Below are 106,308 nucleotides of genomic sequence, written 5' to 3' on the forward strand. Positions count from 1 at the left end.
TCTAACGGCTTCACGCTTAAATTCATTACTAAATTTACGCTTGGTTCGGTATTGCATACACTTCCTCACTCTGAAGAAGTGTCTACTTATTCGGGGCCACTCCAGGCTCCCCATTCCCCATTCCCTATGGCTATTAGCTGGCGTTGGCTTTGCGGGTTACTACCCCATCCGGGGTGCCAATCAAGAGCACATCGGCACCACGCTGTGCAAACAGACCATTGGTGACTACGCCTACAATGGCATTGATACGAGTTTCCAGCTCGCGGGGAGCCGTGATGGCCAGGTCGTGAACATCCAGAATATGGTTACCGTTATCGGTAATTACACCTTGGCGATACACCGGCTTGCCACCCAGCTTGCTCAGCTCGCGGGCCACATATTCACGCGCCATGGGAATGACTTCCACAGGCAGCGGAAACTGGCCCATCACGTCAACGGTTTTAGAACCATCCACAATGCACACGAAGCGTTCAGCCACGGCGGCAACAATCTTTTCACGGGTTAATGCCGCGCCACCGCCTTTAATCATGGCCATGCCGGGGTCTATTTCATCGGCACCATCCACGTAAACCGCAAATTCGCTGATTTCATTAAGATCATAAAGACGGATGCCCAGTTGCTGCAGGCGAGCACTGGACGCTTCCGAGCTGGAAACCGCCCCTTTAATCTGATCTTTAATGGATCCCAGGGCATCAATAAAGTGATTTACGGTCGAGCCGGTGCCCACCCCGACTATGCTGCCCGCAGGCACGTATTCGAGGGCGGCCCAGCCGGCAGCTTTTTTCATTTCATCTTGTGTCATGAGCGTCGTTTCTTCTCTGTTTAAGGTGCACTCGGGGGCACTTGCTGTGGTAAATGCGGGCATTATAGCAACTTGGCTTTACCTTGCATGGGGCTTTTACCAGCGCCAGTGCTGTTTTGGCGTAATCAGCTCAGGCAGAGGAATATCCCAACTGTCGACGGGAATGGCGGGCAGTTGCTGACAGTCGTGTGCCAGGCCAACGGGACGCGGCCCCAACCCCTGGCGCCAGGCTGCCAGAGTACGGTCATAAAAACCACCGCCCATGCCAATGCGATTGCCGCTGGCATCAAAGGCCACCAGAGGGGTATAGATAATGTCGAGTTCGTTCTTGAATGCCAACAGCCGAATATCGAGTTTGGGCTCGGCAATACCAAAGCGGTTTTCAACCATGCTGGTATTGGGATCGTAACGTAAAAACAGCAAGTGCCCCGAACTGAAAGGGTGCAATACCGGCAGATAAACCTGAGTGCCGTTGGCCCAATACCAGTCGATGAGCGACTGCGGATTCAACTCACCGTCGTTGGCCAGATACAAGGCCACCTTGCCCGCCGCCGCCAAATGCGGAGTGTGCGCCACGCGCTGTACTATGCTGGTCGCGGCTGCCTGTTGCTGTGTTTGGCTCAGCTGGCGGCGAGCCTGCCGTATCTGTTGGCGTATGGTGTGTCTTTCGCTCAAAAGCCCCTCCGGCTTAGTCGATAATTTATTCCTTGGACTTTCCCCAGGGGCCTTCTATCAGCTCCAGGTAAATGGCTTCCACTTCGGCGCGCGCCCAGGGCGTGCGGCGTAAAAAAGTCAGGCTCGACTTGATGCTGGGATCATTCTTAAAGCAGTTGATATTGACCCTGTTTGCAAGCTCTTCCCAACCATAACGCTCAACCAGCTCGGTGAGCAATGCTTTAAGGGTAATGCCGTGCAAAGGATTATTGGGCTGTTCTGTCATTAAAGAGGTTACCTGCTACATAGGGAGGTGATAATTGTAACAGGATTTTCAGAGGCAATAGAGCAGGAGTATGACAAATGCCGCTTCAGCGGCTGGCTGCTCACCTTGTACGAAGGTGACAGCTAAAAGAGGATCCCCAGGGTGCCGTTACGGGTGTGAGTCCTTGAACCGTATGGTTCAAGGCGGAAATCCGGTATCTACCGCAGGCTTCTCGGTCGGGCCGAGCATGCTCAATAGTAAATAACACGGCTTTCCTGTGCTGTGATTATCGGCTCAGGGACGTCACCCAGCTGACGAACACCCCAGGGAAAGCTAAACTTGTATCTAAACGCTATGGGTGAAGAGTATACCTAAAACTAACCTACTTTGTTAGCCAGGGCTTCTTCAATTGTATGCTGCAGCAACTTGATGCGTTTATCCATGGCGTCAGCATATTGATAGTTTTTGTCTTTTTCAAGCTCAAGCTCGTGGCACACATTCAGTGCCAGCATAATGGCTATTTGCTCATTGGAGCCTGCCTTGCCGCTTTGCTTGAAGTTGCGAATACGCTCGTTGAGCATATCTGCCGCCCGCTGCAACGCAACTTCTTGTCCCGCAGGACAAGCAACCTTATAAGGTCGGCCGAGAATAACAATGTCGATTGCCGCTGTGGTCATGTGGTCCTCAGATGGCTGGTTGCAGTGGACGATGAAATTCTGGCGACTATATAGCGGCGCACCACAAGTTTCAAGGGGCGGCTGGCCTGATAGAGGCCACAATGCTAGGATCTGCCCCATAAATACCTCTTTTTTATCTATCGAGTAACTGATGAACGACAAGGCCCGTCTTAACTACGACGCATTTACTACCTTACTGGAACATCACAACATGGTGGTGACCACCGCCGAAGTACACGGTGTTATCTGCGGTTTGATTTGTGGTGGCATGGCGCAAAATGATCCCCGCTGGCAACAACACTTCAATGCTTTGCTAAACGACGACTTCGAGTTACCGGCTGAATTGAAAAAGGCGGTCAACCTGTTGTTTTCTCGTGTTTATGACGAGTTGATTAATCAGAGTCGCTTTGAATTGCTCATGCCGGACGATGATGAGCCGCTGGATGATCGCCTGGAAGCCATGATGGAATGGGCTGCCGCCTTTTTAGCCGGTTTTGGCGTGGTGCAGCAAGAGCTGAACAAAGCCTCGGCCGAGCTTCAGGAAATGATCCAGGACATCAGCAGTATCACTCAGGTGTCCGGTGATTTTGACCAGGAAGACGAAGAAAGTGAAACCGCCTTCGTGGTGTTATACGAGCACCTGAAATTAGGCGCCACGCTGGCGTTTGAAGAATTTGGTAAAGGCCAGGCCCAGCCTCAGCGACCCACTTTGCACTAATAGCGACAATTCAGCCCTATGACCCATTATGATGTGGTAATTAACGGTGGTGGCATGGCCGGAGCCGTGCTGGCGTTAGGCTTGAGTCAGCTTGGCCGGGCCGATGGCTCGGCATTGCGTATTGCACTCATAGAAAAATCGCTCCCCAATCACAACCTGCATCCGGGGTTTGATGCGCGCAGTATTGCGCTGGCCGGGCACAGTCGCGATTTACTGCAGCAATTGGGGCTATGGCCTTTGTTGTGTGATCTCGCCACCCCCATTACGGCCATTCAAGTGTCTGATCAAGGCCATGCCGGGCAGGTGAACATGCAGGCCGAGGACTATTCGGTACCGGCGCTGGGTTACGTGATAGAGCTCAATTCGGTCGGGCAGGTGTTGTATCAGCAATTACAGCAACACTCGGGGATTGAGCTGCTGTGCCCGGCACAGATACAGTCCTGGCAACAAGCGCCAGACCAGGTGTCGGTGACGCTGAATAATGGCAGTCGGTTAACCACTTGCTTGCTGGTTGCCGCCGATGGCAATCTCTCGCAAATCGGTCGTCAGCTTAACCTTCCCCGTCGCCAGTTCGATTATCAGCAAAGTGCCATTATTGCCAATGTACAAACGGCGATGGCGCACGAGGGGCGGGCATTTGAACGCTTTACTCCCGAGGGCCCCCTCGCGCTCCTCCCCATGAGTGGCGAGCGATGCTCGCTGGTGTGGTGTGTATCCAACGCCCGTGCCGGGCAACTAATGACACTCGACGAGGCCGACTTTTTAATCCAGTTACAACAGGCGTTCGGCTATCGACTGGGTCGCATGACCCGAGCCGGCTCCCGACATTGCTATCCCCTGGTACTGGATGAGGTCACGCGGCCCTGGCACCACAGGGTGGTGTTGGTCGGTAATGCGGCGCACCTGTTGCATCCCATTGCCGGACAAGGCTTTAATCTAGGGCTGCGAGATGTGGCGGCTTTGGTCGAACAGGTACGCCAGGCCTTGTTATCAAGCGGGCAAGGGTCCTCAAACCAGGCGGATCTTGGCAGTTATCAGCTGCTAAGCCGCTACGGACAGTCTCGACAGGCGGATCAGGCGGCATTGGTCGGCGTGACCTCGGCGCTGGCAATATTGTTTTCAAATGATCACCCCGTGCTGGCGGCGGGTCGTAATCTGGGGCTGATGACGATGGCAGCCTGCAGCTCCTTGAAACACACTTTGGCCTGGCAGGCCATGGGCAAGAGGTAACCTATGCAAGCAACAGATGTGATCATCATTGGCGGCGGCATGGTGGGGCTGACCCTGGCGCTGGCACTCGAAGACAGCGGCTTGAAAGTGGCGGTCATAGAAGGGCTAGTACCCGAGCCAACGCTGCCGGCTATCCCCGAAAATCGGGTCAGTGCCATTAATCTCGCCTCCCAAACCTTGCTCGAGCGGCTTCATGCCTGGCCAGCACAGCAAGAGCGTCTTGGCCCTTACATCAATATGGCGGTGTGGGAAGCAGACACGGGGGCTCATATCGACTTTTCAGCGACACTCATGCATCAGCCGCATTTAGGTCATATAGTCGAAAATCGCTTGCTGCAGCACAGCCTGCTTGAGCAAGCCAGAACGCGGGCCCACATAGACTTGCATCTACCGGCGCGCGCTCACTCGGTTTCTGTCAGTGAACAGGGCGCCTTTGTGTTGCTGGATAACGGCATTCCCATTACCGGCCGCTTATTGGTAGGGGCAGACGGTGCTCGCTCCTGGCTGCGGGAACAATTACAACCGGGCATGATGGAGTGGGATTACGACCACAGCGCACTGGTGGCCACGGTGGCGACCCATGAGCCTCATCAACAAACGGCGCGACAGATCTTTCGTGGCAACGACATTCTGGCCTTTTTGCCTCTGGCCGATCCCCATCAATGCTCCATCGTTTGGTCTTGTGCACCAGACGATGCCGCCGAGCGGCTGGCGCTATCGGATGTCGATTTCAACAAAGCCCTGTCGCTGGCATTTGATATGCGTTTGGGGCCGTGCGAAGTGCTGGGACCACGGATGACCATTCCATTAAAGGCCCGTTTCAGTCAGCAGTTTTGCGGCCCGCGCTGGGCCTTGATTGGCGATGCAGCACACACCATTCACCCCCTGGCGGGGCAGGGCGTTAACCTGGGGCTGCAAGATGCGGCGGCGTTGGCCGATACCCTGACCCAGCTGCACCAGGCGGGGCGCGATATTGGCGCCTTGGCCGAGTTGAAGTCTTTCGAACGCTGGCGCAAAACCGAAGCCGCTACCCTGCTGGCGGCCATGGAAGGGCTGAAACGTCTGTTCGGGATTGATAACCCACTGTTAAAAGGGTTGCGGGGTGTGGGCTTGAACCTCACCAACCGGCTGACGCCGATCAAACGCCAGTTGGCGGCGCACGCCCTGGGCACCAGTGGCCTGCAGGCCAAACTATCTAAAAAATAGCGGCCAACTCAACATAAAGCCGTCTGGCTTAAGGCTGGCTTTATGTTGTTTGTAGGGGCGAATTCATTCGCACAAAAGCCATGGCACTACTTTAAAACGCTTGAATGCGTACGATACAAAACCAAGACCCTACCACTGGCGTTATCCTTATATTTTCTTCCCGCTGAATGCTGCAGTTTTCTATTTCCCGTAGACCTGATCACACTTTAATAATCAAAGTAAAGCTTTACCCTTTGTGTGGTTTTATCCCCGGCCGGCTTGAGTATAATCAAAAAAGCACTACCGGATTATCGCTGATAGACAAAGCTTGAATACAAGGAAGCGCATTGATGATTAAGCAAACAGTCTTGCACCCGGAGCACGTTGCAGCCGGTGCCAAAATGGTCGATTTTCACGGTTGGGACATGCCCATTCAATATGCCTCTCAGCTCGAAGAGCACCATATTGTGCGCACCGATGCCGGCATGTTCGATGTTTCTCATATGACGATTGTTGATGTCACCGGCAGCGAGGCAAAACCGTTTTTGCAAAAACTGCTGGCCAATGATGTCGCGCGTATCACCGAAACAGGCAAAGCCATTTACAGCCCCATGCTGAATGAGCAGGGCGGTGTGATTGATGACTTGATTATCTATTTAATGGCCGACGATTTTTATCGCATGATAGTCAACTCTGCCACCCGTGATAAAGATCTGGCCTGGCTGGAGAAACAGCAACAGCCATTTGATGTGGCGCTGACCGAACGTGCAGAGCTGGCCATGGTTGCAGTACAGGGGCCCAACGCCAAAGCCAAGGTGGCTCAGGTATTAACGCCAGAGCAAAATGAAGCCATCAAGGCACTGAAACCTTTTTATGGTGTGCAGGCCGATGACTATTTTATTGCCACCACCGGCTATACCGGGGAAGACGGCTATGAAATCATCGTTTCCGAAACTCGGGTGACAGAGTTATGGGATAAGTTGCTCGAAGCCGGTGTTAAACCCTGTGGCCTGGGCGCACGCGACACCCTGCGTCTGGAAGCTGGCATGAATCTTTATGGTCAGGACATGGACGAAACTGTGTCGCCCCTGGCTGCCAATATGGCCTGGACCATCGCCTGGGAGCCAGCAGAGCGTGACTTTATTGGTCGTGATGCGCTGGAGGCGCAAAAAGCCGCCGGCGATCAACCCAAGCTGGTCGGCCTGGTCATGAAAGAGAAAGGCGTATTGCGCACCGGCACAACGGTCCGTTTTATTGACGAACAGGGACTGGAGCAGCAAGGCATTATTACCTCCGGCAGTTTCTCGCCTACACTGGGGCACAGTATTGCGTTGGCACGGGTACCGAGATCCATTGGCGCAACAGCGGAAGTGGAAATGCGTAAAAAATGGGTGCCAGTGTCTGTGGTGAAACCGACCTTCGTACGTTTTGGCAAAGCAGTTGCAGCTATTTAACACATGCGTTCAAGCATCAAGAGGAACAATGAAATGAGCAATATCCCCAGTGAATTGAAATACGCCCGCACTCACGAATGGGTACGCCTGGAAGGAAACGGAGAAGCCGTGGTAGGTATTTCCGAGCATGCACAAGATCTGTTGGGCGATATGGTGTTTGTTGAACTGCCGGAAGTGGGGCGCACCGTTGACGCCAGCGAAGACTGCGCCGTAGCGGAGTCGGTAAAGGCCGCATCTGATATTTATGCTCCTGTGGGTGGCGAAATTATTGCCGTTAACGAGGCACTGGAGGATAGCCCCGAGCTGGTTAACTCAGATCCCTACGGCGATGGCTGGTTGTTCCGCATCAAATTGTCTGACGACTCCGATCTTGAAGAACTGTTGGACGCGAATGACTACCAAAACAGCATCGACGAAGAATGAGCATCAGCCCCCGCCAAGGGGGCTTTTTGCAGTTGTGCTAACGTATGTTTTTCAGGAGTGAGTGTATTCGATCAAACAGGGGGCCAAGTCCTTAACACGGTCGAATGAACTCGCTCTAACACAGGCTGGTGAGGTTGCCAGGTTCCTGAATATCATCAGGAACCTGGCTTTCAGCCTGGTGTTGGTTTGTATTTGACTGATGGCTTGCGGCTTTTAGCTTTCGGCTTTCAGTTCCTATTTAAGGAAGTGAACATGACTCCGTCGCTGTTTGAACTTGAACAAAATAACGCCTTTACTGCTCGTCACATAGGCCCGAACGAGCAGGACATAGCGCACATGCTGGCCGTGGTCGGTGCCGACTCTCTTGATGATCTTATTCGCCAGACCGTGCCCGCCAATATTCTCAACGATCAGCCGTTAGGCATTGGTGCCAGCCGCACCGAAGTGGAAGCGCTGGCTTATTTAAAGTCGCTGGCACAAAAAAACAAGATCAACAAAAGCTATATCGGCATGGGGTATCACGACACCCATGTGCCTTTGGTCATTCAGCGCAATGTGCTGGAAAATCCGGGTTGGTATACGGCCTACACTCCTTATCAGCCGGAGATTGCTCAGGGCCGACTGCAGGCACTGCTTAACTTTCAGCAACTGACCCAGGATTTGACGGGCCTCGATCTGGCCAGCGCGTCCCTGCTGGATGAAGCCACTGCTGCCGCCGAAGCCATGGCGTTGGCCAAGCGGGTAAGCAAGAACAAACAAGCCAATACCTTCTTTATTGCCGATGATGTACACCCGCAAACCATAGATGTGGTGCAAGAGCGTGCCAGTCACTATGGCTTTGAAATAACCATAGCGCCCGCAGAAAACGTGCTGGAGCATGCGGTGTTCGGCGCCCTGTTTCAATATCCGTCTACCACCGGCCAAATTCGTGACCTGAGCGAATTAATTGCCGGGGTGCAGGCGCAAAAAGGCATTGCCTGTGTGGCCGCCGATATTTTGTCGCTGGTGTTGCTCAAGGCACCGGGCGAGCTGGGTGCCGATGTGGTGTTGGGTAATGCCCAGCGCTTTGGCGTGCCCATGGGCTATGGCGGCCCTCACGCAGCATTCTTTGCCACGCGCGATGCCTATAAACGATCGTTACCCGGGCGCATTATCGGTGTGTCCAAAGACAGCCGCGGCAAGCCTGCCTTGCGCATGGCCATGCAAACCCGTGAACAGCATATTCGACGAGAAAAGGCCAACTCCAACATCTGTACCGCTCAGGTATTGCTGGCCAACATGTCGAGCTTTTTCGCGGTTTACCACGGTCCCGAAGGTCTGAAGCGCATCGCCAACCGAGTGCATCGCCTGACCGATATTCTGGCGCTGGGCTTAACGCAGCAAGGTATGACGCTGCGCCATGACACCTGGTTCGATACCCTGACGGTGCAAGTGAGCGCGGGTGATAAAGACACCATTATCACCCGTGCCCTGAACAAGGGCGTAAACCTGCGTACCGATATCAGCGGCGCCCTGGGTGTCTCGTTATCGGAAACCACGCGCCGTGAAGATGTGGCCGAGTTGTTCGATATCTTTTTGGGTGAGGGCCATGGCCTGGAAGTCGAGCCGCTGGATGCCAAGGCGGCACAAGGCAGCCATTCCATTCCCGCCGAGTTGCTGCGAGACAGCGCTATTCTGACCCACGAAGTGTTTAACCGCTATCACTCCGAAACCGAGATGCTGCGCTATATCCACAAGCTGGAAATGAAAGACATGGCGCTTAATTACAGCATGATTTCATTGGGCTCTTGCACCATGAAGCTGAACGCCACCGCCGAAATGGTGCCCATCAGCTGGCCCGAGCTGGCACAACTGCATCCGTTTGCTCCACTGGATCAAACTCAGGGTTATCAGCAGATTATTGCCGAGCTGGAGAACTGGCTGGCTAAAATTACCGGTTACGACGCCATTTGCATTCAGCCCAACTCGGGCGCGCAAGGGGAGTATGCCGGTCTGCTGGCTATCAAGAAATATCATGAGTCTCGCGGCGATCACCACAGGGACATTTGTCTGATCCCGAGCTCTGCGCACGGCACCAATCCGGCCTCGGCACAAATGGCCAACATGAAGGTAATAGTGGTGGCCTGTGACAAGCAGGGCAACATCGACATGGCGGATCTCAAGTCCAAGACCGCCGAAGCCGGCGAGAATCTGTCTTGCATCATGGTCACCTATCCCTCGACCCATGGCGTATATGAAGAAAATATTCGACAAGTGTGCGAAATCATCCATAGCCAGGGTGGCCAGGTGTACATGGACGGCGCCAACATGAACGCCCAGGTGGGTATTACGTCACCGGGCTTTATTGGCGGCGATGTTTCCCATCTTAATTTGCACAAGACCTTCGCCATTCCTCACGGTGGTGGCGGCCCGGGCATGGGGCCCATTGGCGTTAAGGCGCACTTGGCGCCATTTGTTGCCGGACATGCCGTGGTGAAAACCGAAAAAACCAGCCGCGATAATGGTGCCGTGTCTGCCGCTCCGTTTGGCTCGGCCAGTATCTTGCCGATCAGCTGGATGTATACCGCACTGCTGGGTGACGAAGGCCTGAAACGCTCGACTCAGCTGGCGATATTGAATGCCAACTATCTGATGAAGAGTCTGGCGGATGACTATCCTATTCTGTACACCGGCCGTAACGACCGAGTCGCCCATGAGTGTATTGTGGATCTGCGGCCGATAAAGGAAGTCAGCGGCATCAGCGAAATGGACATTGCCAAACGACTGAACGATTTTGGTTTTCATGCGCCAACCATGAGCTTTCCGGTGGCGGGCACCTTGATGATAGAACCCACCGAGTCGGAGTCTAAAACCGAAATCGACCGCTTTATTGCGGCCATGAAGCAAATTCGTGAGGAAATCCGTCAAATTGAAGACGGTACCTGGACGTTGGAAGACAATCCGCTGGTCAATGCGCCCCATACGCAAGACGATATAATGGATGCCGAGTGGAACCGCGCCTACAGCCGAGAGCTGGCGGTATTCCCAACGGCCGACGTACGGAGAGCCAAATTCTGGCCGACCGTTAATCGTATCGATGATGTCTATGGCGATCGAAACTTATTCTGCAGCTGCCTGCCGACCTCAGCCTACGAGTAAGTAACAAGCCATTGGTGTCACGCCATGTGTAATCAGTTAATAAAGCCGCTTAGCGGCTTTATTTTTATCTTTTTTCAATGCCAAATCCTGCGAGCAGCACAATACAGGGTGAGATTGTCTTGTTAATCTGCATGCCTCGGCGGGATAAGACAAAAATAGTCTTAGCTGGCGCTATTTTATCGCCAGACCCTAGCTAAAACGGCCATTAATGGATATGGTAAATATGCTGTATTCAACATTAAAGCTGTTTACTACTTATTCATCAGGAGGCGCTATGAGCCAGAAATATGAAGCAGAACGAGCGGTATTAATGGAAGACGTAAAGCAGGTGCTTAAAGATGCCGAGGCGCTCTACAAGGCGGCGGTTGATGATGGTACCAAAGAAGGTCAGGCGCTGAAGGAAAAACTCAAAGCCCAGTTGGCCAAGGCACAAAAGCAATATGCCGAGCTGGAAGGCTCTGTGGTAGAGCGCACACGCCAGGCGGCTGCCAGCACCAACGATCTGGTGCATGAAAAACCCTATCATGCCATTGGTATTGCTGCCGTGGTGGGTTTGTTGTTGGGGGCGTTTTTGAGCCGTTGCGGCCGCTAACCGCAAGTACTGGGCGTTGAGATAGTCAGCGTGTTCCGGCAATGACCGGACTGATATTACAAGATTTTTATTTTCTGTCGGGTTTCGGTCATACCAGAGCCCGACAGCACTTTTATGCAAAGGACGGTTTATTGATGAGTGGCCAAATCAATTCGTTGAAGGAGTTGCTGCATACCGTTACCGAGCTGTTATTCGTACGCTTCAAAATGGCCCGTATCGAGTTTGTTGCGCAAAAAGAGCGCATGGTACGGCTGGGCATACTGGCATTTGTTGCGGTGATGCTGTTTTTAATGTCTTACATCAGCCTGTTGTTTGGATTGAATGTGGTGTTGTCCCCCGGTGCCAAAGTATGGGTGTTTTTCGCTTTGTCGGCCATTATGCTGCTATTGATGGCATGGGCTTTTTGGTCGATTAGCCGCAATCTCACAAACCAGCGGCGATTCTTGACGAAAACATTGCACGAACTACAAGAAGACGTGGCTTATGTACAAGGTAAAAAGACCATGGCCGACTGGTCTTTAAAGGAGTAACCATGCACAAGTCATTAAAAGAAGAGCAGCAACTGTTGCAACTGCAGGCCGAGGCGTTGCGGCTGAAACTGTTGTCCAATCAAATGCGCCGTCAGCAAGAGCACTCCGGCCCGGATTTACTGGGGCTGGCCAGCCAGTTACCCAAGGCGGGGTTGGTGTGGCGACTGGCCAACATGCCCCGCAAACTCAGAAACAAGCTGCTGTTGGGCGCGGGCCTGCTGGCGGTACTGTACCTGCGTTTTTAATCCTCTTGTTTTGTCGTCGGTTGTAAACCGGCGGCCGCCAATACTTGCTGCTTGTTGATCTGGTCCTGCTGCTCTGCTGCCAGATATTGGCTGGCGTATTGCAGATAAATTTCCTGCTCCACAAAAAAGCGAAACAGCACCGGATCCAGGTGCTGTTTTTTTACCATGTTTGCCATTATCGACAGTGTCTTTTGCAAACTATTGGCCTGTTTATAGGGGCGATCGGATGCAGTCAGGGCTTCAAATACATCGGCCAGCGCCATGATGCGAGCCTGTAATGGCAAATCGCCGGCTTTTATGCCTCGCGGATACCCAGTGCCGTCCATGCGCTCGTGATGGCTGGCGGCCAGTACCGGCACGTCACTCAAGTGAGCCGGGTAATGTAACTCGCTCAGCATAATCAGGGTGTGTACCACGTGGGCATTGATAATATAGCGCTCTTCGGCGGTGAGCGTGCCGTGAGCAATGGCCAGATTATAACGTTCGCCCAAGTGCTGCTTGAGCCTGGGTTGCAGCATGGTTATCTGCCAACTATTATTTTGCTCGATACGCTCCTTTGCCAAATAGGGAACATGATGCTCGGGCTTGTCATCCAGCAAGCTTTCCCAGACGGGCAGTGGTGTTTCATGGCCCAGCCGTTGCTCCTCCTCCCAGGATAATCCCAGCCTGTTATTCAGGGTACGCAGCCAGCGCTGCTCAGCTATGTGAGTGAGGCGAGCCTGCTGATCCGGTCCGGTTTTAATGTCGCCTTTGTTTAATTGCGCAATAAAGGCGAAATCGTCATCAAGCTGTTGCTGTTGCTGCTGGCGCCGCTTGGCCAGCTCGGCCTCGTTTTCGCCGTTGGCGAGGCCTTGCCAATAGCGAATATCCGCATCGCGCTTTAACACCTCGAAACGCGTTCTTATTTCATGTATCCGGTTGTACAGGGTTTCCAGCTTGGTGGCTTTATTCAGCACATGCTCGGGCGTGACCAGTTTGCCGCAATCATGCAGCCAGGCCGCCAGATAAAGCGCCTCCCATTGCTGATCCGACAGGTGAAAATCGGCATAGTCACCGGTCTGGCTGTGATGGGCGGCGCGGGCCAGCATCAGGGTGAGCTCGGGCACGCGTTGGCAATGTTTGCTGGTATGGGGTGACTTGGCATCAATGCCTGTAGCCAGCACCCGGATCATCGATTCCGTCATCCGCTGTTGCTGCTCAAACAGCGACATGTCTTCCAGGGCAATATTGGCAAAGTCGCAGTAATGGGCAATAAAACGGCGCTTTCCGGCAGAAAGAGCCGGGGCGCCATGGCGCATGCCTAACATGATGGCACCGTTAAGCTGACCAAAACGATCGTACAACAGCCAGGGCGGCTCGAAGCGCAACGCCTGATCGGCAAATGTCTGCAACATAAAGGCAGACAGGTCATGACCTTCTGCCAGATCGGGCAAGGTAATGCGGTGTTGTCGGTGTTTATCCAGCAGCTCCAGGCTGTGTTCGTTTTCTTGCTGTCTGGCTCGATAAATCAGGCAACGCCGCCCGTTACTCAGGTGCGTGATCCCGGTGGCTACCCGCTGCAATAAATTATTAAAGTCATCGCTTTGTGATAAAGAATGCAGCTCTTTGATAAAACCGGCCAGAGCACGGCTCATCATGGTCATGGTCTGCGCTTGCTCATCCAGCTCTTTATAGAAGTATCGACGCTGTTTTAAGGTGGTAAAATCAAAGGCCTGAATGGCTTTCATATCATCGGCAATGTGTTTCATAGGGCGGGATATGGCTCGAGAAGCCATGATGACCAGGGGTAAGCTCAATATCACGATCAGCAAGGTCAGCCAGGCTTGTTCACGATTAAATCTGAGGGCGTCGACCATGAGCGTACGGTAGGGAATCAAGGTGGCCAGGCGCAAATCCAGGGACGAGAATGCGGGGATATCCAGCTTGAGGGGCTGCTGCTGGCCCAGCCAGGTTTCGCCTGCCGTTTCATGTTGCCAGCTGCCGAGGTCGGGATTCTTGGTCAACACCGAGAAACCGCTCAGATCCTGAATGGCTGACAAAGGCGATGCCATGCCCTTTGCAGTACTGTCGGCTAATACCTCAAGGCCCGGGGCTTGCAGCAGCAAGATACGAGCACCGGGCAACCCCTGGTCAAGCACAGAATTCAAATCGGTTAATTGTAAATCGGCCGCCCACACCCTTTGCTGGTCCGCATCGCCAACCGATAAGGTCAGCCCTGGTGTATTCGAGCCATGAAAAAGGTAGGGAGCAGTAAGATGCATGCCTGGCCGAGACAGGGTAGGGCTATACCAGGGGCGACTTCGCACATCAAACGGGTCAATATTTTCGGTGGCGTTAACTTCAGTCTGATTGAGCTGCTGGTCATCCTGATCAAAATAAAAGCGTTGTGTGGCCAGGCCCGGAGCCATGATGTCGAGTATCAGCCTGGTTGATAACGGTGGGGTAAACGAAGTGTGCGTGGGCTGGTCGGCAACGCGATGGAAAAAAAGTCCGCGCCCATCGGGCTCTCCTACATAAAAGCGCACTACATGAGGGTTGGCTGCTAGCAAAGGGCGCAGTAATGGCCACCAGCGGCCGGGATCTTGTGCCGTTGCGGCCAGAGTCACGTTATTGCTTTGCATCAGGGTAAGGGCAGTATTGATATTTTGCAGGCTGTAAGAGAGTCGTTGACTGAGTTGCTGCTCCAGTACGGCAAGGCGCTGCTGGCTGTTGGCCATCACATAGCTGCTGTTATGACGGTGCTGGGCATAAATCAGCACGCTGCCCAGCAGAATTATCAAAATAGAAAACAAACAGCTAATGTACACCCGCAGGCTAAAACGCGCATGAATCAAAGGCATGATGATCATCCTGTTCCATCAATGCTAAGCGTAGCTGCGAGTGTAAAAAATCACATTCCCGAGCGGAGTTTGTCAGCTGCGATAGTCGCCGATGTCCGGCCTGCGGCTGGGGCCATGCAGTGCGATATCCACTGGATGAAAGGCTTTAATGGCTTCAAAGCAGAAATCACCCACCGCGCGATGCAGAGCCTGCGGATCATGGTTGGTAATGATAATGACGCTTTTTGCCAGATTACGGCGCCGGCGCAGTAAATGACCCAGAAAGCTGGACTGACTCTCGGCCAGGCGCGCTCGGTTGGCAGCGACTTCATCCAGAATCAATAAATCCACTTCTTCCAACGCCCGGCGATACTGGTTGCGGCTTTCCTGATCTTCAATCACCCCGAAAAACAACCGGTCCACCACAGACGCCCATTGCTGAAAGATGACCGACTTTTGATGCTGATAAATCAGCTCGTGGGCAATGGCGCCGGCCAGCGTCGATTTGCCGGTACCAAAATCACCGTAAATCAGAATGGCGGCTCCGCCTTTTTCCTTCCAGTGATCAAAGGCATTAATGAAATGATGCGCGGTATCAATATGGTGACCCAGGGCGGGGTCGTCTCTGTCCATATTGTCGAATACCCATTCCTTATTGAGATCGGCCTGGGCCAGCAGGCGTTCGGTACGTTGTTGTCTGGCTTGAGCCTGCGCCTTTTGCACATCAATATTCGCTTGCTGTTCATACTGACGCTTGAGCTCGAAGTAATCATATTCGGGCAGAGTGCCGCCGGCTCTCAATTGCTGCAACCGGCTGAGTACCTGTTTGACATCCCCCTTGGCGGCGGCGGGAGTGGTGTCTTTTTGTGGTTTTGGACGGCGACGGCGACGAGCAATGTCATTCAGGTCGGCGGCAATTTCTTCAGCTGTCTTTTTCATCAGATGCGCAGTCTTCCTGGTTATCGGCGTTAAGGCGCTGGGCCTCCGCCATCATTTGTTGAGCCCGTTTACTGGGGCCTGAGTCGGTTTTGGCGGGCAACTGCTGATAACCCGCGTCTGTCTGGGGCGCGGGCGCTCGCTTGATGCTGCGCTGGTTTTTCAGTTTGCGTACTAATTTCAGCATCCATTGATGCTGGTTTTCAAATACTTCCGGGCGGCCCAGCCAATAGGCAATAAATTCGCCCAGTTCGGTTTCGTCAATGTGGCTGTCGAGTAATCCGCACAATCGGGCCAACCCTTCAAACTGGTCATCCGGTCGCCACTGCGGGTGCATGGCAAACTGGCGAGCAGGCAGCGGTGACAAGCCTTGCAGTCGTTTCAGCGGCAGTGAAAATATTGCACCATGATAATGCTGGGGGTGCGGATTTTCTACCAGACTCAGCAAGCCCACAGCCAGTAACTCTTCAATGAGCTGGGTCAGTATCGCGGGCGTGACCCGATAACGATATTCGCCTTCACCCTGTACCGCCAACGCCTTGCCCAGCACCGGATAATCCAGTGCCTGGGTCTGGTCGCCGCGAGCCTGATGCTGAAGATACAGCTGATACAGGCTGCGGGCCGGGTGTGACAGTTTAGGGGAGGTCAGTGCCTGATATTCTGCCGGTGTCATAATGCCATTACTACCAAATGAAAATCCGTTATCAATAAAGTCGGGTTATGCAACATCATGGTGACGGTGAGCGGCCATGGCGTGCAACTACTTTATCGAAACTCGGCGATAGGGCCGAAATTAAACTAGGCTCAGAGTATACCTCATAACCTTGTCAGCTAATCCGATGTTTAAAGACTCTCCCCTGATCCTGTTGATAGAAAGCGACGGCGCGTTTCGGCGGCTGATGCTGTCTTACCTTGAGCTGTGGGGGGCAAGAGTCATTGAAGTGGATAACGCAATTGAAGGTCTGTGTCAGGCCGAGCTGCAGGCACCCGATTTGGTGTTGAGTGATATGCTCGCCACCGGCCCGGATGGGTCCGATAGTATTAGTGCATTTAAACGCCATTACCCGGCTATTCCGGTGATTGCTATTTCGGGACGGCAAAAAATGGCCGACGTGGCGGGGGCGCTGCGTGCCGGCGCTCAGGATTATTTAATCAAGCCCATACGTCATTGGTGGCAAGTAGAAAAGGTGATTGCGGCCTGTCTTAAACCCAGCCTCCGGCAACTGTGTGCCGAGCTTGATGAACATGTGGATTTTTTTCGTCAGCACGATATTGCCGCCAGCCGGTTATGCCGGAGCTGGCGCCAATTGTCGGAGCAAACGCTCGGCGACTGGCGGCTGAGCTGCCGACAAAGCTCTCCCTGGTGGCTGGCCGAGTACATCAAGCTGGATCAGGACGTATTATTGCTGCTGGCGGAGTTTGATCCTATGGACAGAGACACCCCCATCATCATGACCCTGCTCACTTTTTTGTTACACGAGCCACAACGGCAATACCGGAATCAGCCCAATACCATGCTCAATAACCCGGCACGAACCCTGGAGTATCTCAATCAGCTGATCCTGGAGGCGGGGCTGGGTTGTCGAGTCAATCTGGCATTGTTTCGGCTGCAGGCCAACAGCAATCAGGTGCTGCTGGCCAATGGCGGCATGACGGGCAACCAGTGGTTGGCGCAGTGCAATGCAGGGCCATTAGGGTTGAAAACCCTCAAGGCCCATCAACTGAGCTACCCCAGTGCTTTTCCTTTCAACGTGACCCTGCAAGGCAGCTTTGGCGGAAAAATAAAACTGACTGCCTGTTATCGCTAAAGTGCATTACAGCAACGCTCGGCTTTTGCTGCGCGTGCAACATGCGGCAACCGGATGATTAATATTTCAGCTGCTTTAAATAGTGCCGAAAATCTTCACCCAGCTCGGAGTGGCGTAAACCAAACTCGACATTCGCCATCAGCAAGCCCAGCTTGTTACCGCAGTCGTGGCTTTTGCCAGTGATATGATGCGCGTTTACCGGGTGCTGTTCCATCAGCATGGCGATGGTATCGGTCAGCTGGATTTCATCTCCTTTACCCTGTGGCGTTTTACTGAGCAGGGGCCATATATCGGCAGACAACACATAACGGCCTACCACTGCCAGATTGGAGGGGGCTTCCTGGGTTGATGGCTTTTCGACCATATCATTAATAGGTGCAGATTCCCCCTGGGCCAGGGTGTGAGCGCCAATGTCGACAATACCAAACTGGTCGACTTGCTCTTGCGCGACCGGCTCTACTAAAATTTGACTATGGCCGCTGTCATTAAAGGCGCCGATCATGGCTGCCAGATTGTCTTGTTGCAGGTTACAGCTGGCATCATCTATGAGTACATCGGGCAGCAGGATGGCAAAAGGGACGTCGCCCACCAGCGGACGAGCACATAAAATGGCATGGCCCAGACCTTTGGCTTCACCCTGGCGCACGTGCATTATGGTAACGTCCTGCGGGCAAATACGTTGTACTTCATCCAGTAGTTGGCGCTTTACCCGTTTTTCCAGTGTGGCTTCCAGTTCAAAACTGGTATCAAAATGGTTTTCAATCGAGTTTTTACTGGCATGCGTCACCAGCACAATTTCTTTTATGCCCGCTTTTACTGCCTCGTTCACTACATACTGGATCAGTGGTTTATCTACCACAGGTAACATTTCTTTGGGGATGGCCTTGGTGGCAGGCAGCATACGAGTACCTAAACCGGCAACCGGAATCACGGCCTTGCGGATCAAAGGGACAACAGGTTTGGCAATGGGTGTCAGAACGGCTTGGGTATCGACTGGGTTTACAGCTTGGGTAGAAGGCATAGTTGTCATCAAAATAAGCAAGAATGACTAATCATAGCGAATAGCAGCCCTCCCGGCCATACCGGGAGGGCTCAGGCCGTGGGTCAACAGGTGCTGACGGCCTTGTTAACTTACGCGTTTACTCCGTTAGCAAGTGGCGGTTTTTTTCTACGGTGGCAGGGCCAATACCACTGACCTTTGCCAAATCATCTATCGAGTCGAAGGCGCCGTTGGCTTCTCTATACTCAACGATGGCCTTTGCTTTAGCCGAACCAATTCCCGTTAACATGGCCAGTTGGTCTGCGCTGGCGTTATTGATACTGATACTGGTAATAACTGCATCCTGTGCTGGAGGATTTTTTGTTTCTTGAGCCATGCTAGGCGCCGATACCGCCAATGTTGCAACGAGTAAAGTGGATAGCAGTGCTTTATTCATTTCATCACTCCTTGATCTTGATGAAGGTAGGTTCACATGTTGTCCAATGGACACTACCAAGCCTCGTCCATAAGTGAGAATAAAGCCAATATTTGAGTGATAATTAAGCAGCAAGGAGAGGGGAGGTTAAAAAAACCGGCCGAAGCCGGTTACATCAGGGTAGGACTTTTTTGAAGGGTTTGACTATAACAGTGTCATATACGCCTGCTGCCACATAGGGGTCGGCATCGGCCCAGGTCTGGGCTGCCGCCAACGATTCGAACTCGGCAATAACGGTACTGCCGCTAAAGCCTGCTTCACCCGGATCGTCGGCATCAATAGCAGGGTTAGGGCCGGCTACCAGCAAACGGCCTTCATCAGCCAATGCCTGCAAACGCTCCAGGTGCGCAGGGCGCGCTTCTTTGCGTAATGGCAAACTGTTTGCCTTGTCCTGAGCAAAAATGACATACCACATTGTCTCTTTTCCTTGTTGTGGGTGAGTAGTAATAAAGCAGGCTGCGTAGGCAGCCTGCAAATGATTGATATTGTGAGCGCCAAGGGCGTTATTTTTCCAGCGCCTGCTGTTGGCGATACAGATAAATTGCGGTGGCAAAGGTGAACAGCAGTGTCATGCCCAGCAAGCCAAATACCTTGAAGTTAACCCATACTTCTTGCGGCAGACTGAATGCCACATAGACATTGAGTGCGCCACATACGGCAAAAAAACCAACCCAAGCCAAATTGGCCTTATCCCATATGGTATCGGGCAGCGTCATTTCCTTGCCCAGCATTTGCTTGATCAGGTTTTTACGAAAACCGTAACGGCTAACCAAAAGCCCGATGGCAAACAGGCCATTAACGGCGGTGACTTTCCACTTTATAAAGGCGTCGTCTTGAAAGAACATGGTAAGGCCACCGAAGAACAGCACCAGTACCAGAGTCACTAAATGCATTTTTTCCAGCTTTTTGTGTTTGAGCCAAAATACCAGCATTTGAATGCAGGTGGCGGCCATCAGGGCGCCGGTAGCGGCATAGATATCCACGGTTTTATAGACCGCAAAAAAGATAATCAGGGGAATAAATTCAATAAGCTGTTTCATTAGGGTAATCCAGACAACAAATATGCTGACAGTTTACCCATAGCGCGCATCGCTGGCAAAGAAAGCCGAACAAACAAGGTTCCGGGCTTTACTGTACCGAGGTCAGCATGTCACCGGGCGTCACTCTAACCTGTCTTGCCTGGCTGTCTGCGGGCGTTAGCAGACTGTAATCGGTGTGACTTTGTTGCACCACAAACTGGGCCTTGGACGAGGTTTCGCTGTAGTAACCGGGTTGCAGCTGGCGGCGATGAACAAGGGTGAAACGATCGCCCGGCTGAATGCCGGCCTGGCGGCCAAGGTCCATTAAAATGCCTTCTTCAGACTGCTGCAAAATATGGCCGATGGCCTTCATGCACGACTGGGCATTAATCACGTCGCGCGCAATGCGTTGTAGCAGCTGATCGGCTGATTGCCCATAACCAGACTGCCAAAAACTGTGCTCTTGCACATTTACCCTGGCGTGCTTGCTGTAAGCCCAGGGGGCTTGCGCCTGATAACGCTGTTGCAGTAGTTGCTCGCCGGTAAAACTGTCTTCCAGCGTAATCAAGATGCTGAACTGGCGTGGCATGTCGCTAAAGCGCCATTTGGCCCAGTTACCTTCTTCCATGCTGATGTCATTGATCACACCGCTTAACAGCAGTCTTGATTGTTGCTGACTGGCCAAGACATCGGCGCCCTGGCGCAATCCCTGGCTGCGGGGGAGCTGGCGGTCCGTATTCAGCTGGTAGGGCAGCTGTGTCATCAAATTGACGGTGGGTGCCAGATGCTGGGCCAGTTTGGCGGTAACGGCCGTACCCAACTCATAAATTTGACCAAAGCGGGCTTGCTCAGGGTGTTGCAGTGGAAAGCGACTGAGAGTGATACCGGGTCGATAACGGCCTACACACTGAGGCTGCACCTCTGCATTGGGCCAAATGTCGGCTCTTAAGGTCAGCCATAACCGTCCTTGAGCCCGGCGTTCTTTAACGACGACATAATCCATGAGTTCCCCCTGCGCCGCCACATCCAGCTGCTGGCCAGAGAGAGCCCCGTTGGTGACAGACTGCACCGTGGTAATCGAGGCTCCCGCCTGCAGCAAGGCATCGGTTAAAGCCTGTTCCAATGCTTGCTGGCGGGCTGACTCGGCCCCCAGACTGAGCGGTGCCGAACCTTCGGCCTGGTACCAGTCGGCATTGGCCGTTAATGGCAGGGTCAGTGGTACCAGCAGTAGCAAAGAGGGCAAAAGGGCTTTTATTGACACGGGATCATCCTGTGTTGAGAGGGCTGCTAAAGAAAAAGTCACGACGTCGGTCAATTCTTGGCAAGGATTATGCAAAAACCTTGCCTGATAACCATGAAAATAAGCTAACCATGGGTTTGAGGCTGGTTTTATCACGAATTTATCGGTATATCAGTAACTGATACTTTGATTTGCCTGGCTCAAGGGCGTCGTTATGTTGGCGGCGGGTAAAGTTTGCTCTGAGCTGGCCGATAGCCTCAGTGATGTTATTTACTTTAACGGGAGTCATGATGAGTAAACCCTTTTTTCTGGTGGCTGTGCTGGGCTTGGTCGCCTGCACGGCCACAGAAGAACAGCAGTTTGATGATCAACATCATTATCTGCCCCATGATCATGCGTCCCATTATATCAATCGTAAACCGCTGGGGCCTTTACCTGGCCCGGAAGTGTCGCCTCGCCATAGCCAGGACGGCGTGCCCATGCGTATGAGTGCCGGTACCCGCAGTGCTTATCTGCCACAGGCCGGCCCGTCTTTGGTGGGAGGCCAAACGCAACTGCAACAGCATATGTCGGCATTGGCGTACCGCCTGGTATCCGGTGCTCATCATCTGAACAATCAGTCGGGCATTGCCGTCAGTGGTTTTGTGGATCAGCAGGACTATCAAACCCAGGACGACTTTAGCCGCTTGCTGTCAGAAACCATGATGTTTCAGCTTAATCAGTATGGTTTGCGCGTCGTGGACTTTAAAACCCTGCCTTTTATTCGAATAACCCCAGAAGGCGACGTCAGCACCAGTCGTGATTATCGTCAGTTAAGCTCGCGCATTGGCGCCCGTTATTTGCTGCATGGCACCGTCAGTGAAACCACAGGGGGGCGCCTGGTTAATGCCCGTTTGGTGTCGATGGGAGACAACAGCCTGATTGCCAGTGCCCAACAGTTTATTCCCGAATACCTGGTCGCGAGCCTGCTGCAGGCCAAAGGCCCGCAAACGCGGGTGATCACGCCAGCTGAAAGGAGCCGTTATGCGAAGTAAAATTTGGCTACTGTTGTTGGTCGTTTTAGCCGGATGCAGCGCCCAGCAGGGCGGGGTAAAGGCGGCCAGAAATCACATTTACGCGGTGGGCTATGCTCCCATCAGCTTGCAGCAGCCTGCAGATCATCAACAAAAGCTGTTACACGCCATGCGCGCTTCTAAAATGGATGCCTATCGCGAGCTTACCGAACAACTGGGCGGGGTGATGACCTCAAGTTCAAGCACCATGAACAGCAATATACTGCAAGACGGGACTGTCAGTAACAGCAGCCGAGGTGTAGTACGTGGCGCCAGAGTGGTAAACAGCTATCCAGACGGCGACATGTACGTCACCGAGCTTGAGTTGGATTTGAAGGTGTATGAAAAGCTACGTCTCGGAAGATAAACGGTACGGCAACGCCTGGCCAACATACAGCACGAATGTAGTAGCTCAATCTGGCAGCGCCGGATCCGATGTGCGGAAACTAAACCTTGAACCCGGCACCTTTGTTAATGCCCTTGGTGTGACCCTTTTGATCATAGGTCATGCTCTGGCGCTCGTGCAGCTTGCTTAAAATATTGGTCAGTTGTCGAACCCCGTTTAACGATTGTTCCAGCAGTTGTTCGGCCACCTGGCTTTGCTCCTGGCATTGTTCTACCAATTCGCGTAACTGGCTAACCTGCTCTTTAAACTCATCGTTTAATTGTGCCCGCTCTGGGTGATTGGCCAGTTGGTGGTCGGTTGCCTGAATCTGGCCAAGCAACGTTTGTTTTTGCTCGGTCAGTGGGGGGAGTTCAAGCGCTTTGCGTTTAACAATCAACTCAAGCTCTTGTCGGGTAATATCCAGCAGTTGCTCGAGTTGAGATGCTTGTTGGTCTAGCAGCGCAGCAATAGACATATTAAAGGCCTTCCAGGTCCTGTTCGAAACGAGAAATATTCGCCGCCAGCTTATCGCTGTCTACCTGATAACTGCCTTCGTTAATGGCTTTTTTCAAGGCTTCCAGCCGAGCACTATTGTCGGGTGCCGGTGTGTTTACCAGGGTTTGCTGTACCTGACCAAGACGCTGAGCTTGAGGCGTTAATGTCACTGAGTCCTGGTTGGCAGACGTTGCGCTGGGTTTGGTACCCGCTGCAATATCGTTAGTAACGCTTTGTTTGTATTTGTTGGCAAGTGGCGCGTTATTGCCAATACCCGCGGGTAATTTATCGATAGCCATAATGTTATTGTCCTGAACTACTGCTGCGTAGAAGGGGTATCGGCCTTGTCAGCAATAACTTTAGCAGAATTTACAACTTCACCTGCACTTGTCCGGCCGCCACAATACGGGCACTGATTTTACGACCAGAGTTCAGGTTACTGACGCGAATGTTGTCGTTAAAGGCGCCATCTTCTTCGGCTATGCCATCGGTTTTCAGCATCAGTCCGCCGGTTTGCGCCAAAATACTGACCTTGTCTCCCTTGCACACTACGCAAAGTTGACTGCTTCGTATCGGCTGCCCCGGGCGTAAATCACGCTTGCTGCGTGAACCGACCAGATCGCTGGGGTTGCTGAAAATATCTCCACGCAGCAATACTTCATCTTGATAGTCTACGCTTAAATGCTGAGCCTGCAGCAGGGTGTTGCGGGCAATGGGATCAAGCGCCGTCACTACGGGTTTGAGTACTCTTACCCGCACCGGCACAAATATCTCCCAGCCCGGATCTTCATGACACTGTAAATACACATGGGTATTGCGTTGTACCTCACCCGCACCGCGAATATCGGCGGTCAGCTTGCCCAGGCATTCTGTGAGTGGCAAACGGGTATCTATGCTGGCCGCGGTGACTTCCAGTTTATCGTCTGATTGTACCGGCACCAGGTTGCGAACGTAGTCTTCGGCATAACGGCGAATATCATCATGCACCGAGTTGTAACCGGAAGTTTGTGCCTGTGCCGATCCCAATACGCCACAAAACAGCAGTCCGGCAAGAAAACGACGGTAATTTGTCGACCAGCGATGAGGTTGACTGATGTGACAAAACCCAAAATTAATCTTAAGCATTACTACCTCATGGCCGATAAAGAACGTAAGCTGGCCTCAGTTGGCGTCCGCTTTGTGCGGGTGTTAAGCTAACGCTGGACAATTGCACAACAATCATAAAATAAGCATAAAACATGCCATGAGTATTTATTATTGATGGCATAGATGGAGAAGCGGTAATGGCAGGGATACTCGACTCAGTAAACCAAAGAACACAACTTGTAGGTCAAAACAGGCTGGAGCTGTTGTTATTCAAGCTTAACGGGCGTCAAAGATTTGGCATAAACGTGTTCAAGGTAAAGGAAGTACTGCAGTGCCCCAAACTGACGGCGTTACCGCAATGTAACCCCGTGATTAAAGGGGTAGCCAATATGCGTGGCAAAACCATTTCCATCATCGATATCAGCAAGGCCATGGGCGGGCGCGCCGTAGAGCAGACCGAAAACAGCTTTATTATCATTTCTGAATATAACCGCTCGGTACAAGGTTTTTTGGTGGACTCGGTTGAACGTATTATCAACGTTAACTGGGAGTCGATTTTGCCGCCCCCCAAAGGCGCGGGTCGTTCAAACTACATGACGGCAGTCACCGAAATTGACGGCGAGCTGGTTGAGATTCTTGATGTAGAAAAAATCCTTGATGAAATCATGCCAAAGAGCACGGCGGTAAAAAGAGAGTTGGTTGACCAGTTTTCTCACGCTGGCACAATGCACAAGCCAATCTTGATTGCCGACGACTCTTCAGTGGCTCGTCGCCAGATCCAAAAAACAATGGAAACTCTGGGCTTTAACGTGATTGTCACCGAAAACGGCAAGCTGGCGCTGAACAAACTGAAAGAGATGGCGGCACAAGGGCCGATTGAAGATCAGCTATCCATGGTGATTTCCGATGTGGAAATGCCCGAAATGGACGGCTATACCCTGACCGCCGAAATTCGCAATACTCCGGCGCTGAAGGGGTTGCATGTTATTTTGCATACGTCCTTGAGTGGCGTGTTCAATAAGGCGCTGATTGAAAAAGTAGGCGCCGATAATTTTATTGCCAAATTCGATCCCGACGAGTTGGCATCGGCAGTCAAGAAGGCACTCTGAACAGGTGTAAAGGAAACGGATGAAAAATCTGACCGACGAACAGTACCGCGCGTTTTGCCAGTTTCTTGAAGCAAGCACAGGCATAGTGCTGGGCGACAATAAGCAGTATTTAGTAAAAAGCCGGCTGTCTCCGCTGTTAGCTCGCTTTCACATCGAGTCACTGGACGACTTGATCGTTAAAACCATGTCGCCCCGTGAACGAGAACTGAAAACGGCGGTGATTGATGCAATGACCACAAATGAAACCTTATGGTTTCGTGATGCCTATCCTTTTACCTTGTTGAGTGACAAGCTGTTTCCGGAGCTGGCCAAGCCCGGTAAAACCTTGAAAGTCTGGTCTTCTGCCAGCTCATCAGGCCAAGAGCCTTACTCCATTGCCATGACCGCACTGGAATATCAGGCTCGTAAGCCTGGCGGTTTGCCGGGGCTGCAAATTGTTGCCACCGATATTTCCAGCAGCATGCTGGAACAGTGCAAAAGTGGTATTTACGACAGCTTGTCACTGGCTCGGGGTTTGTCTCCGGAACGCAGGAGTCACTTTTTTACGCCACTTGCCGATGGCAAGATGCAGTTGCAGCCCAAAGTCAGAAACATGGTCTCGTTTCGGCCATTCAACCTGCTGGATAGCTATAGCCTGCTGGGCAAGTTCGACATTATTTTCTGTCGTAACGTCTTGATTTACTTTTCACCGGCCAACAAAACCAAGATTCTCAATCAGTTTGCCCAGGCCTTGAATCCGGGTGGTTACCTGTTGCTGGGGGCCTCCGAATCACTCACGGGCTTATCGGACAAGTTTGAAATGATCCGCTGCAACCCCGGTATTATTTACCGCCTCAAATAGCATTCGGCACCTTTTGTGTTGTTTGGCACAAGCCTTGCATTAATTCTGGTAATAATAGGAATGCAACAAATTTGGCCAACATAACGCAAGAGGTGCTGGGTGGCGATTTCCTTCGACAAAGCCTTTGGTATTCATCAACACGCCCTGGTAACACGTTCCGAGCGTGCCGAACTGCTGGCCAGTAATCTGGCCAATGCCGACACGCCCGGATACAAAGCCAAAGACATGGATTTTCAGGCGGCACTGAGTCAGGCGCAAAACAACCAGGGTTTCTCACTCGCCCGCACCAGCCAACAGCATTTTGCCGTTAATCTGGCGCCCCCCGGCGCCGTGCAGTTTCGGGTACCTAATCAACCCGATACCGGTGATGGTAATACGGTGGATGTGCAAACCGAACGTAATAGTTATATGGAAAACGCCTTGCAGTACCAGGCTTCGCTTGAATTTTTGAACGGCAAAATCAGCGGGCTGCTAAAAGCGATTAAAGGAGATTCAATGTGAGCCTATTTAAGGTATTTGATATTTCCGGCAGCGCCATGAGCGCTCAGTCGGTACGGCTGAATACAACCGCCAGTAACCTGGCCAACGCCGACAGCGTGAGTTCCAGCATTAACGAAACCTATCGCGCCCGCAAGCCGGTATTTGCCGCTGATTTAAATCAGGCCCTGTCGGACCGCCAGGAAAGCGTCGGTGTTAAAGTGATGGGCATCGTTGAAACCGACAAGCCGTTACTAAAAGAATTTCATCCCGATCATCCCATGGCAGATGCAGACGGCTTTATTTACAAGCCTAACGTCAACGTGGTTGAAGAAATGACCGACATGTTGAGTGCCTCGCGTAACTATCAGACCAACGTACAGGTAGCCGATGCCGCCAAACAAATGCTGCAGCAAACGCTGCGTCTGGGTAAGGGGTAATAGCAGATGCAAGTTAACCAGGATTATCTTAACGGCCTGAAGTGGCCGGGCGAACAAAGCCCCGCAGATAAGGCAAAAGATCCCAGCCGGGCACAGTTAGGCCAGGAAGACTTTTTTGCCCTTATGACCCAGCAGCTGGCCTATCAAGACCCGTTTAAACCGGCAGATAACTCGGACATGATTGCCCAGATGACCGCCTTTACCAGCGCGGACGGCATCAGCAACATGGGGGAGCAGTTGAAAGGGTTAAGCGAGGTGATGACTTCTAGCCAGGCACTGCAAGCCTCTAGCCTGGTCGGGCAAAAAGTGTTGCTGCCCAGTGATTTGGCGTATTGGGACCAATCCGAGCCAGTAGAGGGGGTTGCCGTAACCGGAGAGGGGGCAAGCAACGTACTGATTCGCATTGAAAATGAAAAAGGCGAACTGGTGCGCACCATGTCGTTAGATGGCCCACAGCGCGGCAACGTTCCCTTTAGCTGGGACGGACTCAACGACCAGGGCGAGCCTGCCGAGACGGGGCGTTACAAGATTAAAGTGAGCGGTTTGATTGATAACCAGCGCGAAGATTTGAATGCGTTGGCTTTCGGCCACGTAGATAGCGTTACTCTGGGCAGTGCAAATAGCCCGACCTTGGTCAATCTTACAGGTTTGGGCGGTATTCCCCTGAATCAGGTACTTGAAATTGCCGGCCGTAAAGCCGCGTAAGGAGCACATAAATGTCATTTAATATTGCCCTCAGCGGCGTGAATGCAGCCCAGAAAGATCTGGACGTAACGGCCAACAACATTGCCAACGTTAATACCATTGGCTTTAAAGAATCCCGCGCCGAGTTTTCTGATGTATACGCCAACTCTATTTTCGCCAACGCCAAAACCCAAACCGGTAGTGGCGTGCAAACCGCAGCTGTATCACAGCAGTTTCACCAGGGTGCCTTGCAGTTCACCAATAACTCGCTGGATATGGCCATTAACGGCAGTGGCTTTTTTGTGATGTCTAACGAGCAGGACTCTTTGGATCGCACCTTCACCCGTGCCGGTGCTTTTCGATTAAATGATGAAGGTTTTGTGACTAACTCCCAAGGCCATTACCTGCAAACCTACAAGGCTAACGCCGACGGCACGCCTGCAGGCTTAGGTATCAACAGTACTCAGGCATTAAAAATTCCTGATAAAGCCGGTCAACCTCAAGCAACGGAAAATGTAAAAACCGGCATTAATTTACCAACTAAAGCGGAGATACCAACCGACCCTTTTGATGCAGAAGATTCATCAACGTATACCTCATCAACCTCTATGACGATCTATGATTCATTAGGGGATACTCATACCTTGACTCAGTACTTTGTTAAAACAGGGCCGGCAAGTTCAGGTGATCCTAATACTTGGGAAATGCGTGTTCATGTTGATGGAGTTGAGGCTTTAGCTGCAACGACGTTAACATTTGATAATAGCGGGGTGTTAACAACACCAGACCCTGCCGAATTTACAACCAATGCACTGGGCTTTACTAATGGCTCTGATCCTAGCCAACAAATTGATATTAAAATTCCAACTGCCACTTTAAACTCAGGCCCCTTTGAAGTGACTCAGTCTAACCAAGACGGTACTACAGTGGGCCGTTTGACTAAGGTTGATGTGGGCCCAGACGGTTTAGTACAAGCGACTTACAGTAATGGCAGCACCGAAAATCTGGGCATAGTCGCCATGGCGCGCTTCCCCAACGATCAGGGGCTGACCCAGGTGGGGGATACCCAGTGGCGCGAGTCGTTGTTGTCAGGTGAAGTGGTCACCGGTCAGCCGAATACCGGCGTATTCGGCAAGGTGAGTGTAGCGGCGCTCGAGAGCTCGAACACCAACCTGACCACCGAGCTGGTGGACTTGATCACCGCGCAGCGTAATTTCCAGGCCAACTCTCGGGCCCTGGAAGTGAACAGCACATTGCAGCAAACCATACTGCAGATACGTTAACAGACAGCTTTCAGGCATAAGCTGTCAGCAACAGAAAGGCCAAACACCGCTCCCTTAAGAGCGGTGTTTTTGTTTAACGTAAGGCGATGTTCTGTAGGCTAGAGCTTTAGCTGCTAGTCCCGTCTTAGCGGGATTTTGGTTTTAGACCTAAATCTTCTGCTTTGCAGAATTCGCAGCTAAAGCGCGAAGCTACAAGAAGTGCAGTGTAGTGTGTGGCAGGGCCTCTTCTTTGTAAATATAAGCGCTGGACTAGAACAGGCGGGGTTTATCTTTAACTCCCAGCCTACGGCTTATCGCTTTCATCTTTATTAGTGGCACTATTTTTGCATTGTATTTAGTCAATTAGCTGACAGCGACAGGTCTTTTAGTGCCTGTCAGCACTAATCAGTACTTATTCGGCAACTCGTCGACGGAGCTGAAATGGATCATTTGCTTTATATCGCCATGTCTGGCGCCAAAGAAAACATGCACAGCGTGGCCGTACGCTCCAACAATCTGGCCAACGCCAATACCACAGGTTTTAAAGCCGATATGGAGCAGGCGCGCGCCATGCAGGCTTTTGGCGAAGGTCTGCCGACACGGGTGTTTGCCATGACCGAACGGCCGGGGCAAAACTTTTCCTCCGGGCCCATACAAACTACGGGACGGGATCTTGACGTTGCCGTGGCCGGTGACGGCTGGTTGGCGGTAGAGTCTAAAGACGGCTCCGAAGCTTATACCCGCTTTGGTAGTCTGCAGGTTTCGCCAGAAGGCCTGCTGCAAACCAGTAATGGCCTGAACGTGCTGGATGATGGCGGCGGCCCCATTTTCTTGCCACTGCCGTTAGAAAAAATGGAAATCAATAAAGACGGTACCATTTTTGCCCGACTGGAAGGCGAGCCCGCCAATGGCGGTGAAGAGCTGCAGCGCATTAAAACCGTACTGCCCAACAATGGCGATTTGGAAAAAGGACAAGATGGCCTGTTTCGCCGTAAAGACGGCCAGGTGGAAGCGCCCTCGGCCCAGGTGCAACTGCTGGCCGGTGCACTGGAAGGCAGCAACGTTAACCCGGTAGCCGAAATGACCCACTTAATTGATTTGCAGCGCCGCTTTGAAACTCAGCTGAAAATGATGAGCCACGCCGAAGAAAACGACAAAGCTCATGCCCAGCTGCTGCGCATCTAAAGGAGATTACAATGAACCCTGCATTATGGATTAGTAAAACCGGCCTGGATGCTCAGCAGACCAATATTTCGGTGACTTCAAACAACCTGGCCAACGCCAGCACGGTCGGCTTTAAAAAAGGCCGCGCCATATTTGAAGACTTGCTCTACCAAAATATTCATCAGCCCGGTGGCCGCGCCACTGCCGATACCAACCTGCCTTCTGGTTTAATGCTGGGTGCCGGTAGCAAGGTGGTGGCCACGCAAAAAACCTTTACCCAAGGCAGTGTGCAAACCACTGATAATGCCCTGGATGTAATGATAGACGGCCGTGGCTTCTTTGAAGTGTTACTGCCAGACGGTACCACCGGCTATACCCGTAATGGTCAGTTTGCCCTTAATGACGAAGGCGTGATTGTTACCCCGGGTAACGGCTATCCGCTGCAGCCCGAAATGCAAATCCCCGAAAATGCGCAAAGTATCAGTATCGGCACCAATGGTGAAGTCTCGGTGCAAATGGCGGGGCAGGCTGAATCGCAGATTATTGGTCAGCTTATTATCAGCGACTTTGCCAACCCCGCCGGTCTGCAGCCAAAAGGCGAAAACCTGTATCTGGAAACACAGTCCAGCGGTGCCGCCCTGCAAGGAATTGCCGGTGCCGACGGTTATGGCACCATTAAACAGGGCATGCTGGAAACCTCCAACGTGAACGTGACCGAAGAACTGGTTAACCTGATCCAGGCCCAGCGGGTATACGAGATGAACTCCAAGGTGATCTCGGCCGTCGATGACATGATGGCGTACGTTAACCAGCAGCTGTAATTCATAACAGGATGAGCGCGATGCGAAATATGATGGCCGCGGTAGTCAGGGTGGCGCTAATCGTCGTTGGGTTGGCAGGGTGTACCAGTACCCCTTATACCCCTAAACCGGACGATCCGGCCTTTGCGCCGGTTATTCCCAGCATGAGCGAACAACAGCTGGAGCCTAACGGTGCTATTTTTCAGGATAACTACGCCAACAGCCTGTATTCCGACATTAAAGCGCACCGCGTGGGTGACATCATTACCGTGGACTTAGCCGAATCGACCCGGGCGCAAAAGCGCGCCACTACCCAGCAGGGCAAAGATTCCAGCGTGAACATTGCGGCACCGACCATTGGCGCCCGGGGCATCAGCATTGCGGGTAATCCTTTTAGTGCCTCTTTGTCCAGCAGCAACGAGTTTGATGGCCAGGCCAACACCAACCAAAGCAACAGCCTGCAAGGCAGTATTACCGTGAGCGTGGCTCAGGTGCTGGCCAACGGAAATCTGATGGTGCAGGGCGAAAAGTGGATCATGCTGAATACCGGTGAAGAGTATGTGCGCATCAGCGGTATGATCCGACCACAGGATATTGGCGCCGACAACAGAGTCGAGTCCAGCCGAGTGGCCAACGCCCGCATCTATTACGGCGGTACCGGCGACTTTGCCAACACCCAAACCCGCGGCTGGCTGGCCAAGTTTTTCAACAGCGAGTGGATGCCGTTTTAATGACGTGTTTTGTAGGCTGCCGCTTTAGCTGGCAGTCCCGTCTCGGCGGGATTAAAACTATTCTGCTAACGCAGAACCTGCAGCTAAAGCGCAGGGCTACAGGGTGTGGTGTCTTGTGGTTCTGCCGTCATCCTGACGCACGTCAGGATCTCGGTTTTAAGTTTTTTGTAGGGGCGAATTCATTCGACCAACATGGTGGCACGGTTTTAAAACGGGTAAATACATTCGCCTTGCGTCACTGTGTTTTATGCTTCACTAAGCACTGAACACTAAGCATTCAACACTAACGAAGCTTTCAGCTTCGTTCAGGAGAAATACATGAAGCAGCTTTTGGCCGTAATACTCAGCCTGATGTTACTACCAAGCTTACTCATACCCGCCCAGGCGGCGCGTATTAAAGACATCAGCTCGGTGGCAGGGGTGCGGGCCAACCAGCTGGTGGGGTATGGCCTGGTGGTGGGCCTGCCTGGCACCGGCGAGCGAAACAACGCCTTTGCTGCCCAAACGTTCAGAACCATGCTCAACAACTTTGGCATTACGGTGCCCGAGGATATGCGGCCCAAAATGAAAGACGTGGCTCCGGTGGCGGTGCATGCCGAGCTGCCGGCGTTTGCCAAACCTGGCCAAACCATCGATATTACGGTATCCGCTATCGGCGAAGCCAAAAGCCTGCGTGGTGGTACCTTGCTGCAAACCTTCCTGAAAGGGGTAGATGGTCGTGTGTATGCTCTGGCCCAAGGCAGTCTGGTGGTAGGCGGTTTAGGGGCCGAAGGCGCCGACGGCTCTTCCATCATGATCAATATTCCCACCGTGGGCCGTATTCCTGGCGGAGCCATGGTAGAGCGTGAAGTACAAAGCTCCTTTGGCCGTGGCGACACCATTACCTTTAACCTGCATCGCTCCGATTTTACCACGGCCAAGCGCATGGCAGAGGTGATTAACGACCTGGTGGGCCCCAATAACGCCCAGGCGCTTGATGCGACCTCGGTACAGGTATATGCACCGCGTGACCCAGGCCAGCGAGTCAGTTATCTGTCGACCCTGGAAAATCTGGTGATAGATGTCGCCGATGAAGCCGCCAAAATTATCATCAATTCCCGCACCGGTACGGTAGTGATTGGCCAGCAGGTACAGTTAAAACCGGCTGCCATCACTCATGGCGGGTTAACCATTACCATTTCGGAAAATCCCCAGGTGTCTCAGCCAAACGCCCTGGCCGGAGGCGAGACGGTGGTGGTGCCAAACACCAATATCAACGTTGAACAGCAAGACGGCCGCATGTTCAAGCTCGACACCGGTACCACGCTTGATGACCTGGTGCGTGCGGTGAACCAGGTTGGCGTAGCCCCGGGTGATTTGGTCGCCATATTGGAAGCATTACGCCAGGCCGGCGCCATACAAGGCGAACTGGTTATTATTTAACTGGCGGTGAAGGGTAAAGAGTGAAGGGTAAAGCGGACAAGCCAACACAGCAGGTCCGACGTATTTGGTAATCTAGCCATCAGGATCTCGGTTTTAGGTGTAGGTGTTTTCCACTTCACACATCACTCTTTACACTTTACGAGCATGGGAGTAGCGGATGAAACCGGTCGATTCATACAGTAACAGCCTGCTGGCCAACGACATTCAAGGCCTGGACAAGCTGCGCCAACAAGGCTTTGCCGAAGATAGAGGCAAGGCGCTAGATGAAGCGGCGCGTCAGTTTGAAAGCCTGTTTACGCAACAGCTGTTTAAGTCGATGCGCGCCGCCAACAAGGTATTTGAAGCCGACGGCCCCATGAACAGCCGTTATACCGAATATTATCAAGACATGCATGACCAGCAGATGTCGGCAGAGCTTAGCAAGCGCGGTAGCCTGGGACTGGCGGACTTGGTGAGCAAACAGCTGGGTGGCGAGCAGCCTGCAGCGCAACCCGAAGCGCGTCATTTTGACCTCACCGACGTACGCCGGATACAAGGCAAAGTGGTTCGGCCATTGGGCGCAGACGCAGTGGCCGAGGCCGTTGAAAAAGCCAAACAAGGAGCGCGCCCGCCGTTGCAAGCGGCCGCTGATAATCCTGCTGATAGCTTGTTAGCCAACAAGGCTCTGCCTGGCAGCTCTCTGTCCAACAACAAGAACGCAGTGACTTACAGTGCCAGCGAGCCATTTCGCTCGCCAGAAGACTTTGTGCGCCGCTTGATGCCCGCCGCGGTAGCAGCCGGAAAACGCATGGGACTGCCCCCTGAGGCCATGCTGGCGCAGGCGGCCCTTGAAACAGGCTGGGGTAAAAAGATCATCGGGCCAAAAAATAGTGACTCCAGCCATAATCTTTTTGGCATCAAGGCCGATAACAGTTGGAATAACGCAAAAAAATGGGTGAATACTCTGGAATATGAGCAGGGCATTGCCGTTAAAGTAAAAGCCCCGTTTCGCGCCTACGGCTCGTTTAACGACAGTTTTAACGACTATGTGGACTTCTTGCATCAAAATCCGCGCTACGGCGAGGCCTTGCAGCAAACCGATTCACCGAGACAATACTTTAAAGCATTACAAGAGGCCGGTTATGCCACCGACCCCAAATATGCCGATAAATTAAGTTCTATTTTCAATACCGTTACCCGCTTGGCAGCACAAGCATAAGGACTCATTATGGCTGTTGATTTGTATCAAACCGGTGTCAGTGGTTTGCTGGCCGCACAAGGCCAACTGGCGACCACCGGCCATAACATTGCCAACGTGAATACCGAAGGCTATAGCCGCCAACGGGTAGAGCAAATGACGACCCTGCATATGCAATCGGGCAGCCAGTTTTATGGCACCGGCACTCGGGTAACCGACGTGACGCGCATGTATCAGGAATACGCCTTTAAAGACGTGCTGGTCAACAATACCGAAAAGGCCGGCGCCGAAGCTCTGTATAATCAATTGAGTTTTCTGGATCAAAGCCTGTCGGGGGTGAACAAGGGGCTCGCCACCAGCCTGGATGATATGTACAAAGCCATTAACGCCGTGGTCGATAATCCGGGCAACCTGGGTAACCGAGAGCTGATGCTGGCGAATGCTAAAGATATTACCAACCACTTTAATGAATATTACAGTGCATTAGAGCAAGAAACTGTCATTAAAAACCGTGATATTCAGTCACGAGCCGATCATGTGACCTCACTGACTGCGGGCATTGCCGAGCTGAATCAGCAAATAATGAATGCTGGTCTGAACGGCACGCCCAATGATTTGCTCGACCAGCGCGATCGCTTGATCCAGGATCTTGGCCAGGAAGTGAAAATAACCACCTTGAAAGGCCACGATGGCATGATCTCGGTGATGCTGGACGGGCGCGAGCCCTTGGTGAGTGGCAACCAGGCTTATGGCATGGAAGTCCGCCTTGGCTCACCAGACCCACAGCAAACCGAACTGTATTTAACCAGCCCCAACAATCCTGATCAGGCCACGCGCATTAAAGGCAGCCAGGCACTGGGGGGGGAAATGGGGGCTTTATTCCATTATCGCGATCAGGTATTAGGCCCCAATTTGAGCGACATGGGTAAAGTGGCCATTGCGATTGCCGATGCCTTTAACGAGGTGCAAAAGCAAGGCGTGGACTTGAATGGCCTACCAGGTAAAAACTTTTTCGCCGACATTAATGCTCCTGACGCTCAAAAGCATCGATTTATCGGTAATAATCCCGCCATTAGCGGGGCGGTAGAGATTACCGATACCGGCAAGCTCACCGGTGGCGAATATACGCTTAAATTTAAAGGCAGTGGTGCCTATGAATTAACGGATATCACCACCGGCAAGTCGTATGACGTGAATGCAACAGCGGCCGCGGCGCCCAGTACCGAGCAGACCTTAACCTTATCTGGGCCTGAACCGCTTCCCAATTTAGGCTTTAACATAACCCTAAATGACGTGCCCAACACCAACGACGAAATGCAAATTCGACCCACCCGCCAAGGCGGTAACGAGTTAAAAGTCGAACTCAACACCGGTGATCAAATTGCCGCCTCTGGCTCGATTATGGTCGATGCCAATAAAGACAACACCGGTACCACCAAAGTGGGCGTGCAGTTGGTTGAACCTACGGCACCGGCAACGGCCATTCCTAAAGCGGATTATCCGCTGACCGTGAAAGTTGAAGATGACGGAACGGCCAGCACACCGCCGGTGTTGCTGTATAACGTGTATGACGTTAGCGGAACGGCAATTGGCACTTCGGTCACACCGGATGCGGACGGTAATATCACCATTGGTGATGTACAAATGAACATTAAAGGCACGCCTGCAGAATACGATCAATTTGTAATCAAACAAGCCAAAGGCTCGGGCAACAATACCAACGCCCTGGCCTTTGCCGATTTGCAAAACAAAAAATGGCTTAACAACGGTAAGTCGACCGTGACCGACAGCCTGAATCAAACGGCGGTAGAGATAGGCGGGCTTACTAAAAATCAGCGGGTAAAAGCCGAAGCCGCCGGGGCGGCCTACAAGCAGTCTTACGACCGCATGCTGTCTACCTCTGGGGTCAACCTGGATGAAGAAGCCGTCAATCTGTTACGTTACCAGCAGTCTTACATGGCCTCGGCACGGGTGGTTACCGTGGCGTCCGAAACCATGAACACGCTCTTGCAGATACGCTAAGGAATCGTCATGCGCATAGCCAGTTTTCAATTTATTCAGCGTAACCTGGACAATATCAGTGCCCGTTCTTCTGAGGCCCATCGCCAACTGGGCCAAATGTCATCCAGCAAACGCGTTGATAAACCCAGTGACGATCCGGTATCGGCTAACGGTATTCTTAACTACAAGCAAGAGCTGCGTAAAATTGAGCAATACCAAAATAATATCAATCTGGCTGAAAACCGGCTGCGCCGAGAAGAAACCGGTCTGACCAGCGGTGAGAATATCACCCAGCAAGTCAAAGAGATTATGCTCAAGGCCAACAACCCGGCCATTACCCAAAATGAACGCGACGCCTTCAAAAGCGAGCTGCAAAGTCGCATCGATGAAATGCTGGATATTGCCAACAGCAAAGATGAGTTTGGTCAGGCTATCTTCGGTGGCTTTCAAACCGACAGTGATCCTTTTACCTTTGATGATAAAGGCAACATCGTCTATAGCGGTGACAGCGGTCAGCGGCAAATGGTGATTGGCGACAGTGTAAAAGTTGAATTAAACCACGATGGCGAGCTGGTATTCGGCGGCGTACCCAATCCGCGCGGCGACTTCACCGTGGACTACAGTGGAGTGAAAGGTGAGTCTCGCGAAGACCAGGTACGGGTAGAGAGTATTAACATCGTCGATCGTGCCAGTTTTAGTGACCAAAAAAATTACAGCGTCGAATTTGTGGGTAAATTGCCGGCTGATCCTGAATCAGAAGAAATATTTTATGTTGTTAAAGATGCAACCGGCACCCCGATAGCGCCCACCGACCCTACCGACCCGTTAACGCAGCTGCCTTATGATCCTCTTAATCCCATTGCCGTTGATGGCATAGAAATTAAGGTAAAGGGTGACGTTAAAATTGGCGATGAAATTACCTTAAACTCAAGCGTTCAAGACGGTACAGGTCAGGATGACGTAGGTGTGTTTGATATTTTAAATCGCGCCAAACAGTGGCTGGAAACAGACGGCCATACAGCCAAAGGTCAAAGTGAGATGATCGACATTCTGGATGAACTCGACGCCATGGGCGGCCACTTCACCCAGGTACGCGCTGACACCGGTAACCGTATGCAGCGTCTCGATAACCAAAAAGAGACCCATAGCGAAATGACGCTCACCCTAGACAAACTACGCAGCGGCATGGAAGACCTGGACTACGCCAAAGCCGCCGGCGAATTCAGCCAAACCATGGTTGCCCTGCAAGCAACCCAAACCATGTTCGGCAAAATCCAGAACATGAGCTTGTTTAATTATATCTAGGGCTTAGCCAGTGAAGGGGAAAGAGTGAAGGGGAAAAGAAAACAGAAACCTCAAAAATAGCGCCCAGTTAAACCCAAAGCACCGCCCCACAAAGGCGGTGTTTTTTGCTTTTGTGTTTTGTAGGCGAACGTTTGCTCTCGCATTTCGCCAAAGGCGGCACGATTCAGGTCAAAGCTCTTTTTTGCGAAGTGTTTTTTCACCAGGAGGGCACATTAGATACAGATTAAGTATCAGTATTCATAGTGGTAACGTAATTGCGCAATTAACAGCCCGTCTCCAGATGCTTTATACACAAATCTGTGTTCGTCATTAATTCTGCGAGACCAATAACCAGACAGGCCATGTTTGAGAGGCTCGGGTTTCCCGATCCCCTCAAAAGGGTCTCGAGACGCCTCTTTTATTAAAAGGTTTATACGCTTGAGTATAGCTTTATCGGTCTTCTGCCAGTAAAGGTATTCATCCCAAGCTTTAGATGAAAAAGTTAACTTCATTACTCAAGTAACTCGTGCTCCGAGCCATTACCGCCTTCAAGCTCGGCTATAGACTCGAGTAAGTGTCTGGCATTTGCGGGAGTACGCAGCAGGTAAGCGGTCTCTTCCATGGCTTGATAATCTGCTAGAGACAGCATCACCACCGGTGATTCGCTTTTTCTGGTAATAATAATTGGAGAATGGTCGGTGCAGACCCTTTCCATGGTTTTTGCTAGATTAGCCCTTGCTGCGGTGTAACTGATGGCATCCATAATAGTACTCCTGTGTACGTAATTATGTACATAACAGTAGGGTTGTATAGCAAGCTTGTCAACTCTCTTTGCTGTCTTATTGACGCACGTCAGGATCTCGCTGTCAGTTTTGGTGCTTTAAAGCTTGGCGCCTGGTGCTGGGCGCTGATTTTCCATTAAACGCTCACCACTAAAACTCAACATACCTCTCAAGCTAACTAGCTGCTTTGCTAGTATTTATGGTCTAATTGCACCCTAGTGATTAGGCGTTACTTATCTTTATTGGCTCAAAAGGAACGGCATGAACATTACCGTGTATGGTTCTGGTTATGTGGGGTTAGTGGCGGCAGCGTGCTTTGCCGACGTGGGCCATGATGTGTTGTGCATGGATGTCGATAAAAAGCGTATTCAAGCGTTGCGTAATGGCGAAATGCCCATCTTTGAGCCTGGGCTGCAAGAGCTGATAGCACATAACAACGAAGCGGGCCGCTTGCAGTTTAGTGACGATGTTGAACAAGCCGTGCACTTTGCCACTCTGCAATTTATTGCCGTTGGCACTCCGCCAGATGAAGACGGCAGTGCCGACCTTAACTATGTGCTGCAAGTCGCCAACAGTATTGGCCAGCACATGCAGACTCCTAAAGTCATCATCAATAAATCGACGGTGCCGGTGGGCACGGCTGATAAAGTCTCGAAGGCGATAGCGGAGCAATTACAGGGCAGGGCGGTAGACTTGCCTTTTGAGGTGTGCTCAAATCCCGAGTTTATGAAAGAAGGGGCCGCTATTGATGACTTTACTCGTGGGCCACGCATCATAGTCGGTACTGATTCTGACTGGGTAAAAGAGGTCATGCGTGAATGCTATGCGCCATACAACCGCCATCGCGATAAACTGATGTTTATGCAGGTACGCGCTGCTGAGCTGACTAAATATGCGGCTAACGCCATGCTGGCCACCAAAATCAGCTTTATGAACGACATGGCCAACTTGGCGGAGCGCTTGCAGGTGGATATAGAAGAAGTGCGCCAAGGTATTGGTAGCGATCCGCGCATTGGTTATCACTTTATTTATCCCGGCTGTGGTTACGGCGGCTCTTGCTTCCCAAAAGATGTGCAAGCCCTCAATCACACTGCTAATCAAGTGGGCTATCCCTGCGAGTTGCTGCAAGCGGTTGAGTCCGTCAACCAACGGCAAAAAACTGTGTTATTTAACAAACTCAACCAAGCCTTTGACGGTCAGCTAGCCGGTAAAACCATTGCCGTATGGGGCTTAGCCTTTAAACCCAACACCGACGATATGCGCGAAGCCCCCAGCCGAGTGCTAATGGCAGCACTCTGGCAAGCCGGCGCAACCGTGCAAGCCTACGATCCCGAAGCCATGGAAGAGTGCGCCAGACTTTACTCTGAGCAGTTGCAGCCAAGCCAAGCACACCATCAGCCGTTACTCACTTTAAGCGAAAGTAAAGAACAAGCAGTGCAGCAGGCTGACGCATTAGTCATTTGTACCGAGTGGAAAGAGTTTCGCACCCTTGATTTCACCTGGCTCAAACACCAACTGAGATCCCCCGTGCTAGTCGATGGCCGTAACTTGTATGAGCCCAGTGCGGCGAGTAGCGTAGGTTTAATGTATTTTGGTATAGGGCGATAAAATAAACTGAGCGCTACCCTTAAATGTTAAAAGTAGCGCTTTTTCGTCAGTCAGGATTAACCGAAAATTTCAACCACATTTCTGCGAGCTTATTTAACTGAGCATCTTCTTTAACTTTAAATACCCCTGCGCTTTCGACCTGCTTTATCACATCTAAAAACTCAAGCACTGCGTGATAATGAGGGCGGTTCCAAAAGTCGTGGATGAAGATGATGGCGCTGTCTTGAGTGTGATGCTTGGCAATATGTTGGATGGCGGCCATGGTGCAGGCGACTCTAAAGCGACCGTCGATTAATATTAAATCAAAGGGCTGTTGGTGCTCTAAAATGGCTTGGCTGTAGCGAGGGAATTTATCGCTTTGTTCCATTTGTAGTGGGTAACCCCAATCGCCAGTAGGGCCTATATCGGCGACGGCAACTTGGCATTGTTGGCCAAGTTTTTCTTGTAGTGCATTAACCCAAGTAGGATCGCTTTCTACGCCTTGTACGGTTAGGCCGTGTTCCACTGCCCACACCGTCGAGCCGCCTGAGCCAAATTCAAAATAGTGCTGCGCTTTTTTCAAGTGTTTTGCAAAGAGCTGTCGTTCAGCTTCGGTCATTGCTGGGGCGCTTGGCAGTGCGAACGTCGTTTCTGGCTTGTTGGTTAATTCTTTGTTTTCAGTATCTGCTACCGCATGATTGCTTGCGTCTTGAGAGCTGATCAGTTTTTCACCCAGCAAGTAATTTTCGGCTTGGGTGGTATCTATGCTGGCAAGCAGTTGATAGCTGATATCTTTAAGTTGATAGGCGGAGTGCAGTAAAAATGCCAGTTTGGTTTTGCTGTTATTATCCATTTCCCGCAAGCGTTGGTCATTAGGGATAAATATTGCATCTACATAAGGGAGCTCTGATGCTGACTCGGCCAGTATATCTTTGCGGCCTGCAAAGTGACTTTGGTTGCCCAAGTGACTAAGGGTTAAAAAGCGAAAACCCAGTTCGCTAAGCCGTTGAGATAATTTACTAAAATCAGCCTGCTCTTGGTAGAGTGGTTGTAAGTTAATGCCTACTTGCACCACTAAAGCGGAAGTTAATTTTTGTTTACCATGCTCAATAATCGTTAGGGGGTTGTGCATTCTATCTAACACTAGCCAATCGAGCTTTTCTATTACTTGCAGTGTATCTAGCGCAATAGTCTGAATAGGAATCTCAGCCATAACCTCAGGCGATGGCGGATACGCTTTAAAAAAGCTCGGCTCTTTTGGTGTAATGGCCTTTAGGCTACTGGTTAGTGTCGGATCTAGGGTGACATAAAGTGGAACTTTGCTGCCATCACCTAATACGGTCATTGGGAAGTAGTGAAAGTTACCTACATGGCTCAGCTGTTGACTGTTGATTACCCTACTAGCCGCATCTAGACAGAGTACATCTAGGGCGCCTAGCCGTTGCAACCCAGTAAATTTATTAGAAGCTGTTAAGCTGGCGCCATTATCTAAAGTAATAATCTTACCTTTAAATTGAAAGCGAAATTCGTCGTTATCGGCCACAGTAATTGGCTCTTCGGGTAATTGTAATTCTACCGGCCGATCTTCATCAGCAAACTGAGCGTTACCGTCTTTATCTAAGCTTAGTGCCGCAGGTTTTTTACCTTCGCAGTGGCGTTGCCAAATGGCGCGCATGGCGTTGCTAAAGTTTCGGGCAAAGCGGGGGGCATCACATACCGGTGATTCGAGTAAGGCAGTTCGTAAGTGGGTGCGAATATTGGCGAGGTTATCAAGATCACTGGCCAAGTTTACCACAATATCGTGATAGTGCTGCCAATCCTCGGCAACTAATTGGCCTAAACCGACGTTAGTTAAATGAGTGGCAGAATGACGTCCGGCAAAAGTAGGGCCTGGCAGAGTAACTACCGGCACGCCCATAAATAGCGCTTCGCAGGTGGTTAAGCCGCCGGAGTAGGGCCAAGGATCGAGGGCGATATCCACTTTGTTATAGGTTTTTAATAATTCTTCGTGTTTAGCTGGGCCCTCTAGCAGTAAGCGATCTTCATTAATGCCATATTTACGCATAATGGTTTTAATGTTGTTACATAAAGTTTCGCTATTAATTTGGAAACTTTTTAATAACAGCTTAGATTGGGGAAGGTCGTGCATTATTTTTGCCCAATAACTTAGCAGCTCAGGATTAAGTTTGGCGGTGTTATTAAAACAACCCAAGGTAATAAAATTATTATGCAACGCCGGTGGAGGCACCGTATTAGGCGTATAAAGAGGTGGATTATAACAAATATAATCATCGGGTAAGCGGATTAATTTTTCTGTGTAGTTATCATCGACCCCACTCGGTGTTTCAATGTGATCACTGAGTAGATAATCCATAGTGCTAAGGCCAGTGGTATTAATTAACCCGCCTACCCATTTCACTAAGATAGGTGCGGGCTTCATGGCCATGGTTTGCATGCGGCTGCCATTGTTGTGGCCACAAAGATCAAACAAAATATCGATTTTGTCTTCAACTAACTGGTTGGCTAATTGCTCGTCGTTTAGATGCGTAATCGTCATCCAGTGGTTAGCTATCTCTTTTATGCGCTCCGTGATAGCGTCTGAGAATAAGTTAGTGCTATAGGTATACAGCTCTAGCTCATGCTGCGGCAAAGCCTCCAAAGCTGAAGTGATCATTTGCCCTACCGGATGAGCTCGAAAACCGTCAGATATCATGCCAATGCGCAGTTTTTTATTAGAAGTTAATTCTGTGCTGAGATTATTTATAGTATTAATATGCTTAGCATATTTACATTCCCAGTTACTTAATAATTCTTTTAGTTGTTCTTGTGTGGAGTTAGGCAAGTAGTGCAATAAAACAATAAGGTTATTGTAAGCTGTATCATCGTCTTCAGATAATTCAATTGATTTTTCTAAACATTGCTTAGCTTGTTTAGATTGCCCGGTATGTTGGTACAATTGAGCTAGATTGTTCCAAGTAAAGCGATGTGGCTTTCCTGTGCTAACTACTTTTTCTATGATGTTAATCGCCTCCTCATAACGATTGAGGCGGGATAAGATCATGCTTTTATATTCTTTAATGTATTGATTTTTAGGTTTTATTTTAAGGGATTTATTTATATAAGTTAAAGCTTCTAAATTATTGTTAGCTTCATGATAAAGCTCAGCCAGCATCTTGTTGGCTTCAAAATGGTTAGGTTCGAGCTTGATAATTTGTTGTAAAAATAACAAGGCTTGGGAGCTTTTACCTGTGCGGTAAAGCGCTAAGCCAACCAGCAGTAAAAAAGGGACATGTTGATAATACTGGGTCAGTAAGGGTTTTAATAAATCCAGAGCATCTTGTGGTTGGTGTTGGCTAAGCAAGCGCTCAGCTTGAGTTAAGGTGGAGTGCAATGCAGAAGATGATAACAGCTGACCCATACTGAAAAACCTCGCTAATCAAGAGTGTTTTGCATGTTAGTGAAAAAGCGCCCCCCATAGCAAGGTGAATAAACGCTAAAGCTTAAGAGTGAAAAGCCGATACTGGACTTGACGGCGCAAGCAGAGCATTAAAAATTTATAAATATGTTTAAAGTTCTTGAAACTGGCGCCGATACCTTACTTAACAGCGAAGCATATGCAACACAGCAGTCGCTTCAATCTAGCAAAGCAAAACCGGCATAGCCGGCACCAAACCTCGATGGAGAGTTGATTATGGCGATTACAGTAAACACTAACGTTACCGGTATGACCGCACAACGTAACTTAACCCAGTCTTCTAATGCCTTGGCCACCTCTATGGAGCGTTTGGCAACGGGTAGTCGCATTAACTCGGCAAAAGACGATGCAGCCGGCCTGCAAATTTCTAACCGTTTGAACTCTCAGGTTCGTGGTTTAGGCGTGGCGATGAAAAACGCCAATGACGGTATCTCAATCGCACAAACTGCTGAAGGCGCGATGAACGAGTCCACCAACGTGTTACAACGGATGCGTGATCTTGCTCTGCAATCTGCGAACGGGACTAACTCAGCCGCAGACCGCAAAGCGATTCAAAAAGAAGTGAGCGCCTTGCAATCTGAACTAACTCGCATTGCCGAAACTACCTCATTTGGTGGTCAAAACCTAATTGATGGTTCATTTGGTAGCCGCACTTTGCAAGTGGGCGCCAATGCTAACGAAACCATTGATTTACAGTTAAAAGACGTATCAGCGAAAGCCATCGGCTCTAACCGCTTTACTCTATCAGGAACAGCATTAGGTGCTGCTACTAGTGGCGCGGCTAATGGTATCACTACAGGCAAATTAACCTTAAAAGGTAACGGCAAAGATCAAGAAGTTGAATTTGATGAAAATGCCAGTGCCAAAGATATTGCCAGTGCCATTAATGGTGTTTCTGCCGATACTGGGATTACCGCTGAAGCCAGAAGTACGGCTAAATTATCTGATTTAGGTGCGGCGGGTAAGGTGAGCTTTGAATTAAACGGCTCTTCCATTTCTGCCAATATTACTAACACCGATGACTTATCGGCACTGGCTGACGCCATTAACTCTAAGTCTACCGACAGCGGTATTAAAGCTACCGTTGATGGCGGATCCTTAACCTTAACCAGTGAGTCAGGTGAAGATATTAAGATTAAAGACTTTGCAGGTGCCGCCACAGACACAAAAATGTCCTTAACGGGTGTAGACATTGATGGGAAAGATGGAGCTGCTATTGGCTTAGCTTCTGGAGCAGCCACTGGCAGCGCAGTAGGAACCGTAGCCGGCTCAGTGCGCATGAACTCTAATGATGGCTTCTCGTTTGCATCAACTGCAGACAATGGGGGAATAGGCTCGTTGGCAGCAGGCGATTACTCTAGCTTGAAGTCTACCGCCACTATTGATTTGTCGACCCAAGCTGGTGCACAAAACGCAATTGGTATCTTAGACGGCGCCATTGGTATGATTGACGCTCAACGTTCTGACCTAGGTGCGATGCAAAACCGCTTGAACAGCACTATTAACAACTTGGCTAACACTCGTGAGAACGCAGCCGAAGGTATGAGTCGTATTAAAGACGTCGATTTTGCGCAAGAAACTGTGAACCTGACTAAGCAACAGATTCTGCAGCAGGCGGGTACTTCGATTCTGGCGCAAGCTAAGCAAATTCCACAGGCAGCACTTTCGCTGTTGGGTTAATCGCTTAAGTACTAAAAACCGGGGGCTAAGCCCCCGGTTGTTTCGGTTTAAGGCTGTTTAGTTTAGTGATAGTGAACGGGGAACAGTGAGTAGGGAATGGTGAATAGTGAGTGAAAGCACTTAACTCAACACTCAACACTCAACACTCAACACTCGAGTAGTGACTCGTAACGTTATTAAACTAAACAGCGTTTTCCTTTGTTTATCTGCATAGCAAAAGCTTGAGGATGCAATTATGGATACTCTTCCTTTACCTCCCAAACCTCCTGTTTTAGCCTCTGATATAAGCGCCAGGCAGCAGCAAGCTGCAAGTACTCAGCCCGTTGGCAGCGAGGCTACGCAAACGGTTCAGGCGGTGCAGGCTATCGAAAAAACAGAAACGCATTCGTCGTTGACTGAAGGCACAGTAGCAGAGCCAACGGCTGAGCAATTGGCAGACATGGCCGAGCAAATGGATAAGTTTGTCGGTAGCTTTACCCATGAGCTTAAGTTTCGGGTGGATGAAGATTCTGGCCGCAATGTGGTGACCGTGATTGATAGTAAAAGTGGTGATACTATACGGCAAATTCCGACCGAAGAGCTGCTGGATGTGATCGCTCGCTTGGCTGAGGCCAGTAGTGGCTTGATTGACGTTAAGGCTTAAATATTTGGCCAACGCAGAGGAGATAACATTATGAGCGGTTTAAAATTACCCGGCGTTGGCTCGGGTTTTCCGATCCAACAGTTTGTTGATGCCACTGTGCAAGCTGAGCGTGCGCCGAAGGAGAGAATGCTGGCTCGCCAGGCCAACGATCTTAAGGTGCAAATATCGTCTTATGGCTCATTAAAGAGTGTGTTGAGTGAATTTAAAGACTCCCTTAAAGCTCTAGGCGAAGAAGAGGCCTTTCAAAAGCGTTCTACCAGTTTCAACAACAGCGGTTTTGTCAGTGCCAAGGCCGATAAAGACGCTGTGGCTGGTAGTTATAAGCTAGAGGTAGAGCAGTTGGCTAGCGCTCATAAGTTGGGCTCCAGTTACATTGCTAAAGAAGATGCTGATAAAAAGCTGGGTTCAGGGACCTTTAACTTCACCTTAGGTGAGGGCGAAAATGCCCAGTCGTTTGGGGTGGCGATAGATAGCGAAAAAAGTAGCTTAAAAGAAGTTGCAGAGGCGATTAATAACGCCGAAGACAATAAAGGCGTGCGCGCCACTGTGGTGAACAGTGAAGATCCTGATACGGGTGAGCCGAGCTCGCGGTTGGTATTTTTCTCTGAGAAAACCGGTACCGATAATGAAATTACCGTCACAGCTAATGCCACCGGTGGCGAAGAAGGTACTGCCACTCTAGAAAGCTTGGTGGCTGCTCCAGCGACCATTCAAGAGGCAAAAAATGCGGTTATTACCATTGATGGTGCGCGGGTAGAAAGCCAAACTAACGAGATTGAAGATGCTATTCAAGGGGTGACGTTGGATGTTAAAAAAGTCACCGATAAAGCTGATTCCACTAAAAATGACCCTACACTGAGCACGACACTGACCATTGGCTATGACAAAGGCACGGTAGAAAAAAACCTTAAAGGCTTTGTTGAGTCGTTTAATAAAGTGATGGGTACCATTAATCAGCTAACCTCTTATGATAAAGAGACAGAGCGTGCCGGGCCCTTAAACGGTGACAGCAGTACCCGTAGCTTAACTTCGCAGTTGCGTAGCATGTTAAGTGAAAAAATAGAGGGTGCAGTGGCACCGGTTAAATCATTAACCGACTTAGGCATTACCAGCAAGCAAGACGGCACCATAGAGCTGGATGAAGATATTTTAAAAGACCAAGTAGAAAACAACTTTGAGCGCATTGGCTTGTTATTTGCTTCAGAAGAAGGGGTCTCTACTAAGTTAGATAACATGTTAGAAAGCTTTGTCGGTAAAGAAGGCATTTTAACCGAGCGTGACGAGTCACTTAATAGCCGTATGGCCAAGCTTGATAAAGAAGCGGTCGCCTTTGAAGAGCGTATGGAGGCCTTTACTGAGCGCACCACACGTAAGTTTAATAAAATGGACTTAATGGTGGCGCAGTTAAACCAACAAATGAGCTCTGTTATGTCTGCGTTTGCTAATATGCCTGATTTTAGTGGTGGTCAGTAATGCACTTATATCGTCAGTTAGTTGAGCTAGATACCCGTTTATTTGCCGAGTTGGATAAAGGCGATAACTTTAATGACGAGTACTTTGCTGAGCAACTTACTGCAAGGGCGGCATTACTGGAAAAGGTCATTCACGATGGCCGCTTAAGTGCGAGTGAAGCGAACGAGTTGATGGCTCGCTCGCGCCAATTAAAAGAGGCCACCGAGCAATTACAGCAACAGCTTGGCGAGCAGCTACAACAAATGACCAAAGGTCGCCGCTCGGTGCGAGCTTATCAAACAGTTAAAAAAAACTAGGAGTAATAGCATGGCAGGACCAATGCGCGGCTCAATGAAAGCCTATAAATCTGTGGCGCTAGACAGCCAAAAAACAGAAGCTAGCCCTTATCGCGTAGTACAAATGCTGTTAGCGGGGGCCCTTGAGCGCTTAGCGAAGGCGCGCGTAGCCATCGAACAAGAAAAGTTCCCTGAGCGTGGCGAGCTGTTAAGTGCCACTTTAATGATAGTGGCTGAACTGCGCATGGCGCTAGATCATGAAGCCGGTAGCGAGATAGCGGCTAACCTAGATAACTTGTATGAATTTATGATGGGCGAGATAGTACAAGCCAACATTCATGATGATATTGAAAAACTAGAAACCGTAAGCCGCTTATTGCGCGAAATTAAAGAAGGTTGGGATGCGATTCCTGCCGAGCAACAGCAAGTGCCTGCATAACACCACTGCACATTCAAATAAAAAAGGACCAGGAGGATAACTCCTGGTCCTTTTTTATTGCGTATTTTCCACGGTTATCGAAGCCATTCGTTTTGTTTGCGACTTATAGAGGCGGCATTTTTCAACCCAGTTGCGCCATAAATTTGCCAGTTGCTTTATTGTTGTATGTTAAATGCGCTGATATTGTGTATTAACAAGGCTGCACTGAGTAAAAAATTGATCTGGATCAATTCAAAACCGTTTTGTATCGTTTTGTTGGTCGAGTTATTTTGACGCTTGTGTCAGAATTACGGCAGTTGCTTGTATATCAGCCCCCTTGTGATGTTATGCTGTAGCTGCAATGGCATAACAACATGCTGTACCAACACATGTCATGTTTAATAACTAACTGAATTGTAAGGATATAGTTCCTATGAGCTTTAACGGCTGTGTCTTGATTATGGATCACAACCAAGAACGACGCTCTAAGCTTGAAGCCATATTGTCTTTTATGCAGGTAGAGTGGCGTAGTGGTAGCCGAGCTGAAGATCAAACCTGGTTGCAGAGCCAACCACTTAATTTGACGGTGCTGGCAGGGGATACGGATGCCCCCTTGGCACAATTGCTGGACACATTTCCTCATCATGCGTTTATCAGTCTTAACGAGACCGGCTGTCAGGCGGGTAATTTGCTGGGCACGCTTGCTTCGCTAACCTACGATGAGCTGACTTCGCTGTTGCTGCAGGCGCAAAGCTGGCAGCCGGTGCAGATGTCCGATGAACAGGACGGTCATCTTCATGAGCTGCTGATTGGCGAAAGTGCCTCTATGCATGAAGTGAAAAATCTGATCCGTCAGGTAGCGAACAAACCTGCCAATGTGTTGCTGCTGGGCGAGTCAGGAACCGGTAAAGAAGTGATCGCCCGTGCCATTCATTTATTGTCGTTGCAGGCGAAAGGGCCATTCGTACCCATTAACTGTGGTGCCATTCCGGCCGAATTGCTGGAAAGCGAGTTGTTTGGTCATGAAAAGGGCGCGTTTACCGGTGCCGTAGCGGCGCGTAAGGGCCGCTTTGAGCTGGCCGAAGGTGGCACGTTGTTTTTAGACGAAATTGGTGACATGCCGCTTCCCATGCAGGTGAAGTTGCTGCGGGTGTTACAAGAGCGTACCTTCGAGCGGGTAGGCGGTACGCGACCGATTACCGCAAAGGTACGAGTGATTGCAGCCACTCACCGTGATTTAGAGCAGATGATTTATGAGCAGCGTTTTCGTGAAGACCTGTATTACCGCCTGAATGTGTTTCCTATTGAAGCCCCGGCGCTACGTCAACGCCAGGATGATATTCCGCTGTTATTGAGCGAGTTAATCAATCGGCACAGGTTGACTCATAATGCTCAATTGTCCTTCTCGCCAGAGGCGGTCGCGTCACTGCAAAAATGGCACTGGCCGGGGAACGTACGTGAGTTGTCCAATCTGGTTGAGCGCATGTTTATCTTGTGTCCCAACCAGCAGGTGCAGTTATCGGACTTACCCGTCAAATATCGTGCGTTAACCAATGAACAGTTGGTGGTGCGGCCTTTTGATGAGCTGGACGAGCGGGATGCGCTATCGGCCATGTTTCATGCTGACGACGAACCGGCAGCAGAGAATGAGGCTGATTTTTTTGACTTTCAAAGTCTGGATGACGAGCAAGAAGAGGCGGAGTTTATGTCTCCAGCCTTGTCAGCCGAAGGCGTGAATTTGAAGGAAATGCTGGCCAATATTGAAATGGACATGATTACTCAGTCGTTGGAAGTGAATGACGGTATCGTTGCCAGAGCCGCCGAGCATCTGGGCATGCGCCGTACTACCCTGGTCGAAAAAATGAAGAAGTACTGTATTACCAAGTGATAACGCCCAACATCGGACTAAAACTAATAACTAAAGATCTTTCGCCACGGAATCCACTGAATCCACTGAAAAATAAGACGAGATAAAAGCGAAAAGTGCCAAAGGGGCTTATTGGTAACAGCAAGCGCTTGAGGCTGCGGTAAGCTTTCCGCTGGAAAAAAGTAGCGACTGGCGCATGGCACCCAGCCAAACAAAAGGTAGTGTACTTTGTAGGCTGTCGCTTTAGCTGACAGTCCCGTCTCAGCGGGATTTTACATCATACTGCTCCGCAGTCCCGCCAGCTAAAGCGGCGGCTACAAAGGCCGTGTAGCGCTTCGCTGAAACAGCTGGCATGGTTATTGAATGTTCAGGCTATCACTCCCTTAGTTTGTCGCTGTTATGCCTGATGATATAACCGCTTTGTCGTCTAATACGCTTAGTATGACGGCCATGGTTAATGCCATGCCCAGTGGTGTGGTGTGGCTGGATGGTCGAGGTCGAGTCGCCCTGGTGAACCCCGCAGCGCAAAGGTTATTGGGTGAGCCCTTGCAAGGGCTGGCCTGGTCAGTCGTTATTGAGCGGGTATTTGCACCGCAACCGGACGATGGCTTGCAGGTTTCCCTTAAAGATGGCCGACGTATTCAGTTGGCTATTTCACACATTGAAGGCCAGCCCGGCCAGTTGATTCAGCTCACTGATATGACGCCCACTCGCGCCTGGGTTGAGCAGCAAAGTCATGCCCAGCGCTTGGCGGCTCTGGGGCAAATGGCGGCGACACTGGCGCATCAAATACGTACTCCTTTATCTGCTGCCATGCTGTATGGCGCTAACTTGGCGGCTCCTCACCTTAATAACGGCCAGCGTGAACAGTTTCAGCAACGTTTGCTGGCGCGATTAAATGATATTGAGCGTCAAATAAGTGACATCTTGTTGTTTGCTCGCCCCGAACAGGCACCGTTGGCAGATAAACTGGATCTCGGCGCCTTATTGCCAGAATGCGTAGAGGCCGCAGGCCCCATACTGGCGACCAAGGGCGCAAGATTAAGCTTGTCGAACAGCATTAGTGGTTCGGCTTTTGTGCTGGGCAATAGCCATGCGCTGAAAGGTATTGTGCTTAATTTGCTTGAGAACGCCACTGAAGCCGGGGCGAGCGAGCTTGATCTTATGCTGGTATTGGCAGCCGATAACGAGATTGAAGTCAGGGTACAGGATAACGGCAAGGGCATGAGCAAAGAGCTGATTAACCAGATATTCACGCCCTTTTTCACCACTCGCAGCCAGGGAACCGGCCTGGGGCTGGCGGCCGTCATGGCGGTGATGCGAGCGCACCAAGGTCGAGTCACGGTGCAATCAACACTGGGGCAGGGCAGTTGCTTCAGCCTGTGGTTGCCTTTGGCGTGAAGAGCAAAGAGTAAAGAGCAAAGAGTAAAGGGTGAAGAGGACGTTATGGAAAAGATTACACATAATGCTCTGCACCTAAAGCGTCGGTATATCGGCTTGTCCGCTTTACACATTACTTATCACGCTTCACTGGACTTGGGTGTTATTTCGTTCTCTTCACTATTTACACTTCACCCTTTACACATATAAGGAGGCGTGTTCATGACTCATGATGACCAGCCCGATGTGGTTGATATATTGATCGTCGAAGACGATGCGGGGTTACAGCAGGCGCTGCAAGATACGCTTTTGCTGGCGGGTTTTTCGTGCGCGGTCGTCGACAGTGCCGAGGCAGCCATTCTTTGGTTTCAACGTGATGGGTTACAGCAACATGCCGCCAAGTTGGTGATTACCGATATGCAAATGGCGGGTATGGATGGCCTGGGGCTGCTGGAGTGGATTAACCGCCGCATTCCCGGTTTATCCGTGCTGGTGATCACCGCTTATGCCCAGGTGTCGGGGGCGGTCGCGGCCATTCGTGCCGGGGCGGTGGATTATCTGGCCAAGCCCTTTACGCCCGACGCCTTGCTGGCGGTGGTGTCGCGTTATGTCGCTCAGCCAAGCGAACATAATGGCGATCCTGTGGTGGGCGATGCCAGCAGTATTCAGCTATTGCAGCTGGCAGGCAGAGTCGCCGAGTCGGAGGCAAGTGTGATGATCAGCGGCCCCAGCGGCACCGGCAAAGAGGTGCTGGCGCGCTTTATTCATCAAAAATCCAATCGTGCCAACGCCGCCTTTGTGGCCATCAACTGTGCCGCCATTCCCGATAACATGCTGGAAGCCACCTTGTTTGGCTATGAAAAAGGCGCCTTTACCGGCGCGGTGCAGGCCAACCCCGGCAAGTTCGAGCAGGCCAACGGGGGTACCCTGCTGCTGGATGAAATTACCGAAATGGACTTAAATCTGCAGGCCAAGCTGCTGCGGGTGTTGCAAGAGCGGGAAGTTGAACGACTGGGCGGCCGAAAAACCATTGCTCTGGATGTGCGGGTGCTGGCCACCAGTAACCGGGATTTGCGCCAGGCCGTGTGCGAAGGGCGCTTTAGAGAAGACCTGTTTTATCGGTTAAATGTATTTCCATTGCATTGGCCGGCGTTGGCCGAGCGCCCCGGAGACATCATTCCCCTGGCAGAATATTTATTGCAACGCCATGGCAAAGAGTTGGCCCGTGGCAAGCTTACCTTGAGCGAGCAAGCCAAAACCAGACTGCAAGCCTGGCATTGGCCGGGTAACGTGCGTGAACTGGGTAACGTGATACAACGCGCCCTTATTCTGGCCCAGAGCCATGAAATTACCGCCGCAGATATTTTGCTGGATGAGCTGCCATTATCAACCTGCGTCACCACAGCCAAGCCTCAAATTGCACCAGTTGGTGAACTTGGCAAGGGTAATAACAAGGACGTTGTGACTGATACCGAAGAGTCTCATACTGATTTAGGTCGGGAACTCGTCAGCCAAGAGCAGCAAATTATTTTGCAGGCGCTGCAAACTCACGCCGGCAGCCGCCAGCAAGTGGCCGAAAAACTGGGCATCAGTCCACGCACCCTGCGCTATAAGCTGGCACGCATGCGCGAAGCAGGGATGGAAGTGTAAACACAGCGACCAGCTTTAAGCTGTCAGCGGTCAGATAACACAAGTACCGAGCTCGGCCCCTACTTACAGCGTCTGACGTAAAGCATACGGCTTTTCCTGTACTGTGTTTTTAGGGCCTTTGTATATATACTGGCCCGCGGTTTGCATTAACTCATTATCTTCTTCAATTCAGGAGCCTTCGACTATGGATATTAATGCCTCGGCCTTATTATCAGAAATGCAGGCAATAAAAAGCGAGCTGCAACCGTTGGCACCGGTCAACAATCTGGTACCGCAACAGGACTTTTCTGCGGTGTTAACCAAGGCGGTGAACAACGTGAACAGCCTACAACAAACTACAGGTGACTTGCGTAATCGCTTTGAAATGGGTGATGAGTCCGTAAGCCTGGAATCGGTGATGATTGCCGGCCAAAAATCGAGTATCGCCTTCGATGCCACGGTACAGGTGCGTAACAAGGTTGTTGATGCCTATAAAACCATTATGAATATGCCGGTATGAGGATGTAATTGGTGGCTGATAATCAGTTGGTAAATGCCGACAAATCTGCACTTGCCACCAGCGAGGCCAACTCACTGGAGGCAGAAGAGCAAAAAAGCACGCCTCTTGCCTTGTTGGGCAACACCGACATCTTGCGTCAGGTTATTATTGTGTTGGCGCTGGCTATTTGTCTGGCGCTGGCGGTATTTCTGTTGCTGTGGGGCAAAGAGCCCGAAATGCGCCCGTTGGGCGTGTACAGCAACCAAGAGCTGATAGAAACGCTCGATTTTTTAGACGCACAAAAAGTGGATTATCAAATTGATGGCAGCACAGTGCTGGTGCGTGCCGATCAGTTTTCTGACATTCAGTTGAACCTGCGCCGCTCTGGCCTTGATCAGGCTCCGCCCCAAGGCGATTCCATCCTGTTGTCCGACCCCGGTTTTGGCATCAGCCAGCGTCTGGAGCGCGAGCGACTTAATTTGAGTCGCGAACGACAACTGGCCCGGGTGATAGAGCAATATAACAGCGTGGCCCAGGCTCAGGTATTGCTGGCCATTCCCCGTGAAAATGTCTTTGTGCGTGATAAACGCCAGCCCAGTGCCACCGTATTGTTAAACCTGCGCCGCAACAGTACCTTACGCCAGGAAGAAGTAGACGCCATTGTTGATACGGTCGCCTCTGCCGTGCCCGAAATGACTCCGGATAAAGTCACGGTGACCGACCAGAACGGTCGCTTGCTGAACTCCGGATCTCAAGACCCTTTATCGGCCCGTACCCGTCGAGAATTTGAACTGCAACAAAAGCAGGAACGAGAGTACCGGCAAAAAATTGACGCTATTTTAAGCCCGGTACTGGGATTGGGTAACTACACCGCCGAAGTGGACGTACGGCTCGACTTTACCCGTAAAGAACAAACCGTTAAAACCTACAACCCCGACTTGCCCGCGGTGAGATCGGAAATGGTCATGGAAGACAATACCTCGGGCCTGGGTGCGCTGGGTATTCCGGGTGCCTTGACCAATCAGCCGCCGGCGGAATCGGATATTCCGGAAGACGCCGCGGGCCTGGCGCAAGAGCAGCGCCGTAATGAACGCTCACGCAAAGAAGCGACCCGTAATTTCGAGCTCGACACCACCATCAGCCACAGCCAGAGTGCTACCGGTGATATTCGTCGTTTAACCGTGTCGGTGGCGGTGGACCATAAAACCATTACCAATGAAGACGGCACCACAGAGCGGGTGGCGCTGAATCAGGAAGAGCTGACCCGTATCGACCGTTTGCTGCGCGGTGGCCTGGGCTTTGATATCAGCCGCGGCGATGCCATAGAGGTGGTGGCCGTGCCCTTTAACCGGCCGGTGCTGGATGACATTGGCGGCGTCCCGTTTTATGAAAAAGCGTGGTTTTTACATCTGCTGCGCATTTTGGGCGCGGTGGCAGTACTTATCGTGCTGTTGCTTACATTGGTAAGGCCCATGGTCAAGCGCCTGCTGGGCACCGAGGCGTTGCCGGATAACGTCGATCTGGACGGCCAAAATGCCTTGATGGGCAGTGACGATCTGACTTTGCTGGCCCAGCAAGCCGAGCAGGATGAAGGCATGTTCGGTATTCGCGAAGGGCGCTTGCAATTGCCCGACCTGAATAAAGATGAAGATGTGCTGTCGGCTATTCGAGCCCTGGTGGCCAATGAGCCAGATTTGGCCGCACAGGTAGTAAGAGACTGGGTGAAAGCCGATGAGTGAAAAAGAACAGCTGATGGTGACCGACGAGCAGCGCAAGCTGCTTGAAAAAATGACCGGCACCGAAAAAGCCGCCTTGTTGATGTTAAGCCTGCGCGAAGAAGATGCCGCGCAGATATTTCGTCACCTCGACCCAAAACAGGTACAGCGTCTGGGCATGAAAATGGCGGCGGTGGGCGATTTTGGCCCCGATCGGGTTGGAGCAGTACACCGCTTGTTTATTGAAGATATTCAGCGCTTTACCAAAATTGGTGTGGGCAGTCAGGACTTTGTACGTAATGCCCTGGTGGCGGCACTGGGTGAAGATAAAGCCGGTCGTTTGGTCGATCAAATTTCTGCCGGGGCCGGTTCGCGCGGCCTGGACTCCCTGAAGTGGATGGATGCACGACAGGTTGCAGGCATTATTCTGAACGAGCATCCGCAAATTCAAACCATAGTGCTGTCTTATCTGGACCCGGAGCAGGCGGCAGAAATCTTGCAGCTGTTTGCCGAGCCGGTACGACTGGATTTGGTGATGCGCATTGCCGAGCTGGAAGAAGTACAACCGGCGGCGCTGCAAGAGCTCAACGATATTATGGAAAAACAGTTCGCCGGCCAAAGTGGGGCCAAGGCGGCCAAGATGGGTGGCCTGAAAGCGGCGGCCAATATCATGAACTACCTGGACACTTCGGTAGAGGGCGTGTTGATGGATGCCATTCGTGATGAAGACGAAGAAATGAGCATGAAGATCCAGGATTTGATGTTTGTGTTTGAAAACCTGATCGACGTAGACGACCGCGGCGTGCAGATGATGCTGCGTGAAGTGAATGGCGAGCTGTTACAACGGGCTTTGAAAGGCGCCGACGATCAACTGAAAGACAAATTCCTGCGCAACATGTCGAAACGGGCCGCCGAGTTGTTACAAGACGATCTGGAAGCCATGGGTCCGGTCAGAGTCAGCGATGTAGAACTGGCGCAAAAAGAAATTTTGGCAGTGGCACGGCGTCTGGCCGACAGTGGCGAGCTAATGCTGTCTAAAGGCGGCGGAGAAGACTTTGTATGAGTCGTCATCCTTACGGCGCCAAGCCTCATCGAACAGAGCAAGATACCGGGCCCGATTCCGAACACTGGGCATGGCCCGATATGTCGGCCCCCAAACCACAAAGCAGAGATCAGGCGCTTAATATCAAGCGTCCTGCTCCACCGCCAGAGCCCGAGCCCGAATCGGTTGAGGACGAGCCTGAGCCGCTAACCGCAGAAACACTGGACGCCATTCGTCAGGCGGCCTATGAAGAAGGCTTCGAACAAGGCAAGCAAGAAGGCATAGCGGCAGGGCAGGAAGAAGGCCGGTTAACCGGTTTGCAACAAGGCCACGAAGCGGGTCTTGAGCAAGGGCTGGAACAAGGCCTGGCCGAAGGTCGAGAAAAAACCGAGCAGCAGAGTCAGCAATGGCAACAGTTGCTTGAACAATTGCAGGCCCCTTTGGCCCAGGTAGATAAAGTCGTCGAGCAAAGCCTGGTCACGCTGGCACAAGAGCTGGCCCGTAACTTGTTAAAAGCCGAATCGACTACTTCCCCTCAGCTGTTACTGGCCACGGTACAAGAAGCCATGTCGGCACTGCCCAGTACCAATAGTGACATCACCTTGTATTTACATCCTGATGATCTGGCCATTATCGAGCAGCATTTTGATGAAAAAAGCCGCCAGCAGCGCCATTGGCAGTTGATGAGTGAGCCCAGTCAGGCGCGTGGCGATGTGCGGGTGCAAACGGCCATGTCGGAGCTGGATGTGAGTCTGGCGCGACGCATAGACGAGCTTATGGCCAACTTCATTAAAGCCAACTGGTCGAGATTCCATGACGCTCCTTAAGCGCCTGGGGGCTTATCAAACCCAGGGCCTGGTGCCGGCGATGTCGGCCAGTGGCAAATTGACCCGGGTGGTGGGGTTAACGCTGGAGGCGGTGGGCTGTACCGCAGCCGTAGGCAGCCAGTGTAAAATTCAAACCCAGTTTGGCGATATGGACGCCGAAGTGGTGGGCTTTTCGGACGATAAACTGTTTTTGATGCCCAGCGAATCACTGAAAGGAGTGATCCCGGGGGCGCGAGTAACGCCGGTCGGCCAAGGCGAGGGCGTACCTGTGGGCATGGAATTGCTGGGCCGCGTAATAGACGGCATCGGTCAGCCGTTAGACGGTCTCGGGCCCATAGTGACCAGTAAAAATGCCGACTTTACGGCGCAGCGTATTAACCCCATGGCCCGCAAGCCCATCAGAGAGCCCATGGACGTGGGAGTGCGTGCCATCAATGCCCTGATCACCGTTGGCCAGGGACAGCGTATGGGGCTGTTTGCCGGCTCAGGCGTGGGCAAAAGTGTACTGTTAGGCATGATGACCCGCGGTGCCAAGGCCGATGTTGTCATAGTGGGTCTGATTGGTGAGCGGGGCCGGGAAGTTAAAGAGTTTATCGATGAAATATTAGGGGACGAAGGGCGAGCCCGCTCCGTGGTGGTTGCGGCACCGGCCGACTCGTCCCCCTTGATGCGTTTAAAAGGCTGTGAAACGGCATTGACTCTGGCCGAATATTTTCGGGATCAGGGGCTGAGTGTGTTGCTGCTGATGGACTCGTTAACGCGTTATGCCCAGGCGCAGCGCGAGATTGCCCTGGCAGTAGGCGAGCCGCCCGCCAGCAAGGGCTATCCGCCCTCGGTGTTTGCCCGCTTGCCTGCCTTGGTGGAGCGGGCCGGCAATGGTAACGAAAGTGCAGGACAGGGGGGGATAACGGCGTTTTTTACCGTATTGACCGAAGGCGACGACCTGCAAGATCCCATTGCCGATGCCTCGCGCGCCATTCTGGATGGCCATATTGTGCTCTCTCGCCAGTTGGCAGACAGCGGGCATTATCCGGCCATTGATATTGAAAAGTCGATCAGCCGGGTCATGACCTCGGTGACCACCGAAACCCACCAGCAGCAGGCCCGTGCCGTTAAGCAGGCCTATGCGTTGTATCAGCAAAACCACGATTTAATCAATCTGGGTGCCTATCAATCGGGTGCCGACCCGCGGCTTGATATGGCCATTCTTATTCGTCCGCGACTGGATCACTTTTTAACACAGAGCATGACCGACGTAGTGGAAATGCCGATGTGCCTGACCGATCTCGCCACCATCAGCGCGCCTCTACTGAGAGCTAACTGATAAAGCCAAGGGCTAGCAGATGAGCAGAGCATTACACCTGTTGTTGGATCAGCTGGATAATCAAGAGCGCAAGGCGGCGGCAGAATTGGGCAGCGCCCAGTTACAGCTGCAACAGCTAGAGCAGCAACAGCAAACCTTGAGCCAATATCAGCGTAACTACAGTCAGGAGTTTCAAAACCGTGGCCGCGAAGGCCTGAGTTCCCATCAATTCGGTCATTTTCAGGGCTTTATCAACAAGCTGGAATTGGCACAAGAGCAGCAGCAAGACGGTTTAAAGCAAGCACGCCAGCAGGTTGAGCAAAACCGAACTGCCTGGATGGCGGTGCGTACTCGCAAACAGGCGATAGAAAAACTGCTGGAGCGCGAAGTCGAGCGCAAGCAGGTAGAAAGCAATCGCCAGGAGCAAAAAATGATGGATAACATGGCGATTTACCGGTTTTATCATCAAACAAAGCGTTAAAAACAGCGGTAAGCGGTCAGTCTCAAGCTGGCTGTTACAGAAAACACTAAACCTGCAAAAGACGGTGTGTTTGTTTATTCCGTCAACCTGACATACGTCAGTATCTCGGATGGGATTAGTGCTCTTAGCTTTTTGCTGACAGCTGATCGCTTAAAGCTCTCACTTCTGGTTCGATTCTTGCATTGATCTTACATTGATAAGTAAAGAAGCAAGCAGGTTGCTGCTTTGGGTGACGGCGAGGCCGCAGAATTGACGGGGATCATTTCATCATGACCATGAACATCATGTCGGTACGGATTCAGGCTGGCCAGGAAGCCGGCGGTAAAATAACGGATGCCATGAATCATGGGGAGGCCGGTCTTTTTGCCGAGGTATTTACCCAAGAAAGCACATCGCAACAAGCAGCCTCTGTAACGGCGATATCGCAGCACAGGGAGGAGTCTGCCGAGCGATTGGCCGCAGAACAGCAGACGGCCGACAAGCCTGGTTATGAAGCCATCGACGGCACCAGCCACTCAAGCGAAGATAACTCCCAGCCCATTTCGTTATTAGCGCCAAACACTGTGTTACAAGATGACAGTACGGAGCCCAGAGCGACGCTGGCGAAAGACGACGTTGCAAAAATAAACAATAAAAATGCTGCCGACACCCGACTCAGCACACTGGCGAGCACCGAGCAGACACATGCCCATGGCGACGAAGCCGGTGATGCTGAAAAAGTGATGAAGGCTGGCTCTCCGCAAGGCGGCAGTTCTTTGCCGCCAGGGGATGACTCCCAGCAAGGAGTCTCGGTTGCCGCCGGTGGCGATAGAGCGTCACAGCAAACAACTGACGCAGATCAGAACACTCGAATGGTGAATGGCTCCCAAATAGCAACCCACAGCGCGACCACAGGTCAGGCTGTGGCAGAAGGGGACGCCGAGGCTAACGAAGCGAGTCGTAAACCGCTATCCGAGAGTACCGACAAACAAGCCACACCGTCGTTGCAAGCGACAAGTTCATCAAGTTCGACGCGCGATACATCTAAGTTGGCCCCGACAGCCGACGTTATTCAAACTGCGGCAGAGCAAACAAAAAATCAGGAAGCAACCTCAGGCTCCAGCCATCGTTCCGGCCATTCGGAGAGTCTTGATGGGCAAAGTTCAACCGTTGCGGGCTCTCAAGCCACTCGATCTGCTCAGTCGGCGAGTGGTGCAACGAGTCAAGCCGCTGAGGCTGTCACTCAAGCCTCGAACCAAAGCCCGGTTCAAAGCAAGGCGGCTCAAGCTCTGGCCGGACAGGCGAACCTGGTGATGGAGGATAATGGCAGCGAGGCCGAGTCATCACAGGCGCAGGCTAATAAAGTGCCGGCAGATGTGAATACCGCAGCCAGCGCGACGGCGATGCGTGCTCCCGAATGGCTGGCACAAATTGAACACGGCCGTCGCTGGGGGCAGTCTGCTTCGTCCGCGGTTGCTGAATCTCCACGCCAAGATGCAGAGGGCAAGGCGATGCCGTTAGGGGAAAAAACAGCAACCGAAGATGCCAAAGCAGACAGCCGGTTATCACTTATTCAAAAAGAAGCATCAAGCCCCTTGGTGAGCGAGCAAAAAGAGAGTGTTAGTGTCAGTCAACCGGCTTCAGCGGTAACCGCAGACACGGTTACAAACAGTCAGACAGCGGCCCCGCAAGAGGCGGGTTTAATGATGTCTGCACGTGATAGCGGCTTGTCTTCGGCTACAGTGGATCGCCCGCCGGTACTGGATCGTGCTTTGACCTTGCACGGCTCTGCAGAGCAAAACGCTAAGCAGCTGGCCCAGCAAGCTCAGGTGGTGGTGAGTCAAAACCTGCAAGAGGCCGACATTCGTCTTAATCCTTCCGAGCTGGGCGGGCTGAAAATCCAGATCAAAATGGAGCAGGGTGAGGTACAGGTGCAGTTTGTTGCCAGTAGCCCTCAGGCCAAAGAATTAATCGAACAAGCCATGCCGCGGCTAAGAGAAATGCTTAATCAGCAAGGCATGAACCTGGGGCAGCAGGGGCAAGGACAGCAATCGGGGCAGCAGCAAGCACAGGGGCAAAATCTGTTGGCCGGGCAGCATCAAGCCGCGCAGCAAGAGCAGCAGCAACGACAAGGCGGTGACACCGCAAGAGAAAACGGGCAAGGTTACTCGCCAGTCAATGATGTCGACGTTAATCTGGCCGAAAATGCCCGCACCCAGCGTGTTCAGGCTGATTCCAGTAGAATAGACTTTTTTGCATAATCAATGTGGACAACCAACCAAGGAATAAAGGAAAAGCATGCCTGATGATCTGATCATGCCCAAGGTGGCATGGTACAAACGCAAACTGATTTTAATCATACTGGCGGTGCTGTTAGTCGGTATTGGCGGCGGAGCGGTCTGGTTTCTCAAGCCCAGCGGTGCAGCGGTAGAGCCTGAGCCTGTGGTGGACAACAAGGCGCTGTATGTCGGACTGTCTCGGCCATTTATTTTTCCGGTAACTGCAGGGCGACGAGAACGGCTGGTACAGGTAGAAGTACAGCTGATGGTGCGGGGCGATCAAGGACAGGCCGACGCGCAACGTCACTTACCCTTGCTGGAAAGTTCGCTGCTTGACGTATTCAGCCGGCAAAGTGCCGATAATTACATTACTGCCGAGGGCAAGCAGGCAGTGCGACAAGAAGCTTTAAACGAGCTAAACGCTGTGCTAACCGAAGAGCTGGGCACACCCATCATCGAAAAAGTGCTGTTTACCAGTATCGTAATGCAATAGGTGAATCGTGAGCGATCTGTTATCTCAGGATGAAATTGATGCCCTGTTACACGGGGTGGATGATGTAGAAGAAGAGTCGCAAGGCAGCGCCGGTGGTGTGGCCATGTTTGACTTTTCTTCTCAGGATCGCATTGTGCGTGGGCGTATGCCCACGCTGGAAATGGTGAATGAACGCTTTGCCCGCCACATGCGCATCAGTTTGTTCAACATGATGCGCCGTACCGCCGAAGTCTCGGTAAACGGCGTGCAGATGATCAAGTTTGGCGAATATGTCCATTCGCTGTTTTTGCCCACCAGTTTGAACATGGTGCGCTTTCGGCCGTTGAAGGGCATCGGCCTGGTTACCATGGAGGCTCGACTGGTGTTTATTCTGGTCGACAACTTCTTTGGTGGTGACGGTCGTCATGCCAAAATTGAAGGTCGTGAATTTACCCCCACCGAACGCCGGGTGATCCAGTTACTGCTGAAACTGGTTTTTGAAGATTACAAGGAAGCCTGGTCGCCGGTAATGGACGTGGAATTCGAGTATCTGGACTCAGAGGTCAATCCCACCATGGCCAACATCGTCAGCCCCACCGAAGTGGTGGTGGTGAGTTCGTTTCACATTGAGCTGGACGGTGGCGGTGGCGATTTTCACGTGACCTTGCCCTACGGCATGCTGGAGCCGATTCGTGAGTTGCTGGACGCGGGTGTGCAAAGTGACAAGGGCGAAAACGACTTGCGTTGGAGCAAGGCGCTGCGCGACGAAATCCTCGATGTGGGGGTGGATATGTCGGTCAAGTTGCTGGAGAAAGAGCTGACGCTGCGCAATATCATGGAGATGAAAGTCGGCGACATTATTCCGGTCGATATGCCCGAACATCTGTTGGTATCGGTAGAGGAATTGCCAAGCTTCCGCGGCCAGTTGGGCCGCTCCGGCGACAACATGGCGGTGCGTATTACCGAAAAGATTAAAAAGCCGGAAACGGTGAAAAGCGAGCTTAACCAGGTGACCCGCCACGGTATTCGCATAGACGGTGAAGCCGAGCTGGAAGAATTGGAAAGAACCATTGAGGATGCATCATGAGTGATGAACAAAACGAGATAGATGATGTTTGGGGCGAAGCCATGGCCGAGCAGGAAGCCAAGGAGCCTGCGACCGACGCCGAAGGGGGCGCCAAGCGCGTAGAGCTGAACGACTTCAGTGACGACAAGCCGTTATCCGGAGAAGAGCGGCGCAAGCTGGATGCCATTCTGGATATTCCGGTGACTATCTCGATGGAAGTGGGGCGCACTCAAATCAGTATCCGCAACCTCTTGCAGCTCAATCAGGGCTCTGTGGTCGAGCTGGATCGTCTGGCCGGTGAGCCACTGGATGTGATGGTCAACGGGACTCTGATCGCCCACGGTGAAGTGGTGGTAGTTAACGATAAATTTGGTATTCGACTCACCGATGTGATCAGCCAGACCGAACGGATTAAAAAGTTAAAATAATGCCTCTGTTATTCATATTGTTGCTACTTCCCGGGGTGGCACTGGCTCAAGGGCCGCAAGTGCGCTGGGATTCATGGGCGCTGTCATCACTGCTGGTGATTGGCGTTATTCTGGTACTGGGCTGGCTGCTGCGCCGCTTGCGTGGTGCGGCACTGCTGGGCGGCAGTCGTCAGCTCAAGGTAGTGTCTTCACTGGCGCTGGGCCAGCGTGAACGGCTGGTAGTGGTACAGGTGGGGGAAGATCAGTGGTTGCTTGGCGTAACCGCCCAGCAAATCTCGGGCCTGGGCAAGTTGGAGCACCCTCTGGCGCCGGAACCGGCCAAAAATTTGCTGGGTAAGCACGGTAAAGGGCAAGATCATGCGCCGTCTTGAACGGGTTAGCGCCGAGAAAGCGGGAGCGGTATTAAGGTTCTTGCTGCCATTACTACTATTAATGGCTGCAATGCTATTGCTGGCGTCGCCGGCCATGGCGCAGCAAGGCACAGGCATGTCGGCGGTGACCGTCACCACCAACGCCGATGGAAGTCAGGAATACAGCTTGACGCTGCAAGTGCTGGCTCTGATGACGGCACTGTCGTTTTTGCCTGCCATCGTCATCATGATGACGTCGTTCACCCGCATCATCATAGTGCTGTCAATTTTACGACAGGCCATGGGTCTGCAGCAGAGTCCGAATAATCAGGTACTGATCGGCATCAGCCTGTTCTTGTCCTTTTTTATCATGTCGCCGGTGCTGGATCGGGTGAATAACGACGCCTTGCAGCCTTATCTGGCAGAAGAAATCAGCTCGAAAGAAGCGTTAGCGCGCGCCGAACTTCCGGTACGTGACTTTATGCTGGCGCAAACCCGGGTCAAGGATCTGGATACCTTTCTTGATATCGCCGATATACAAGTGGACAGCGAAGCCGAAGTGCCCTTGCGAGTGCTGATTCCGGCCTTCGTCACCAGCGAGTTGAAAACCGCGTTTCAAATCGGTTTTATGCTGTTTTTACCCTTTCTGGTGATCGATCTGGTGGTGGCCAGTATTCTGATGGCCATGGGTATGATGATGTTATCGCCTATGCTGATCTCGTTACCGTTCAAGTTAATGCTGTTTGTACTGGTTGATGGCTGGAACCTGATCATGGGGACGCTTGCCAACAGCTTTGGCCTGGGAGCCGGATAAATGAGTCCAGAAACCTTTGTCGACATCTTTCGCAATGCCCTGTGGTTGGTGACTGTGCTGGTATCGGCGGTGATTTTGCCAAGTCTGGCCATTGGTCTGGTGGTGGCCGTATTTCAGGCCGCCACCTCCATTAACGAACAGACCCTGAGCTTTTTGCCCCGGTTACTGGTGACCCTGGGCGCGCTGGCGGTAGGGGCTCACTGGGGGTTTGGCATGTTGATGGACTTTTTTTATGAGTTGGTTTTCCAGATACCGCAGGTGATAGGTTAACTGACAGCGATAAGCCGTAAGCTGTCAGCTGTAAGAAAAACGCTGTATTTATAAGGGGTAGTGTTTTTGTAGGGTCGAATTTATTCGACCAATAACGGCTGATCGCTTGAAGCTGACGGCTTACCGCTTTTAAGGGAATCTGTTTGAGCTATTCCACTGATCAAATTTTGCTTTGGCTGGCCAGCTACTTATGGCCGCTGTGCCGTATTGCCGGCATGATGATGACCATGGTGATGTTTGGTGCCAACCTCACGCCCATGTATAACCGCCTGTTGCTGGCCGTGGCCACGACGATAGCGGTGGCGCCTGTATTGCCGACCATGTCCGATGTGGCTTTGTTTTCGGTGGGGGGCTTCCTGATTACCGGCCAACAGGTATTGATTGGCGCCGTGGTTGGCCTGCTGTCACAGTTCTTGCTGCAAACCTTCGTGACCGCCGGCCAGGTAATTGCCATGCAAACCAGTCTGGGTTTTGCATCCATGGTTGACCCGCTAAACGGTCAGTCGACCCCGGTGGTGGGCCAGCTATATCTCATGCTGGGCACCTTGCTGTTTTTAGCGCTCAATGGCCACCTGATCATGATTGAAGCCATCGTCTTGAGCTTTGAAACCCTGCCGGTATCGATGAACGGGATTTCGGTGTCCAGCTGGCAAAACCTGGCCGGTTTGCTGGGCTTGCTGTTTTATGCGGCGCTGGCTATGTCGCTGTCGGCGATTGTTGCCATGCTGTTGATCAACTTTACCTTTGGCATCATGACCCGGGCCGCTCCGCAATTGAATATTTTCAGCATTGGCTTTGCCGTTAGCATGGTATGTGGCCTGTTTATTTTATGGCTAACCCTAGGCGGATTTCTGGGACATTTTGAAAATCAGTGGCTGCGGTTGCAACAGGTGATGTGTGACACCCTGCAACTGACCTGTGAAGGAGGTTAAGTGGCAGAGTCGGACGGTCAGGAAAAAACAGAACAACCCACGGAGCAACGCCTTCGCCAGGCGAGAGAAAAAGGCCAGATCCCCCGTTCCAAAGAATTAGGCACGGCGGCGGTATTACTCAGTGGTGCGCTCGGGTTGATGATGGTGGGGGATGGCCTGGGATATGCCATGTCCCAGGTATTTACGCGTAATTTCAGCATCGACCGTGCCGCCTTGTTCGATCCCCAGACCATGTTGCCGGCATTAAGCGACTCGTTACTGGGCTTGATGTGGCCCTTGTTGGGCTTGTTCGCTATTGTGCTGGTGGCGGCACTGGTCGGAAACAGCCTGCTGGGGGGCGTTAACTTCAGTAGTCAGGCCATGATGCCAAAACTGGATAAAATGAGCCCGGCCAAAGGCCTGAAGCGCATGTTTGGCGTACAAGCCATGGTGGAGCTATTAAAGTCCGTGGCCAAGGTGTTGTTTATTGCCACCCTGTCCATTTCGGTATTGTGGGGACAGTTCGATAATATCTTGCGCCTGAGTAACGAAACGCTGCCCATGGCCATGGTAGATGCCATCGAACTGGTGCTGCGCATGGGATTGCTGCTGTGCATGGCGTTATTGCCGATAGTGGCCATCGATGTGCCGTTTCAGATCTGGAACCATACCCGGCAGCTGAAAATGACCCTGCAGGAAATCAAGGACGAGTATAAAAACAGCGAAGGTAAACCCGAGGTGAAAGGGCGTATTCGTCGGTTGCAGCAAGAAATGGCGAATCGTCGCATGATGGGCGAAGTGCCTGAAGCCGATGTGGTGGTGGTCAACCCCACCCACTTCTCGGTTGCCCTGCGCTATGACAAATTCAGCCCGGGGGCCGCGCCCAGGGTGGTGGCCAAAGGCCAGGATGAAATAGCGCTTAAAATTCGAGAAATTGCCCGGGAATATGAAGTGCCGGTGATCTCGTCTCCGGCACTAACCCGGGCCATTTACTTCTCTACCAAGCTGGACGGGGAGATACCCGAAGGCCTGTTCGTGGCCGTGGCACAGGTACTGGCTTATGTATTCCAGCTCAATAACTGGCGCAAAGGCCAGGGCAACAAACCCATCCCTCTCAAAGAAGACCTGCCCATACCCGATGAATTCAAGGTGTAATTTTGTTTGTGAAGGGTAAAGAGTGATGGGTGAAGCGGACAAGAAAACACCAAATTAGCAGGGCCAGTGTTTTGGCCGTCATCCTGACGTATGCCAGGATCTTGTTGTTTGGATATATTCCCCTTCACAGTATAATTATATGGCTCGTTTATTGCATGTAAGCCAACCATCAATCTTTGCAGCAACGTAGTGGTAATGGCATTCAAGGATAAATACTTACAACAGCTGGGACCCTGGTCCTCTTGGTTCAGCAAGGGGCTGGGTACGCCGCTGCTGGTGCTGGCGGCTCTGGGCATGGTGGTGTTGCCCATTCCTGCGCTGCTGCTCGATATTCTGTTCTCGTTCAATATTTCGCTGGCGCTGGTGATCCTGCTGGTGGCGGTATACAGCAAGCGTCCACTGGACTTTGCGGCGTTTCCTACCGTGCTGCTGGTGGCCACCCTGTTGCGTCTGGCGTTGAACGTGGCGTCTACCCGAGTGGTGTTGCTGGAAGGGCACGAAGGGGGGAACGCGGCCGGTAACGTCATCGAAGCCTTTGGCTCCGTGGTGATTGGCGGCAACTACGCGGTGGGTTTGATTGTCTTTCTGATTTTGATGATCATCAACTTTGCCGTGGTCACCAAGGGTGCCGGTCGTATTTCGGAAGTGAGTGCCCGCTTTACCCTGGATGCCATGCCCGGCAAACAGATGGCCATAGATGCCGACTTGAACGCCGGTTTGATCAATCAGGACGAAGCGCGTCTTCGCCGTGCCGAAGTGACTCAGGAAGCCGACTTTTATGGCTCCATGGACGGTGCCTCCAAGTTTGTGAAAGGCGATGCCATTGCCGGCATCATGATCCTGTTTATCAACATCATCGGTGGTTTCATTATCGGCATGGCCCAGCATGGGCTGCCCTTCGGCGAAGCCGCCGAAATTTATACCCTGCTCACCATAGGTGACGGGCTGGTGGCGCAAATTCCCTCGCTGCTGCTGTCGATTGCCGCCGCCATTATCGTGACCCGTCAAAATACCAGCGAAGACATGGGCGAGGCCATGTTGGGCCAGTTGTTCGATAATCCCAAGTCACTGTCTATTGCCGCCGGTATTCTGATCACCATGGGTCTGGTACCCGGCATGCCGCACTTTGCTTTTCTGCTGTTGGGTGGTTTGGCAGCCTTTGCTGCCTGGTGGACCATGAAGCGCAACAAACGAGTGGCACAAGAAGTGGTCGAGCAGGCGCAGGCGCCCGATGCACCGAGCAGCGAGGTCAAAGAGCTGGGCTGGGACGACGTGGTGCAGGTGGATACCATAGGTCTGGAAGTGGGATATCGGCTGATAAGCCTGGTGGATCAGGCGCAGGGCGGCGAGTTGCTCAGCCGCATTAAAGGGGTGCGCAAAAAACTCTCGCAAGAACTGGGCTTCCTGATCCCCGCCGTGCATATTCGCGACAACCTGGAACTGGGGCCCAACCAATACCAGATTACCATGATGGGGGTGAGCTCCGGCAGCGCCGACATTTATCCCGAACGGGAGCTGGCCATTAATCCGGGCCAGGTCTTCGGGCCTATTGCAGGTATAGATACCCGTGACCCCGCCTTTGATCTGGAAGCCACCTGGATTGCCAAAGACCAAATAGAACAAGCCCAGAGCCTGGGCTATACGGTGGTGGATGCCGCCACCGTCGTGGCCACCCATCTGAGCCAGCTGCTCACCAACCATGCATCCGTATTGCTGGGGCACGAAGAAGTGCAAAATCTGATCGATCAGATAGGGCGCAGCCAGCCCAAGCTGGTCGAAGGTCTGGTGCCCAACACCATGAGCCTGGCGCTGGTGACCAAAGTGTTGCAAAGCCTGCTGCACGAAGGCGTTACTATTCGAGACATGCGCACCATTCTACAAACCCTCACCGAATACTCGACCAAGAGCCAGGATCCGGAAGTGCTCACCGCGGCCTGTCGTATTGCGCTGCGTCGTTTCATGGTTCAGGAAATTGCCGGTACCGAGCGCGAGTTACCCGTTATTACTCTGGCACCAGAGTTGGAACAAATATTGCAGAACTCTTTACAGGCGGGTGGCGCTCAGGGCAGTGGTATCGAGCCCGGTTTGGCAGAGCGCATGCAGCAATCGCTGTCTCAGGCGGCGGCCAATCAGGAAATGGAGGGGCAACCAGCCATTTTATTAACCTCCGGCATGTTGCGCACCACCTTGGCGCGCTTTGTAAAACACACGATTCCCAGTTTGCGGGTGCTGTCATATCAGGAAGTGCCCGATGACCGTCAAATCCGCATAGTGGCGTCGGTTGGCCAGCAGTAGCAGGGTGGTAGTTAAATGAAGATAAAACGATTTTTTGCGAAAGACATGCGCTCTGCACTGGCCGAAGTCAAAGAAGTACTGGGTGCCGACGCGGTGATCATGTCGAATAAAAAAGTCTCGGGCGGTATCGAGATAGTAGCCGCCGTCGACGACGACGAAGTGCCCGTGACCACAGCACAGCGCCCCCTGCGTGACGATAATGTCAAAATATCGTCACAGGCGCGTCAATTTGTTACCCCCATGAATGATCAGCAACAGGCTGAAACCTTGCAGTCGTTGCTGATGCGGGGCAGACAACAGCCGTCACCGCAAACCCTGGCCGAGCAATCCAGCTGGACCGATCCTCGATTGGCATCAGAGGAGAGCAGCACCGAGCGCAAAGAGCCCACCCTGAATCAGCCCAAGCCGGCAGCGCCCTTGCAGTTGCATGACAGCCGTGAATACAAGCGAAAAGAAGGCGCAAAAGATAAAGAACTGAACGCCATGCGCCAGGAAATTGCCAGCATTCGCCGTTTGCTGGAACATCAGGTGTCGGGCCTGATGTGGCAAGAGGTGGAGCGGCGTGAACCGGTGCGAGCCATGCTCATCAAGCACCTGAATGAATTAGGTTTTAGCGATGGCTTTGCCGATCAGCTGGCGATGCGGGTCAACGATCGCGCCGCACCCCATGAAGCCTGGAGCCAGATTGAGACCACCCTGTGCCAACAACTGTTGACTGGCGAAGACGAAATATTACGCCAGGGCGGTGCCGTGGCGCTGCTGGGGCCCACTGGCGTGGGTAAAACCACCACCATTGCCAAGCTGGCGGCGCGTTTTTCGGCTCGCTACGGCGCCGATCAAATCGCCCTTATTACTACTGATCATTACCGCATTGGTGCTCACGAGCAGCTACAGACCTACGGTCGCATCATGGGCGTGGTGGTCAAGCAGGCCCGTACCTATCAAGAACTGGCGCAGGCGCTTTATCAACTGCGCCACCGTCGTCTGGTATTGATTGATACCGCCGGTATGGGCCAGCGCGATCTGCGATTGAATGAACAGTTAGACACCCTGGTCGGCGATAAGCAAATCAAGATCCGCAATTATCTGGTACTGCCGGCTACGGCTCAGCGCAGGGTGTTGCAGGAAGCGGTGGATCATTTTCGGCGCATTCCACTGGCCGGATGCATCTTAACCAAACTGGATGAAAGCCTGTCACTGGGCGATGTACTGGACATCAGCATTCAGAACAGCTTGCCCATCAGCTACATTACCGACGGGCAGCGAGTACCGGAAGATTTACGATTGGCTGATGGCCTGGAGCTGGTCAGGCAGGCATTAGGGAATTTAGAACAGCGTCGAGAAGACCCCTATTACTGGGAATCTTCTGAGTCCGATGAAGGGGATGCGCGTTTTTATGAATAATTTGTTTCAGGACCAGGCAAGCGGGCTGCGACTTATGCAAAAAACAAGCAGAGTACAGGTTATTTCGGTCACGGGCGGCAAGGGCGGTGTAGGCAAAACCAACATTTCTCTGAATATGGCGTCGGCCATGGCAGCCCAGGGAAAACGAGTCATGGTGCTGGATGCCGACCTGGGCCTGGCAAATGTCGACGTCTTGCTGGGCATTCGGGTTACCCGCAATCTGTCCCATGTATTGCGGGGCGAATGCAGCCTGGATGAGGTGTTGGTCGACGGGCCGCAGGGCATCAAGATTATTCCGGCCACCTCGGGAAATCAGTCGATGACCGAGCTGTCGCCACTTGAGCATGTCAGCTTGATCCGCGCCTTCAGTGAGATGAAAACGCCGATTGATATCTTGCTGGTGGATACCGCCGCCGGTATTTCCGATATGGTGTTGAGTTTTTCCCGGGCTGCACAAGAAGTGCTGGTGGTGGTGTGCGATGAACCCACTTCCATTACCGATGCCTACGCACTGATCAAGATATTATCTCGCGACTATGGCGTGTTTCGCTTTAAAATCGTGGCCAACATGGTGCGCAGTCAGCGCGAAGGCCAGGAACTGTTTGCCAAGCTGACCCGGGTAACCGACCGCTTTCTTGATGCCGCTCTCGAGCTGGTGGCTTGTGTTCCCTTCGATGGCAACTTGCGTTTGGCCGTACGCCGGCAAACCCTGGTGGTCAATCAATACCCCAAGTCGCCTTCGGCCATGGCCATCAAAATGCTGGCCAACAAGGCACTAAGCTGGCCAGCCCCCGAGCGGGCCGGTGGCCATTTACAGTTCTTTATTGAAAACCTGTTGCAACCGCCGGTGGCTGAGCCTGATGTCTGGAGCGAATAAAGCGCTGGTGTACGCCAGGCAACAAGGCACGCAACTGGTTGAAAGACATGCGGGCCTGGTGCGCCGTATTGCCCACCATTTGCTGGCGCGGTTGCCCGACAGCGTATTACTGGATGACTTGATTCAGTCGGGCATGGTGGGGCTGCTGGAAGCGACACGCAATTTTGACGCCAGCAAGGGCGCCAGTTTTGAAACCTTTGCCGGTATTCGCATTCGGGGGGCCATGCTGGATGAGATTCGCCGTGGCGATTGGGTACCCCGCTCGGTGCACAAGCACAGTCGTGAAGTGGCCAACGCCATTGCGGCAGTACAGGCTCGCGAAGGGCGAAATGCCACCGATCGTGAAGTGGCCGAAGAGCTGGACGTCAGCATGGAAGCGTATTACGCCATGCTGCGCGACACCAGCAACGGCAAAATTCTCGATATGGACGAGTTTGAAAGTGGTATTGATAGTCATATCGAACAACACCAGCATGCGGATAATCCGTTTGAAGACATGGCAAAACAACGTTTTCAAGGTGCACTGTCGCAACACATCAAAACCTTGCCCGAGCGGGAAGCGCTGGTGTTGTCGTTATATTATGACGAAGAACTGAATCTGAAAGAGATTGGCCAGATCCTTGAAGTCAGCGAGTCTCGAGTGAGCCAAATTCACAGCCAGGCGATGCATCGATTGCGCGCCAAATTAACGGAATGGAAAGCCTGACCTTTGGAACGGAGTAAAGGGTAACGATGATAATGTAAGCATCCATCGTAGTCGCATTGGTTTATTGTTCATTAAATGACCTTAAACAAGGTCGTGGTTCTATTTTATTGTACTAATTACCCAATATACGATTTAAGTTAAGGTTTAGCGGGTCGATATAGTTAAAATGCTTGTCATATTCAGCGGCTATTGGTTTGGCTGAGAGGAGGAATTGCTTGGACAAGAATATGAAAATCCTGATTGTGGATGATTTTTCCACAATGCGTAGGATTATTAAAAACCTGCTTCGAGATTTGGGGTTTAACAACACACTGGAAGCCGATGATGGTCTTACGGCATTGCCCATGTTGAAAAACGGTGACTTCGACTTTGTGGTGACCGATTGGAACATGCCAGGGATGCAGGGAATTGATTTGTTGAAAGCGATTCGTGCCGACGACAAACTCAAACATTTGCCGGTATTGATGGTGACGGCAGAAGCCAAGCGCGAGCAGATTATTGCCGCGGCTCAGGCTGGTGTGAATGGCTATGTGGTCAAGCCTTTTACCGCCGGCACCCTGAAAGAAAAACTCGAGAAGGTTTTCGAGAGAATCGGATAAAAAGGCAGCGAGATGGCATTTCAGAAAGGAACGATCAGCCTGGAACAGGCCCGTATACTGGTAGCAATGCTAGAGCGTGGTGATCAGGACGGGGCAGACCGTTATCTTACCGACGTATGCATGCCCCAGGCCAAAGATCTGGTCGAGCAGGTGGGGCTGCTTACTCGTCAATTACATGACTCTCTGCAGGAATTTCGAAACGATCCTCGTTTGCCCGAGTTGGCCGAAAATGAAATTCCCGACGCCCGTGAGCGCTTGAGTTACGTGATCGACATGACCGATAAAGCCGCCAACCGCACCATGGATGCGGTGGAAGCCAGTCTGCCGATAGCCGATCGACTGAATGACAATATTCAACAGGTCATGCCGGGCTGGCGTGAATTGATGGAACGTCAGCTTGAATTGGGCAAGTTTAAAGAATTGTGTTTCCAGCTGGATAGTTTTTTACTGAGCTCAGAGCAGGATGCGAATCAATTAAGAAATCTGTTAACCGAAATCTTGATGGCTCAGGACTATCAGGATTTAACCGGCCAGATGATTCGTCGCGTTATCAATCTGGTACAGGAAGTTGAGGCTAAACTAGTCGCTATTTTATCCGTATTTGGCCGTTTGCCGGGTATGGAAGAAGTTCAGCCTGAATCAAAACCAAAGAGCGCCCCGGTATCGGATATTACCGCCGAAGGCCCCATTATGAATAAAGAACATCGCCAAGATGTGGTTTCGGATCAAGACGGCGTAGATGATCTGCTGTCCAGTCTGGGATTCTAAGGAGAGAGCATGGGCTTTGAGGTAGACGAGGATATTCTTCAGGATTTTCTGGTTGAAGCATCGGAGATCCTGGAACAATTGTCAGAGCAGTTGGTAACGCTGGAACGCCAGCCAGACGATAAAGACTTGCTGAATGCCATTTTTCGAGGATTTCATACCGTTAAAGGCGGTGCCGGCTTTTTGTCGCTGACTGCACTGGTAGATACCTGCCACAAAGCCGAAAACGTGTTCGATATCTTGCGTAACGGACAGCGCAAGGTCACCTCCGAATTAATGGATGTCATCCTGCGGGCGCTGGATACGGTCAACGTCATGTTTGCCGAAATTCAGAATCGCGAAGACCCTACACCGGCCGACCCCGAACTACTGGCAGCGCTGGAACGTTATTGCCAACCCGCTGCCGCCGATGAAGATGCGACAGATGCCGCCGCCGAGCCGGCTGCTGCTGAACCGGGGATTGCCGGGCTGGGCGAAGCGCAATATCAGCAGATGCTGAACGAGCTGGTGTCGGAAAGTGAGACCCCAGCCAGTGTCGACGTTGCGCCCACCGCGAGCAGTGATGCCAACGTGAGTAGTGATAGTACAGACGAGATCACCGACGATGAATTTGAGGCCCTGCTGGATCAGCTGCACGGTGCCGGCAAGCACAGTGGTGCGCCCGCGATAGAGGCCATGGCATCCGAGCCATCCGAGCCATCTGCGCCGGCCAGTGACGATCATATCGATGATCTGGAATTTGAGGCATTACTCGATCAGTTGCACGGCTCGGGCAAAGGCCCCACTGTGGTTGCCGATGAAGCTCAGGTTGTTGCCAGTTCAGCCGCTCCAATGATGGCTGCGCCAACGGCCGCTGCGCCCATGCTCGAAAAGAATACCGTCGATAAAGCGCCGGCCAAGGCCCCGGCGGCACACAGTGCGCCACCGGACACCACGGTGCGGGTCGATACTAAAATACTCGATAACATCATGAATATGGTGGGCGAGCTGGTGTTGGTACGCAACCGGCTGATCAGCCTGGATGCCAACCATGAAAACGAGGATATATCCAAAACCGTCGCCAATCTGGATGCCGTCACCGGTGATCTGCAGGGCGCGGTAATGAAGACCCGCATGCAGCCGATCAAGAAAGTGTTTGGTCGTTTTCCTCGAGTGGTGCGCGATATTGCCCGGACCATGAAAAAAGAAATCAACCTGGAAATGGTCGGCGAAGACACGGATCTGGATAAAAACCTGGTCGAGGCGCTGGCCGATCCTCTGGTTCACCTGGTGCGCAACTCGTGCGATCACGGCATAGAAATGCCCGATGTGCGTGAAGCGGCCGGTAAACCGAGAACCGGTGTGATCCGGCTGACCGCGTCTCAGGAAGGAGACCATATTCTGCTGGGCATCGAAGATGATGGTGCTGGCATGGATCCGGAAAAACTGAAAGAAATCGCCATCAAGCGCGGCATTCTCGATGCCGATGGCGCGGCCCGCATGACGGATAATGAAGCCTATAACCTGATTTTTGCTCCCGGCTTTTCGACCAAGGTAGAAATTACCGATGTATCGGGTCGTGGCGTGGGTATGGACGTGGTTAAAACCGGTATTACCTCGGTGAATGGCTCTATTCATATTGATTCTGAAAAAGGCAAGGGCACCAAACTGCAAATCAAGGTACCGCTGACGCTGGCCATTTTGCCTACGCTGATGGTGCTGGTTGGCAAGCAGACCTTCGCCTTGCCATTGACCAACGTCGATGAGATTTTCCATCTCGATCTTACCCGCACCAGCATGGTGGATGGACAGCTCACCATAGTGGTGCGCAATCACGCTATTCCGCTGTTTTATTTGCAAGACTGGCTGTTGAGAGGCGAGCGACGTGCCCGCCAGGCAAAAGGCCATGTGGTTATCGTTGCAGTAGGCAACCAGCAGGTCGGTTTTGTGGTGGATGGCTTGATTGGGCAGGAAGAAGTCGTCATCAAACCTCTGGATCAACTGTTGCACGGTACACCGGGCATGGCCGGTGCCACTATTACCAGCGATGGCGGCATCGCCCTGATCCTGGATCTGGCGGGTTTGATTAAAGCTTATGCGAGGCGTTACGCCTAACAATAAAAAATGCGACGAGGATATTGATGTCTATTCGGGTGTTAGTGGTTGATGATTCAAGTTTTTTCAGACGTCGTGTGAGCGAGATCCTTAATCAGGATCCCATGCTTAGCGTGGTTGATACGGCGGCAAATGGTCAGGAGGCCATCGAAAAAGCGCGACTGGTTCGCCCCGACGTGATCACCATGGACATTGAAATGCCGGTCATGGATGGGATTTCAGCGGTCCGTGCCATCATGAAAGCCACCCCAACCCCTGTGTTGATGTTTTCTTCGCTCACTCACGACGGTGCCCAGGCCACATTGGATGCCCTGGATGCCGGCGCCATGGATTTTTTGCCCAAGCGTTTTGAAGATATTGCCCGCAGCAAGGAAGAAGCCATTCTGTTGTTGCAGCAAAGGGTCAAGGCCATTGCCCGGCGGCGTCCTTTTATGGCGGCAAGACCCCATCCTGTTGCGACTACGCCGACCCGCAGCGGTTTGTCGAATTCCCCCCTGGGAGCGCGCACAGGGTTGAGCAGTACCCCGAGTGCTGCGCCGGCAAGAGCGGTCGTTCCCGAGCGGCGTAATCCGCCTCGGCGCAGTGGCAAGCATTACCAGCTGCTGGCCATTGGTACCTCTACCGGCGGCCCGGTGGCGCTGCAAAAAGTACTGACTGAACTACCGGCCAACTTTCCTCATCCCATCGTGCTTATCCAGCATATGCCGGGCACCTTTACCACTGCCTTTGCGGCCAGGCTCAATAGTCTGTGCAAGATTGGTGTAAAAGAAGCGCAAGACGGTGATCAGTTGCGCCCGGGTCATGCCTATCTGGCACCGGGTGGCAAGCAGATGCTGTTTGAAGGTCGCCCCGGTGCCGCGCGTCTGCGCATTATGGAGGGAAACGACAAGGTGAATTACAAACCCTGCGTGGACATCACCTTTGCCTCGGCAGCGAAAACATATGGCGGCAATGTGCTGGCCGTGGTGTTGACCGGCATGGGGGCCGACGGGCGTGAAGGCGCGCGCCTGTTAAAGGCCCAGGGTGCCAATATCTGGGCTCAGGATGAAGAAACCTGTGTGGTGTATGGTATGCCGCAGGCGGTGGCCAAAGCCGGCCTGGCGACAGAATCCTTGCCCTTGCCGATGATTGGTGAAGCCATTGTGAACGAGATGAGCAGCTGATATGGCGCTGACCGGACTGGTACTGGCACTGGCATGTATTATTCTGGCGCAATGGTGGCACGGTGGCAGCGGCTGGGGGCTGCTGGACGGACCGGCATTGCTGATTGTATTGGGCGGCACCCTGGGTGCCGTGTTGTTGCAAACACCCTGGCACCAGTTCAAGGCGGCATTCAAAGCCCTGAAGAGCTTGTTTGGCCAGGCACCCTGGCCCTTTCACGAACAGGCCTCGCGCTTGTTGCACTGGTCCCATCAGGCACGGCAAGCAGGTTTTTTGGCGCTAGAGTCCAAAACCGAACATCAGTCGCTGGACGATTTTACCCGTCAGGGCCTGCAATGGGTGGTCGATGGTACCGAAGCCACGGCGCTGGAGCAGCTGCTCGACAACGAAATCAGCCGGCTGGAAGAGCAAAAAGAGCTGGAAGCCCAGGTGTTTGAAGCCATGGGCGGCTACAGCCCGACCATCGGCATTATTGGTGCCGTGCTGGGTCTGATCCAGGCAATGTCGAATCTGGACGATCCCTCGCAGTTGGGGACCGGCATTGCGGTGGCCTTCGTCGCTACCTTGTACGGGGTAGGGCTGGCCAACCTGTTGTTGTTGCCGCTGGCCAACCGGCTCAGGGCCATGTATCGGCTGGAGCTGCGCTATCGGGAGTTGACCGCCATCGGGTTGATGGCCATCGCCCGGGGCGACAGCAGTTTATCGGTCAGTCGACAGCTGGCACAGTATCAGGGACAGCGTCAATGAAACGGCGCTCGCTGGCCATGCGTGCCCACAGTGCCAATAGTACGGCGGGGCCGGAGCGCTGGCTGGTGTCGTATGCCGATTATATGACGCTGGTGTTTGCCCTGTTTGTGGTGCTGTATGCCATTCACGCCAGTAAAACCGAACTGCAGCAACCCCTGCTCGATGGCATGGAGCAAGCATTGGTACGCCTGAGCGGGGAAGCGCTGCCGGCCAAGGCGGCAAACTCCATGGTGGCGGCGGTAGATGACAACGAATTAACCGGCACGGGTGCACCGTTAAGCGAGCCCGACCCGGGCCTGGCGGAGATCAAGGCGCAACTGGAGCTGCAATTATCTCCATTACTGCAGCAGCAGCGGGTAGAGCTGGAGCAGGAGGGGGACTGGCTAACCCTGAGTTTTGACGGCTCGTTATTATTTGCCAGTGGCAGTGCGTTACTGGGCGGTAATGCCAAGCCGGTGCTTATGCGCCTGATACCCGCATTGACCTCGGGGTCGCATTTTATCCGTGTGCGCGGCTATGCAGATAACCTGCCGGTCAGTAACGAGCTGTATGCCTCCAACTGGCAGTTGTCTGCCGAGCGTGCCCGAGCCGTGTTGGAATGGTTGCTGCAAGCAGGCATCAAGGCGCCCCGGCTGGCGTTGGAAGCCTATGGCGAGTTTAACTCCCTGGGCGATCAGCGCGGTGAAACCGGGCGTGCCCGTCATCGACGGGTCGATATCGTCATATCGAAACAGCAGTGGCAGGCGCCCACGGCGTTGCCGTCCCGGCCCATGGCCACAGACAAAAGCCCGGATTTACGTGTTTATGAGCTGCCTGGTGGCGGCATTCGTATCGGCACAACACAGGATTAAGCATTGATAGTCTGGACAGTTGCAAATCAGAAAGGTGGCGTAGGCAAAACCACAACCGTGGTGGCCCTGGCCGGCCTGTTGTCGCAGCGCAACAAGCGGGTGCTGCTGATTGATACCGATCCCCATGGCTCGCTGACCTCCTATTTTGATTATGATATGGACAGTCTGCCCCATAGCCTGTTTGACTTGTTTCAGGCACAACAGCCGACTCGCACCTTGTTTGAGCAGGTGGCGCTAACCACGCGTTTTGCCGGAATAACCCTGTTGCCGGCGTCCATCTCTCTGGCCACGTTGGAACGAACCTCCAGCAGCCGAGAAGGCATGGGGCTGGTACTAAAGCGAATGCTGGCCGAAGTACAGAACGAGTTTGATGTGGTGATCATCGATTGTCCGCCGGTATTGGGAGTCATGATGGTGAATGCCCTGGCTGCTTGCGATCGTATTCTGGTGCCGGTGCAAACCGAGTTTCTGGCGATCAAGGGGCTGGAGCGCATGGTCAGCACCTTCAAGCTGATGCACAGGGCCAGAAAAAACGGCTTTAACTATACGGTGGTACCCACCATGTTTGATCAGCGCACCCGGGCCTCGATACAGAGTCTGGACAGCCTGAAGCAGGAGTACGACGGCAATTTATGGCCGTCGGTGATACCGGTTGATACCAAGTTTCGTGATGCCAGCCTGCGCCACGAACCTCCTTCTTATTTTGCCAAAGGGTGTCGGGGAGTGTTTGCCTACCAGAGTCTGCTGCGTTACTTGTGGCAGCTGGATGGCGTGGAGGCGGCATTATGAATCAACGACATTCGGACGCGCTGGATGATTATTTTGGCTCCTTGCTGGAAGAGGGGCCGGCGGTGGCGACTCAGCCGAGCATTGCTCTTGAGCAAACCGCGAGCATGCCGTTTGCGGATCCGGAAGAAGAGGCCCGACGCCTGGCACTGGAAACACTGCTGGCGCGGGTGGCCGAGCTAAAGGAAGAAGAAACGCCGCCTGTACTGGCCGAGCCCGAGCAGAAGCCGGCAGTCGAGACTCCGGTACCTGTGGCAGAACCGACGCCCATTCCGGTGCCCGAGCCGGTTGCGCCGCCGGTGATTCAAGAGTCTGAGCCCGAGCCCGAGACCAGCGTTCAAGTTGAGCCGCTACCGGCGGCCCCCGCGGCGGCTGCGCCGCCGGTGATTCAAGAGTCTGAGCCCGAGCCCGAGACCAGCGTTCAAGTTGAGCCGCTACCGGCGGCCCCCGCGGCGGCTGAATGGCGTAATATGGACACCGAACACAGTTTTCAGGTGTTGTTTTTTGAAGTGGCCGGCATGACCTTTGCGGTACCGCTGACTCATTTGGGCGGCATTTATCAGATGTCCAAACTGACGAATCTGTTTGGTAAACCGGCCTGGTTTGCCGGTATGCTTACCGAACGTGAGCGGCAGTTATATGTGGTGGACACGGCGCGCTGGGCCATGCCCGGGCACACGGCCGAAGAACAGTATCAATATCTGGTGACCCTGGGTGAAAGTAACTGGGGGCTGGGTTGTCATCAACTGAAAGGGACGGCGCAGCTGACGCGAGAACAGGTTAAGTGGCGCGCTACGCCGGGTGCTCGGCCTTGGTTGGCGGGTATGGTAAAAGAAAAAATGTGCGCCTTGCTGCATGTAGATGCCTTGATCGGGCTACTGGAGCAGGGTAAGAATATAGACGGACAACAAGTCTGAACAGGCATAAGGGTAATCTATGAACAGTCATCGTAATGTAGCCGAAAATCTTGCCGAGGGTGAGGTACTGCAGTGGGTCACCTTCTGCCTGGATAACGAAACCTATGGCATTAATGTCATGCAGGTGCAGGAAGTATTGCGTTATAACGATATTGCACCCGTACCAGGTGCACCGGACTATGTGCTGGGTATCGTTAATCTGCGTGGTAATGTGGTGACCGTGCTCGACACTCGCTTGCGTTTCGGGTTGGCGGCAGCAGAAGTGACTGACAGCACGCGTATCGTGATCATCGAGGCCGAAACGCAGGTTATCGGCATTCTGGTGGATAGCGTGGCCGAGGTGGTGTATCTGAAGTCGGCAGAAATTGAAAATGCGCCCAATGTGGGAACCAGCGAAAGTGCCAAGTTTATTCAGGGCGTCTGCAACCGCGATGATCAACTCTTGATTCTGGTTGATCTCGACAAATTATTGTCGGATGACGAATGGGAAGAGTTGGGTCAGCTGTAATGTGGCTTGAGCCTGCTTTTGTTCTGGCCTTGATAGCGCTGCTGATGGGCATGGTCGCCTTGTTTGTGGCCTGGTCGATGTGGCGTCAAAGCCAGCGCAAGCTGGAGGCCATGAGCCGGCTGATGCGAGAGCTGACCCGTACCCGGGACAGTTACCGCAAGCAAATAGAAGAATTGCAGGCAGCCAACATCGGCATGGGCAACAAGGTGAGTGAGCTTTATCGCCAACACGACAAGCTGACCGAACAACAGCAAGAGCTGTCACTGAAAGACCCCCAGGGCAAGCTCTACAGCCGTGCCACCCGTATGGTACAACTGGGTGCCGACATCGACGAGATTATGGCCGAGTGTGAAATGCCCAGAGCCGAAGCCGAACTGCTGATCGCCTTGCATCGCAAGTAAAGCCGAACCAAAAAACCATCCTTAAGCACAGTCATACCGGACTCGCTCCGGTATCTGCTTTTTCTGTTTTAAGCCGTTGTACGCCCTACACTGTACGCCATAAGCAAAGACAAACACAGCTCCCAACTTTTGGCTTACCGCGTATGGCGTAAAGCGTACGACTGTTTCTTCACTTCCTGCTTTCTCTCGTTTCTTTCTGCACAACGGGGTGGCGTGTGCTAAACTGGCGGCCATTTTTTAATGGTCTACGTTCCCAATTATGTTAGAAGCCAGATCCTTAACTTGTGTCCGAGAAGAGCACACCTTGTTCAGTGAATTGTCGCTGACGGTGGCGCCAGGTGATCTGGTGCAGGTGGCTGGCCCTAATGGGGTGGGGAAAACCAGCCTGTTACGGCTTTTGGCCGGCTTGTCCCGCCCTTATAACGGTGAGGTGCGCTGGCTGGGTAACAACATAGAAAGCCATCGCGACGAATACCACCAAGATTTACTCTATCTGGGCCATCAGGCCGGCATCAAGCACGAACTTACCGCCCTGGAAAACCTCGCTTTTTTTCGCCGCATGCATCATGCCCAAAGCCAGGCCAACTTATGGGATGTACTGGCCATGGTGGGCCTGGCGGGGCTGGAAGATCAAACCGCAGGCCAATTGTCGGCCGGGCAAAAGCGCCGCGTGGCTCTGGCTCGCTTATGGTTGGGTGGCCCCAAGTTATGGATTCTGGATGAACCCTTTACCGCCATCGACAAGCACGGCGTCAAGGTTTTGGAGCAATTACTGCTGGATCATACCGATGCCGGCGGCATGGTACTGATCACCACCCATCAGGACTTGTCACTGAGTGCCAGCCGCGCCCGTACCTTGCAGTTAACTCCCCATCAAGAGGAACCGGCATGAGACTCATGTTTAGCGGAGTGCTGCGTCGCGAGCTGGTATCGGCCCTGCGCCGACGGGGCGATATTTTAAACCCGCTGTGGTTTTTTATTATCGTGATTACGCTGTTCCCCCTCGGTATCGGCCCGGATCCCGCTCAATTGGCGCGCATTGCCCCTGGCATTGTCTGGGTTGCCGCCTTGTTGTCGTCGCTATTGGCGCTGGAGCGGTTATTCAGGGACGACTTTATTGACGGCACCCTGGAACAATTAATGCTGATGCCCTGTCCTTTAGGGGTACTGGTGCTGGCCAAGGTGTTTGCGCATTGGCTGTTAACGGGCCTGCCGTTGTTATTGCTGTCGCCGCTGGTGGCGGTCTTGCTCAGCCTGGACATGGTGGGTTTTAAAGCCGTGTTCTGGACGCTGCTGTTGGGCACCCCCATTTTAAGCCTGTTGGGTGCCATTGGTGTGGCGCTCACGGTGGGCATCGGCAAAGGCGGGGTCTTGTTGAGCTTGCTGACCTTGCCGTTGTATATTCCGGTACTTATTTTTGCCACCTCGGCCATCGATGCTGCCACCCTGGGGGTGGCGTATGACGGTCAGCTGGCGATTCTGGCCGCCATGCTGGTGGGCAGCATTACCCTGGCGCCTTTTGCCATCGCCTCTGCACTGCGAGTAAGCGTTAACTAGCTGATTGCAGAGTATTTTAACGGGTGGATTTACGTTATCTTATGCCCGTGTAAACATAACTAAATACAAAAAGGTCTGTGAGCAACATGTGGAAATGGTTACATCCTTACGCCAAATCTGAACAAGCCTATCGGCTTGCGGGTCTTTGGCTACCCTGGTTTGCCGTGTTCAGTGTGGTGTCGTTTGCCATCGGCTTGGTGTGGGGGCTGGCGTTTGCACCGGCTGATTATCAGCAGGGCGACGCGTTTCGCATTATCTATATTCATGTGCCGGCGGCGATTCTGTCGATGGGAGCCTATTCCACGATGGCCATTGCCGCTTTTATCGGCCTGGTATGGCAGATAAAAACCTCCGACATGGCGGTGGCGGCCATCGCCCCGGTTGGCGCGGTATTTACCGCCATTGCACTGTTTACCGGTGCCGCCTGGGGCAAGCCGATGTGGGGCGCCTGGTGGGTATGGGATGCCCGATTAACCTCCGAACTTATTCTGCTGTTTCTCTATCTCGGCGTGATCGCCCTGTACAACGCCATTTCCGACAAAGTATTGGCCGGCCGTGCCGCCGGTATACTGGCGCTGGTGGGGGTGATCAATCTGCCGATTATTCATTACTCGGTAGAGTGGTGGAATACCCTGCATCAGGGGGCTAGCATCACCAAGTTTGACCGACCTTCCATTTCCAACGACATGCTGTGGCCACTGTTGCTGATGATAGTGGCGTTCAGCTGCTTTTTGGGTGCCGTGACTCTGATGCGACTGCGCAATGAACTTATTCGTCGCGAATCCCATCGTCCCTGGGTGCTGAAACTGGCGGAGGAACAGCATGAAATTTGATACCTGGTCTGCATTTTGGGCCATGGGCGGCTACGGCTTTTATGTGTGGCTGTCTTTTGGTTTTACCCTGGTGGCCCTGGTGGGCATTGTTATCTCTACCATGGCGACTAAAAAAAGCCTACTGCGTGCAGTAAAACAGAAACAGGCTCGGGCACAACGCCGCAAGGCGGCCCAGAAGTTGGAGAATACGCTATGAACCCCAGACGTAAAAAACGCATGGCCCTGCTGCTGGCAGTGGTGCTCGGCCTGTCGGTGATGACCGGATTGGTACTCTATGCCTTGCAGCAGAATATTGATCTGTTTTATACCCCCACCGAACTGGTGCAGGGCAAGGGGGATGACAAAATCAAGCCGGAAGTGGGCCAGCGCCTGCGCATTGGCGGCATGGTCATCCCGGGCTCGGTCAGTCGGGATCAGGAAAGCCTGAAAGTCAGCTTTGGTTTGGTGGATGCGGGTGGTGAAGAAATTACCGTGGAATTCGATGGTATTTTACCGGATCTGTTTCGTGAAGGGCAGGGCATAGTCGCTCAGGGGCATTTAACCGATGCGCGCACCATTACCGCCTTTGAAGTGTTGGCCAAGCACGATGAAGAATACATGCCACCGGAAGTGGCCGAAGCGCTCAAGGGAATCGAGCATGTTAAACCCGAATATTCTCCCGAGCAGCTGAAAGGTAGTCAGTCATGAATTCTGCAGTCGATTCGGTTAGCCAAACCCTTGGCATTATTCCCGAAATAGGTCAGTTCAGTCTTATTCTTGCCCTGGCGGCCAGTGTGATACTGAGCATTTACCCTCTGATTGGGGCCTCTCGTGGCAACACCGGTATGATGCTGCTGGCGAGGCCACTGTCTTACGCCATGTTCGGTTTTTTGCTGGTATCGTTTGGCTGCCTGACCTGGGCCTTTATCGACCACGATTTCAGTGTGTTGTACGTTGCTTCAAACTCTAACAGTCTGCTGCCGCTGGAATATCGTATTTCTGCAGTATGGGGCGCCCATGAAGGCTCGCTGCTGTTGTGGGTGCTTATTCTTGCCGGCTGGGCTGCTGCCGTGGCACGTTTTAGCCGTGCGCTGCCGCTTGATGCCGTGGCACGGGTGTTAAGCGTAATGGGCATGATAGGCGTGGGCTTTTTGCTGTTCGTCATCGTGACCTCCAATCCCTTTGAACGTACCTTGCCGTTCTTTCCGGTAGATGGTCGCGATTTGAATCCGCTGCTGCAGGATCCCGGGCTGATTTTTCATCCTCCCATGCTGTATATGGGTTACGTCGGCCTGTCGGTGGCGTTTGCCTTTGCCATTGCGTCACTGATGACCGGCAAGCTGGATGCCGCCTGGGCGCGCTGGTCGCGCCCCTGGACCACGGCGGCCTGGATTTTTCTGACCCTGGGTATCGCACTGGGTTCCTGGTGGGCCTATTACGAACTGGGTTGGGGCGGCTGGTGGTTCTGGGATCCGGTAGAAAATGCCTCCTTTATGCCCTGGTTGGCGGCCACCGCACTGATTCATTCGCTGGCGGTCACCGAAAAACGCGCCACCTTTAAAGCCTGGACCGTATTGCTGGCCATACTGGCATTTTCATTGAGCCTGCTGGGCACCTTCCTGGTGCGCTCCGGGGTGCTGGTGTCGGTGCATGCGTTTGCCTCCGACCCTACCCGAGGGCTGTTTATTCTGGTGTTCTTCATGCTGGTGGTGGGGAGTTCCCTGCTGCTGTACGCCATTAAAGGCGCAGAGGTAAAAAGCCACGGCAAGCACGAGCTGGCCAGCCGGGAAAGTATGCTGCTGGGCAACAACATCATGCTGATGGCCGGTCTGGTGGTGGTGCTGATCGGCACTATATTGCCACTGGTGCACAAAGAACTGGGGTTGGGCAGCATTTCGATTGGTGCGCCTTTCTTTAACAGCCTGTATGCCTGGATGATTATTCCGCTGGCGCTGTTGCTGGGTGCCGGGCCGTTATTTCGCTGGCGCCGCCAGAACATGAAAGAAATCAACGGCAAGCTGTTGTTTGCTTTAATTGCCGGTGCCGCGATTGGCACGGCGCTGCCCTGGTTCTTTGCCGATCACTTCGAGATTTGGGCCGCCGTGGGATTAAGTCTGGGCGCTTTTATCGTGATTACCAGCGTGCAGGAAACCTGGGTACGCGCCACCCATCGTCATGGATTTGCTACCGGCATTCGCAAGCTGGGCAACAGCCATTGGTCGATGTTTCTGGGGCATATCGGCATGGCGGTCACCATTATCGGCATCAGCTGTACCCAGTTGTACAGCATCGAAAAAGACGTGCGTATGGCGACCGGCGACAGCGTGACCTTCTCGGGTTACACCTTTACCTTTGAGGGCACCAAGCATGCGGACGGTCCTAACTACGAAGGATTCAAAGGCGTGATTGCCGTGAGCAAAGACGGCAGGGCTCTGCCGCCGCTGAAGGCAGAAAAACGCTTGTATCTGGTGCAGCGCATGCCGATGACCGAAGCCGCCATCAGCGCCGGTTTTACCCGCGATCTGTATGCGGCTTTGGGTGAAGAGCTGGATGACGGCGCCTGGGCCGTTCGCCTGTACTATAAGCCCTTTATTCGCTGGATATGGTTTGGTGCCTTGCTGATGGCCATTGGTGGTGTGGTTGCCATGGCAGACAAGCGTTATCGCTTTGGCAGCAAAAAAGTACAGGAGGCGGTATGAATCGTCGTATCTTGATTTTGTCTATCCCGCTGGTCATTTTCCTGCTGGGCTGCGTGTTTCTCTACAAGGGGCTGTTTTCGGATCCGCGTAAACTGGAGTCGGCATTGCTGGAGCAGCCGGTGCCGGAATTTGCGCTGACTTCGCTGCAAAACCCGGATAAAGAATTCAGCCGGGATATTTTTACCGGCCAGCCTATGTTGCTGAACGTGTGGGCGACCTGGTGTCCTACCTGTTACGCCGAACATGAATACCTGAACCAGCTCAAGGCACGCGAAGGCATCTATATCGTGGGCATGAACTACAAGGACGAGCGGACCAAGGCGCTGCGCTGGTTGAAAAATCTGGGCAATCCTTATGCCATCGACCTCTACGATCCCAAGGGTAAGCTGGGGCTGGATCTGGGCGTGTACGGCGCACCGGAAACCTTTCTGATCGACAGCCAGGGCATTATTCGCTATCGCCATGTGGGCGATGTCAACGAGACGGTCTGGCAGCAAACCCTGAAACCTATCTTTGAGCAAATGGAGTAAAGCCATGCGTTTATGCTCGGTATTGGTACTGCTGGCGGGGTTGTGGTTCACACCGGCCATGGCGGCGATTGGCGTGTATGAGTTTGATTCTGCCCAGCAGGAAGAAACCTTTCGTGAACTGACTCGCGAACTGCGTTGCCCCAAGTGTCAGAATCAGGATATTGCCGACTCGGATGCCGAACTGGCCAAAGACCTGCGCGACAAGACCTATGACATGTTGCAAGAGGGCAAAAGCAAGCAAGAGGTCATCGAGTATATGGTGGCCCGTTACGGTAACTTTATTCTCTATAAGCCGCCCTTTATGGCATCGACCATGATCTTGTGGTTTGGACCCGTGATTGTCATCTTGTTGGGAGGGCTGATTGTGGTGCTGCGCACGCGTAAAAAGCCGCGCCAGACTGGCGATCAAGCCTTGAATGCCGAACAACAACAGCGGCTGCAAGAATTGCTGAACAAAGACAAAGAGAATTGATATGACTTTATTTTGGATTGCCAGCGGCCTGCTGACGCTGTTATTGGCGCTCGTTATTATACTGCCCCTGACCCGGGGGCGAGCCGAATCGAGCCAGAGTCGCAATCAGCTGAACACCGAGTTATACAGACAGCGTTTGCAAGAGCTGGAACAGGATAAAGAGCAGGGCTTGCTGGAAGAGGGCGAACAGGCCACCCAGGAGCTGCAAAAAAGCCTGCTCGATGACGTGGTCACGGAACAGCCTCAACAATATCGCTCGGGTACCTGGCTGTGGTTGCCTGCGATTTTGATTGTGCTGGTGGTCGCTTATGGCGGTTACTGGCAGGTAGGTGCCTATAACAAGGTGGCGCAGTGGCAGAACAATGCAGGTCGGTTAAGTGAGCTGACGCGCCAGGTGCTGCTTGAGCCCGATGGTGACGTGACCGAGCAAGACATGATGGACCTGATTCAATCGCTGCGTACCAAGCTGTTTGTAGACGGTGATGATTATCGTGGCTGGTTGTTGCTGGGCCGGTTAACCCTGGAAATGCGTGATGGTGAAACCGCACGGGATGCGCTGGAAAAAGCCATGACCCTGACCGACAAGCCCGAGCAGGTACTGGTGCCTTATGCCGAAGCCCTGACCATGACAGGCGAAGCGCTGCGTGCCGAAAACATGATCAAGCAGGTGTTGGCCAAAGACCCGGATAACCTGGAAGCCTGGTCGGTATTTGCCTTCATGGCCATGCAGCAAGAGAACCTGACGGCGGCGATTGCCCGCTGGCAGCAGATTTTGCAGCGCATGTCGCCGGATAATCCGCGCTATGCCATGATTGAGCGCTCGGTTGCCTTTGCCGAACAGCGTTTGGCCGAGCAGGATCATGCACCGGTAACCGGCCCGCGTTATGAAGTGGAAGTGAACGCGGCCAGTGCGGTTCCCTACCACCCGGGGGCGGTGTTGTTTGTGTATGCCATAGATGCTCAGGGCAGCGAAGTGCCTTTGGTGGCGCAACGCATCGAAAATCCGTCTTTTCCGCTGACCATTACCCTGTCTAATGCGGATGCCATGCGCCCGGATAACAATATGACGGGCCGTGAATCCGTTATTATCAAGGCCCGTATTGCGCCTAGCGGCAATGTGACCGATACCACGGATGCCTGGGAAGGTCGCAGCGCTGTCTTGAGCACAGAGAAAGACAGCCAATTGTCTATATTTATAGATACCCCTCTGTAACTATTCAGTAAGCAGCACGTGATGAAACCGGTCAAACAGGCCGGTTTTACGCAATAATAAAACAAGAATAAAAGCGATAAGGCTTAATATTATGTGGCGAATGTTAATAGTAGTGGCAGGAGTCGGCCTGACTGGTTGTGCCGCGCACCAGGGCGTGGATGTATCGCGCAGTCATGATCCTTTTTCAACGCAGGTACCGGCCGATTTTGCCAAGTCGACCGCCGCCGATGCGCGAGATCCTTTCGAGCCGGTGAACCGGGGGGCCTGGGTCATTAATTACGACGTACTCGACCCCTATGTGGTGCGTCCGGCCGCACATGCCTATGCCGATTATGTCGCCGAGCCGGTGAGAGATGGCTTGCAAAGAGTGGTGCTTAACCTGGAAGAGCCCGCCAGCTTTGTTAACCATTTAATTACCGGCGATGTGACCGGTGCGGGAACCAACCTGGTACGCTTTGGCGTAAACAGTACCGTCGGGGTGCTGGGCTATTTTGATGTGGCGGAAAAAATGACCCTGTCGCGCCGCTCCAAAGACTTTAGCCAGGTGCTGGGGCAAATGGGGGTAGGTGACGGCCCCTTCCTGATGCTTCCCGTGTTGGGACCAACCACGTTGCGCCAGTTTTCTGGCGACATGGTCGACAGCCTCTACTTTCCCTACGACGTGATGAGCCTGGCCCTGCGCACCGGAAAATGGGCGCTTGATGGCCTGTATCAGCGCAGCGAGCTGATAGACCGGGAGCCCATCATCGACAATGCACTCGACCCTTATGGTTTGACCAAAGATCTGTATTTACAGTATCAGGATGCCAAGATAGGCAAGGAATTCGAACCCGCCTCCAGCGAAGAACTGGAAGACTTCATGGACGAGATAGACGGTTAAATGGAAAGCTTGAAGCTGTAAGTTAAAGCAAATACCGAACCTTCATATTCCAAAATCCTGACGCATGTCGGGATTTTGGTTTTTTGTAGGCTCCATGGTTTGTGTAAAGAGTATTGGACCAACAAGGGTGACACTACCTAAATGTGGTCGAATACTCTTTTTAAAAGATCGACCCTACGCTTGGTTTTATCTCTGGGTTTTACTTCCAGCTTCCTTGAACACGGCTCTTTAGCCGAGCGCTTAAAGCTGACGGCTGATAGCCTGGTATTCAGCTTTTCCCGGTAATGCCGCCGCTGACGATAAAGGTGGTCATTTTGCTGGCGGCAACATCCAGCAACTGGATGTTGTCTTTATCTACGACCAGCAGGTTACCGGCAAAATTATAAGATTGGGGAAGATAGACCGCCACCTTGCCGGGCAGGCCAAACTCCGTCATGTCCTGGCGAGTAATGAAGCCAAGCACCTGCACCTCGCCATTCATCAGACTCACCGCCACGGGTTGATTAAGGCGTTTATTCTGTCCCAGCAGGGCATTGAACAAGTCTTGCAAGGAGTTGTACACCAGCTTTACCAGAGGGATGCGCGTTAACACCTTATCGAACAGTGACAGAAAAAACTGGCCAAAGTAAAACGAGGCAAACATACCGGTCAGAATAATCACACTGAGGGTAATCAAGCCACCGGCAAGATCGGCAATCCAGCCGGCGGCAAGGGCAGGTACCACCATGCGTAACAAGGAGCCAATGGCGGAAAAAAGCGTTTCGTTGAGTACGGTAAAAATCAGATAAACCAGATAGACCGTGAGGACGAAGGGCAGCAGAATTAACAGACCCTGAAAGAAGAACCGTAAAAGACGTTGCATGGATAAGCTCCGGTGAACAAGAGCAGCATCATGGCAGATCCCGCATTCAATAACAGCGTTTAAAGCCGGTACTAAGCCATAAGTTGACGGTAGCAAGCAGAGGGGGAGATGGGCGCGAGCAACAAGACGCCATAAACACCAGGCACAATGCTTTTCTCGCTGCTTTTATACTCACTTGAACAGCACCACGTAAAATAAGCGGTTTTTACTGACAAACACGCTTTGCAAGGTGGCTCGGCCTTGATAAGGTAAATGCGGTTGCGTAAAAAACAAATAACCAGATGTCAAATAAGACGCGGTATTTGTTTTTATTTGTCTGTAAAGATTTATTTACATGTGAGGATGTCATCATGCAGAAAGACACACTGAATAATATTCATATTCGATCCGAAAAGGTCATGATCACCCCGGCCGAGCTGAAAGCCAAGTTGCCGATCTCTCAACCTGCGCTTGATTTCATTGGCCAGGCTCGCCAGACCATGTCGAATATTATTCAACGTAAAGATCACCGTTTGCTGGTGATTTGTGGTCCTTGCTCCATTCATGACATAGACGCAGCCAAAGAGTACGCAACCCGCCTCAAAAAACTGCATGATGAATATAGTGATAGCCTTTATATCGTAATGCGCGTCTATTTTGAAAAGCCGCGCACCACAGTAGGTTGGAAAGGCTTTATCAACGATCCTCACCTGGATGGCACCTTCGACATAGAACAAGGCCTGCACAAGGCGCGCGAGCTGCTGGTCTGGTTAGCCGAGCTGGAGCTGCCGTTGGCGACCGAAGCGCTGGATCCCATTAGCCCGCAATATCTGGCCGAGCTGTTTTCCTGGTCGGCGATTGGTGCGCGTACCACAGAATCGCAAACCCACCGCGAAATGGCCTCTGGCCTGTCGATGCCGGTGGGCTTTAAAAACGGCACCGACGGCAATTTGGGCACCGCCATTAATGCGCTTAAGGCGGCGTCCGAGTCGCACGCCTTTATGGGTATCAACCAGCAAGGACAGGTGGCTTTGCTGGTGACCCAGGGCAACCCGGACGGCCATGTCATCCTGCGGGGCGGCAAGCAGCCAAACTACGACTCCGTGAATATTTCCCAGGCCGAAAAAGCCATGACCAGCGCCGGTCTTATCCCGAATCTGGTCGTGGATTGCAGCCACGGCAACTCGAATAAAGATTACAGCCTGCAGCCATTGGTCACCGAAAACGTGGTGCATCAAATTCAGGAAGGTAACAAGTCTATTCTTGGCATTATGCTGGAGTCGCACTTGTTTGAAGGCAACCAGTCGAGCGAGCAGCCCCGTAGCGAGATGCGCTATGGCGTATCCATTACCGATGCCTGCATCGACTGGGATACTACCGCCGAGTTACTGGGCCGTTGTCGTCAACAGTTGGCCGCGCCGTTAAAGGCTCGTATTAGCTAAGTGAGTTATTTAGAATAACGCTTATGTAACAATGAGGTGCCTGACGATTCAGCCACTGTTGTCGCTGTGCGTTCACAGGCATAATAGAGCACCGCGTCCGGGAAGGGCCGGTGCTTTTTAATTGGGATGGACCAATGGTAGATGAATTAGCAGTCCTGCGGGACCAGATAGACGAAGTGGATCAGCAGCTGGTTGCGCTGTTTGCCCGACGCCTGAAATTGGTGGCGGGAGTGGGGGAGGTGAAAAGTCGCCAGGGGGTGCCTATTTATGCCCCGGATCGCGAAGCCGCCATGCTGGCCAAACGCCGCGCCGAAGCCGAGGCGCAAGGTGTGCCCCCCGATCTTATTGAAGATGTGTTGCGCCGCGCCATGCGCGAGTCCTATGCCAGTGAAAAAGACACCGGCTTCAAGTGCATGAATCCGTCGCTGGGCAAAGCGGTAGTTGTAGGTGGAGCAGGGCAGCTGGGCGGTTTGTTTGCTCACCTGCTGACCTTGTCCGGCTATACGGTCGAGGTATTGGAGAAAGACGACTGGGATCAGGCCGAGGCGTTACTGAAAGGTGCTGGGCTGGTTGTCGTGGCCGTGCCCATCGATCAAACGGTGGCGGTGATTGAGCGTTTGCCCAGGCTTGACGAGCACTGCATTCTGGTTGACCTGACCAGCATCAAGGCCGAGCCCTTGGCGGCCATGCTCAAGGCGCACCAAGGCCCGGTGCTGGGCTTGCACCCCATGTTTGGGCCGGATGTGTCCAGCCTGGCCAAGCAGGTGATTATTTACAGTGAAGGCCGCGGCAGCGAACAGTATGAATGGTTGCTGGCGCAAATGCGTATCTGGGGAGCCCGCTTGCAGGCGGTTAATGCCGAAGAGCACGATCAGGCCATGAGTCTGGTACAGGCGCTGCGCCACTTTACAAGCTTTGCCTATGGTGCCCACTTGTGTGCCGAGCAGGCCGACTTGTCGCAACTGTTGCAGTTAAGCTCACCGATTTATCGGTTAGAGCTGGCCATGGTGGGTCGACTGTTCGCACAGGATCCGGTGTTGTATGCCGACATTATTTTATCGTCGCCGCGTAATCTCGACATGATACGTCGCTATCACACCCGTTTTGGCGAGCTGTTAACCCAGCTTGAACAGGGTAAACGCGAGGCTTTTGTCGAGCAGTTTTCTACCGTGAGTGAATTTTTTGGCGATTACGCCGACACTTTCTTAAAAGAAAGCCGCAACTTGCTGGCCCAGGCCAACGACAGCCGTAAAAGCTAGCAAGGTTCGATATCAGGTTACTGATAAAAAACACCGAGCCAATGGCTCGGTGTTTTGCTTTCAGCTTAACGTGACTGCCTCTTAATCACGATACAAGCGCTGTGCCAGTTGCTGCAGTGGCTGCATATCATCTTCGTTGGTGAGGCTTAGGCAGAAGCCTTGCACGCCAGCACTTCTCAGGGCTTGTCCCAGCTGAGGTAACAGGCTGTCTTGCCCCACAAGCTGACTCAGCAACGGCAGGCGGCTGTGTTGCTGCACTCGCAGCAGATTGGCCAGCGGGCGGTTTTGGGTATCCAGCAGCGCAAGTTGCTGATTACCCTCGGCCAATACCAGCTCGGCCTCGGCCAGGGTCTGTTCCAGGCTGTCGGCCAGCGGCATTAATACCGGGCGGGTGCAGCGACCCGCGGCAGCCAGCAACTCGTCCCGTCGGCCATCTATGGGTTGCAGCAATACGGCATCCAGCGACTCTGCCGCCCGATTGAGTTGCTCGGGCGTATGTACCTGGGTCATGGCGGCCAGGTCAAACTGGGCGGCCACTTCACGTAACTGCTGCAGACGTTCCTGGCTTTGTTGCTGATTACCCTGAGCAAAGCAGGGTACAGCCAGGATCTGGCCACCCTGTTCCTTAAGGCGACGCGCGGTTTCCTGCAGGGCGCCATATTCGGGCCAGCTTTCAAGTTGTGCAATCAATAATGGCTCTTGCTGGCTCATGTGAAAGCGCCCCAGCTGCAACGACAACAGGGCATTGTTGTTTAACGGCACGTTAACCGGAGTAACATGCAGCTCTGGGTCCCGGCCCTGGCTCAAGGCTTTGGACGGAATACGAGTCGGTGCCACTTCGGCGCTGGGATAGCAGCCGAGAATTTTAATGAAGCGGACGATGTCTTTCAGCTCGGCCAGTGCCGCCTGCATGTTGGGGCAGTTGACGTTGGCTGCCACATCCACATAAAACATCTCTTCCCACGGATTGCCGATGATGGGGCGAGACTCCAGCTTGGTCATGGTGATGTCATGATTGCGCAGTACCAGCAAGGTTTCTACCAGCGCACCGCTTTGCTGACCGGTAGACATGATAAAGCTGGTTTTGGCGGGAATTTGTGCAGCCACTTCAACCGGCTTACGCGCCACCACAATAAAGCGGGTCATGTTCTGCTTCTGGTTTGCCAGCCCGGTCACCAGTGGCTTAAGGCCGTGCAGGGCTCCGCCGTCGGCACTGCCCATGGCACCAATGTCATCGCGTTTGAGGCTGGCCACCAGCTCCATGGCGTTGGAAGAGGCGGCACAAAACTCCACCTTGACCTGGGGCAGGGTCTTCAGATATTGAGAGCACTGCTGGTATACCTGAGGGTGGGTATACAGGGTTTTCAGCTTGCTGACGTCGGTGTCGACGCCGACCAGCAGGCAATGCTCAATGGGTTGGGTCAGCTCGCCGACAATAGAAAGGCTGGTGTGCTGAATCAGATCGAACACGTCATTAATGGCACCCGAACTGGTGTTTTCTATCGGCAAAATACCGTATTGAGCCTGACCCGATTCAACGGTATCAAATATCTGTTGAAAGGTGTCGCAGTTATGCTCGACCAGCTCGGCTTTGAAGCGCGTCAGGTACTTGCGTGCCGCCATGTTGGAGTATGAGCCTCGCAACCCGAGAAATGCCACGCTGATGGCCGGCTTCTCATCCTGCGGATTAAGCAAGTCTTGCAGCAAGGCCTGTTGCGACAATACAGAGTCTTCAATAATGGTGTGATAAATCTGCGTAACGTAGTGAGCGTCCAGCCCCAGGGTTCGGCCCTGATTGATTAATGCCACCAACAGCGCCTGCTCTCGTTCCTGATCTCGAATGGGGCGCGGATTTTGCAGTTTGCTGCGTGCCACATCCAGACTCAGGGCCTTGCGTTTGGCCAGCAGGGTCAACAGCTCTTTGTCCAGGCTGCTGATGTGGGTTCTGATCTCATCCAGATTCATGAATAGGGCTTCCCTTGTACCTAAAAAATGTCACCTAAAAAAAAAGCCTCCCTAGGGAGGCTTATCTGTTCGTCTTTCGCTTGTTTCTTGCCAGACCAGATGCCTCCTTGACTAGGATGCAAAGAAGAAAGCAGCAAAAAAGCAGTGAAAGAAAAACAGGTTAACAGACACGGTCATCTCAACATTGATATACACGGCCCTACAATTACTGAAAAGCGACAGTGCTGGCAAGCCTTTTTGGCCAATTTGACCAAAACAGCTCAATTTAGCCCTAAAATACAGCGGCAGGTGGTGAGTGCCCGGAGATGAACGAAAGGAATTACCGTTTTGGCAAAGGGAGCATGGACGACACGAAATCGAGTGAAGAGCAAGGAGACCACACCTTACTCTTCACGATGAATACCTTAGGGTTTGTTGGATCACGTCAGCGGGGCATTACTCTGGATGAATCGCTGACGGCTTGGCGCTATTCGGCTCTGTATTCTTCTTCCTCATCCAGGTCGACTCCGTCGTCTACCTCGCCTGAGGCGACCGGTTGTCCGGCATGGGCGCGCTGTGCCAGTGGCTTGTCGGCATAACGATTGAGTTGGCGTTCCAGCTTTTGACCCAAATCTTTAATGGCGGCGTACAGATTGTCGTCTTCTGCCTTGGCAAAAAGAGTGTCGTGGCGTACACCTGCGGTCGCTTCCACCTGATATTTCAGTCCTTCTTTGTTGATGATCACATGAGGCGTAATCAGGTCAACCTGGCGGCGAGACAGTTTTTCGAAGCGACTCTCAATCCGTTCACGGATGGCGGGAGAAATGTCGATAACGGTACTGGTAATGGTGATGGACATAAAATACCCCCTGGGTGTTCTTTTGTTTGTGTACGGCTTCAGACTACCCTGACCGCGGTTTAATAATGTGATCCAAATCAACCTTTTATGGGCCTGACTCCTATGGCGCCCAAATTTGTGACCCAGTCGCCGCTACCACTATTTACTGCTTGTCAGTGCAGCCTGAAACCAGTCAGACTCGAACGGATAAATTACTCCGCGCCCCCTGTTTTATCTGATATCACGTCTTTTATTGTCTTGTTTAAACAGATTATTTTCTGTACCCCATTGGCAGTGTTGACTCTATTACATAGGATAGCTCTCTATTCGTTATTTAGGGGTGCGCTGTGAGAGGCTGGTTAGGATTAGGGCTGCTGTTGTTAGGCTTGAGTGTCAGTGTTCAGGCATCGTCGTTGCGTGAGCAATATCGTCAGGCCGAACAGGCGCTGAAAAAAAATGATGAAGTACGCTTTCATCAGTTGCGTAAGGGACTGGACGATTACCCGCTCACTATTTATTTGGATTATCAATATCTTGCTGAACGCCTTTCGTACCTGAGTACCTCTCAGGTGACCGGGTTTATACGCCAGCACCCCGACTCCTTACTGGCCGACCGGCTGGAAGGTCGCTACCTGTACCGCCTGGCGCGAGAGCAGCGCTGGCGCGAATTTTTAGCGCTTTATCCCGAACTCCCCAACAGTATTCCCCTGCAATGTGCCCATTACCGAGCAAAATGGGCCACCGGCGATAAAGCCACGGCCATGGCCGGTGCCAAGTTACTCTGGTTACATGGTCATTCTCGCCCCGATAGCTGTGATCCCTTGTTTGCCGCCTGGCAAAAAGCCGGCGGCCGCACAGATCAGGATATCTGGCAACGCATGTTGCTGGCCTACCAAAGCGGAGAAGACGGTTTGGTGACGTTTCTGAAGCGCCAGCTCAGTGCGTCGGCCATGCCGGCGGCCGATTTCTTGCAGTCTTTAAGCCAGGACCCCAAGCAACTCCTCAAGGGCAGCCTGGTGAATGCCCATGGGCAACGGCAGAAAGAAGCTCTGGCACTGACGCTGGAAAAGCTGGCCGATACCGAACCGCTGCAGGTCATGAGCCTGTACCCCAAATATCAGCGCCAGGCCGAATTAAGCCCGCAGCAAGTGGCCGGTATAGAGCAACAGCTGGCGCGTCGTCTTATGTATAACCGTACACGAGACTATCGCAGCTGGCTGGATAGCCGCCTGCCGGTTGTGGGGAATGAAGAGCTGTTTGAACTGCGTGCCCGGCTGGCCATTTGGGAACAGGACTGGCGCGCTTTGCCGGGCTGGATTGATCGACTGTCAGCCGGTGCACAGCAAGACAGCCGTTGGCAGTATTGGCGAGGTCGGGCATTGAAAGCCCAAAATCGTCATGCCGAAGGCGATAAAGCCTGGCAACAAGCCGCGAATAATCGCGACTACTATGGATTTTTGGCGGCCCAGCAAAGCCGGTTGTCTTTTTCATTGCAAAAGAAGCCGCTGGTTGCTGCGCCAAGTTTAAGCCAGGCGCGCACGCAATGGCCGGCGGTGGCACGGGTAGAGGAATGGCTGGCACTGGGCGATAAGACGGCGGCGCGCAGCGAATGGTATCACCTGTTGGGCAAGGTCAGTGTCGACGACGGTCTGGTGCTGGGGAGCCTGGCGTTGAAACAGGGCTGGCATGATAAATCCATTCAGGCCAGCATCAGAATCAAGGCCTGGGATCATCTGGATTTACGTTTCCCCATCGTTTATCGCGATATTTTTCAGCGACAGGCCCAGCGTTTGCGTGTCAGTGAAGCCACGCTGTTTGCCATTGCCCGTCAGGAAAGTGCCTTTTATGAATTGGCGCGCTCACCTGTGGGGGCCGGTGGCTTGATGCAGCTGATGCCAGCTACCGCCAGGGCCACCGCGAAAAAACACGGCATTCATGGTTTTAAACGCGCCTCCGATGTCTATATACCCAATATCAACGTTCAGCTGGGCTCCAGCTACTTCAGAGAAATGCTGGACCGTTACGGCAATAACCGTATTGCCGCTATTGCCGCCTACAATGCGGGCCCCCATCGTATTGATCGCTGGTTACGCAACAGCGGCAGCCGCCCCCTTGATGTGTGGGTGGAAAATATCCCCTACCGGGAAACTCGCGGCTATGTACAGAATGTGCTGGCCTTTTCGGTGATTTATCAGGATGTACTGGGCCAGAAAAAAACCTTTATCACACCCCAGGAGCTGAGTTATGTCTACTAACGCGACGGTTGCCAACAGCAATGTCACGGCTCGGCCCAGCGTGGCCATTGTGGGGTTGGGTTGGCTGGGTGAGCCGCTGGCGCTGCAACTGTTAGCACAAGGCTATAGGGTGGCCGGCAGCACCACGGCCCAGGATAAAGCCGAGCGGTTGGCGAATGCCGGCATTCAGACCCTGGTGTGGGATATTAATGTGCCATTACCCACGCAGTGGCCGGCGGCGTTAACGGCTAACACTGTGGTGTTATGTGTGCCGCCCGGCAAGGTGAGCGACTATGCCAATACACTGGGGAGAGTGGCCGGCCTGGCTGCAGAGGGGGGCGTGCAGCGGTTGTTGTTTACCAGCGCCACCTCCGTATATGGTGGCCTGGGCCTGAAAACCGAAGCCGATACCGGGCCTGATTCCGAGCGAGGCGAGCGCATGTGGGCCGCCGAGCAGGCGGTGCAAAACAGCGGCGTTGGCGAGGTACTGTGCTTGCGGTTGTCGGGCCTGGTGGGCGGCAGCCGTGAGCCAGGCCGTTTTCTGGCCGGCGGCAGCTTTGAGGGCGGCGATGAGCCGATCAACCTGGTGGCACAAGAAGACTTGTTGCGTTTTATTCCCGCCATTCTGGGCAGAAATAATTGGCCAAAAACGTTAAATGCCAGCGCGCCTCATCACCCCAGTCGCCGCGAGTTTTACGGCCAGGCGGCGCAGCTGCAAAACTTGCCTGCGCCCCGGTTTAGTGGCGGCGGGCAGGGCAAGAGCATAGACGGCAGTGCCCTTGGTCGCTGGCTGGATCTGGATTATCAGGTCACAAACTGGTTTGCCTGGCTAGCCGAACGCAATCAAAAGTGAAGAGCAAAGTGTGAAGAGTGAAGGGTACAAGCTTACACCTCGGGCTGCTGGTTCAGGGGCGTATTAGTGCTTTTTATTGTCCACTTCACTTATTACTCTTCACCCTTCACATACGGTAAGGCTCGGGGTTGAGCAGGGGCGCCAGAGCCAGGATCAGCGTGTCGCAATAAATTCGGCGTCTATCCAGCAAGTTTCCGGTCAATACGCCGATGGCGCCGCCTTGCTGCTTGCAATTACTCAGGCTGAACAGGCGATCCATGGCGTGCCCCAGCTCTTCTCCGGCTGCAACCGCCTTAGCGACAAATGGTGGTAAGGTCAGGCTGGCGCTGCGGCTGGCATTATCCAGCCCTGTGCCCACTACCTGAATCCAGGCAAAAGTCATGCTGTGTTGGGAGTGCTGTTCTATGCCACCCTCCATGCCAATCCACACATCGGCATCGGGTATGGCGGCTTTGGCTGCCAGGGCACGCTGGCGTGCGCCCTGATAGGTTTCGCTATCGCTCATGGGTTGCTCGGCGACGCCGGAAGCCACGGCCACGCCGCTGATTTGGCAGGGCGTGTCAGGAAAAGCCCGAGCCAGCGCCAGTCTGGCTGCGTCAATTTTGGCGGGGTTCAGTGACGCAACAATTACTTTCATAATATTACCTATATCCAGGGTCTGTGGACCTTTACTAGTGACCGCCGACAGGCCGACGTATAATTAAGCCTTTTTTACACACAAAAAGAGTACAGAGCAATGAATGACCAAGCAGAGCCTAGGGGAGATTTACTGATGCGCACCATGGCGATGCCCGCCGACACCAATGCCAATGGTGATATTTTTGGGGGCTGGATCATGTCGCAAATGGACCTGGGGGGCAGCTTGCTGGCCAATGAAGTCGCCTTGGGCCGCGTAGGAACCGTTGCGGTCAGCGAAATGAACTTTTCTCGTCCGGTCAAGGTAGGGGATGTGGTCTGCACTTACGGTGATTTGATAAAAGTAGGGCGCACCTCCATTACGGTGCAGGTAGAAGTGTGGGTCAAGCCGGTATTGGTGCCAGAGGGTGGGGCGCGCTACAAGGTCGCGCAGGCCCAATTTGTGTATGTGGCCATTGATAACGATGGGCGCCCTCGTACCGTGCAGGCGAGTGCTTAAGATGAGGCGGCTGACCACGGCGTTGGCAGCGGTATTGTTGCTGAGTGGCTGCATTGAAGTGTCAGACAAAAAACTGTTAAGCGACAGTGCACCTCCCATGGCACGTGAATGCACACGCCCGTCGGTGCAGAATAACCCCAGCTTGCCGTCGAGTTTTTCACTGCTGAGCTGGAACATTTATAAACAGCAGGGAGACTGGCAACCCGAACTTGATCAATGGCTGAATAACAGTGATTTGTTACTGCTGCAAGAAGCCAGGGCCAGTGACGAGCTGCACGAATGGTTGTACCAGCAAGATTATCACTGGTTTCAGGTGGCGGCCTTCAATTGGCATGACGTTGGCAATGGCGTACTGACGGCGGCGAAAGGGCAACCCATTCAGGTGTGTGGCCAACGGTTGCTGGAGCCGGTCACTCGTATCCCAAAATCGTTATTATTTAGCTATTACCCGCTGCAAGGTTCCGCGCACCCCTTGTTGTTGGTCAATCTGCATGCCATCAACTTCTCGCTGCGAGGGCGTACTTATAACGGTCAACTGGCTATGATAAGCGAAAAGATTGGCGATTATGCGGGGCCGGTCATAGTGGCGGGTGATTTTAATCGCTGGAATGGGCGACGCAAAGGCTTTTTGGAGCGCTGGGTGGCTAAAGAGCAATTGACCGAAGCACTCCCCCAGCCTGATGTTCGTACTCGCTTCTGGGGATACCCGTTAGACGGCGTATTCTATCGCGGCCTGGCGTTGGAGCAGGCAAAAAGCATGGGGTCTGAAGCGTCAGATCACAGCGCCCTGCACATGCGCTTTCGTGTGCCCTAGACTGTGCAGGTTGAAGCAAATTCAGCATAACGATAGCACATTGTGTTAAATAAAAAACCGAACCCTGAGGTTCGGTTTTTTTGTTCAGAAGTCAGCTTAAAGCTGACAACGTTCAGTTAACCCGCATTCGCGGCAACCACCAGGCTCTGTCCGGCGCGCAGTGTGTGCTTGTTGGCCAGGCTGTTCCAGCGCAACAGTTCACTGATACTGACACTGAAACGGCTGGCAATGGCGGACAATGAATCCCCGGGCTTTACCTTGTAAACCCCCCCGGCAGGCGCTACCGCAGCAGTCGCGGCATAGGGCGTTGGTAGCATCAATGCCTGTCCAACACGAATGGTACTGCTGCTCAAATTATTAGCCTGGCGAATGGCCTGTATGCTGGTGCCATGTCGCTGGGCGATTCTCCCCAGGCTGTCTCCGCCCCTCACCTGGTAATGCTGGTAGGATTTGCGCTCTTGCTCCGGCAAATCGGCCATGGCAATTTCAAACCCCTGGGCATGGGCAACGGGTACCAGAATTTCGGCGTTGCGAACCGGAGAAGTCGCGGTACGCTTGTAGGCCGGATTAAGCTCTTTAAGCTGACCGCGATTCATCCCCGCCAAATCTGCCGCCATGTTCAAATCGACCTGACCTTCCACTTCAACCACGGTTAACTGTGGGCGATTGGGCAAGGCAGGCACTTCCATACCGTAGTGGCTATCGTGTTTGAGAATATCGGCCAGTGCCAATAATTTGGGCACGTAGTTTTGCGTTTCTTTTGGCAAAGACAAAGACCAATAGTCGGTGGGCTTGCCCTGACGACGGTTGGCTTTCATTGCCCGCTGCACCCGGCCTTCACCGGAGTTGTAGGCAGCCAGTGCCAATACCCAGTCACCGTCAAAAAAGGTATTCAGGTATTCCAGGTAATCGAGAGCGGCCCGGGTAGACGCCATCACATCGTAGCGGCCGTCGTACCAGGAGTCGTAATGCAGGCCAAAGTTCTTGCCGGTGCCTTTCAGCATTTGCCACAGGCCGGCAGCATGGCCATGGGAGTAAGCCTTGGGGTCGAAGGTGCTCTCAACAACAGGCAATAATACCAGTTCCATGGGCATGTTCCGTTTTTCTATCTCTTCCTTGATGAGATAGAGAAACGGTCTGGCGCGTTCTGATACAGAGCGCATATAGCCCGGATGTTTGAGATACCACTGACGCTGAGCCACAACCCTGGGATGATCCAGCGGCATATCCAGCTGCATCTTGTCGGCCAGGTCGAGCCACAAATCAGCCTGTGCTACCTCTGCCTGCTGGCGTTGCTGCCGGTTAGAAGAGGAGTGAGGCACAGTGCTGTAGGCGCGACCCAGGTCGGCCGTTCGGTCGTGTATCTGCAACGACGAGTAAATTGATGATGTATGGTAAAGCTGGCTATCGGCCGCTTCTTTTCCCGTGCTGTCCTGATCGCCAGAGGAGTGTAATCCTTGGCAGCCAGCCAGAAGCAAGGCGCTGGATAAGATACAGAGTCTTCTCATGGTGTTCGCATTCTCTAAAAAACGGCGGCCAGTGTATGCTTTGTGAGCAGCTTAATCAAGTTCGTTAAAAATCGTCCTTCCAGCGGCGAAGTGCAGCGAACACCTCAATGTTCTCGTTTAGCTCTGCACCTGCATGGGCCTGAACGGTGGCTTTAACCCCGTCCAGATGCGGTCGGAGAAAGACATTAATGGCTTTTTCCAGACCGATGGAGCTTGGCAGGGTAGGTATGCCAAGCTGACGTAATTTAGCGACTTTTTGCAGGTATTTTTGCAGCTCGGCATTGTTTTTTTCAACGGTGTGGCAAAACGCCAGGTTGGATTGGGTGTATTCATGAGCGCAATAAACACGGGTATTGTCGGGCAGGGCGGCAAAGCGTGTTAGCGAGTGATGCATTTGCGCGGCCGTGCCTTCAAACAAGCGACCACAACCGCCCGAAAACAAGGTGTCACCACAAAACAACAAGGGTTCACCAGGCAAGGGCTCACCAGACAAGGGTTCACCGGCTATGCCGTCAGGCTCAACATAGGCTATATGATCCAGAGTATGTCCGGGCACCGCCATCACCTCAAATTCCAGCCCCAGTTCGGGCAAGGCCACTTTATCCCCCTCATCTACGGCAATGGCATTTTGAGCGGGCAGGGGCCTGTTGGCGGGGGCATACACCTTGGCGTCCGGCCAGTTAGCCAGCAGGGGCTTGACCCCGCCGGTATGATCATGATGATGATGGGTAATCAAAATACTGGTCAGCGTCAGCTCCCGTTCGGCCAATACCCGCTCCACGGGGGCAGCCTGGCCCGGATCGACCACGACTGCCTGCTTGTTATTCGTTAACAGCCAGATATAGTTGTCCTGAAATGCAGGGATAGCGCTAATGTTAACCATATTTCTGTCCTTATAATGAAGGGAAGCCTAAGAGTATCGACCTTTTGTGACGACTTTATTCGTGCTGCAAACATCATCGCGAAAGCTCAACAGGCTCCAGCTTACCAGAGGCATAAATATTGATGAAATCTGCCAGTACGCCAGCCAGCTGGCAACAATTATTGCGAGGGCCCTATCTTGCCGAGCAATTACAGCTACGCCTTGACGATTGGGCGCCGTCACTGTTTGGTTTTAATTTACTGAAAGTCGATGCGTTAAGTGCGGCCCTGTCATTGCAAGGCAGCCGACTGCTGCACTCGGTTTATCTGAGCCAGCATGAGACACAGCATCAAACAGGGATCGAAGCCGACATACTGGGAGAGGCGACGGCCATGCCGTTTGCCCCCGGCAGTCTGGACGCCTGCTTGTTGGCTCATGTGCTGGATTTCAGCAAGCATCCCCATGCTATTCTGCGCGAGCTGGAAGTGGTGCTGCGTGATGATGGCTGGCTGATTATTACCGGCTTTAATCCATACAGCAGTGCGGGCCTGGCCTGCATGTTACCCAACGTGCACCGCAAGCTGCCGCGCTGGCAAGACATGGTGGCGCCGGGACGATTGGAAGACTGGTTAAAGCTGCTGGGCTTTGAAGTGATCAATCGCGACTATCTGGGTTTGAGCAGCCTGTTTGATTTTTCGGTGGGCGGCCAGTGGCGTCGTCGATTATATCCGCATTACTGCCCGTCACTGTCTGCGGTGTATATCATAATGGCGCGTAAACGCCGTTATCCGCTCACGCCCATTCGCCAGCTTAAACCGGTCCAGCATGCACTGAGTCCGGGCATGGCGTACCAGCAAAAATAAGCCGACAACAAAACATCAGCCCGAATATCCGGTGTCGTCCTGGTTCGCATTCTTCTCTGCTGCCTCGCGCGCCAGCACATCACACCGTTCGTTTTCGGGATGACCCGAATGCCCTTTAACCCAATGCCAGCTGACCTGGTGTTGCTGGCAGAGCTCATCGAGCATTTTCCACAGATCAACGTTTTTAACCGGTTTTTTAGCCGAGGTCTGCCAGTTTTTGCGCTTCCAGCCACTAATCCACTGCGTAATGCCCTGGCGAACATATTGGCTGTCTGTGGTTAAATCCACTTCACAGGTATCGCTCAATGCGGCAAGGCCGGCAATCGCAGCCATCAGCTCCATGCGATTATTGGTGGTTAGCCGATAGCCACCGCTCAGCTCTTTGCGGTGTGTCTTGTAAATCAGCACGGCACCATAGCCCCCGGGACCCGGATTACCCAGGCAGGAACCATCGGTATACAATTCAATCTTTTTCATAAACATTCGCAATCGCCAACAATAGCCGGAGTCTGCCACAGCAGCCGTTAAAAGGCAGCCAAAAACCGGTTTTGCTCGTCGGTAGCATCGTGAGTGCCAGTTATTTATACTGATGCTCGACTCGGATAAGGAAAAAGATACATGAACCAGCAAAGCCATCAACGGATCGTCGTGCTCGATACCGAAACCACAGGTATGAACATGGACACAGGGCCGCACTATATGGGCCACAGAGTGATTGAAATTGGTGCAGTGGAAGTGGTTAACCGCCGTTTAACGGGGCGGCATTATCATGTTTATCTCAAGCCTGACCGAAAAGTAGAGGAAGAGGCCATTGGCGTACACGGCATTACCGATGAATTCTTGGCCGATAAACCGTTGTTTTCTTCTCAGGTTGGCGAATTTCTGCAATTTATCTCCGGTGCCGAGCTGGTGGCACACAATGCCCCCTTTGACGTGGGCTTTCTGGATTATGAGTTCAGCCTGCTGGGACGAAAAGAGCGGATTGCCGAGGTGTGCAAGGTGACCGACACCCTGGCCATGGCCCGCAAGCTCTACCCTGGCAAGCGTAATAACCTGGACGTGCTATGTTCCCGATATGGCATAGACAACAGCCACCGTACCTTGCACGGCGCCTTGCTGGATGCCGAAATCCTGGCCGATGTGTATCTGTTAATGACAGGTGGCCAAACCAAGCTGAATTTACAAAGCGATAGCCAGCAGCAGGACGATAGCGGTGCAATTCGCCGATTAAGTGCCAGTCGGTCACCGTTAAAAATCATTCGTGCCGACAGTCAGGAATTGCAAGATCACGAGGCTCGACTGGATTTGGTAATGAAAAAAGGAGGCAGTTGCTTATGGCGCAACTGATGACTCGCAGCTTGCTGGCGCTGTTCATGTTGCTGGGTACACAAACGAGCCTGGCCAGCGAGCAAAGTACGCGCTGGCTGAGTAATACCTTTCGTATCGATCCCTCTATTTCTGCGGTGACCCTGCTGATTGAGCGAGATCAAGACAGTGGCCCTGTGGTGTTGATTCGCCCCGACGGTAGCAAATACTATCAGCAGCAGCATCCAGACCATATCAGCTGGGCCAGTACTGCTCGTCGTGACGTTATTACCCTGTGGCAGCCAGAGCCGGGGCCGTGGCAGGCGACCGGAAAAATCAACAAAGAAAGAGGCATTTCACTGGTCAGCGAATTTGAGCTGGCCATCTCTCCCTTGGCCGAGCGGCTATATCAGCAAGAAGTGTTGAAACTGAACGCCGAATTACGGCACAACACGACGCGGCTAGACGCCAACTATTACCTGCAGGATCTGGCGCTGCAGGCACAGTTAATTGATCTTAAAAATGATCAGCAAGCTCAATTTGCTCCGGCACCGCTGGTTATTGGTCATTTTCTTGATGATGGCCTGGGTCTGGACGCCCACCCAGCTGACGGTAAGCTGACGGCCGAAATCATTATCGATACCTTGCCCGGCGAATATTTATTTCAGGCACAAATCAGTAATCAGGTATTGGCCCGTACCAAAGAGCAAAATGTACTTATTTATCCCATGCCGCTTAAAGTCCATTTTACTACCCCGGATGAACAAGGCAAGTGGCAAATGGAGCTAACGGCTGATCATGAGTTGGTAGCCGATTCGTTGGTGGTTGTAGGGGAGCTGCTTACCCCTTCGCAGCAACAGCTTCCCATCAGTGGTAACGGCCTGCGCATTACCTTGCCCGATGCCGTGGACTCCGGTAACTATTATTGGCAAGGGCGCGCTTTTGCAACCAACAAGCGAGGGCGGGAAATTCAACTTAACTTGCCCAGGCAGGTGATTCGAGTCAGCCCCCCTGTAAGCAAGGTAGTCGATGTGGCGCCGGAAGAAAAAAGTCTGCCCTGGACGCTGATGGCCGCCGGTGGTGTCTTGCTGTTGATGCTACTCGTAATTGGTTGGATTTTGCGCAAGCGAGTAATCAACAAGCGTAAAAACAGCCAGCAACCTTAAGGTTAAAGGTGTAATTCTGGCATTGGTGAGTAAAAAACGGGCGAACGTAATAAAACGAGGGTTTTTAGTGTTGACCTTACCCTAGGTTGGTCTTATTATAGCGCTCGTCTGAAGCCAAGCTGCAGACGCTGGAGTGGTAGTTCAGTTGGTTAGAATACCGGCCTGTCACGCCGGGGGTCGCGGGTTCGAGTCCCGTCCACTCCGCCAACTTCAGAAAAAGCCCTGCTCAAACGAGCAGGGCTTTTTTCATTCTGGCTCTGTGGACTGACGGGTCATTTATATTTAGCTGTTATCTATGATCACCTTAAGCGCTTTTTCTTTGCTGGCATTACCAAATACCTCGTAGGCGCGCATAAAGTCGTTAAAGGCGAAGCGATGGGTGATTAGCTCGGCGGGTTTCAGTTTTCCAGACTGAACGTTTTTCATCAGCATGGCGGTGGTATTAGTCATCCCTTTACCCATAAGTCCTTGAATGAGTATCATCAATGCCACTGAACAACAGGTGTAGCGACGAGTGACATGACGAATTGGGTTGAGCAGGAGTTTGCCA

108 protein-coding genes, 1 tRNA gene, 1 other RNA gene, 1 pseudogene and 1 other annotated feature are annotated in these 106,308 nt (G+C 52.7%); of the genes and pseudogenes, 83 read left to right on the top strand and 28 right to left on the bottom strand.

Translation table 11 applies throughout. From position 1 onward, the window contains the following. Positions 1–133: 133 nt before the first annotated feature. The 5 genes from rpiA to zapA form a co-directional block, all read right to left on the bottom strand. Positions 134–802: a ribose-5-phosphate isomerase RpiA gene (gene rpiA / locus IEW52_RS09000; RefSeq protein ID WP_188629741.1), complete on the bottom strand. Its 669-nt coding sequence runs from the start codon at positions 800–802 to the stop codon at positions 134–136. 96 nt (positions 803–898) lie between these two features. Further along, positions 899–1,477 (bottom strand): 5-formyltetrahydrofolate cyclo-ligase, encoded by a 579-nt coding sequence (locus IEW52_RS09005; protein ID WP_188629742.1) that lies wholly within the window; start codon positions 1,475–1,477, stop codon positions 899–901. A gap of 25 nt (positions 1,478–1,502) precedes the next feature. Continuing rightward, positions 1,503–1,742 carry a VF530 family protein gene (locus IEW52_RS09010; RefSeq protein ID WP_188629743.1) on the bottom strand — a complete coding sequence of 80 codons (240 nt, stop codon included), beginning with the start codon at positions 1,740–1,742 and terminating at the stop codon, positions 1,503–1,505. Between the two features lie 129 nt (positions 1,743–1,871). Beyond that, a non-coding RNA gene (ssrS, locus tag IEW52_RS09015) (6S RNA) lies at positions 1,872–2,054 on the bottom strand. A gap of 44 nt (positions 2,055–2,098) precedes the next feature. Next, positions 2,099–2,398 carry a cell division protein ZapA gene (zapA, locus tag IEW52_RS09020; protein ID WP_188629840.1) on the bottom strand — a complete coding sequence of 100 codons (300 nt, stop codon included), beginning with the start codon at positions 2,396–2,398 and terminating at the stop codon, positions 2,099–2,101. Positions 2,399–2,549: 151 nt separating this feature from the next. On the opposite strand from zapA, the gene IEW52_RS09025 reads away from it, so the two are divergent. From IEW52_RS09025 to IEW52_RS09065, 9 genes are all read left to right on the top strand, one after another. Further along, positions 2,550–3,116, top strand: a complete 567-nt coding sequence (locus IEW52_RS09025) for a UPF0149 family protein (RefSeq protein WP_188629744.1) — start codon at positions 2,550–2,552, stop codon at positions 3,114–3,116. 18 nt (positions 3,117–3,134) lie between these two features. After that, positions 3,135–4,346, top strand: a complete 1,212-nt coding sequence (ubiH, locus tag IEW52_RS09030; RefSeq protein ID WP_188629745.1) for a 2-octaprenyl-6-methoxyphenyl hydroxylase — start codon at positions 3,135–3,137, stop codon at positions 4,344–4,346. A 3-nt stretch (positions 4,347–4,349) separates the two neighbouring features. Continuing rightward, on the top strand, positions 4,350–5,552 hold the full coding sequence (locus IEW52_RS09035; protein ID WP_188629746.1) for an FAD-dependent monooxygenase: 1,203 nt from the start codon (positions 4,350–4,352) through the stop codon (positions 5,550–5,552). Between the two features lie 329 nt (positions 5,553–5,881). Continuing rightward, positions 5,882–6,985 (top strand): glycine cleavage system aminomethyltransferase GcvT, encoded by a 1,104-nt coding sequence (gene gcvT / locus IEW52_RS09040; RefSeq protein ID WP_188629747.1) that lies wholly within the window; start codon positions 5,882–5,884, stop codon positions 6,983–6,985. A gap of 33 nt (positions 6,986–7,018) precedes the next feature. Beyond that, positions 7,019–7,408: a glycine cleavage system protein GcvH gene (gcvH, locus tag IEW52_RS09045; protein WP_188629748.1), complete on the top strand. Its 390-nt coding sequence runs from the start codon at positions 7,019–7,021 to the stop codon at positions 7,406–7,408. Between the two features lie 252 nt (positions 7,409–7,660). Continuing rightward, a complete protein-coding gene (gene gcvP, locus IEW52_RS09050; RefSeq protein WP_188629749.1) occupies positions 7,661–10,546 on the top strand; it encodes an aminomethyl-transferring glycine dehydrogenase in 2,886 nt (961 codons plus the stop codon). A 274-nt stretch (positions 10,547–10,820) separates the two neighbouring features. Beyond that, entirely contained in the window at positions 10,821–11,138 is a 318-nt protein-coding gene (locus tag IEW52_RS09055; RefSeq protein WP_188629750.1) for an ElaB/YgaM/YqjD family protein, read from the top strand. A gap of 134 nt (positions 11,139–11,272) precedes the next feature. Then, positions 11,273–11,668 carry a phage holin family protein gene (locus IEW52_RS09060; RefSeq protein WP_188629751.1) on the top strand — a complete coding sequence of 132 codons (396 nt, stop codon included), beginning with the start codon at positions 11,273–11,275 and terminating at the stop codon, positions 11,666–11,668. Positions 11,669–11,670: 2 nt separating this feature from the next. Beyond that, on the top strand, positions 11,671–11,913 hold the full coding sequence (locus tag IEW52_RS09065) for a hypothetical protein (RefSeq protein ID WP_188629752.1): 243 nt from the start codon (positions 11,671–11,673) through the stop codon (positions 11,911–11,913). Here IEW52_RS09065 and IEW52_RS09070 read toward each other — a convergent pair. The 3 genes from IEW52_RS09070 to IEW52_RS09080 all read right to left on the bottom strand — a co-directional run bounded on the left by IEW52_RS09070 (position 11,910) and on the right by IEW52_RS09080 (position 16,341). Then, positions 11,910–14,753 (bottom strand): HD domain-containing phosphohydrolase, encoded by a 2,844-nt coding sequence (locus tag IEW52_RS09070; RefSeq protein WP_188629753.1) that lies wholly within the window; start codon positions 14,751–14,753, stop codon positions 11,910–11,912. The genes IEW52_RS09065 and IEW52_RS09070 overlap by 4 nt on opposite strands. Before the next feature lie 72 nt (positions 14,754–14,825). After that, entirely contained in the window at positions 14,826–15,671 is an 846-nt protein-coding gene (locus IEW52_RS09075; protein ID WP_188629754.1) for a DnaA ATPase domain-containing protein, read from the bottom strand. Then, the gene (locus tag IEW52_RS09080) at positions 15,655–16,341 is read right to left on the bottom strand and encodes a DnaT-like ssDNA-binding domain-containing protein (RefSeq protein WP_188629755.1); all 687 of its coding nucleotides are present in this window, start codon (positions 16,339–16,341) and stop codon (positions 15,655–15,657) included. Before IEW52_RS09080 ends, IEW52_RS09075 begins: the two co-directional genes overlap by 17 nt. A 166-nt stretch (positions 16,342–16,507) precedes the next feature. Between IEW52_RS09080 and IEW52_RS09085 the strand changes: the two genes are divergently transcribed. Then, complete coding sequence (locus IEW52_RS09085; protein WP_188629756.1) at positions 16,508–17,476, top strand: response regulator; 969 nt, start codon at positions 16,508–16,510, stop codon at positions 17,474–17,476. 58 nt (positions 17,477–17,534) lie between these two features. Here the strand turns inward: IEW52_RS09085 and galU are convergent, their stop codons facing one another. From galU to IEW52_RS09110, 5 genes are all read right to left on the bottom strand, one after another. Next, the gene (gene galU / locus IEW52_RS09090) at positions 17,535–18,422 is read right to left on the bottom strand and encodes a UTP--glucose-1-phosphate uridylyltransferase GalU (RefSeq protein ID WP_268236655.1); all 888 of its coding nucleotides are present in this window, start codon (positions 18,420–18,422) and stop codon (positions 17,535–17,537) included. A 193-nt stretch (positions 18,423–18,615) separates the two neighbouring features. Further along, complete coding sequence (locus IEW52_RS09095) at positions 18,616–18,912, bottom strand: ComEA family DNA-binding protein (RefSeq protein WP_188629758.1); 297 nt, start codon at positions 18,910–18,912, stop codon at positions 18,616–18,618. Positions 18,913–19,066: 154 nt separating this feature from the next. After that, positions 19,067–19,366: a YciI family protein gene (locus tag IEW52_RS09100; RefSeq protein WP_188629759.1), complete on the bottom strand. Its 300-nt coding sequence runs from the start codon at positions 19,364–19,366 to the stop codon at positions 19,067–19,069. A gap of 88 nt (positions 19,367–19,454) precedes the next feature. Further along, positions 19,455–19,991 carry a septation protein A gene (locus IEW52_RS09105; RefSeq protein WP_188629760.1) on the bottom strand — a complete coding sequence of 179 codons (537 nt, stop codon included), beginning with the start codon at positions 19,989–19,991 and terminating at the stop codon, positions 19,455–19,457. An 88-nt stretch (positions 19,992–20,079) separates the two neighbouring features. Continuing rightward, positions 20,080–21,231, bottom strand: coding sequence for a flagellar assembly protein T N-terminal domain-containing protein (locus IEW52_RS09110; protein WP_229667867.1), 1,152 nt, complete (start codon positions 21,229–21,231; stop codon positions 20,080–20,082). A gap of 269 nt (positions 21,232–21,500) precedes the next feature. Between IEW52_RS09110 and IEW52_RS09115 the strand changes: the two genes are divergently transcribed. Next, positions 21,501–22,244: a FlgO family outer membrane protein gene (locus tag IEW52_RS09115; RefSeq protein WP_188629761.1), complete on the top strand. Its 744-nt coding sequence runs from the start codon at positions 21,501–21,503 to the stop codon at positions 22,242–22,244. Further along, positions 22,234–22,629, top strand: a complete 396-nt coding sequence (locus IEW52_RS09120) for an LPP20 family lipoprotein (RefSeq protein WP_188629762.1) — start codon at positions 22,234–22,236, stop codon at positions 22,627–22,629. Before IEW52_RS09115 ends, IEW52_RS09120 begins: the two co-directional genes overlap by 11 nt. Positions 22,630–22,708: 79 nt before the next feature. On the opposite strand, the gene IEW52_RS09125 is transcribed toward IEW52_RS09120, so the two are convergent. The 3 genes from IEW52_RS09125 to flgA form a co-directional block, all read right to left on the bottom strand. After that, entirely contained in the window at positions 22,709–23,122 is a 414-nt protein-coding gene (locus tag IEW52_RS09125) for a flagella synthesis protein FlgN (RefSeq protein ID WP_188629763.1), read from the bottom strand. 1 nt (position 23,123) lies between these two features. Then, positions 23,124–23,441 (bottom strand): flagellar biosynthesis anti-sigma factor FlgM, encoded by a 318-nt coding sequence (flgM, locus tag IEW52_RS09130; protein ID WP_188629764.1) that lies wholly within the window; start codon positions 23,439–23,441, stop codon positions 23,124–23,126. Between the two features lie 70 nt (positions 23,442–23,511). Next, positions 23,512–24,267 carry a flagellar basal body P-ring formation chaperone FlgA gene (gene flgA / locus IEW52_RS09135; protein WP_188629765.1) on the bottom strand — a complete coding sequence of 252 codons (756 nt, stop codon included), beginning with the start codon at positions 24,265–24,267 and terminating at the stop codon, positions 23,512–23,514. A 158-nt stretch (positions 24,268–24,425) separates the two neighbouring features. Between flgA and IEW52_RS09140 the strand changes: the two genes are divergently transcribed. The 13 genes from IEW52_RS09140 (at position 24,426) to flgL (ending at position 37,641) form a co-directional block, all read left to right on the top strand. Then, positions 24,426–25,337, top strand: a complete 912-nt coding sequence (locus IEW52_RS09140) for a chemotaxis protein CheV (RefSeq protein WP_188629766.1) — start codon at positions 24,426–24,428, stop codon at positions 25,335–25,337. 19 nt (positions 25,338–25,356) lie between these two features. Further along, positions 25,357–26,178, top strand: coding sequence for a CheR family methyltransferase (locus IEW52_RS09145; protein WP_188629767.1), 822 nt, complete (start codon positions 25,357–25,359; stop codon positions 26,176–26,178). A 99-nt stretch (positions 26,179–26,277) separates the two neighbouring features. Next, a complete protein-coding gene (gene flgB, locus IEW52_RS09150) occupies positions 26,278–26,679 on the top strand; it encodes a flagellar basal body rod protein FlgB (protein ID WP_188629768.1) in 402 nt (133 codons plus the stop codon). Beyond that, a complete protein-coding gene (gene flgC / locus IEW52_RS09155) occupies positions 26,676–27,095 on the top strand; it encodes a flagellar basal body rod protein FlgC (RefSeq protein WP_188629769.1) in 420 nt (139 codons plus the stop codon). The genes flgB and flgC overlap by 4 nt, the downstream gene beginning before the upstream one ends. Positions 27,096–27,101: 6 nt before the next feature. Continuing rightward, complete coding sequence (locus tag IEW52_RS09160; protein WP_188629770.1) at positions 27,102–27,800, top strand: flagellar hook assembly protein FlgD; 699 nt, start codon at positions 27,102–27,104, stop codon at positions 27,798–27,800. Between the two features lie 11 nt (positions 27,801–27,811). Continuing rightward, complete coding sequence (flgE, locus tag IEW52_RS09165) at positions 27,812–29,062, top strand: flagellar hook protein FlgE (RefSeq protein ID WP_188629771.1); 1,251 nt, start codon at positions 27,812–27,814, stop codon at positions 29,060–29,062. A 420-nt stretch (positions 29,063–29,482) separates the two neighbouring features. Then, a complete protein-coding gene (gene flgF, locus IEW52_RS09170; RefSeq protein WP_188629772.1) occupies positions 29,483–30,226 on the top strand; it encodes a flagellar basal-body rod protein FlgF in 744 nt (247 codons plus the stop codon). Between the two features lie 11 nt (positions 30,227–30,237). Beyond that, entirely contained in the window at positions 30,238–31,026 is a 789-nt protein-coding gene (gene flgG, locus IEW52_RS09175) for a flagellar basal-body rod protein FlgG (protein WP_188629773.1), read from the top strand. A 32-nt stretch (positions 31,027–31,058) separates the two neighbouring features. Continuing rightward, positions 31,059–31,736 carry a flagellar basal body L-ring protein FlgH gene (gene flgH / locus IEW52_RS09180; RefSeq protein ID WP_229667876.1) on the top strand — a complete coding sequence of 226 codons (678 nt, stop codon included), beginning with the start codon at positions 31,059–31,061 and terminating at the stop codon, positions 31,734–31,736. 318 nt (positions 31,737–32,054) lie between these two features. Next, positions 32,055–33,158: a flagellar basal body P-ring protein FlgI gene (locus tag IEW52_RS09185; protein WP_188629775.1), complete on the top strand. Its 1,104-nt coding sequence runs from the start codon at positions 32,055–32,057 to the stop codon at positions 33,156–33,158. Between the two features lie 157 nt (positions 33,159–33,315). Further along, positions 33,316–34,356, top strand: coding sequence for a flagellar assembly peptidoglycan hydrolase FlgJ (gene flgJ, locus IEW52_RS09190; protein WP_188629776.1), 1,041 nt, complete (start codon positions 33,316–33,318; stop codon positions 34,354–34,356). Positions 34,357–34,365: 9 nt separating this feature from the next. After that, a complete protein-coding gene (gene flgK / locus IEW52_RS09195; RefSeq protein WP_188629777.1) occupies positions 34,366–36,357 on the top strand; it encodes a flagellar hook-associated protein FlgK in 1,992 nt (663 codons plus the stop codon). A 9-nt stretch (positions 36,358–36,366) separates the two neighbouring features. Next, on the top strand, positions 36,367–37,641 hold the full coding sequence (gene flgL / locus IEW52_RS09200) for a flagellar hook-associated protein FlgL (protein WP_188629778.1): 1,275 nt from the start codon (positions 36,367–36,369) through the stop codon (positions 37,639–37,641). Positions 37,642–37,691: 50 nt separating this feature from the next. Here the strand turns inward: flgL and IEW52_RS09205 are convergent, their stop codons facing one another. Genes IEW52_RS09205 through IEW52_RS09215 form a run of 3 tightly spaced genes read right to left on the bottom strand, consistent with a single transcriptional unit; the run spans position 37,692 to position 38,383 of the window. After that, a complete protein-coding gene (locus tag IEW52_RS09205) occupies positions 37,692–37,841 on the bottom strand; it encodes a hypothetical protein (RefSeq protein WP_188629779.1) in 150 nt (49 codons plus the stop codon). Positions 37,842–37,871: 30 nt separating this feature from the next. Continuing rightward, positions 37,872–38,132: a Txe/YoeB family addiction module toxin gene (locus tag IEW52_RS09210; RefSeq protein WP_188629780.1), complete on the bottom strand. Its 261-nt coding sequence runs from the start codon at positions 38,130–38,132 to the stop codon at positions 37,872–37,874. After that, complete coding sequence (locus IEW52_RS09215) at positions 38,132–38,383, bottom strand: type II toxin-antitoxin system Phd/YefM family antitoxin (RefSeq protein WP_188629781.1); 252 nt, start codon at positions 38,381–38,383, stop codon at positions 38,132–38,134. The genes IEW52_RS09210 and IEW52_RS09215 overlap by 1 nt, the downstream gene beginning before the upstream one ends. 280 nt (positions 38,384–38,663) lie before the next feature. Here IEW52_RS09215 and IEW52_RS09220 point away from each other — a divergent pair, with 280 nt between their 5' ends. Continuing rightward, positions 38,664–40,010, top strand: coding sequence for a UDP-glucose dehydrogenase family protein (locus tag IEW52_RS09220; RefSeq protein WP_188629782.1), 1,347 nt, complete (start codon positions 38,664–38,666; stop codon positions 40,008–40,010). Between the two features lie 46 nt (positions 40,011–40,056). On the opposite strand, the gene IEW52_RS09225 is transcribed toward IEW52_RS09220, so the two are convergent. After that, a complete protein-coding gene (locus IEW52_RS09225) occupies positions 40,057–43,407 on the bottom strand; it encodes an O-linked N-acetylglucosamine transferase, SPINDLY family protein (RefSeq protein ID WP_188629783.1) in 3,351 nt (1,116 codons plus the stop codon). Positions 43,408–43,680: 273 nt separating this feature from the next. Between IEW52_RS09225 and IEW52_RS09230 the strand changes: the two genes are divergently transcribed. The 47 genes from IEW52_RS09230 (at position 43,681) to IEW52_RS09460 (ending at position 88,694) form a co-directional block, all read left to right on the top strand. After that, positions 43,681–45,144, top strand: coding sequence for a flagellin (locus IEW52_RS09230; RefSeq protein WP_188629784.1), 1,464 nt, complete (start codon positions 43,681–43,683; stop codon positions 45,142–45,144). A 235-nt stretch (positions 45,145–45,379) separates the two neighbouring features. Then, positions 45,380–45,787: a flagellar protein FlaG gene (locus tag IEW52_RS09235; RefSeq protein WP_188629785.1), complete on the top strand. Its 408-nt coding sequence runs from the start codon at positions 45,380–45,382 to the stop codon at positions 45,785–45,787. Positions 45,788–45,817: 30 nt separating this feature from the next. Further along, entirely contained in the window at positions 45,818–47,260 is a 1,443-nt protein-coding gene (gene fliD, locus IEW52_RS09240; protein ID WP_188629786.1) for a flagellar filament capping protein FliD, read from the top strand. After that, positions 47,260–47,556 carry a hypothetical protein gene (locus IEW52_RS09245; RefSeq protein WP_188629787.1) on the top strand — a complete coding sequence of 99 codons (297 nt, stop codon included), beginning with the start codon at positions 47,260–47,262 and terminating at the stop codon, positions 47,554–47,556. Before fliD ends, IEW52_RS09245 begins: the two co-directional genes overlap by 1 nt. Before the next feature lie 10 nt (positions 47,557–47,566). After that, positions 47,567–47,974 (top strand): flagellar export chaperone FliS, encoded by a 408-nt coding sequence (fliS, locus tag IEW52_RS09250; RefSeq protein WP_229667868.1) that lies wholly within the window; start codon positions 47,567–47,569, stop codon positions 47,972–47,974. Positions 47,975–48,386: 412 nt separating this feature from the next. Next, positions 48,387–49,841 carry a sigma-54 dependent transcriptional regulator gene (locus IEW52_RS09255; protein ID WP_188629788.1) on the top strand — a complete coding sequence of 485 codons (1,455 nt, stop codon included), beginning with the start codon at positions 48,387–48,389 and terminating at the stop codon, positions 49,839–49,841. Positions 49,842–50,261: 420 nt separating this feature from the next. Continuing rightward, entirely contained in the window at positions 50,262–51,221 is a 960-nt protein-coding gene (locus IEW52_RS09260; RefSeq protein WP_229667869.1) for a sensor histidine kinase, read from the top strand. 201 nt (positions 51,222–51,422) lie between these two features. After that, entirely contained in the window at positions 51,423–52,850 is a 1,428-nt protein-coding gene (locus tag IEW52_RS09265; RefSeq protein WP_188629790.1) for a sigma-54-dependent transcriptional regulator, read from the top strand. 184 nt (positions 52,851–53,034) lie between these two features. Then, positions 53,035–53,349 carry a flagellar hook-basal body complex protein FliE gene (gene fliE / locus IEW52_RS09270; RefSeq protein ID WP_188629791.1) on the top strand — a complete coding sequence of 105 codons (315 nt, stop codon included), beginning with the start codon at positions 53,035–53,037 and terminating at the stop codon, positions 53,347–53,349. An 11-nt stretch (positions 53,350–53,360) separates the two neighbouring features. Then, positions 53,361–55,067: a flagellar basal-body MS-ring/collar protein FliF gene (fliF, locus tag IEW52_RS09275; RefSeq protein ID WP_188629792.1), complete on the top strand. Its 1,707-nt coding sequence runs from the start codon at positions 53,361–53,363 to the stop codon at positions 55,065–55,067. Continuing rightward, entirely contained in the window at positions 55,060–56,106 is a 1,047-nt protein-coding gene (gene fliG / locus IEW52_RS09280) for a flagellar motor switch protein FliG (protein ID WP_188629793.1), read from the top strand. Before fliF ends, fliG begins: the two co-directional genes overlap by 8 nt. Then, entirely contained in the window at positions 56,103–56,912 is an 810-nt protein-coding gene (gene fliH, locus IEW52_RS09285) for a flagellar assembly protein FliH (protein WP_188629794.1), read from the top strand. The genes fliG and fliH overlap by 4 nt, the downstream gene beginning before the upstream one ends. Further along, positions 56,899–58,236, top strand: a complete 1,338-nt coding sequence (fliI, locus tag IEW52_RS09290; RefSeq protein ID WP_188629795.1) for a flagellar protein export ATPase FliI — start codon at positions 56,899–56,901, stop codon at positions 58,234–58,236. Before fliH ends, fliI begins: the two co-directional genes overlap by 14 nt. 19 nt (positions 58,237–58,255) lie before the next feature. Further along, positions 58,256–58,696: a flagellar export protein FliJ gene (gene fliJ, locus IEW52_RS09295; protein ID WP_188629796.1), complete on the top strand. Its 441-nt coding sequence runs from the start codon at positions 58,256–58,258 to the stop codon at positions 58,694–58,696. Between the two features lie 269 nt (positions 58,697–58,965). Next, the gene (locus tag IEW52_RS09300) at positions 58,966–60,936 is read left to right on the top strand and encodes a flagellar hook-length control protein FliK (protein ID WP_188629797.1); all 1,971 of its coding nucleotides are present in this window, start codon (positions 58,966–58,968) and stop codon (positions 60,934–60,936) included. A gap of 37 nt (positions 60,937–60,973) precedes the next feature. Next, positions 60,974–61,447 carry a flagellar basal body-associated FliL family protein gene (locus IEW52_RS09305; RefSeq protein ID WP_188629798.1) on the top strand — a complete coding sequence of 158 codons (474 nt, stop codon included), beginning with the start codon at positions 60,974–60,976 and terminating at the stop codon, positions 61,445–61,447. A gap of 7 nt (positions 61,448–61,454) precedes the next feature. Continuing rightward, the gene (gene fliM / locus IEW52_RS09310; protein ID WP_188629799.1) at positions 61,455–62,513 is read left to right on the top strand and encodes a flagellar motor switch protein FliM; all 1,059 of its coding nucleotides are present in this window, start codon (positions 61,455–61,457) and stop codon (positions 62,511–62,513) included. Next, the gene (gene fliN / locus IEW52_RS09315) at positions 62,510–62,920 is read left to right on the top strand and encodes a flagellar motor switch protein FliN (RefSeq protein ID WP_188629800.1); all 411 of its coding nucleotides are present in this window, start codon (positions 62,510–62,512) and stop codon (positions 62,918–62,920) included. The genes fliM and fliN overlap by 4 nt, the downstream gene beginning before the upstream one ends. Beyond that, positions 62,920–63,291, top strand: coding sequence for a flagellar biosynthetic protein FliO (gene fliO / locus IEW52_RS09320; RefSeq protein WP_188629801.1), 372 nt, complete (start codon positions 62,920–62,922; stop codon positions 63,289–63,291). The genes fliN and fliO overlap by 1 nt, the downstream gene beginning before the upstream one ends. A gap of 61 nt (positions 63,292–63,352) precedes the next feature. After that, a complete protein-coding gene (gene fliP / locus IEW52_RS09325; protein ID WP_308424527.1) occupies positions 63,353–64,084 on the top strand; it encodes a flagellar type III secretion system pore protein FliP in 732 nt (243 codons plus the stop codon). Next, positions 64,085–64,354 (top strand): flagellar biosynthesis protein FliQ, encoded by a 270-nt coding sequence (fliQ, locus tag IEW52_RS09330; protein ID WP_188629802.1) that lies wholly within the window; start codon positions 64,085–64,087, stop codon positions 64,352–64,354. A 143-nt stretch (positions 64,355–64,497) separates the two neighbouring features. Continuing rightward, positions 64,498–65,286: a flagellar biosynthetic protein FliR gene (fliR, locus tag IEW52_RS09335; protein ID WP_188629803.1), complete on the top strand. Its 789-nt coding sequence runs from the start codon at positions 64,498–64,500 to the stop codon at positions 65,284–65,286. Beyond that, complete coding sequence (flhB, locus tag IEW52_RS09340) at positions 65,287–66,420, top strand: flagellar biosynthesis protein FlhB (protein ID WP_188629804.1); 1,134 nt, start codon at positions 65,287–65,289, stop codon at positions 66,418–66,420. It abuts the gene before it with no gap. Between the two features lie 195 nt (positions 66,421–66,615). Further along, positions 66,616–68,715 carry a flagellar biosynthesis protein FlhA gene (gene flhA / locus IEW52_RS09345; RefSeq protein WP_188629805.1) on the top strand — a complete coding sequence of 700 codons (2,100 nt, stop codon included), beginning with the start codon at positions 66,616–66,618 and terminating at the stop codon, positions 68,713–68,715. A gap of 15 nt (positions 68,716–68,730) precedes the next feature. Beyond that, the gene (flhF, locus tag IEW52_RS09350) at positions 68,731–70,119 is read left to right on the top strand and encodes a flagellar biosynthesis GTPase FlhF (protein WP_188629806.1); all 1,389 of its coding nucleotides are present in this window, start codon (positions 68,731–68,733) and stop codon (positions 70,117–70,119) included. Next, positions 70,112–70,996, top strand: a complete 885-nt coding sequence (locus IEW52_RS09355) for a MinD/ParA family ATP-binding protein (RefSeq protein WP_188629807.1) — start codon at positions 70,112–70,114, stop codon at positions 70,994–70,996. The genes flhF and IEW52_RS09355 overlap by 8 nt, the downstream gene beginning before the upstream one ends. Continuing rightward, positions 70,980–71,702: an RNA polymerase sigma factor FliA gene (locus tag IEW52_RS09360; RefSeq protein WP_188629808.1), complete on the top strand. Its 723-nt coding sequence runs from the start codon at positions 70,980–70,982 to the stop codon at positions 71,700–71,702. Before IEW52_RS09355 ends, IEW52_RS09360 begins: the two co-directional genes overlap by 17 nt. Positions 71,703–71,929: 227 nt before the next feature. Next, a complete protein-coding gene (gene cheY, locus IEW52_RS09365) occupies positions 71,930–72,301 on the top strand; it encodes a chemotaxis response regulator CheY (protein WP_444544015.1) in 372 nt (123 codons plus the stop codon). 12 nt (positions 72,302–72,313) lie between these two features. Further along, positions 72,314–73,069 (top strand): protein phosphatase CheZ, encoded by a 756-nt coding sequence (locus IEW52_RS09370; protein WP_188629810.1) that lies wholly within the window; start codon positions 72,314–72,316, stop codon positions 73,067–73,069. Between the two features lie 9 nt (positions 73,070–73,078). Next, positions 73,079–75,160: a chemotaxis protein CheA gene (locus IEW52_RS09375; protein WP_188629811.1), complete on the top strand. Its 2,082-nt coding sequence runs from the start codon at positions 73,079–73,081 to the stop codon at positions 75,158–75,160. 26 nt (positions 75,161–75,186) lie between these two features. Then, positions 75,187–76,323 carry a protein-glutamate methylesterase/protein-glutamine glutaminase gene (locus IEW52_RS09380; protein ID WP_188629812.1) on the top strand — a complete coding sequence of 379 codons (1,137 nt, stop codon included), beginning with the start codon at positions 75,187–75,189 and terminating at the stop codon, positions 76,321–76,323. Position 76,324: 1 nt separating this feature from the next. Then, complete coding sequence (locus IEW52_RS09385) at positions 76,325–77,068, top strand: flagellar motor protein (RefSeq protein ID WP_188629813.1); 744 nt, start codon at positions 76,325–76,327, stop codon at positions 77,066–77,068. Next, complete coding sequence (locus IEW52_RS09390) at positions 77,065–77,919, top strand: OmpA/MotB family protein (protein ID WP_188629814.1); 855 nt, start codon at positions 77,065–77,067, stop codon at positions 77,917–77,919. The genes IEW52_RS09385 and IEW52_RS09390 overlap by 4 nt, the downstream gene beginning before the upstream one ends. Before the next feature lie 3 nt (positions 77,920–77,922). Next, the gene (locus tag IEW52_RS09395; protein ID WP_188629815.1) at positions 77,923–78,708 is read left to right on the top strand and encodes a ParA family protein; all 786 of its coding nucleotides are present in this window, start codon (positions 77,923–77,925) and stop codon (positions 78,706–78,708) included. Further along, on the top strand, positions 78,705–79,622 hold the full coding sequence (locus tag IEW52_RS09400; protein ID WP_188629816.1) for a chemotaxis protein CheW: 918 nt from the start codon (positions 78,705–78,707) through the stop codon (positions 79,620–79,622). The genes IEW52_RS09395 and IEW52_RS09400 overlap by 4 nt, the downstream gene beginning before the upstream one ends. A 19-nt stretch (positions 79,623–79,641) precedes the next feature. Further along, complete coding sequence (locus IEW52_RS09405) at positions 79,642–80,130, top strand: chemotaxis protein CheW (RefSeq protein ID WP_188629817.1); 489 nt, start codon at positions 79,642–79,644, stop codon at positions 80,128–80,130. Continuing rightward, a complete protein-coding gene (locus IEW52_RS09410; RefSeq protein ID WP_188629818.1) occupies positions 80,130–80,531 on the top strand; it encodes a DUF2802 domain-containing protein in 402 nt (133 codons plus the stop codon). The genes IEW52_RS09405 and IEW52_RS09410 overlap by 1 nt, the downstream gene beginning before the upstream one ends. Before the next feature lie 256 nt (positions 80,532–80,787). Next, the gene (gene ccmA, locus IEW52_RS09415; protein WP_188629844.1) at positions 80,788–81,423 is read left to right on the top strand and encodes a cytochrome c biogenesis heme-transporting ATPase CcmA; all 636 of its coding nucleotides are present in this window, start codon (positions 80,788–80,790) and stop codon (positions 81,421–81,423) included. Beyond that, the gene (gene ccmB, locus IEW52_RS09420) at positions 81,420–82,088 is read left to right on the top strand and encodes a heme exporter protein CcmB (RefSeq protein WP_188629819.1); all 669 of its coding nucleotides are present in this window, start codon (positions 81,420–81,422) and stop codon (positions 82,086–82,088) included. Before ccmA ends, ccmB begins: the two co-directional genes overlap by 4 nt. 86 nt (positions 82,089–82,174) lie before the next feature. After that, on the top strand, positions 82,175–82,921 hold the full coding sequence (locus IEW52_RS09425) for a heme ABC transporter permease (protein ID WP_188629820.1): 747 nt from the start codon (positions 82,175–82,177) through the stop codon (positions 82,919–82,921). Further along, on the top strand, positions 82,911–83,117 hold the full coding sequence (ccmD, locus tag IEW52_RS09430) for a heme exporter protein CcmD (RefSeq protein WP_188629821.1): 207 nt from the start codon (positions 82,911–82,913) through the stop codon (positions 83,115–83,117). The genes IEW52_RS09425 and ccmD overlap by 11 nt, the downstream gene beginning before the upstream one ends. Then, positions 83,114–83,608, top strand: coding sequence for a cytochrome c maturation protein CcmE (ccmE, locus tag IEW52_RS09435; RefSeq protein ID WP_188629822.1), 495 nt, complete (start codon positions 83,114–83,116; stop codon positions 83,606–83,608). Before ccmD ends, ccmE begins: the two co-directional genes overlap by 4 nt. A gap of 35 nt (positions 83,609–83,643) precedes the next feature. Next, positions 83,644–85,599: a heme lyase CcmF/NrfE family subunit gene (locus IEW52_RS09440; protein WP_188629845.1), complete on the top strand. Its 1,956-nt coding sequence runs from the start codon at positions 83,644–83,646 to the stop codon at positions 85,597–85,599. Beyond that, positions 85,596–86,129, top strand: a complete 534-nt coding sequence (locus tag IEW52_RS09445) for a DsbE family thiol:disulfide interchange protein (protein ID WP_188629823.1) — start codon at positions 85,596–85,598, stop codon at positions 86,127–86,129. Before IEW52_RS09440 ends, IEW52_RS09445 begins: the two co-directional genes overlap by 4 nt. 4 nt (positions 86,130–86,133) lie before the next feature. Further along, a complete protein-coding gene (locus IEW52_RS09450) occupies positions 86,134–86,601 on the top strand; it encodes a cytochrome c-type biogenesis protein (protein WP_188629824.1) in 468 nt (155 codons plus the stop codon). Position 86,602: 1 nt separating this feature from the next. Then, positions 86,603–87,814: a c-type cytochrome biogenesis protein CcmI gene (ccmI, locus tag IEW52_RS09455; RefSeq protein ID WP_188629825.1), complete on the top strand. Its 1,212-nt coding sequence runs from the start codon at positions 86,603–86,605 to the stop codon at positions 87,812–87,814. Between the two features lie 91 nt (positions 87,815–87,905). Next, entirely contained in the window at positions 87,906–88,694 is a 789-nt protein-coding gene (locus tag IEW52_RS09460; RefSeq protein ID WP_229667871.1) for an MlaA family lipoprotein, read from the top strand. A 268-nt stretch (positions 88,695–88,962) separates the two neighbouring features. Here IEW52_RS09460 and IEW52_RS09465 read toward each other — a convergent pair whose 3' ends face one another. Then, entirely contained in the window at positions 88,963–89,556 is a 594-nt protein-coding gene (locus IEW52_RS09465; protein ID WP_188629826.1) for a DUF502 domain-containing protein, read from the bottom strand. Positions 89,557–89,906: 350 nt separating this feature from the next. On the opposite strand from IEW52_RS09465, the gene IEW52_RS09470 reads away from it, so the two are divergent. Beyond that, positions 89,907–90,977, top strand: a complete 1,071-nt coding sequence (locus tag IEW52_RS09470; RefSeq protein WP_188629827.1) for a 3-deoxy-7-phosphoheptulonate synthase — start codon at positions 89,907–89,909, stop codon at positions 90,975–90,977. 134 nt (positions 90,978–91,111) lie between these two features. Next, positions 91,112–92,236, top strand: coding sequence for a bifunctional chorismate mutase/prephenate dehydrogenase (tyrA, locus tag IEW52_RS09475; protein WP_188629828.1), 1,125 nt, complete (start codon positions 91,112–91,114; stop codon positions 92,234–92,236). A gap of 816 nt (positions 92,237–93,052) precedes the next feature. Here tyrA and IEW52_RS15735 read toward each other — a convergent pair. Both IEW52_RS15735 and hpf read right to left on the bottom strand, forming a co-directional pair. After that, positions 93,053–94,201: pseudogene (locus IEW52_RS15735) on the bottom strand (chorismate mutase); the annotation flags it as partial. 36 nt (positions 94,202–94,237) lie between these two features. Then, positions 94,238–94,373: a sequence feature (Phe leader region), on the bottom strand. A 294-nt stretch (positions 94,374–94,667) separates the two neighbouring features. Then, on the bottom strand, positions 94,668–95,039 hold the full coding sequence (hpf, locus tag IEW52_RS09485; RefSeq protein WP_188629830.1) for a ribosome hibernation-promoting factor, HPF/YfiA family: 372 nt from the start codon (positions 95,037–95,039) through the stop codon (positions 94,668–94,670). Between the two features lie 326 nt (positions 95,040–95,365). On the opposite strand from hpf, the gene IEW52_RS09490 reads away from it, so the two are divergent. Together IEW52_RS09490 and IEW52_RS09495 are read left to right on the top strand one after the other, a co-directional pair. After that, the gene (locus tag IEW52_RS09490) at positions 95,366–97,273 is read left to right on the top strand and encodes a transglycosylase SLT domain-containing protein (RefSeq protein ID WP_229667872.1); all 1,908 of its coding nucleotides are present in this window, start codon (positions 95,366–95,368) and stop codon (positions 97,271–97,273) included. Then, entirely contained in the window at positions 97,263–98,105 is an 843-nt protein-coding gene (locus IEW52_RS09495) for an NAD(P)-binding domain-containing protein (protein ID WP_188629831.1), read from the top strand. Before IEW52_RS09490 ends, IEW52_RS09495 begins: the two co-directional genes overlap by 11 nt. A gap of 106 nt (positions 98,106–98,211) precedes the next feature. Here the strand turns inward: IEW52_RS09495 and yjjX are convergent, their stop codons facing one another. Further along, complete coding sequence (gene yjjX, locus IEW52_RS09500; RefSeq protein WP_229667873.1) at positions 98,212–98,742, bottom strand: inosine/xanthosine triphosphatase; 531 nt, start codon at positions 98,740–98,742, stop codon at positions 98,212–98,214. A gap of 99 nt (positions 98,743–98,841) precedes the next feature. Between yjjX and yciA the strand changes: the two genes are divergently transcribed. After that, positions 98,842–99,240, top strand: coding sequence for an acyl-CoA thioester hydrolase YciA (yciA, locus tag IEW52_RS09505; RefSeq protein WP_188629832.1), 399 nt, complete (start codon positions 98,842–98,844; stop codon positions 99,238–99,240). A gap of 1 nt (position 99,241) precedes the next feature. Beyond that, positions 99,242–100,054, top strand: a complete 813-nt coding sequence (locus tag IEW52_RS09510; protein ID WP_188629833.1) for an endonuclease/exonuclease/phosphatase family protein — start codon at positions 99,242–99,244, stop codon at positions 100,052–100,054. 116 nt (positions 100,055–100,170) lie between these two features. On the opposite strand, the gene IEW52_RS09515 is transcribed toward IEW52_RS09510, so the two are convergent. Together IEW52_RS09515 and gloB are read right to left on the bottom strand one after the other, a co-directional pair. After that, a complete protein-coding gene (locus IEW52_RS09515; protein WP_188629834.1) occupies positions 100,171–101,562 on the bottom strand; it encodes a LysM peptidoglycan-binding domain-containing protein in 1,392 nt (463 codons plus the stop codon). Between the two features lie 64 nt (positions 101,563–101,626). Further along, entirely contained in the window at positions 101,627–102,445 is an 819-nt protein-coding gene (gloB, locus tag IEW52_RS09520; protein ID WP_188629835.1) for a hydroxyacylglutathione hydrolase, read from the bottom strand. 122 nt (positions 102,446–102,567) lie between these two features. Between gloB and IEW52_RS09525 the strand changes: the two genes are divergently transcribed. Continuing rightward, on the top strand, positions 102,568–103,287 hold the full coding sequence (locus tag IEW52_RS09525) for a class I SAM-dependent methyltransferase (protein WP_188629836.1): 720 nt from the start codon (positions 102,568–102,570) through the stop codon (positions 103,285–103,287). 15 nt (positions 103,288–103,302) lie between these two features. Here the strand turns inward: IEW52_RS09525 and rnhA are convergent, their stop codons facing one another. Then, the gene (gene rnhA, locus IEW52_RS09530) at positions 103,303–103,764 is read right to left on the bottom strand and encodes a ribonuclease HI (protein WP_188629837.1); all 462 of its coding nucleotides are present in this window, start codon (positions 103,762–103,764) and stop codon (positions 103,303–103,305) included. A gap of 141 nt (positions 103,765–103,905) precedes the next feature. On the opposite strand from rnhA, the gene dnaQ reads away from it, so the two are divergent. The 3 genes from dnaQ to IEW52_RS09545 all read left to right on the top strand — a co-directional run bounded on the left by dnaQ (position 103,906) and on the right by IEW52_RS09545 (position 105,965). Continuing rightward, positions 103,906–104,634, top strand: a complete 729-nt coding sequence (gene dnaQ / locus IEW52_RS09535; RefSeq protein ID WP_188629838.1) for a DNA polymerase III subunit epsilon — start codon at positions 103,906–103,908, stop codon at positions 104,632–104,634. Beyond that, a complete protein-coding gene (locus tag IEW52_RS09540; protein WP_188629839.1) occupies positions 104,622–105,758 on the top strand; it encodes a hypothetical protein in 1,137 nt (378 codons plus the stop codon). Before dnaQ ends, IEW52_RS09540 begins: the two co-directional genes overlap by 13 nt. 130 nt (positions 105,759–105,888) lie before the next feature. Further along, a tRNA-Asp gene (locus tag IEW52_RS09545) sits at positions 105,889–105,965 on the top strand. A 75-nt stretch (positions 105,966–106,040) separates the two neighbouring features. Here the strand turns inward: IEW52_RS09545 and IEW52_RS15740 are convergent. Next, on the bottom strand, positions 106,041–106,308 hold a 268-nt coding region (locus tag IEW52_RS15740; protein ID WP_229667874.1), incomplete at its 5' end, for a hypothetical protein.

Source organism: Oceanisphaera marina (assembly GCF_014643915.1).
Taxonomy (GTDB): domain Bacteria; phylum Pseudomonadota; class Gammaproteobacteria; order Enterobacterales; family Aeromonadaceae; genus Oceanimonas; species Oceanimonas marina.

Coding starts and splice junctions, on each gene's coding strand:
- rpiA (WP_188629741.1), bottom strand. CDS start 802: ATGACACAAGATGAAATGAAAAAAGCTGCCGGCTGGGCCGCCCTCGAA.
- IEW52_RS09010 (WP_188629743.1), bottom strand. CDS start 1,742: ATGACAGAACAGCCCAATAATCCTTTGCACGGCATTACCCTTAAAGCA.
- zapA (WP_188629840.1), bottom strand. CDS start 2,398: ATGACCACAGCGGCAATCGACATTGTTATTCTCGGCCGACCTTATAAG.
- IEW52_RS09025 (WP_188629744.1), top strand. CDS start 2,550: ATGAACGACAAGGCCCGTCTTAACTACGACGCATTTACTACCTTACTG.
- ubiH (WP_188629745.1), top strand. CDS start 3,135: ATGACCCATTATGATGTGGTAATTAACGGTGGTGGCATGGCCGGAGCC.
- IEW52_RS09035 (WP_188629746.1), top strand. CDS start 4,350: ATGCAAGCAACAGATGTGATCATCATTGGCGGCGGCATGGTGGGGCTG.
- gcvT (WP_188629747.1), top strand. CDS start 5,882: ATGATTAAGCAAACAGTCTTGCACCCGGAGCACGTTGCAGCCGGTGCC.
- gcvH (WP_188629748.1), top strand. CDS start 7,019: ATGAGCAATATCCCCAGTGAATTGAAATACGCCCGCACTCACGAATGG.
- gcvP (WP_188629749.1), top strand. CDS start 7,661: ATGACTCCGTCGCTGTTTGAACTTGAACAAAATAACGCCTTTACTGCT.
- IEW52_RS09055 (WP_188629750.1), top strand. CDS start 10,821: ATGAGCCAGAAATATGAAGCAGAACGAGCGGTATTAATGGAAGACGTA.
- IEW52_RS09060 (WP_188629751.1), top strand. CDS start 11,273: ATGAGTGGCCAAATCAATTCGTTGAAGGAGTTGCTGCATACCGTTACC.
- IEW52_RS09065 (WP_188629752.1), top strand. CDS start 11,671: ATGCACAAGTCATTAAAAGAAGAGCAGCAACTGTTGCAACTGCAGGCC.
- IEW52_RS09070 (WP_188629753.1), bottom strand. CDS start 14,753: ATGCCTTTGATTCATGCGCGTTTTAGCCTGCGGGTGTACATTAGCTGT.
- IEW52_RS09075 (WP_188629754.1), bottom strand. CDS start 15,671: ATGAAAAAGACAGCTGAAGAAATTGCCGCCGACCTGAATGACATTGCT.
- IEW52_RS09080 (WP_188629755.1), bottom strand. CDS start 16,341: ATGACACCGGCAGAATATCAGGCACTGACCTCCCCTAAACTGTCACAC.
- IEW52_RS09085 (WP_188629756.1), top strand. CDS start 16,508: ATGTTTAAAGACTCTCCCCTGATCCTGTTGATAGAAAGCGACGGCGCG.
- IEW52_RS09095 (WP_188629758.1), bottom strand. CDS start 18,912: ATGAATAAAGCACTGCTATCCACTTTACTCGTTGCAACATTGGCGGTA.
- IEW52_RS09100 (WP_188629759.1), bottom strand. CDS start 19,366: ATGTGGTATGTCATTTTTGCTCAGGACAAGGCAAACAGTTTGCCATTA.
- IEW52_RS09105 (WP_188629760.1), bottom strand. CDS start 19,991: ATGAAACAGCTTATTGAATTTATTCCCCTGATTATCTTTTTTGCGGTC.
- IEW52_RS09115 (WP_188629761.1), top strand. CDS start 21,501: ATGAGTAAACCCTTTTTTCTGGTGGCTGTGCTGGGCTTGGTCGCCTGC.
- IEW52_RS09120 (WP_188629762.1), top strand. CDS start 22,234: ATGCGAAGTAAAATTTGGCTACTGTTGTTGGTCGTTTTAGCCGGATGC.
- IEW52_RS09125 (WP_188629763.1), bottom strand. CDS start 23,122: ATGTCTATTGCTGCGCTGCTAGACCAACAAGCATCTCAACTCGAGCAA.
- flgM (WP_188629764.1), bottom strand. CDS start 23,441: ATGGCTATCGATAAATTACCCGCGGGTATTGGCAATAACGCGCCACTT.
- flgA (WP_188629765.1), bottom strand. CDS start 24,267: ATGCTTAAGATTAATTTTGGGTTTTGTCACATCAGTCAACCTCATCGC.
- IEW52_RS09140 (WP_188629766.1), top strand. CDS start 24,426: ATGGCAGGGATACTCGACTCAGTAAACCAAAGAACACAACTTGTAGGT.
- IEW52_RS09145 (WP_188629767.1), top strand. CDS start 25,357: ATGAAAAATCTGACCGACGAACAGTACCGCGCGTTTTGCCAGTTTCTT.
- IEW52_RS09160 (WP_188629770.1), top strand. CDS start 27,102: ATGCAAGTTAACCAGGATTATCTTAACGGCCTGAAGTGGCCGGGCGAA.
- flgE (WP_188629771.1), top strand. CDS start 27,812: ATGTCATTTAATATTGCCCTCAGCGGCGTGAATGCAGCCCAGAAAGAT.
- flgF (WP_188629772.1), top strand. CDS start 29,483: ATGGATCATTTGCTTTATATCGCCATGTCTGGCGCCAAAGAAAACATG.
- flgG (WP_188629773.1), top strand. CDS start 30,238: ATGAACCCTGCATTATGGATTAGTAAAACCGGCCTGGATGCTCAGCAG.
- flgH (WP_229667876.1), top strand. CDS start 31,059: ATGGCCGCGGTAGTCAGGGTGGCGCTAATCGTCGTTGGGTTGGCAGGG.
- IEW52_RS09185 (WP_188629775.1), top strand. CDS start 32,055: ATGAAGCAGCTTTTGGCCGTAATACTCAGCCTGATGTTACTACCAAGC.
- flgJ (WP_188629776.1), top strand. CDS start 33,316: ATGAAACCGGTCGATTCATACAGTAACAGCCTGCTGGCCAACGACATT.
- flgK (WP_188629777.1), top strand. CDS start 34,366: ATGGCTGTTGATTTGTATCAAACCGGTGTCAGTGGTTTGCTGGCCGCA.
- flgL (WP_188629778.1), top strand. CDS start 36,367: ATGCGCATAGCCAGTTTTCAATTTATTCAGCGTAACCTGGACAATATC.
- IEW52_RS09210 (WP_188629780.1), bottom strand. CDS start 38,132: ATGAAGTTAACTTTTTCATCTAAAGCTTGGGATGAATACCTTTACTGG.
- IEW52_RS09215 (WP_188629781.1), bottom strand. CDS start 38,383: ATGGATGCCATCAGTTACACCGCAGCAAGGGCTAATCTAGCAAAAACC.
- IEW52_RS09220 (WP_188629782.1), top strand. CDS start 38,664: ATGAACATTACCGTGTATGGTTCTGGTTATGTGGGGTTAGTGGCGGCA.
- IEW52_RS09225 (WP_188629783.1), bottom strand. CDS start 43,407: ATGGGTCAGCTGTTATCATCTTCTGCATTGCACTCCACCTTAACTCAA.
- IEW52_RS09230 (WP_188629784.1), top strand. CDS start 43,681: ATGGCGATTACAGTAAACACTAACGTTACCGGTATGACCGCACAACGT.
- IEW52_RS09235 (WP_188629785.1), top strand. CDS start 45,380: ATGGATACTCTTCCTTTACCTCCCAAACCTCCTGTTTTAGCCTCTGAT.
- fliD (WP_188629786.1), top strand. CDS start 45,818: ATGAGCGGTTTAAAATTACCCGGCGTTGGCTCGGGTTTTCCGATCCAA.
- IEW52_RS09245 (WP_188629787.1), top strand. CDS start 47,260: ATGCACTTATATCGTCAGTTAGTTGAGCTAGATACCCGTTTATTTGCC.
- fliS (WP_229667868.1), top strand. CDS start 47,567: ATGGCAGGACCAATGCGCGGCTCAATGAAAGCCTATAAATCTGTGGCG.
- IEW52_RS09255 (WP_188629788.1), top strand. CDS start 48,387: ATGAGCTTTAACGGCTGTGTCTTGATTATGGATCACAACCAAGAACGA.
- IEW52_RS09260 (WP_229667869.1), top strand. CDS start 50,262: ATGACGGCCATGGTTAATGCCATGCCCAGTGGTGTGGTGTGGCTGGAT.
- IEW52_RS09265 (WP_188629790.1), top strand. CDS start 51,423: ATGACTCATGATGACCAGCCCGATGTGGTTGATATATTGATCGTCGAA.
- fliE (WP_188629791.1), top strand. CDS start 53,035: ATGGATATTAATGCCTCGGCCTTATTATCAGAAATGCAGGCAATAAAA.
- fliG (WP_188629793.1), top strand. CDS start 55,060: ATGAGTGAAAAAGAACAGCTGATGGTGACCGACGAGCAGCGCAAGCTG.
- fliH (WP_188629794.1), top strand. CDS start 56,103: ATGAGTCGTCATCCTTACGGCGCCAAGCCTCATCGAACAGAGCAAGAT.
- fliI (WP_188629795.1), top strand. CDS start 56,899: ATGACGCTCCTTAAGCGCCTGGGGGCTTATCAAACCCAGGGCCTGGTG.
- fliJ (WP_188629796.1), top strand. CDS start 58,256: ATGAGCAGAGCATTACACCTGTTGTTGGATCAGCTGGATAATCAAGAG.
- IEW52_RS09300 (WP_188629797.1), top strand. CDS start 58,966: ATGACCATGAACATCATGTCGGTACGGATTCAGGCTGGCCAGGAAGCC.
- IEW52_RS09305 (WP_188629798.1), top strand. CDS start 60,974: ATGCCTGATGATCTGATCATGCCCAAGGTGGCATGGTACAAACGCAAA.
- fliN (WP_188629800.1), top strand. CDS start 62,510: ATGAGTGATGAACAAAACGAGATAGATGATGTTTGGGGCGAAGCCATG.
- fliO (WP_188629801.1), top strand. CDS start 62,920: ATGCCTCTGTTATTCATATTGTTGCTACTTCCCGGGGTGGCACTGGCT.
- fliP (WP_308424527.1), top strand. CDS start 63,353: ATGGCTGCAATGCTATTGCTGGCGTCGCCGGCCATGGCGCAGCAAGGC.
- fliQ (WP_188629802.1), top strand. CDS start 64,085: ATGAGTCCAGAAACCTTTGTCGACATCTTTCGCAATGCCCTGTGGTTG.
- flhA (WP_188629805.1), top strand. CDS start 66,616: ATGGCATTCAAGGATAAATACTTACAACAGCTGGGACCCTGGTCCTCT.
- flhF (WP_188629806.1), top strand. CDS start 68,731: ATGAAGATAAAACGATTTTTTGCGAAAGACATGCGCTCTGCACTGGCC.
- IEW52_RS09355 (WP_188629807.1), top strand. CDS start 70,112: ATGAATAATTTGTTTCAGGACCAGGCAAGCGGGCTGCGACTTATGCAA.
- IEW52_RS09360 (WP_188629808.1), top strand. CDS start 70,980: ATGTCTGGAGCGAATAAAGCGCTGGTGTACGCCAGGCAACAAGGCACG.
- cheY (WP_444544015.1), top strand. CDS start 71,930: ATGAAAATCCTGATTGTGGATGATTTTTCCACAATGCGTAGGATTATT.
- IEW52_RS09370 (WP_188629810.1), top strand. CDS start 72,314: ATGGCATTTCAGAAAGGAACGATCAGCCTGGAACAGGCCCGTATACTG.
- IEW52_RS09375 (WP_188629811.1), top strand. CDS start 73,079: ATGGGCTTTGAGGTAGACGAGGATATTCTTCAGGATTTTCTGGTTGAA.
- IEW52_RS09380 (WP_188629812.1), top strand. CDS start 75,187: ATGTCTATTCGGGTGTTAGTGGTTGATGATTCAAGTTTTTTCAGACGT.
- IEW52_RS09385 (WP_188629813.1), top strand. CDS start 76,325: ATGGCGCTGACCGGACTGGTACTGGCACTGGCATGTATTATTCTGGCG.
- IEW52_RS09390 (WP_188629814.1), top strand. CDS start 77,065: ATGAAACGGCGCTCGCTGGCCATGCGTGCCCACAGTGCCAATAGTACG.
- IEW52_RS09400 (WP_188629816.1), top strand. CDS start 78,705: ATGAATCAACGACATTCGGACGCGCTGGATGATTATTTTGGCTCCTTG.
- IEW52_RS09405 (WP_188629817.1), top strand. CDS start 79,642: ATGAACAGTCATCGTAATGTAGCCGAAAATCTTGCCGAGGGTGAGGTA.
- IEW52_RS09410 (WP_188629818.1), top strand. CDS start 80,130: ATGTGGCTTGAGCCTGCTTTTGTTCTGGCCTTGATAGCGCTGCTGATG.
- ccmB (WP_188629819.1), top strand. CDS start 81,420: ATGAGACTCATGTTTAGCGGAGTGCTGCGTCGCGAGCTGGTATCGGCC.
- IEW52_RS09425 (WP_188629820.1), top strand. CDS start 82,175: ATGTGGAAATGGTTACATCCTTACGCCAAATCTGAACAAGCCTATCGG.
- ccmD (WP_188629821.1), top strand. CDS start 82,911: ATGAAATTTGATACCTGGTCTGCATTTTGGGCCATGGGCGGCTACGGC.
- ccmE (WP_188629822.1), top strand. CDS start 83,114: ATGAACCCCAGACGTAAAAAACGCATGGCCCTGCTGCTGGCAGTGGTG.
- IEW52_RS09445 (WP_188629823.1), top strand. CDS start 85,596: ATGAATCGTCGTATCTTGATTTTGTCTATCCCGCTGGTCATTTTCCTG.
- IEW52_RS09450 (WP_188629824.1), top strand. CDS start 86,134: ATGCGTTTATGCTCGGTATTGGTACTGCTGGCGGGGTTGTGGTTCACA.
- ccmI (WP_188629825.1), top strand. CDS start 86,603: ATGACTTTATTTTGGATTGCCAGCGGCCTGCTGACGCTGTTATTGGCG.
- IEW52_RS09460 (WP_229667871.1), top strand. CDS start 87,906: ATGTGGCGAATGTTAATAGTAGTGGCAGGAGTCGGCCTGACTGGTTGT.
- IEW52_RS09465 (WP_188629826.1), bottom strand. CDS start 89,556: ATGCAACGTCTTTTACGGTTCTTCTTTCAGGGTCTGTTAATTCTGCTG.
- IEW52_RS09470 (WP_188629827.1), top strand. CDS start 89,907: ATGCAGAAAGACACACTGAATAATATTCATATTCGATCCGAAAAGGTC.
- tyrA (WP_188629828.1), top strand. CDS start 91,112: ATGGTAGATGAATTAGCAGTCCTGCGGGACCAGATAGACGAAGTGGAT.
- hpf (WP_188629830.1), bottom strand. CDS start 95,039: ATGTCCATCACCATTACCAGTACCGTTATCGACATTTCTCCCGCCATC.
- IEW52_RS09495 (WP_188629831.1), top strand. CDS start 97,263: ATGTCTACTAACGCGACGGTTGCCAACAGCAATGTCACGGCTCGGCCC.
- yjjX (WP_229667873.1), bottom strand. CDS start 98,742: ATGAAAGTAATTGTTGCGTCACTGAACCCCGCCAAAATTGACGCAGCC.
- yciA (WP_188629832.1), top strand. CDS start 98,842: ATGAATGACCAAGCAGAGCCTAGGGGAGATTTACTGATGCGCACCATG.
- IEW52_RS09510 (WP_188629833.1), top strand. CDS start 99,242: ATGAGGCGGCTGACCACGGCGTTGGCAGCGGTATTGTTGCTGAGTGGC.
- IEW52_RS09515 (WP_188629834.1), bottom strand. CDS start 101,562: ATGAGAAGACTCTGTATCTTATCCAGCGCCTTGCTTCTGGCTGGCTGC.
- gloB (WP_188629835.1), bottom strand. CDS start 102,445: ATGGTTAACATTAGCGCTATCCCTGCATTTCAGGACAACTATATCTGG.
- IEW52_RS09525 (WP_188629836.1), top strand. CDS start 102,568: ATGAAATCTGCCAGTACGCCAGCCAGCTGGCAACAATTATTGCGAGGG.
- rnhA (WP_188629837.1), bottom strand. CDS start 103,764: ATGAAAAAGATTGAATTGTATACCGATGGTTCCTGCCTGGGTAATCCG.
- dnaQ (WP_188629838.1), top strand. CDS start 103,906: ATGAACCAGCAAAGCCATCAACGGATCGTCGTGCTCGATACCGAAACC.
- IEW52_RS09540 (WP_188629839.1), top strand. CDS start 104,622: ATGGCGCAACTGATGACTCGCAGCTTGCTGGCGCTGTTCATGTTGCTG.